This window comes from Yoonia sp. (genome assembly GCF_046292185.1).
Taxonomy (GTDB): Bacteria; Pseudomonadota; Alphaproteobacteria; order Rhodobacterales; family Rhodobacteraceae; genus Yoonia.
Genome location: NZ_JBKBQY010000001.1, coordinates 1 through 112890, shown reverse-complemented (window position 1 = coordinate 112890; position 112890 = coordinate 1). Strand labels below are relative to the sequence as shown.

The following is a 112890-nucleotide window of genomic DNA, read 5'->3' as shown; positions in this document are numbered from 1 at the left end:
GCGACATTACTTTCCACGGCTTTGACCGCGGCATTGTCTATCTGCATATGCAGGGCGCTTGCGCCGGTTGCCCGTCGTCCACGCTGACGCTGAAAATGGGTATCGAAAACCTGCTGCGCCATTACATCCCCGAAGTGGTCGAGGTGCGGCCTGTTGCCGCCTGAGACCAGATTGATCGCATTCGACACATCGGCGGCGCATTGCGCCGCCGCTTTGCTGTTGGGTGACCGGGTCGTGACCCGCGTCGATGACATGGCCAAGGGACAGGGCGAGCATCTGCTGCCCATGCTGCAAGAGATGTTGACGGCAGAAGGACTGGCATGGCGCGATCTGGACGGGATCGGCGTCGGCACCGGACCGGGCAATTTTACCGGAATCCGCATTTCCGTCAGCGCCGCGCGCGGACTGGCGCTGGGGCTGGGCAAGCCAGCGGTGGGTGTGTCGCTGCTGGAAGCGCAGGCATGCGGGCTGGATGGCGTCGTCGTCTCCTGTCTCGATGCGCGGCGGGATATGATCTATATACAGGTGTTCGGAGCGGGTGACAGGGTGCCGCAGCTTTGCGCGCTGGATGACCTGCCGCCCATTTCAGTCAATGCGCGGATCATCGGGCCTGTGGCTGAACAGATCAGCGCGCTCACAGGACTTGCCGTCGTGACGCCATCGGAACCACCGATCAATGCTATCGCCCGGATTGCAGTGCAGCGGATCGGCGGAGAAAATTCCCGCCCGACACCGCTTTATATCCGCCCCCCCGATGCAGCCCCAGCGCGCGACGCGGCGCCGATGATCCGGCCATGACTCCAGAGGTGATGGCAGACATCCATAAGAACGCGTTTTCAACGACACGGTCATGGTCGGCGGCGGAGTTTCGCGGTCTGATCAACCAGCCCGGCACGATCATTGCAGGCGATTCCCGCGCATTTGCCCTGCTGCGTGTGACCATGGACGAGGCCGAATTGCTGACCATCGCCACCACCCCCGCCCACCGCCGAAAAGGTCTGGCGTATGATGTGCTGGCACAGGCGGAAGATATGGCGCAAGCAAAAGGGGCGACAGCGATTTTCCTGGAAGTTGCGGAGGACAACGTTCCTGCGCGCGCGCTTTACGCGCAGGCAGGTTATGCGCAGGTTGGCCGCCGTCCGGGATATTACTTGCCCAAAGATGCAGCAGCTGTCGCCGCACTTGTCCTCAGCAAGGCATTGGCATCCAGCTAACGCGGCGTTAGGTTGAAATGTCATGATCAATCCATCGCCACTTGCTTTTATTTGCGCAAAAACCTGTTGATCTTCCGCGCGTGGCGGGGCCTTATCTTGCGATGGTCCGGCAACGACCGGCTTGGTTTACAACAACGGCACGGCACGGGTGATCATCCGGCTTTGCACAACGATCTGGGAGACTGATATGACCCTCATGCATAAACTTCTCGGTGCATCCGCAGCACTGGCCCTGACGGCAGGTGCGGCGGCCGCTGATCCGGCAATACTGTTCGATCTGGGCGGCAAGTTCGACAAATCCTTCAACGAAAGCGCCTATAACGGTGCCGAACGTTGGGCGACAGAAGCCGGCGGCAGCTATGCGGAGGTGGAAATCCAATCCGATGCGCAGCGCGAACAGGCGATCCGTCGCTTTGCAGAATCCGGTGCGAACCCGATCGTGATGGCTGGCTTTTCATGGGCCACACCACTGGAACGCGTCGCCGCAGATTATCCCGAGACAAGTTTCACCATCATCGACATGGTCGTTGATGCCCCCAACGTGCGGTCGGTTGTGTTCAACGAACATGAAGGGTCGTATCTGGTCGGCATGCTGGCTGCGATGGCATCGGAAACCGGTACCGTTTCGTTTGTCGGCGGCATGGATATCCCCCTGATCCGTAAATTCGCCTGTGGCTATGCCCAAGGCGTGTTGGCCGTGAACCCCGATGCAACAGTCGTCGCCAATATGACAGGGACCACACCCGCGGCATGGAATGATCCGGTCAAAGGGTCTGAACTGACATTGGCGCAGATCAGCCAAGGGTCCGACGTTGTCTTTGCGGCGGCTGGCGGCACCGGCGTCGGCGTATTGCAGACAGCGGCGGACAACGACATCCTGTCCATCGGCGTCGATGCGAACCAGAACTTTATGCATCCCGGTCAGGTCCTGACATCAATGCTGAAACGCGTCGACAATGCGGTTTATGATGCCTTCACCGCTGGCACCGATCTTGAAACCGGCATCAATGTCATGGGCGTCGGCGACGATGGCGTGGGCTATGCGCTGGATGAATACAATGAAGAGCTGATCACCGCTGAAATGCGTGAAACGGTCGATGCAGCGGCTGCTGAAATCGCGGCGGGCGATCTGGTCGTGCATGATTATTCATCTGACGAAACCTGCCCGGTGCTGAGCTTCTAAGCCAGCCCCACCGGCCACATATCAAGGCCGCGCTGATTTTTCCGCGCGGCCTTTTGCATAAAGGACAGGTGCCCGCATGACCGCCCCCGAACCCGCGATTGAACTCAAAGGCATTTCCAAGGCCTTTGGCCCGGTGCAGGCCAATAAGGATATTTCGATCCGCGTGATGCCCGGCACGATCCATGGTATCATCGGTGAAAACGGGGCGGGCAAGTCGACGCTGATGTCGATCCTTTACGGGTTCTACAAAGCCGACAAGGGCGAGATTTTCATCGCGGGCAAGAAGACGAACATCACCGACAGTCAGGCGGCGATTGCCGCTGGCATCGGCATGGTGTTCCAGCACTTTAAACTGGTGGAAAATTTTACCGTTCTGGAAAACGTCGTGCTCGGGGCAGAGGACAGCGGGCTGTTGCGCCCCTCGCTCGCCCGAGCGCGGCGCGAGCTCAAAGCACTGGCCACGGAATACGAACTCAACGTCGATCCCGATGCGGTGATCGAGGATGTGGGCGTCGGGATGCAACAGCGTGTCGAAATTCTCAAGGCACTGTACCGTCAGGCGGATATCCTGATCTTGGACGAACCCACCGGCGTGCTGACCCCCGCCGAGGCGGATCACCTGTTCCGCATTCTGGAAAACCTGCGCCGCGAAGGCAAGACCATCATCCTGATCACCCATAAACTGCGCGAGATCATGGAAATTACCGATACCGTCAGCGTGATGCGCCGGGGCGAAATGACCGCGACCGTCAAGACATCCGAGACCAGCCCACAGGAACTGGCCGAACTGATGGTCGGGCGCAAAGTGCTGCTGCGCGTGGACAAGACTCCGCCGGTGATCGGGCGCAAGATTCTGGAGATCCGCAACCTGAACGTCACCGACGATAAAGGCGTGCACCGGGTCAAGGATGTCAGCTTTGACATCCACGCAGGCGAGATTCTGGGGCTGGCTGGCGTCGCGGGCAACGGCCAGTCCGAATTATTGGAGGTCTTGGGTGGCTATGAAAAAGCCACCGGCACGGTGCTGATGAATGGGGTTGAGATTGACCTAACCGGCGCACGGTCCGACGGGCAAAGCAGGCGCGCCAATGGCATCGCCCATGTCCCCGAAGACCGCCAGCGCGAAGGGCTGATCATGGATTTCCACGCATGGGAAAACACCGCCTTTGGCTATCATCATGACCAGCGCTATCAGCGGTCACGGTTGTTCATGGATCACCAGGCGATCCTGAAAGATACCGAAGAAAAAATGGCCCGTTTCGACGTCCGCCCGCCTGACCCGCGCCTTCCAGCGAAAAGCTTTTCCGGCGGCAACCAACAGAAAATCGTTCTGGCGCGCGAGATTGAGCGCAATCCAGATCTGTTGCTGATCGGCCAACCCACACGCGGAGTCGACATCGGCGCGATCGAATTCATCCATCAGCAGATTGTTGCACTCAGGGATCAGGGCAAGGCTATTTTGCTGGTTTCGGTCGAATTGGAAGAAATTCTGTCCCTGTCCGACCGGATCGCTGTTATGTTCGATGGAAAAATAATGGGCGAGCGGATGCCACAAGATACCGATGAAAAAGAGCTTGGGCTGCTCATGGCGGGCATGACCGAGGCACCTGCGGGCGACGTGTTCCAAGCCGTCGCTGAAAACCTCGCCTATGCGGGTGACGGCGCGGGCAAGGGGGCCTGAGCATGGATGTGATGCCAAAATGGGCCGATGTGATCCTGATCCCGCTGATTTCGGTCCTCCTGGCGGCGATCTTGTCGGCGCTGGTGATCCTTGCCATCGGGGAAAATCCCTGGGCCGCGCTGAAACTGATGGTCGAAGGCGCGCTCGGGTCCACCTATGGCTGGGGTTACACGCTTTATTACGCGACCAATTTCATCTTCACCGGGCTGGCGGTTTCTGTCGCCTTTCATGCGCGCCTGTTCAACATCGGCGGCGAAGGTCAGGCAGTGCTGGGCGGTCTGGGCGTGGCCATCGCCTGTCTTTATATCCCTTGGCCGCATTGGACACTGGCGCTCTTGGGTGCCGGTGCCATGGCCGCAGCTTTCGGCGCGGCATGGGCGGCGATCCCGGCCTATCTGCAGGCAAAACGCGGCAGCCACATCGTGATCACCACGATCATGTTCAATTTCATCGCCGCCGCCTTGCTGAACTACCTGCTGATCGGCCCGTTGAAGGTATCCGGGTCCATGGAACCCGCCACCGCGACCTTTCCGGCCGCCACGCATCTGCCCTCGTTTCAGGATATGTTCAATTTTGGCGACACTACGTTTTTCCGTGGTGCGCCGGCCAATATCACCTTTTTCGTCGGCGTTGCCGCCTGTATCGCGATCTGGGCGCTGATCTGGCGCACAAGGCTGGGCTATGAATTGCGGTCCTATGGCCATTCAGAGGCTGCGGCGAAATATGCGGGCATCAGCCCGACCAAGATCATCATGGTCACCATGCTGATTTCCGGCGGTCTGGCCGGCATGATGGCGATCAACAATGTGCAGGGCGAGGCCGAACGGCTGGTCCTGAACGCAGTGGAGGGGGCGGGCTTTATCGGCATCGCCGTCGCACTGATGGGGCGCAGCCATCCTTTCGGGGTGTTGCTGGCGGCCTTGCTATTCGGGTTCCTCTATCAAGGCGGCGCAGAACTGGCGCTGTGGACCTCGATCCCACGTGAACTGATCATCGTTATTCAGGCTTTGGTGATCCTGTTCACGGGCGCACTCGACAATATGGTGCGTATGCCGCTGGAGCGGCTGTTCCTGACAATGAGGAGAGCAAAACAATGATGGCAGGACCTTTCAAAATCGGTGTCGAGGATGATACCGGCGCGGACCTCGGCTTTGTGCTGAGTTGCCTCGCACTCGGCATGATCACGATGGATGAATTGCACAAATGGATTCATCATGTGATCGCGCAGACACCGGGCGGGGATGTGCCGCCGCATCTGGTGGCACTGCTGGCGGTCAAGAACCGCGCCAATGTGTTCCGCCCGAACGAGGCGGTGATGAAGCGTATCCCGCATGATCCGTTCATCACCGATGACCGTTTCGACGCCATGCTGGGACTGCAATTTTTCATGCGCCGCGACAAACCGCAGGTGAACGATATCACCCAAGCCGAGGCCGAGACCGCATTGCGCCGCAACCCCGAAGTTGCAGATCGTTTCTTTGCGCTGTTCCCCTTCCTGACAGAGGCTGTTGCCTAAATGGATTTCGCCACCCTTTTGCAGATGCTAGACGCGACCTTGCGTCTGGCGACGCCGCTGTTGCTTGCCTGTCTGGCAGGCCTGTTTTCAGAGCGGGCCGGTATTTTCGATATCGGGCTGGAGGGAAAGATGCTGGCTGCCGCTTTTATGTCTGCCGCTGTCGCGGCAGTGACTGGCGATGTCTGGATCGGCCTGCTGGCGGGGATCGGCGCTTCCTTGGTTTTATCGGCGGTGCATGGTCTGGCCTCGATCACCTTTCGCGGGAACCAGTTGATTTCCGGTGTGGCGATTAATTTTCTTGCAGCCGGGCTGACGGTCGTTGCGGCGCAAAGCTGGTTCCGGCAGGGCGGACGCACCCCGCAATTGACCGGTGATGCGCGGTTCAACCCGATCACCCTGCCCTTTGCAGAGGCGATGCGCGAAGTGCCGGTCATCGGCCCGATCTATTACGAATTGATTTCCGGCCACACGATCCTTGTCTATGTCGCCCTGCTGACCGTGCCGCTGACATGGTGGGTCCTGTATCGCACCCGTTTCGGCCTGCGCCTGCGGGCCGTGGGCGAAAACCCGGCGGCTGTGGACACCGCCGGTGTTTCGGTGGTCGGTTTGCGCTTTGCCGCGGTTGGGATCTGTGGCGTGCTATGCGGTATTGCGGGGGCCTATCTGGCCACCGCGCTGCAAGCGAGTTTCGTCAAGGATATGAGCGCGGGACGCGGTTATATCGCGCTCGCCGCATTGATTTTCGCCAAATGGCGGCCTTGGTATGCGCTTTATGCCTGCCTACTGTTCGGTTTCCTGCAAGCGCTGTCGCTGCGCCCGGATATCATCACCAATGTGATCGGGTTCCGCGTGAACGGGCAATTGCTGGATGTGCTTCCCTTTATTCTGACCGTGATCATCCTTGCTGGCTTTGTCGGCAAGGCGATCCCCCCACGCGCAGGCGGCCAACCCTATGTCAAAGAACGCTGAAGCTCTTTCCACCCAGATCAAGGCTGTCGCGGGCGATGCCCCGGTGCGGCTTGGTCTGATCCTTGGCTCTGGCCTTGGCCATATCGCGGATGCGGTGGATGGGGTGAAAATTCCCTATACCGACCTGCCCGGCTTTCCCCATGCGGGCGTGTCGGGCCATAACCCCAACCTCGTGATCGGCGATCTGGAGGGTGTGCGTGTCGCAGTCTTTGGCGGGCGCGCGCATTACTACGAACAAGGCCGCCCCGATGCCATGCGCCTGCCGCTGGAGGTGCTGTGCGCGCTGGGTGGGCAATCTGTCATTGCCACGAATGCGGCGGGGTCAATGCGGGCGGATATGCCCACCGGGTCGATCATGTGCCTGTCTGATCACATCAACTTCTCGGGGCTGAACCCGCTGATCGGCGAACCCACAGATCAGCGGTTTGTGCCGATGAAAGACGCCTATGACCCCGCGATCCGCGTCGGCCTGCGCGCCGCCGCCGATAGCACCGGCATCGAAATGGCGGATGGCATCTATGCCTGGTATTCCGGCCCGTCGTTCGAGACGCCCGCCGAAATCCGCGCCATTGCGATGCTGGGTGCCGATGCCGTGGGCATGTCCACCGTGCCAGAGGTGATCCTTGCCAGATTCCTCGGCCTGAAGGCTGCCGCCATTTCCACGATCACCAATATGGCCGCGGGTTTAAGTGACGAAGCGATCAGCCACGAACACACCAAGGCAATGGCCCCGATCGGTGCTGCCAAACTGGAAAAGGTGCTGCGCGCTTACCTGCGAGGGCTGGCATAGGTCCAGTTTTAGCGCCGAAATAGCACCACTTGTTGCAAATGCTGCGTTTGCACTGCTGCGGCGGCGTCAGGATTTGACACCGGCGCCGATAAGGTGCTTTGTCCTTTTACTGGCCCTCTGTCCCGGACCGTTCAATGATCATTTACCTGCCTATCGCCGAGGTGTCGGTCAATGCCTTCCTGCTTTTGGGGTTGGGCGGCATGGTCGGCGTGCTGTCCGGAATGTTCGGCGTCGGTGGCGGCTTTCTGATCACACCATTGCTGTTCTTCATCGGCATCCCGCCTGCGGTGGCCGTGGCCACCAGTACCAATCAGATCGTTGCAGCGTCCATCTCTGGCGTGCTGGCGCATTTCAAGCGCAAGACCGTCGATCTGGTGATGGGCGGCGTGCTGCTGGTCGGCGGGTTGATCGGGTCAGCCATCGGGATCGTGATTTTCAACTACCTGCGTGCCCAAGGGCAGGTCGATCTGCTCGTACAGCTTTGCTATGTCATCTTTCTTGGTGCCATCGGCGCGCTGATGTTCGTCGAAAGCCTGCGCGCGATCAGACGGGCCAGCAAACCCGGTGCCCTGCCCGTGCGGCGCAAGCACAATTGGGTCCATGCGCTGCCGTTCAAGATGAAATTTCGTGTGTCCGGTCTTTATATCTCGGTCATTCCACCGATCCTGGTGGGCGTGCTGGTGGGAATATTGGCAGCGATCATGGGGGTCGGCGGCGGTTTCATCATGGTGCCTGCGATGATCTACATTCTGGGAATGCCGACCAAAGTGGTGATCGGCACCTCCTTGTTGCAGGTAATCTTTGTCGCTGCCTTTACCACGATGCTGCATGCCACGACAAACCAGACGGTTGATGTCTTGCTGGCGCTGCTCTTGCTGATCGGCGGCGTAATCGGGGCGCAGGTGGGCACGCGTATCGGCCTCAGGATGAAAGCGGAACAATTGCGCATCCTGCTGGCGCTTCTGGTGCTTCTGGTCTGCGGCAAACTGGCGTTCGATCTGCTGTTGATGCCGTCCGAACTTTATTCCCTTGGCGTGAGGGGGGCATGATGGTCCGGCTCATTGCGCTTTTGCTGCTGCTTGCCCTGCCCGCCAAGGCCGAAGAAATCGTGCTGGGCCTCAGCCGCGATGCGGTGGCGATTACCGTGACATTCCAGGGCTCGGACATCATCGTCTTCGGCGCGGTCAGCCGCGATGCCCCCGCCCCGCAGGACAGCAATCTTGGTGTCATCGTAACGATCGCCGGCCCGGATGAACCGGTGACCGTGCGGCGCAAGGCCCGCCGCATGGGGATCTGGGTCAATACCGACGCCGTCGATGTCAGCGCCGCCCCGTCGTTTTACGCCGTCGCCACCACCGACCCGATCTCAGAGGTGCTGCGCGACGTCGAAGATCTGCGCAACCGCATCACCATCCCCCGCGCGATCCGTGCGGTCGGTGCCACCGTGCCCGACAGCGCGGCCTTTACCGAAGCGCTGATCCGGATCAAGACCGACCAAAACTTGTATCAGATGCTGGAAGGGGCCGTGCAGCTGGATCAGGACACCTTGTTCCGCACCGCCATTTCGCTGCCTGCGACACTGACAGAGGGCGAGTATACTGCCCATATCTATCTGACACGCGACGGGGTGGTGATCGACGATTACGAAACAGCGATCCCGGTCGCCAAGGTCGGGCTGGAACGCTGGCTTTACAACCTCGCACATAATCAGGCGTTTCTTTATGGGCTGATGTCGCTGGCCATCGCGGCCGGTGCGGGCTGGCTCGCCTCCGCCGTCTTTGGCATGATACGCCGTTAGCCGCGTCCGATATGGGGCATCTTGGATGCCATCACCATCATGCTTTGCACATTCGCCTCTGGCGGCAAGGACGCCATGTGGAATACCGCCCGCGCCACATCTTCCACCGCCATGGTGGGCAGCGGCGGCAATCCTTCGGCTTCGCGTTTCAGTTCCAGCCCCTGCACCAGATCGGTACGCGCATTGCCGATATCAATCTGCCCGCAGGCGATATCAAAGGCACGGCCATCCAGCGACAGCGTCTTGGTCAGACCGGACACGCCATGTTTGGTGGTGGTATAGCAAATTGACCCTTCGCGCGGCGTATGCGCCGATATTGATCCGTTGTTGACGATCCGCCCACCCATCGGTGTCTGATGCCGCATCTGGCGAAACGCGGCACGCGCGCACAGGAACATCCCCGTCAGATTCACATCCAGCACCGCGCGCCAGTCATCCAGCGCGATCTCGTCAATCGTCGTCTGGGGGCCAAACATGCCCGCGTTGTTGAACAACACATCCAGATGGCCGAATGTGGCAAAGGCAGCATCGACCGACTTTTCATCGGTCACGTCGCAAGGCAAAGGCACCGCGTTGGGATGCGCCATTTCAACCAGAACCTCTGGCCGCCGCGCAATCAGGCCGACACGCCAGCCATTGTCCAGAAAATGCAGCGCGGTGGCCCGCCCGATCCCGGCGCTGGCGCCGGTGATGATGATGGTTTTCATATGTCCTCCGCTTTCAGTTCCAATGTCGACACCGGCACCTCCAGATCATCGACGCCAAGCGCCAGTTCCGGCCGCGCCAGCCGGTTACGCACGACCCAGCGCAATTGCGTTTCCGCCCGTGTGATCGCAACATAAGCAAGGCGTTTCCACAACGGCTGCCCCGCCTCCATCCGCCCCATGCGGCTGGCGATCTCGATATCGGGGGCAAAGACCTGCACCGTGTCCCATTGCGACCCCTGCGCCTTGTGGATGGTGACCGCCGCGCCATGCAGAAAGGTCGCGCCCATCCGCGCGGCAAAGGGGATGAACGGTTCGGCATCGCCTTCGAGTTCGATCTTGACGATACTGGCGGCAGAAATGCGGGGGTCTTCGGCCCCCATCACATGCAGCCGCGAAAAACCGGGTTTCTTGCCGGGGCCAAGGTAGATGACCTGCGCGCCCTTGATCAGCCCACGCGCCTCCAGATCCAGCCGTTTCTTGCGGTGTTTCAACGGCAGTTCGATCCCGTCACAGATCAGCGGCTCACCCGGCAGCAGCGCATCGACAGGTGCGCTGAAGGCAGAGCGGAAGGCATGGATCAGCTTGATCCGCGTCGCATTGCGCCAGACCAGACAGGGCGACCGCGCCATCAGATCGGCTTCGACCCGCTGCGCAATGACGACGCGATCGTCGCGCGCGGCGGCTTCGGCCACCAAGCGTTCAAAGGCATAGAAATCGATCATCGGGTCGGCAAGGGCATGGGCCAGATCAAGGATCGGGTTATCGGCATCCTGCCGGTGAATCCGGCTCAGCGTCAGGACCCGGTTTTTGGGCAAGGTTTCAAAAACCATTCCCCCGCTGGATTGCACCGGCGGCAATTGCGCCGGATCGCCGAACAGCAAAAGGGTCGGAAAAATCTCTTTCAGATCGTCGAATTGCTTAGCATCCAGCATGGAACTCTCGTCGACAAACCCGATGTCCAGCGGTTCTTCGCGCCGTTTCCAGCCGGTGATAAAATCGCTGCCACGCAGACCCGCCGCCGCCAGCGCCGCAGGCACTGACGTGTTAATCTGATATGAAGCCCAGGCGCGGTCCAATGCGATTTCGGTCAGACCTTCAATCTCGGGCCGCTCGCCCTGACCCGCTAGCCATTCGGCGATCTTTTCATATTCAGGGTCATAGACCGGGGTATAAAGAATCCGGTGGATCGTCGTCGCAGGCACCCCGCGGTTGCGCAGCACGCTGGCGGCTTTGTTCGTCGGCGCGAGAATCGCCAGCGTGCGCCGGTCCTTGCGCTTGCGCCCTTCCCAATCACCCGAGACGATATCGACACCCGCCTCGGCCAGCGCCTTATACAGTGCCGCCAGTAACATGGTCTTGCCCGACCCGGCCTTGCCAATGACAGCCAGCACAGATGACGCATCACTTTGCGGCGGTTGCAGCAGGCTGTCGTCCAGATCGACACCGGCCTGCCGCAGGGCAGTGGCGACATTATCCCAGGCTTCGGCCTGATCTTCGGAAAAGGTGATCACGGGTGCATTCATAGCGGCGACATTATCCGCGCCCGCCAGCCGTCACCACCGCCTTATCGCTAACTGCTGCGAAAAAACTTCACTGCGGGGAATATACAAAAACCTTCCCCGCGGGGCGGTTCGGCTCGCTTTGCTCGAAATACTCCCGCGCGGCGCGCATCCAGCCCTCTCGCGCGCCACCACCCGGTGGCAATGGCGCGCCTTGGGTGATCTCAGCGTCCCTCCCGTGACGCTTCGATCGTGTCGGCGAAGGTCCGCAGACCCATCGCCGGTGCCTGCACCAGCACGGCCATATTGCCGGGCTTATGTTCGTTGCGGCGCATCTTGGTATGGGCGAGCGGGATTTCAGCCCAGGTGAAACATTCCGACATGCAAGGGTCCAACCGGCGTTCGACCATCAGGTTATTGGCCGCGCTCGCCTGTTTGAGATGGGCAAAGTGGCTGCCCTGCAACCGTTTCTGGTGCATCCACATGTAACGGACGTCGAAGGTGCAGTTGAACCCGGTGGTGCCTGCGCAGATCACGACCATGCCGCCTTTTTTGCAGACCAGCGATGATACCGGGAACGTCGCCTCGCCCGGGTGTTCGAACACCATATCAACATTCTTGCCCTTGCCGGTGATGTCCCAGATCGCCTTGCCGAAACGGCGCGCCTCTTTCAGCCAGGTGTTGTATTCGGCGGTGTTCACCTTGGGCAATTGCCCCCAGCATGAAAAATCATTGCGGTTGATCACGCCTTTCGCGCCCAGCGACATCACAAATTCACGCTTGCTTTCGTCGCTGATCACGCCAATCGCATTGGCACCAGCGGTATTGATCAACTGGATCGCATAAGACCCCAGCCCACCCGAGGCACCCCAGACCAGTACATTCTGCCCCGGTTTCAGATCATGCGGTTCATGGCCGAACAGCATGCGATAGGCAGTGGCGAGGGTCAGCGTATAGCATGCGCTTTCTTCCCAGGTCAGATGCTGCGGACGCGGCATCAATTGCTGCGCCTGCACCCGGGTGAATTGCGCGAAGGATCCGTCAGGGGTTTCATAACCCCAGATCCGCTGGCTGGGCGAATACATCGGATCGCCGCCGTTGCATTCCTCGTCATCGCCATCGTCCTGATTGCAATGGATCACGACCTCATCGCCGACTTTCCAGCGCTTGACCTTGTCACCCACGGCCCAGACGATACCCGCCGCATCTGACCCGGCGATGTGATAGGCGGCACCATGGCCGTCAAAGGGGCTGATCGGTTCGCCCAGACCGGCCCAGACGCCGTTGTAATTCACACCAGCCGCCATGACGAGGACCAGTACCTCACCTGAGTCAATCGCGGGGGTTTCAACGACCTCTAGCTGGAACGCTTTCTCGGGCTCACCATGCCGTTCACGCCGGATCGTCCAAGCGTGCATCTGTGCAGGCACATGGCCCAGGGGGGGCATTTCGCCCATCGCGTAAAGGTCTTTACGTTCTGCCGCATAGGCAGCTTCACCAGTGGTGAGATCAAGGGCCATTTCCGTCTCCATCGCAATCAATCCAGTTTCGCGCCGCAGTGCAGAATCGCCACGCTTTATGGATTGATACGAAGCATCACGCAATATTGCAACACCAGTGGTCTATATTTTGTAATTTTATGTCTGCTGCGATGCAGAAACAGGCAGTGGCTCTGCAACGATGTCAAGATGATGGGCAATCGAATTGGCGTAATAGGTCAGGATGGGGGTTCCGATCCCAGTCACGGTGATTGCCCCACCTTGCAGGGAAATCAGGCGGCGCGCCTCCAGCCGTGCCAGAACGTCTGGGACCAAAGTCTCGGCCGTGCGGCGGGGGCGTGGCACGTGTTTGTCCTGCAATTGCTGCATAGATTGCGCGACTGCGGCGATCAGCGCGTCTTGTGAAATGTCACCTGCGCTCAGCAAATGCCGCGCCACCAGCGGCACTCCGGTCACCGGCGTCACATCTGCGATACGCTGCATCAATGTCAGGGCGACTTTCTGCGTCAGGTCCGGGGTGCCGGTGGATACGAATTTCGACAATTCCAACGGTTCGCCGAAACTGACCGAGGCGGTGCCATAGCGCTGAAACCGCCCGGTCAGGCGGAGCCATAAATGTTTGCCGAGCCTGCGTAACAAGCGCCAGAGCGGCGGGCGAAACCGGCGCGTGCCGGACTTTCCTGCGGCGATCAGGATCGTGTCTTCCAGCACGCGGTCATAATTCAGCGCGACGGGGACAAAGATCACCTCGCGCTGCGCAGGATCGAAATCCTCGATGATATAATTCAGCAATCCGGTGCGCGGGGCCGCCAGTTTACCATCCAGCGTCAGCCCGCCTTCGGGGAAGACGGCTTGCGTCACGCCGCCGCGCGTCGCCATCTGCACGTAGCGTGACAACACCCGTCGATAGAGCGCGCCGCGCGATTGCCGCCGGATGAAATAAGCACCCATCGCCCTGATGATCGGCGACAGCGGCCAGATTCGCGCCCATTCTCCCACTGCATAGGACAAGGCCCCGGCATTGGATGCCAAATAGGTCACCAACACGTAGTCCATGTTGCTGCGGTGATTGATGACAAAGACGACGGCGGCGTCGGGATCAATCTCTGCCATGCGTCTGCGGTCCAGCGTGCCAAGCTGAATGCGGTAAAGCGATTTCGACAGCCACCGCGCCAGCCTGATGCCGATGCTGAAATACGCGGTGGCCGAAAAGGAGGGTACGATTTCGCGCGCATAATGGCGGGCTTTTTCAAAGGCCACGTTTTCAGGGACGTTGTTGCGCCGCGCATGGTCCACGATCGCCTGCGTCACCTGCGGATCATAGATCAGCCGCTGGATCATGTCATAGCGGCGGGCGAGCTTGAACGGTTCTATCGGGCGCTGCAGCTTCTTGTTGACCCGCGCGATTACCCTTTCGGCCCGTTTGCGGAAAAACCAGCGGACAGAGGGGAAAAGGAAATGCGACGCGAAAGTCACCCCCGCGAACAGGACAATCAACACAAAGGCCCAGACCGGCAGGGTTATGGTTTGCGACATGGCGCGAAAGTGACAGGCTTCCGGCGCAAGGTAAATCCCGTCATGCCGCAATGCAGCGAATTGACAGCGCCACAAAATGTCCGATAAATGACCTACGGCGTAATTAAATTACGCTCCCTGATTCAGGAGAGACCCATGTCGCCGATGCAAAAAGACCGCCCCTGGCTGTTCCGCACCTATGCCGGGCATTCCACCGCTGCGGCGTCGAACGCGCTTTATCGTGGCAATCTGGCGAAAGGGCAGACAGGTCTGTCGGTCGCTTTCGATCTGCCGACACAGACAGGCTATGACAGCGACCACATTCTAGCCAAGGGTGAGGTGGGCAAGGTTGGTGTGCCGGTCGCGCATCTGGGGGACATGCGGATGTTGTTTGCCGATATCCCGCTGGACCAGATGAACACTTCGATGACGATCAACGCGACCGCGCCCTGGTTGCTCGCGCTCTATATCGCGGTGGCCGAGGAACAGGGTGCCGATGTCAGCGCGCTGCAAGGCACGGTACAGAACGATATCATCAAGGAATATCTGTCGCGCGGCACGTATATCTGCCCGCCGGAACCCAGTTTGCGGATGATCACAGATGTCGCGGCCTATACACGCGAACATCTGCCGAAATGGAACCCGATGAATGTCTGTTCCTATCACCTGCAAGAGGCGGGCGCGACACCGGAAGAAGAATTGGCCTTTGCCTTGGCGACCGCCACCGCCGTGCTGGACGATCTGCGCGGGAAAGTCCCGGCGGAGCATTTCCCCGAAATGGTCGGGCGCATTTCATTCTTTGTGAATGCGGGTATCCGTTTCGTAACAGAATTGTGCAAAATGCGCGCCTTTGTGGAATTATGGGATGAAATCTGCGCGAACCGCTATTGCGTGGCTGACGCGAAATACCGTCGTTTCCGTTATGGCGTTCAGGTCAATTCACTGGGTCTGACCGAACAACAGCCTGAGAACAACGTCTATCGTATTTTGCTGGAAACGCTGGCCGTGACCCTGTCGAAGAACGCCCGCGCCCGCGCCGTGCAATTGCCCGCCTGGAACGAAGCCCTGGGCCTGCCCCGCCCGTGGGACCAGCAATGGTCGCTGCGGATGCAGCAAATCCTGGCGTATGAAACTGATCTTCTGGAATTCGATGATCTTTTTGACGGCAATCCCGCCATTGACCGCAAGGTGAATGAACTGAAAGAAGGCACGCGCGCTGAACTTGCCCAGATCGACGGAATGGGCGGGGCGGTCAAAGCCATCGGTTATATGAAATCGCGGCTGGTCGAAAGCAATGCTGCCCGGATCGCCGGGATTGAAAGCGGCACGACCACGGTGGTTGGTGTGAATAAATGGCAGGCGGGGGAGCCGTCCCCGCTGACGGCTGGCGACGATGCGATCATGGCCGCCGATCCCGAGGCCGAGGCCGACCAGTTGCAGCGCCTTGCGTCATGGAAGGCGACCCGCGATCCTGCTGCCGTCCGCGAGGCATTGGCCGCCCTGCGCGACGCAGCGCGCAGCGAGACCAACATCATGATCCCGTCCATCGCCTGCGCCCGTGCGGGCGTGACCACAGGTGAATGGGCCGATGTGATCCGCGCCGTTTTCGGCCAGTATCGCGCGCCCACAGGCGTCAGCGCGAACCCCTCCAACCGGACCGAAGGGCTGGACGATCTGCGCGAACAGGTCAATCAGGTCAGTACTGCGCTGGGACGCAGGCTGAAGTTTCTGGTCGGCAAACCGGGGCTGGATGGCCATTCCAATGGTGCCGAACAGATCGCCGCACGCGCACGCGACTGCGGAATGGAAATTGCTTATGAAGGGATCCGGCTGACACCGGATGAAATCATCGCCTCAGCCCGCGATAGCGGCGCGCATGTGATCGGCCTGTCGATTCTATCCGGTTCACATATCCCGCTGGTGCGCGATGTCATGGCAAAACTGCAGACGGCCGGGCTAAGTTATATTCCGGTCGTGGCAGGCGGAATTATCCCTGATGATGACGCTATTGCGCTACGCGCCATGGGAGTCGCAAAAGTCTATACGCCCAAGGACTTTGAATTGAACAAGATCATGTGCGACATTGTAACTTTGGCAGACCCTCGGCGAAAGGCGGCTGAATAGCTGTCCTTTTAGGTATTCACGTCAAAGTGCTGTTTGTAATTCGAAACCCGCTTCCTATATACTCTTGGAACGTAACCGATAGCGGAATAAATTATGAATAAAGATCTTTCTTCAATGACCCGGGCTGAGCTGGAAAAGCTCAAGCTTCAAGTCGAAAAAGCAATCGTTGAAGCTGCCGAAAAAGACAAGAAAGCAGCATTGGCCGCTGCGGAAAAAGCGGCCGCCGAACATGGATTTTCGCTGGCAGAAATTACCGGCAGTGCCGGGCGCAAAGGCAAGGGCGCGCTAAAAGCAACGGCGCCCGCGAAATACCGTAATCCTGCCGATACAGACCAGACCTGGACAGGGAAGGGCCGGCAACCACAATGGTTTAAGGCTGCTTTGGCTGATGGCACATCGCCCGAAGCGATGGAAATCTGATAAAACAGGGGGAAAGGGCGTTGCCCTCTCCCGCTTTCTTTGCCACCGCGCTATTGTCGCCTCGACATAAAGGAGAGGCGAATGACAATTCATATCGGTGCTGCAATGGATGACATCGCCCCCACGGTGCTGATGCCTGGCGATCCTTATCGCGCAAAATGGGCGGCAGAGACATTTCTAGAAAATCCGCGCTGCATCAACGAGGTCCGCGGCATGCTGGGCTTTACGGGAACGTGGCATGGCCATCCGGTGACGATACAGGGGTCTGGCATGGGCATGCCGTCCCTGTCGATCTATGCCAACGAGCTGATCCGCGATTATGATGCCCAGACACTGATCCGCATCGGGTCCTGTGGCGGGATGCAGGATCATGTCGGCATCCGCGATGTGGTCCTCGCGATGAGCGCGACCACGCTGTCGACGCCCTCTGCCGGGATTTTCAGAGAGCTTAACTTTGCGCCCAGCGCTGATTTCGGCCTTCTGCTGGCGGCCTATCAGGCGGCACAGGCGAAAGGGGTGAAAACCCATGTCGGCGGCATCTATTCGTCCGATGCGTTCTACGACGAACGCCCCGATCTGAATGACCAGATGATGCGCCACGGGATCCTTGGGGTCGAGATGGAAGCAGCCGAGCTATATATCCTCGCCGCCCGTTACAAGCGCCGTGCGCTGGCGGTGCTGACAGTCAGCGACCACCTGATCACGCATGAGGCGCTGCCAGCGGAAGATCGTGAACGCAGCTTTGGGGATATGGTCGAAATCGCGCTTCAGGCCGCCTTTTCCTAGCGGCCGTGTGACCTGTCATAAGCATTGATCGCTGGTGGCACCCAGCCGTCCAGGGTGCCCGCCTGCGGCGAGAGCACCTCCATCAATAGCGGATAGCAGGCGGCAGTGTCTGAGGAATGCTCGGCGCTGCAATCCCCACCCGGACAGGCACTGAGCAGGGCAAGAAGGTCGATTTCCGCAAAAAGATCAAGGTGATCGCCGGGGCGCACCGGGCTTGCCTTCATGAAATACTGCCCGGTATCGCGGGTAAAGCCGGTACACATGAAGACGTTGAGCACATCATGCACATGGCGTTCGGCCTCATGCAAAGGCAGATCGGCGGCATCGGCCAATGCACGGGTCAGGTTGGAATGGCAGCAATGGTGATAATCGACGCCGGACAAGAGCCGCCCGGTATAAGGATCGCAGCGTGTGCCGATCACGTCATGCACCGAGCCACCGAAATCATCGATGCCGTACCAGCCCAGCGTGTCCGCCACGATCGTGGCCATCGGGCGCAGATAGGGGAAGGATGACCACAGCCTGTCACCTGTCGTGACATGTGTTCCGTGCAAGGCGCGGGTCTTGCCGGAATAGAACCGCTCATCCAGATTATCGGCGGCAAAGAGGTTCAGATCACCGACCTGCGGCCCATCGACGGATGAAATCCGCAAGACATGGCCCGCCGGCACATGGATCGCCGCTGCATCGCGCGGCGGCACCGTGACACGCGCAGCCGCCTGCGCACCGGCTGCCGCGCGTTGCAGCAGCGCCATATCAGGCTGCGGCAGTGTTTCCACAGGATAGCAGATTACCGGTTTGACCGCCCGGCGGGCAGCGGCATCGTCAGGTAGTTTATTCATCTTCAGAGCCCAATCCCCGCCGTTGGCATCAAGCTGTTACCTAGACCACCCGCTCAACCATCATGCCTTTGATGCTGGCGATGGCTTTGGCCGGGTTCAACCCTTTGGGGCAGGTCTTGGCGCAGTTCATGATCGTGTGGCAACGGTAGAGCTTGAACGGGTCTTCCAAATCATCGAGCCGCTCGCCCGTGGCCTCGTCCCGGCTGTCCACGATCCAGCGGTAGGCGTGCAACAGCGCGGCTGGCCCCAGATACCGATCGCCATTCCACCAATAGGATGGGCAGGATGTCGAACAACAGGCACACATCACGCATTCATAAAGCCCGTCGAGCTTCTTGCGGTCATCAATCGACTGCTTCCAGTCCTTGGCGGGCTCGTTCGATTTAGTCTCAAGCCAAGGCATGATGCTGGCGTGCTGGGCATAGAAATGCGTCAGATCGGGGATCAGGTCCTTGATCACCGGCATATGCGGCAGCGGGTAAATCTTGATGTCGCCCTTGATCTCATCCATGCCATAGATACAGGCCAGCGTGTTGATCCCATCGATATTCATCGCGCAGGACCCGCAGATGCCTTCACGGCAGGACCGGCGGAACGTCAGCGTCGGGTCAATCTCGTTCTTGATCTTGATCAGCGCGTCCAGCACCATCGGACCGCAATTATCCATATCCAGAAAATAGGTGTCAAGTTGCGGGTTTTTCCCGTCCTCTGGGTTCCAGCGATAGACCTGCACCTTGCGCAGGTTTGTGGCCCCTTCGGGCTTGGGCCAGGTCTTGCCTGTCGTCATGCGGGAATTTTTCGGAAGTGTCAGTTGTACCATTTGCTACATTCCTTCAATCACAGGCCTACGGCCCGTATTTTCATCTTAGCCGGGCCGGTCTGATCGGGGGTTGCCCTGTCAGACGCAGCACACAACTGTCATAGACTTCCAACGGATCACGCCCGCGCAGCGCGTCGGACGTGATGCCGATACTTGCGCTGGCGAAACCGCCGCTGTTGCTGTTCACGCCGACCGTGCCCCCAAACGTAGGACCCTGAGCATCGCGCGCGCGTTCTTCGCAGCGATCTGCGGCGCGTTCGGGCGAGACCGGCCCGCAGGCCGCCAGCGCGATGAACATGACCGCAACCAGCCGCATCAGAATGTCCGTTCTTTCGGCTTGATCCGGTCTTGCGAAATCCCGCCTTCGGCTTCGGTCGTCAGTGGCTTGGTGATCACGGGCCGATAGCTGAGCGTGGCTTTCGCCCCTTCGACATGGGCCAGCGTATGCACACGCCAGTTTTCATCGTCACGCTTGCTGTAATCCTCATGCGCATGGGCACCGCGACTTTCCTTGCGCGCCTCGGCGCCGACGATGGTGGCCAGAGCGTTGGGCATCAGGTTCGCCAGTTCCAGCGTTTCCATCAGATCAGAGTTCCAGACAAGGGTGCGATCCGTGACCTTGATATCATCCATCTTGCCCGCAATCGCGGTCATCTTGGCGACACCTTCGGCCAAAGTCTTGTCAGTGCGGAACACTGCCGCATCCGCCTGCATGGCACGCTGCATTTCCAGCCGCAGTTCTGCCGTGCCAACATTGCCTTTTGCGTGGCGCATCCCATCGAAACGGTCAAAGCAGGCATCGACTGATGATTGGTTCAGCGTCGGGTTGGGTGCGGCCCGGTCCACGACCTGCCCTGCGCGGATCGCGGCAGCACGACCAAAGACCACAAGGTCGATCAGGCTGTTAGACCCGAGTCGGTTTGCACCGTGAACTGATGCGCAACCCGCCTCACCCACGGCCATCAGGCCGGGAACAATCGCAGTGGGATCGTCGGCGGTCGGGTTCAGCACCTCGCCGAAATAATTGGTCGGGATACCGCCCATGTTGTAATGCACGGTCGGCAGCACGGGGATCGGCTCCTTGGTCACGTCGACACCGGCGAAGATGCGGGCACTTTCAGAAATACCGGGCAGACGTTCGGCCAAAGCCTCTTTCGGCAGGTGGTTCAGGTTCAGGTGGATATGATCGGAATTCGTGCCCACACCGCGCCCTTCGCGGATTTCCATTGTCATGCAGCGGCTGACGTAGTCGCGCGGTGCGAGGTCCTTGTAGTTCGGCGCATAGCGTTCCATGAACCGCTCGCCCTCGGAATTCGTCAGATAGCCGCCTTCGCCGCGCGCGCCTTCGGTGATCAGGCAGCCCGCGCCGTAAATACCCGTCGGGTGGAATTGCACGAATTCCATGTCCTGCAACGGCAGACCCTGACGTGCGACCATGCCGCCACCATCGCCGGTGCAGGTATGGGCGGATGTGGCGCTGAAATAGGCGCGCCCGTATCCGCCCGTAGCCAACACGACGGTCTTGGCGTTGAACACATGCATCGTGCCATCGTCGAGCTTCCACGCGATGACACCCTGACAGATCCCGTCAGCGGACATGATCAGGTCCAGCGCGAAATATTCGATATAGAACTCGGCCTTTTGCTTCAGCGACTGGCCATAGAGCGTGTGCAGGATCGCGTGACCAGTCCGGTCAGCGGCGGCGCAGGTGCGCTGCACGGCGGGACCTTCACCGAATTCAGTGGTATGGCCACCAAAGGGGCGTTGATAGATTTTGCCCTCTTCCGTCCGCGAAAACGGCACGCCGTAATGTTCCAGCTCGTAAACCGCCTTGGGTGCTTCACGGGCGAGATATTCCATCGCATCCGTGTCGCCCAACCAGTCAGAGCCTTTGACCGTGTCATACATATGCCACTGCCAGTGGTCCGGCCCCATGTTGGACAAGGAAGCGGCGATCCCGCCCTGCGCAGCGACCGTATGCGACCGGGTCGGAAAGACCTTGGTGATGCAGGCTGTGCGCAAACCCTGTTCGGCCAGCCCTAAGGTCGCGCGCAGACCCGCGCCGCCTGCCCCTACGACAATCGCGTCATAGGTATGTGTCTCGTATTCATAAGCGGCCATCTGGTGTTGCTCCGAAAAATTTTACAATGCGATGCGGATGATTGCGAAAACCGCAAACGCCGCCGCTGCATAAGACAGACAAATCATGCCAATGATGGCCGCCTTGCGGGCCATGCCATGGACATAATCCTCGATCACGGTTTGGACACCCAGCCGAAAGTGAAAAAACCCGACCAGCATGGTCAGAATGGCGATCACGGCGGGGAATGGCCGTTGGTAATAAGCGATCACCTCTTCATATGGTGCCCCAAGGGTCGCGCCGAAAGTGAAGACAAAAAACGGAATCAGCACCAGCAACGCCACAGAAGTGACCATCATCTGCCAATGGTGATGTGTGCCATGCTTGGCGGAACCCATGCCAACGGCGCGTTTGCGATCTGTCAGAAATGCCATCTGCGATATCCCTTACAATATAATGACGGTGAAAATCGTCAGGATCACCGACAACGCGACCATCATCTGACCGGCCATTTCGGACTTGTCGACGTCCAGCATCCGGCCAGAATCCCAGACCAGATGACGCAGCCCGCCCAAGGTGTGATACCAAAGCGCCCAGATCGACCCGAGCATGATCAGCTTGCCGAACCAGCTGGTGATGACGCCATTCGCTATGGCAAAAGCCTCGGGTCCGGTCGCGGCTGCGACGAACCACCAGACAATCAGCAAGGCGGCGACGAACAGCGCGTTGCCGGTGATCCGTACAAGGATCGAGGTGATGGAGGTCCATTGCGGACGATAAATTGAAAGATGCGGCGATAGCGGGCGATTGCCCCGGTTCACGTCGGCCATAAGTCTTCCCTTCAGTGGCTTGATGCTGTCCGGCTCGACAGCGCCTTGGCTTCCTACTTGCACCATTCAGCCGCCAGAGTCACGCGCAGCACAAGGGTTTTTCCGCGTGAATATGCCGCGCTTTGGCGGTTTTTTACATTTGTGATCACGAATTTTTCGGCTGTGATCACAGTATGATCAGTCTCTCGCTCGAATATCCCAGCCCACGGCCCGGCATTGCAAAACACGTGTCAGACCGGCATCAGTGCCCAGTAATCAAGGTCAAGCAGGACGTCGGGGTCATATTTCCCGTCCGCCCCGCGTAACAGGCCCGCCTGCCCCTTGGTCGCCACCAGCCGCAGCCGGATCGCACCGATGCCGGGGGCCGAGGTTTCCGCTATCTCCAACACTTCGGACCAGGCCCGCACCGTATCACCGGCAAAACAGGGGTTGGCATGCCCGCCGCCGTTCAGCGCCACGATCATCTGCGCATTTGCCAAGCCGTTGAATGACAAGGCCCGCGCGAGCGACATGACATGCCCCCCATAGATCAGGCGCTTACCATCGGCACGATTGGTCGCGTCGAAATGCACCTTGGCCGTGTTCTGCCACAGGCGCGTGGCCAGCATATGTTCGGCCTCCTCAACCGTCACGCCATCGACATGATCGATCACCTCGCCCACGGTATAATTGCCAAGGCGGTGCGGTTCACCCGCCAATGCGAAATCGTAGCCGCTGAAATCAAGGCCGCGTGGGATGACCAGATCAGCAACGTTCACCGCTTTTTGCAAGTCGGGTACGACCGTCGATGGCGCAGGTCCTGATCCACGTTTGCGCACCATTACCCAACGCACATAGGTCAGCAGCATGTCACCATGCTGGTTGCGGCCTGTGGTGCGCACCCAGACGACGCCCGACGTGCCGTTGGAATTTTCTTTGACCCCGATCACCTCGGATGTGGCGGTGATCGTATCGCCGGGCCAGAGCGGCGTGATCCAGCGCCCTTCGGCATAGCCGAGGTTGGCAACAGCGTTCAGCGATATATCGGGCACCGTCTTGCCAAAGACAGTATGGAAAGTCACCAGATCGTCCAAAGGGCTGAACGGCAGGCCGCAGGCCTGCGCGAACATATCCGAGGAATGCAGCGCATGCCGCGCGGGGTAAAGCGCGTGATAAAGCGCGCGTTCGCCCATCTTGACCGTCCGCGGCACGGCATGGGTGATCACATCACCGACGATGTAATCCTCGAAAAACCGGCCCGCACTGGTTTTCGTCATTGCTGTCCCAGTTTCATATCAGGCGAATATGGGGTGTCGATATCCTTGGTCACGGCCTGCCCGCAGCGCATCACGCCATTGGCCTGATCGAAGGCATAGGTCGGGCTGCCATAAAGCTCCCAGCCTTTTGACAAGGCGTCGGATACTTTGTGGCAGAAGGCGGAGGTGTCATCCTCAGTCAGCAAACGGTAAACTTTCATGGGATCATCCAAATGGGTTCGGGCCAAGCCATGTGTGAATGGCGGCAATGATTGCAAAGACCACGATGGTTGCGACCACAGCGGTGATTTCTTTTTTCATCGGGGCAACGGGCGGCGGCGTCCAGTCGCGGTTGGCGCGGTTGATCAGGATCACCTCGACCACTGCCCAGGCCAGCAACCCTCCGAACAAGACAAATGACGGCACATCGCCGTTGACCAGCAAATGCGCGATGGCCCAGACCTTGACTGCGGTCAGCTGCGGATGGCGTATTTTCCGGGTGATCCGGGTTTTCGCGCCGCTTGCCGCATAAAGATAGACGGCGAAGATCATCAGCAGATTGTTGATCCCTGTCATCGCCGGGCTGCGGCCCCAGAAAATGGCACCTTCCGCAGCGCGGTAGCCGATGACCATCAGCACAATCCCCAGAACGGCCCCGATGGCAACGATGATCCGGCCTTTGTCGCCCATCTGGGCGCGGTTTTCAGGCGTAAGGCGTTTCCAGAAATGCACGGCTGACCACAGGATCAGGCCCAGAATAAGCAATGTCATCAATTCTCCAATGCGGCGATGGCGGCGGCTTTCGCCAAGGTCGCCTTTGCGGTGACGATATGCAAGTTCTCAACGATCTTGCCATCGACAACGGCAACGCCCTCACCGGCGACCTTTGCCGCCTCGAAGGCGGAAATCTGGCGGCGGGCCAGGGCAATATCGTCATCAGATGGGCCGAATGTCGCATTGGTGATCGCGATCTGCGCGGGATGGATCAGCGTCTTGCCGTCAAAGCCCATATCGCGGCCCTGGGCACATTCGGCGCGCAGGCCGTCGTCATCCTGAAAGGCGTTGTAGACCCCGTCCAGCGCCACGATCCCCGCCGATTTGGCCGCCAGCAGACACATCTGCAGGGCCATCATCAGCGCAGGCCGTCCGCGCGACCCGATATCCTTGGCCAGATCATTGGTGCCCATCACAAAGCCCGCAATACACGGATGGGCGGCGATCGCTGCGGCATTCAGCACGCCTTGGGGCGTTTCCATCATCGCCCAGATCGGCAGGTCCGGCAAAAGAGCAGCCAGCGCATCCACATCCGCAGGGCTGTTCACCTTGGGCAACAGGATCGCGTCACAGTCCATCGCAGCGACAGCGGCGGCGTCAGCCGTGCCCCATGACGTATCCAGCGCGTTGATCCGCACGATCCGCTGACGCGCGCCATAGCCGCCGCCGGCCAATGCGGCGAACAAAGTGTCGCGCGCCGCGATCTTGGCATCAGGAGTGACCGCGTCTTCCAGATCGAACAGGATCACGTCCACAGGCAATCCGCGCGCCTTGTCCAAGGCGCGATCCTTCGATCCCGGAATATAGAGGGCTGATCTTGTCGGGCGGTCCTGCATCGAATCTTCCTCGCAATAATATTGCGCGAACTTGGACAGAATCTTGCCAATGATTCAACCCTGATCTTGCCGCATTGCAGCACGAAAGGGCGGAGGGGGCGTTAACAGTTTTTCAATTTTTGGCGGCTATCATGCGAAGCGAAGGGGGAAAGGATATTGGATGACCATACGTAAACGACCTTTCTACGTCGGGATGATGGCGATAGCGCTGACCACCACCCCGGCACATGCCAGCATTTGCGCCGATCATGATCTGGTCGTGCAGCGGCTGGCCACAATTTACGGCGAAACCCGCCGACTCAAGGACCGTGGCACCAACGAGACGATGATAGAGGTTTTTGTCGCTGCCGATACGGGTAGCTGGACACTCACCGTCACCGGCGATGACGGGCTGACCTGTCTGGTGGCAGCGGGTCAGGCATTCGACTGGCGGCAGAAGTGGCTGCCAGTTTTGCGGCATGCGGCCTGACAATGCGGAAAGACACCGCCATAAGCATGCGAAGCGGTCGGCAGGAAGATTGTGAAATGTTCCGATGAACCGGCAAAATCAGCCCAGTGCCACCCAGATCAGCCGGATGCCGGTTGCGACAAGCAGCGCATATGTCAGCGCGAAAAACGCACGTTCGGGCACAAGATGATGCGCGCGGACGCCGATCCAAGCCCCAAGCAGCGCAAAAGGGGCGAGCAGCGCGCTGGCGGTCAGCGTTTCCAGCGTGAAAATCCCCAGATAGGCGTAAGGAACCACCTTCATCCAGTTTACCGCCCAGAAGGTCAGCACGGTCGTGGCCTGAAAGGCGGTTTTGCTCAGACCTTGGGACAAAAGAAAAATTGCCGTAGGTGGCCCGCCCGCATGGCTGATAAAGCTGGTAAAGCCGCCGATCAGCCCGGCCAGCCAAGCCAGTGGGCGGGAAAATGCTATCCGCCGCACGGTCAGCCAGCCCAAAGATTGTACGCATTGAAAGGCCACGAAAGCCAGACAGATCACCCCGATCAACAGGCGGAACACATCAGCATCGACCATTGTATAAAGCACCGCGCCAATGATGCAGCCGGGCACCGCCCCCTGCATCATCCCCTTGGCCGAAGGCCAATGCCATTGCTTCCAGAACGGACGCAGCGTGGCGGCATCGACCAGCATGAACAAGGGCAGGATGATCCCCAAAGCCAGCCCCGGCGGCACGACCAGCGCCAGAATCGCCCCTGCCACAAAGGCCGCGCCAGAGCCGAATCCCCCTTTGGATATGCCGCCAAACATGATGGCGGGAATTCCCACCGCAAAGAAAACCCAGTCGAATGTGATCACCGCACAGCCCCAATTGCCTTTGTTGTGACCTGATTAGCCGCTTTCCCGCAGGCTGACCATGGACCACGAAACAGCAGTGCGCGCGGCGCACTTGCCAGCGCGCCTGCAAAGGCTTACCCAAAGTGCGAAATTCAAAATCACCAAAGGACGTTTTTCCATGGCCAGACCCAAGATCGCTCTTATCGGTGCCGGACAGATTGGCGGCACGCTCGCCCATCTTGCGGCTGTCAAGGAGCTCGGCGATGTCGTCTTGTTCGACATTTCCGAAGGTATCCCGCAAGGAAAGGCGCTGGATATCGCTGAATCCGGCCCTGCCGCGAAATTCGATGGCAGCTTCAAAGGCACCAATGATTACGCTGATATCGCGGGTGCCGATGTCTGCATCGTCACTGCCGGCGTGCCGCGCAAACCGGGCATGTCGCGCGACGATCTTTTGGGCATCAACCTGAAGGTCATGAAATCCGTGGGTGAAGGCATCGCGGCGCATGCGCCGAATGCCTTTGTCATCTGCATCACCAACCCGCTGGATGCGATGGTCTGGGCACTGCGCGAATTTTCCGGCCTGCCGCATCATATGGTCTGCGGCATGGCGGGGGTGTTGGACAGCGCGCGTTTCCGTCATTTCCTTGCGGAAGAATTCAACGTCTCGATGCGCGATGTTACCGCCTTCGTATTGGGCGGGCATGGCGACACCATGGTGCCGCTGACCCGTTATTCCACTGTCGCGGGCATCCCCCTGCCCGATCTGGTCGATATGGGCTGGACGACGCAGGACAAGCTTGACGCCATCGTGCAGCGCACCCGCGATGGCGGGGCCGAGATTGTCGGCCTGCTCAAAACCGGCTCGGCCTTTTATGCTCCCGCCACATCGGCGATCGAAATGGCCGAGGCTTTCCTGAAAGACCAGAAACGTGTGCTACCCTGTGCCGCTCATGTTGACGGCGCTTATGGATTGAACGGGTTCTATGTCGGCGTGCCGACCGTGATCGGTGCCGGTGGCATCGAACGCGTGGTCGAGATCAGCATGGACAAGGACGAACAGGCGATGTTCGACAAATCTGTCGACGCGGTCAAAGGATTGGTCGAGGCTTGCAAAGGTATCGACGGCAGTCTGGCCTAATCAATACATGCACCTGTGAGGAACGGGGCCGCCACTGGCGGCCCTTTTGTTTTAGGCCGGTATCCAACGGCTGAAGACGCGCATAATCGCTGCGCCGAATCTTTTGGAAATTACCTAAAACCATCCACGACCATGCGATGACAGTTTTTGTGATCACGCTTTTTCGCCCAGTGATCACAAATGTCGGATTAAAGCGGTCGGCGCTACTTTTCAGTTAGAAATACGCGTTTTTATGTGTTTTAGACTGTCGCAACCGAAGTCAAATTGGACATGCCCTATGAATATCCACGAATACCAGGCCAAAGCATTGCTGCGCAGCTATGGCGCGCCCGTTTCCGACGGTCGGCCCGTGACCCGCGCAGAAGACGCGAAAACCGCGGCGGGTGAGCTTGACGGACCTCTCTGGGTCGTCAAGGCGCAGATCCACGCCGGTGGCCGTGGCAAAGGTAAATTCAAGGAAGCCGATGCGGGTGAAGCAGGCGGCGTGCGCCTGTGCCGGTCGGTCGAGGAAGCCGCACAAGAAACCAAAAAGATGCTGGGCCGGACGCTGGTCACGCATCAGACCGGCCCGGCAGGCAAGCAAGTCAACCGCGTCTATATCGAAGATGGTTCCGGGATCGAAACCGAGCTGTATCTGGCCCTGCTGGTGGATCGCCAGACCAGCCGCATCAGTTTCGTCGTCTCTACCGAAGGCGGCATGGACATCGAAGAAGTGGCCGCATCGACCCCGGAAAAGATCCTGTCGTTCAGCGTCGATCCGGCAACGGGTTATCAGCCGTTCCATGGTCGCCGCGTCGCATTCACACTGGGGCTGACCGGCGGACAGGTGAAGCAATGCGTCACCCTGATGGGCCAGCTTTACAAAGCTTTCACTGAAAAAGACATGGAGATGCTGGAAATCAACCCGCTGATCGTGACCGACAAGGGCGATCTGAAGGTGCTGGATGCCAAGGTGTCGTTCGATGGCAACGCGATGTACCGGCAGGCCGATATCGCCAGCCTGCGCGATGAAACCGAGGAAGATTCCAAGGAACTCGCCGCATCCAAATACGATCTGAACTATATCGCGCTGGATGGTGAAATCGGCTGCATGGTCAATGGCGCCGGCCTCGCGATGGCGACGATGGATATCATCAAGCTTTACGGCGCCGAACCTGCCAACTTTCTTGACGTGGGCGGTGGCGCAACCAAGGAAAAGGTGACCGAGGCGTTCAAGATCATCACCTCTGACCCCAATGTCAAAGGCATCCTTGTGAACATCTTTGGCGGTATCATGCGCTGCGACGTCATCGCCGAAGGCGTGATCGCCGCGGTGAAAGAGGTTGGTCTGAAGGTCCCGCTGGTCGTGCGTCTGGAAGGCACCAATGTCGAGAAGGGCAAGGACATCATCCGCAATTCCGGCCTTGATGTGATCGCTGCTGACGATCTGAAAGACGGCGCGCAGAAGATCGTGAAAGCCGTCAAAGGTTAAACCGTAGGGCGGGGTTCACCCCGCCGTACCCCCCAGATTTCCCAAGGAGCCACCAATATGGCCATTCTCGTTAACGAAAATACCCGCGTGATCTGCCAGGGCCTGACAGGTTCGCAGGGCACGTTCCATTCCGAACAAGCCATCGCCTATGGCACCAAGATGGTCGGCGGCGTGACCCCCGGCAAGGGCGGCAGCACACATCTTGACCTGCCGGTCTTCAACTCGGTCCACGAGGCGAAACACGTCACCGAAGCCAATGCGAGCGTTATCTATGTGCCACCGCCCTTTGCCGCTGACAGTATCATGGAGGCGATTGACGCCGAGATGGAGCTGATCATCTGCATCACCGAAGGCATCCCCGTGCTGGACATGATGCGCGTCAAGCGGGCGCTTGAAGGGTCGAAATCCCGCCTGATCGGGCCAAACTGCCCCGGTGTCATCACGCCTGACGCTTGCAAGATCGGTATCATGCCCGGCCATATCCACCGTCGCGGGTCGGTCGGTGTTGTGTCCCGCTCGGGCACGCTGACCTATGAAGCCGTGAAACAGACCTCCGATTCCGGCTTGGGTCAGTCCACTGCTGTCGGCATCGGCGGCGACCCGATCAAAGGGTCCGAGCATATCGACATCTTGGAGATGTTCCTGGCCGATGATGAGACGCATTCGATCATCATGATCGGTGAAATCGGTGGCTCTGCCGAAGAAGAAGCCGCGCAATTCCTTGCCGATGAGCGCAAGAAAGGCCGTTGGAAGCCAACTGCCGGGTTCATCGCAGGTCGCACCGCCCCTCCCGGACGTCGTATGGGCCATGCGGGTGCCATCGTTGCGGGCGGCAAAGGCGACGCCGAAAGCAAGATCGAAGCGATGAAATCCGCCGGTATCATCGTGGCCGACAGCCCTGCGACTTTGGGCGAGGCTGTGCTGAAAGCGATCGGGTAGGTCGGGGATCACCTCGACGCCCATTTGCGGCGGGGGCCAGCCCCCGCCGGACGATATTTAACAAAGGTCCCCAGTCATGAACGACCATTCCCCAAACGACGTATTCCACGCTTCCAGCTTTTTGCAGGGGCATAACGCGGCCTATGTGGAACAGCTTTACGCGCGCTACGCCGATAACCCCGGGGCGGTCGATGAAAGCTGGCAGGCGTTTTTCCGCAGCCTTGGCGATACAGCCGCCGATGCACAGGCAGAAGCCGCCGGCCCAAGCTGGGCGCGCCGCGACTGGCCGCCGGTGCCGAATGACGATCTGACCGCCGCGCTTGACGGTCAATGGCCGGCGGAACCTGCTGCTGCGGCTGACAAGATCAAAGCGAAAGCCGCCGAAAAAGGCGTTGGCCTCACCGAGGGACAGGTGCGCAACGCCGTGCTCGATTCCTTGCGTGCATTGATGATCATCCGCGCCTACCGTATCCGTGGCCATCTGATCGCTGATCTGGACCCTTTGGGCATGCGCGAAACCGTCCCGCACCCGGAACTGGACCCGGCCAATTACGGCTTTACCGCCAAGGACATGGACCGTCCGATCTTTATCGACAATGTGCTGGGGCTCGAAGTCGCCACCATGGCCGAGATTATCGCCATCGTGAAACGCACCTATTGCGGCACCTTCGCGCTGCAATACATGCATATTTCCAACCCCGAAGAAGCGGGTTGGCTGAAAGAACGCATTGAAGGCTACGGCAAGGAAATCACCTTTACCCAGAACGGGCGCAAGGCGATCCTGAACTCTCTGGTGCAGGCTGAGGGTTTTGAAAAATTCCTGCATGTCAAATATATGGGCACCAAGCGTTTCGGCCTTGATGGCGGCGAAAGCCTGATCCCCGCGATGGAACAGATCATCAAACGCGGTGGCCAGCTTGGGATGGAAGATATCGTCATCGGCATGCCGCACAGGGGCCGTTTATCGGTGCTGGCGAATGTGATGCAAAAACCGTATCGCGCGATTTTCAACGAATTTCAGGGCGGCTCGTTCAAGCCAGAGGATGTCGATGGCTCGGGCGATGTGAAATACCACCTAGGCGCCTCGAATGACCGCAGCTTTGATGAAAACACCATCCATCTGTCGCTGACCGCCAACCCCAGCCACCTTGAGGCTGTGAACCCGGTTGTTTTGGGTAAGGTCCGGGCCAAGCAGGACCAGAAGAAAGATACCGACAAGACCAAGGTCATGGCGATCCTGCTGCATGGCGATGCGGCCTTTGCCGGTCAGGGCGTGGTTGCCGAAGGTTTCGGCCTGTCCGGCCTGCGTGGCCACCGCACCGGCGGCACGATGCATATCGTGGTGAACAACCAGATCGGTTTCACCACGGCACCGCATTTCAGCCGGTCCAGCCCCTATCCTACCGATATCGCGCTGATGGTCGAAGCCCCAATTTTCCACGTCAACGGTGACGATCCAGAGGCTGTGGTCCACGCCGCCCGTGTTGCGACCGAATTCCGCCAGAAGTTCCACAAAGACGTGGTGCTGGATATCATCTGTTACCGCCGCTTTGGTCACAACGAAGGCGACGAGCCGATGTTCACCAACCCGGTCATGTATACCAAGATCAAGAAACAAAAGACCACGCTGACGCTGTATACTGAACGTCTGGTCAAGGACGGGTTGATCCCCGAAGGCGAGATCGAGGATATGAAAGCCGCGTTTCAGGCGCATCTGAACGAGGAATTCGAGGCTGGCAAAAACTACAAACCCAACAAGGCCGATTGGCTGGATGGGCGCTGGTCGCATCTCGACCGGATGAAGGAAAAGAAATACCAGCGCGGCAAGACAGCGATTTCCGAAGGTGATTTCACCGCCATCGGCAAGGCGCTGACGACGGTGCCGAATGGTTTCCCGACGCACAAGACCATCGACCGCCTCCGCGACGCCAAGGGCAAGATGTTTGAACAGGGCACCGGCATCGACTGGGCCACGGGCGAGGCGTTGGCCTTTGGCTCGCTCTTGCTGGAGGGCTATCCTGTGCGCCTGTCTGGTCAGGACAGCACGCGCGGCACCTTCAGCCAGCGGCATTCGGCCTTTATCAATCAAGAGAACGAAGATCGCTATTACCCGCTAAACAACATCCGCGAAGGTCAGGCGAAGTACGAAGTCATCGATTCGATGCTGTCGGAATATGCGGTTCTGGGCTTTGAGTATGGCTATTCGCTGGCGGAACCCAATGCGCTGACGCTGTGGGAAGCGCAGTTCGGCGATTTCGCCAATGGTGCGCAGATCATGTTCGATCAGTTCATCAGCTCGGGTGAAAGCAAATGGCTGCGGATGTCCGGCCTCGTCTGTCTGCTGCCGCATGGCTACGAAGGGCAAGGGCCGGAACATTCCAGCGCGCGTCTAGAGCGGTTCCTGACCATGTGTGGCGGTGACAACTGGATTGTCGCCAATTGCACCACGCCTGCGAATTATTTCCACCTGCTGCGTCGCCAACTGCACCGCACCTATCGCAAGCCGCTGATCCTGATGACGCCGAAATCCTTGCTACGCCACAAGCTGGCCGTATCGAAGAAAGAGGAATTCACCACCGGCTCCAGTTTTCACCGCGTGTTGTGGGACGACGCGCAGTACGGCAATTCGGAAACCAAGCTGGTGGCGGATGACAAGATCAAGCGCGTGGTGATGTGTTCGGGCAAAGTCTATTACGATCTGATGGAAGAACGCGATGCGCGCGGTGCGGATGATGTCTATATCTTGCGGTTTGAACAATTCTATCCATTCCCCGCACAATCGGCGATGAAGGAACTCGAGCGGTTCAAGAACGCTGAAATGGTCTGGTGTCAGGAAGAACCAAAAAACCAGGGGGCATGGTCCTTCATGGAACCCAACTTGGAATGGGTGCTGACACGGATCAAGGCCAAGCACAGCCGCCCGGTCTATGCAGGTCGCAGCGCGGCAGCCAGCCCGGCCACGGGTCTGGCCAGCAAGCACAAAGCAGAACAAGAAGCGCTGGTGAATGACGCGCTGACCATCAAAGGAACAAAGAAATGACCACCGAAGTCCGCGTCCCCACACTTGGCGAATCCGTGACCGAGGCGACGATCGCCACATGGTTCAAGAAACCCGGCGATGCCGTGGCCGTCGATGAAATGCTGTGCGAGCTGGAAACCGACAAAGTCACGGTCGAAGTGCCCAGCCCGGTTGCAGGCACCCTGTCCGAGATCGTTGCCGCCGAAGGTGAAACCGTCGGCGTCGACGCGCTGCTGGCCCAGATCGCCGAAGGCGATGCCCCTGCGAAAAAGGACGACGCGCCGAAGGCAGAAGAGTCGAAATCAGACAGCAAACCAGACGCCAGCGCCACCCAGACCAATGCCGGCCCGGAAGAAACCAAACCGCGCGATCCCGAAGACGCCCCATCCGCCAAAAAGATGATGGCCGAAAACGACCTGTCCGATGTCAAAGGCACCGGCAAGGACGGCCGCGTCATGAAAGAAGACGTGCTGAAAGCGCTGACCGCGAAATCCGACGCCCCTGCCCCGGCATCCGCGCCACGCGCGCCTGTCGCTGCCAGCGATGAAGCCCGCGAAGAACGCGTCAAGATGACCCGCCTGCGCCAGACCATCGCCAAGCGTCTGAAAGACAGCCAGAACACCGCTGCGATGCTGACCACCTATAACGAGGTCGACATGACCGAGGTGATGGCGCTGCGCGATGCCTATAAGGACCTGTTCGTCAAGAAACATGGCGTGAAACTGGGCTTCATGTCCTTCTTCACCAAGGCCTGTATCCACGCGCTGAACGAGGTGCCCGAAGTGAATGCCGAAATCGACGGCACCGATGTGGTCTATAAAAACTACGTCCATATGGGGATCGCTGCCGGCACGCCCACCGGCCTCGTGGTGCCGGTGATCCGCGATGCAGACCAGATGAGCTTTGCCGAGATTGAAAAGGCCATCGCCGCCATGGGTGCCAAGGCCCGAGACGGTAAATTGTCGATGGCGGAAATGCAGGGCGGCACCTTCACCATTTCCAACGGTGGCGTATATGGTTCGCTGATGTCCTCGCCCATCCTGAACCCCCCGCAGTCGGGTATCCTTGGCATGCACAAGATTCAGGACCGGCCGATGGCGATTGACGGTCAGGTGGTGATCCGCCCGATGATGTATCTGGCGCTGTCCTATGACCACCGGATCGTGGACGGCAAAGGCGCTGTGACCTTCCTTGTGCGCGTGAAAGAAGCACTCGAAGATCCGCGCCGGTTGTTGATGGATCTGTAAGGTGGCGTAAACTCCACCCTACGTAGTAATTGTAGGGTGTGCATTCATGCGCACGTTGAAAGGCCGCAAAAGATGACCCCTGAACTCACCGTCCTCGCCCTCGCGGGTTTGTTGCAAGGGTTGCAATTCCTGCTGATGGCGGTGCCTGCGAACCTTGAACTCGGACCCGGCAAGACCGCCGGGCCGCGCGATCCTCAACGCCTCGGCAAGCCGCTGATCGAACAGGTTAGCCCCAGGACGGGCCGCCTGTTCCGTGCGCTCAGCAACCATTTCGAAGGGCTGATCCTCTTCACCCTTGCCGTTGTCGTCGTGACGCTCGGCGATAAGGCGACGGGTCTGTCTGCCGCCTGCGCCTGGACCTATCTTGGCGCGCGGGTGCTTTACATCCCCGCCTATTATTTCGGCCTGACCCCCTGGCGGTCGGTGATCTGGATGGTCGGCTTTGCGGCGACCATGCTGATGATCATCTCGGCCCTTTTCTGAAGTCTTAAGGAGTTATCCCATGTCCAGCTATGATGTCATCTTTATCGGTGCAGGCCCCGGCGGCTATGTCGGCGCGATCCGCGCGGCGCAACTGGGCCTCAAGGTCGGCTGCGTCGAAGGCCGCGAAACGCTGGGCGGCACCTGCCTGAACGTCGGCTGCATCCCGTCCAAGGCGATGCTGCACGCGACCCATATGCTGCACGAGGCGGAACATAACTTTGCCGCCATGGGCCTGAAAGGCAAGGCGCCAAGCGTCGATTGGAAGCAGATGCTGTCTTACAAGGACGACACAATCGCGCAGAACACCGGCGGGATCGAGTTTCTGTTCAAGAAGAACAAGGTCGATTGGATCAAGGGCTGGGCAACCATCCCCGAGGCGGGCAAGGTCAAGGTTGGCGATGACGTCCATGAGGCGAAACATATCGTCATCGCGTCTGGGTCCACCCCGGCAAGCCTGCCGGGTGTCGAGGTGGATGAGAAAACTGTTGTCACCTCTACCGGCGCGCTGGAACTGGGCAAGATCCCCAAGACCATGGTCGTGATCGGCGCAGGCGTGATCGGGCTGGAGCTTGGGTCGGTTTATGCCCGTCTGGGTGCGGATGTGTCGGTGATTGAGTATCTAGATGCGATCACCCCAGGGATGGACGGAGAAATCGCGCGCCAGTTCCAGAAGATGCTGACCAAGCAAGGGCTGAAATTCACCCTCGGCGCGGCTGTGCAGGGTGTGACGGTCAAGGGCGGCAAGGCCACCGTGACCTATAAACTGCGCAAAGATGACAGCGAACATACGATGACCGCCGATACCGTGCTGGTTGCTACAGGGCGCAAGCCGTACACCGATGGTCTGGGCCTGTCCGATCTGGGTGTTGAGTTGACCGAACGTGGCCAGATCAAGACGGACAACAAATATGCGACCAATGTGCCGGGCATCTATGCCATCGGCGATACGATCACGGGCCCGATGCTGGCCCACAAGGCCGAGGATGAAGGCATGGCCGTCGCCGAAGGCATCGCCGGTCAGCACCCACATGTGAATTACAACGTGATTCCCGGCGTGATCTATACCCACCCCGAGGTCGCCAATGTCGGCGCGACCGAGGAAATGCTGAAGGAAGAAGGCCGCGCCTATAAGGTCGGCAAATTCCCCTTCATGGGCAATGCCCGCGCCAAGGCGAACTTTTCGGGCGAAGGCTTCGTGAAAATCCTCGCCGATAAGGAAACCGACCGCATTCTGGGCGCGCATATCATCGGGCCTATGGCGGGCGATCTGATCCATGAAATATGCGTCGCGATGGAATTCGGAGCTGCAGCCGAGGATCTGGCCCGCACATGCCACGCCCATCCGACCTATTCAGAGGCGGTCCGTGAAGCGGCACTCGCCTGTGGCGGCGGCGCGATCCACGCCTGATCTGATACGGCGAGGCGAGTGATCATGATGGCCCTTGGGGCCATCGTGGCGTCTCAGCGCGACGAATTCCCGGCGGTTGCGCCGTATTCACCATATCAGTGCCACAATCCCATCGTTATTTTGCGCATGTTGGTGTCGTGTGGCAGGGTTAACGATGAAAAAGGTGATTTTCGCTTTCCTGCTATGGTTCGGCCTTGTGGGACCTGCGCATCCTTTCACCGGCGGGACGGGCAATTTTGACGGTCTGGTCTTTTTATCCGAGACCCGTATTCCCGGCCCGGGTGGCACCCCTTATGCGCTGTGCCAGACAACCCGGGATTTCCGACTGCTTGGGCTGACCCTGACCCGGGTTAAGACTGGTTTTGGCCTATCACAGGACGCTTGCACGACGTCAGCCAACCGCAGTTTCACCACCGAACAACTGAAAATTGCCCAATCTCTTGGATTGATTGAAGGCGATAATCCGTTCACCACTTCACGCAGCGGGCAATCCCGCATGGCGGCGTATGCCCTTTGGCTTGCGGTAGCGCTGGCCCTGCTGGCGGTAATCATCCGGCGCGTCAGGTCCATTCTCGGCCTCACGCCCGGTGCCCCGCTGCGCCAAAAGGCCACGCGGCGCATTCTGCTGGCCATGTGTCATGTCGGCAAATGTGATGGCATCGTCGCAGCCGCAGAACTCGCGCTGATCGGCGAAACGATAAGGCGGCTGACAGGTCGGACTGTCCCTGTGGCCGACATCATACGGGTGGTGGATCGGATCGACGCACCACCAACCCCGGCGGATTTTATCGCCTTTGGTCGCGGGCTGCTTGATCATGAAAAAGACGCCATGATCCTTGGCGTACTGACTGTCGCCATTGCCAGCGGTAGAATGTTTCCAGCCGAGTATCAGTTCGTGATCACATTGACGCACGGGCTGGGCGTACCAGCAGAAGATGTCCGGCGCCTTGTCGATCAGGCGATCACGGCAAGGACAATGCGTCAATCCGCTTGCTAGCCTTTCAGCATCCGCAGCCCCTGCGTCACATCCGTACGAATCGCCAGGCGCAGACCGGGTTCATCGCCCGCTTTCAACGCGCTGAGGATCAGCTTGTGGTGGTATGGCGGATCCTTGCGGTTCAGGCGTCCGTAAAGCGCGCGCATTGTGGGACCCAATTGCAGCCAGACCGTTTCCGTCATCGCCAGCATCGCCGGGGCCTGGGCGCGCAGATAAAGCATGCGGTGAAATTCAAGATTCATCCGGATGTAACCTGATGCATCATGCCGCGCGACCATCTGGCTGACGCCCTGATTGATGGCCTCCAGCCGGTCGATCAGGGCGAAGTGCGCGCGCGGCAAGGCCCGAGAGGCAAGTTCCGGTTCAAGCAGCGCGCGCAATGTCGCCAGTTCCTCGATCCGGTCATTCGACAGCGCGGGTGTCGAGACACGGCCAGAGGATGACAGGAACAAGGCGCCTTCGGCGACCAGTCTGCGCACAGCCTCGCGCGCCGGGGTCATGGAGACATCAAAGCTTTTCCCGATCCCCCGCAGGGTCAACGCCTCGCCCGGGCCGATTTCGCCGTGCAGGATCTGCGTGCGCAGCGCGCGATAGACCCGCTCATGGGCAGAGGAATTTGAATCAAGGGGACGGGGCTGGATCAGCATGATTTGTATGTGATCACAAACAATCCCCCGGTCAATCGTCGAAACGCATGCGATGAAGGCTTTCGCCGTGGTCACGCAGCCATTGCCGGTGCGCGTCATAGCCAGGGCACAACTGGGCAACGATGGCCCAGAAGGCAGGCGCATGGTTCATTTCACGCAGATGCGCGACCTCATGCGCAGCGACATAATCCAACACCGCAGGTGGCGCCATGATCAGCCGCCAAGAATACATCAGCACGCCCTTGCTCGAACAGGACCCCCACCGCGACCGCGTGTCCCTGATCGACAGCCTGCTGTAGGTCAGTCCCAGCGTCGCGGCATGCCGGTCTGATGCGCCCGCCAGCGTGTCGCGGGCCATGGCGCGCAGGCGGGCACGGATCGCAGCGCTGGCATTGCGATGGGCGGGCACCTCGATTCGGTCATCCAGAAGCCGGACCCGCGCGCCTGCACCCTGCACCACATGCAGCGCCCTGCCGTGAACCGGTACGACACTGCCGAACGTGACCTGTTGCGCAGGCAACATCTGGGACAGATGACCGCGCAGCCAGCTTTCCTTTTCGCGCAGAAAGGCGATTCCCTCACGATCAAGCGCGCCTTGGGGCATTGTCAGCGTAACGCGTCCGTCCAGCCGCGAAATACGCAGCGACAACCGCCGCGCCTGCGCGGATTTGCGCAATGTCACGTCAATCGGGGGGTTGCCATGTAGCACGTGACGGCCCATATCCAGCTTTCTATATTCACCTGCGCCAAAGCCTTTGACACCTTGTCTTGCTTATGGCAGTTGGCGTCGATCACCCGCAAGGGGCGACCAAGTTTTTGAAGGGATAGCCTATGCCAAATGAAGAATGGGGCACCAAACGCGTCTGCCCCGAAACCGGCAAACGCTTTTACGACCTGAACGCGACACCGATCATCAGCCCGTATACGGGCAAAGAGGTGGCCGTCGATACATCCAAGACCCGCACCATGGTCGCGGATGCCGAAGATCTGCAATCCAAGAAATTGCGCGACACCGATGATGACGAAGATCTGGTGCTCGACGATGAAGAGGATGAAGATGTTGATCTGGGCGATGACGTGCTGGAAGATGACGACGACGATGACACCGTATCGTTCGACGATCTGGGCGATGTCGCGGCCAAGACCGACGACGACTAAAAGCTGGTATCCGGGCGCGATTAGCACTTGATCTCGCCCGGTCTGCTGCATAGACAGCAAGCGCAACGCAGGTTGCACGTGGGGCCATAGCTCAGATGGGAGAGCGCTTGCATGGCATGCAAGAGGTCAGGGGTTCGATTCCCCTTGGCTCCACCAATTTTCTCACCGCCCGGAAAAGCGCTGATCTCTCTCCCTTACAACAACCCGTTCGGCAGTGGCTGTTCATTCGCGGTATTGATCCGACGAAACCAGAGCGTCAGCGCCGCTGATGTCAGCACGATGAACAGCGAATAGAGGGCGGGGACGGCCATTATTCCCTGCGCCTCGGTCCCGCTGAAGGTGAAGGCGATGATTGCGATCGCCAGCGGGCCGTTCTGGATTCCCGTTTCCAGCGCCACAGTGCGCGCATTGCGTGGATGCAAACGCAGCAGTTTGGCAAATCCATAGCCGATGGCGAACCCGAACAAACCTAGCGTGATCGATGCGAAATAGGTGCCCCATGATGTCGCCAGCAGGAATTCCCAGTTGCGCGGAATCCATGACACGATCAGGAACACGATAAAGATCAGCGCCAACAGCGATCCGAAGAATTCTGTCACCGCCCCGACGTTCGCGTTGAATTTGCGCAAGACCATCCCGATAGCGACAGGCACCAAAAGCAAGATCAGTGTAACGATGATATTTTCGCGCGGGATATCAAGATCAAGGGCACCGGCATAAATCAACAGGACAATCGGGATCAGGATCACGCCAAAGACGGTGGATGTCACCGTCATCAGGACCGATAGCGCCAGATTGCCTTTTGAGAAGTATGTAAAAATATTCGACGTGGTCCCACCCGGCATGCAAGCCATGATAAGAATGCCGATCTTGATCGGATCAGATACCGGCAGGGTCGTGGCCAGAACAAAGCCGATCAGCGGCATGAAACCGAACTGTGAAATCACCCCGACACCAAGACCATAGGGCCGTTTCAGCGCCAACGCAAAGTCACGCGGGGTCAGTGAGGCACCCATCCCCAGCATGATCACGAAAATCATCATGGCCAGAATGGCCTGTTCCAATGGTCCGACCATCCTAAACCCCCAGCTTTATAAAATACTTGTTCATGCTGCCTTTGCCTGCTCTTGGGCACGCAGATCCTTGCGGAGGATTTTGCCGACATTGGATTTTGGCAGCTCGTCGCGGAATTCTACGAATTTTGGCACCTTGTAGCCGGTCAGATGCTCTTTGCAGTAGGCGCGCAGGCTGTCCTTGGTCAGCCCCTCTTCATGCGGAACAACAAATGCTTTCACCGCCTCACCAGCAGCACCGTCCGGCACGCCTATCACGGCGACCTCCAGCACATCCGGATGGGCGGCGATGACATCCTCGATCTCATTAGGGTATACGTTAAAACCGGAGACAAGGATCATGTCCTTCTTGCGGTCCACGATGCGGAAATAGCCGTCGGGTTCCATGATCCCGATATCGCCTGTCAGCAGCCAGCCGTTCTGGATTGACTTGGCTGTCTCATCGGGTTTGCCCCAATAGCCCAGCATGATCTGCGGGCCTTTGGCGATCAATTCGCCCGCCTCGCCCTGGGGCACATCGGCGCCGTCCTCGTCGACGCAGCGCACATCCGTCGATGGCAGCGGTACACCGATGGACCCGTGACGCGCGTTGCCGAACGGATTAAAGGTCAGCACGGGCGAGGATTCGGTCAGACCGTAGCCTTCCAGCACCGGTTTCCCGGTGATTTCCTCCCAGCGTTCGGCCACCACCTTTTGCAGCGCCATACCACCGGCAGAGGCGAATTTCAGATGGTGGGGCGGGGTATCAAGAAACCACATCTCATTATTCAGCCCGTTGAACAGGGTGTTCACCCCGCTAAGCCAGGTGATCTTGTAATTCTCGAACGCGCGTTTGAGATTGGTCAGAGGACGCGGGTTCGGGATCAGGATGTTGCGCGCGCCGATGGAGTAAAACCCTAGAAAATTCACTGTAAAAGCAAAGATATGGTAAAGCGGCAAGGCGGTCAGAGCGACCTCTTTGCCCTTTTCAAGGTTTGTGATCATCGACATGGTCTGCGCCATGTTCATCAGGATATTGGCATGCGAGAGCATCGCCCCTTTGGACACGCCCGTTGTGCCGCCGGTATACTGCAGGCAGGCGACGTCATCGGGCTTGATCGTGCTGCGATAGGCCTCGATGGCGTTGTGTAGGCTGTCGTGTTTGGCACGCCCTTTGGCAATGGCATCAGGCAGGCGGATATGCGGGATCGTGATGGGCTGCACGGACTTGTCCCAATGTTTCTGTACTAGGCCCACGATCATCCGCGGCAGGGCTGGCAGAAATTCCGCGACCTTCGTGACGACGACATGTTTGACCGGACAGGTTTTCATCGCCTCGGCCAGTTTGTCGGCGAACATATCCACAACGATCACGGCGGTGGGTTCGGCATCGGCAAATTGTTTGGCCATCTCCTCGGCGGTATAGAGAGGGTTGACATTGACCAGAACGCAACCCGCCTTGAACACTGCCATTGCGGCAACCGGATAGGCAAGACAATTGGGCACTTGGACAGCGACCCTGTCACCGGCCCGCAATCCGGCGATATCGCGCAGATAGACAGCCAACGCATCTGACATCTCATTAGCCTGCCGGAACGTCAGCGTGCCATTCATGCCGTTGGGCAGGACCGCAGTGAAGGCGGGCAGGTCGCCATAGACAGCAGCGGTCGAGGTAATGAAATCCCCAAGGGACCGATGTGACATATCATTTACGGTTGTTGGTACAGACGAGCCATAAATGGCCGTCCATGGACGGTCTTCTCCCACAATGCTTCCTCCCAAAAGCCGTTTGGAATGAGCGTAACGAGAAAACATCGCTTGTGAAGCTGGTGATTGCCGCAGGACGTAACGTCGCAAGTGCGCAAAGAGGCTGCGCGCGGACGGAAACTTGTCAACACCGGCCCTAAAACGATATAGAAACCCAAGCAACTGATTTTTATCCGCTACCCGCGAGGATTTCCAGGCGTTTTCGATCACATGTCGATTTTTTCAGACCCGAACGATATCAGAAAGTCCTTGAATACATGAACTATGCCGGACCAATTCTGCTGACTGGCGACCAGATTGCCGGCATAGCGGGACAACCCACCAACCCGCCCGGTGTGAACCAAGGCGACCCGAACTTCGGGATGGTAATGAACGATGTCACCGCATTGGGTGGGCCGGAGGATGTTTATCGCTTGGTTTGGCAGAACAACCTGAACCAGTCAGACACGTTTTTCAAGAACGGCCAGAACTGGCGCCTACAGAAATATACGGGCAGCGGAGACCCCGCGCAGGATGAAAGCGGATGGTCAAATATCGGTCTTTACAACAATTTGACACCGAAGAATGACCTGGTCTCAGGTGTGGGCGGCGGCGACGAATACATCGTCTTCGAAGCTACGGACGGCAGGCATTTGCTGTTTGATGTCAGGGGCGGGCTGCCCACGACGCCCACGCGACTGACCTACGCTGCGACCGATCAGGAAACGCTCTCTTCTCCCGACAATACGTCAAGCCAGCTGAACTTTTCTACCTCATATGGGGCGTTCAACCCCATTTGCTTTTGTGCCGGAACATTGGTCGAAACAGATCGCGGACCCATCGCAATTGAATATCTTGTCGTTGGCGACCTGGTCCAAACAATGGACCGGGGGCTGCAACCGATCCGTTGGATCGGGCGTAGTGAAATCAGCCTTACCAAGGCATTGCTTTACCCGCATATCCTGCCGGTGCGGGTCGCGGCAGGGGCGATAGGTCCGGCGCTGCCCGCGCGCGATCTGTGGCTGTCACCGCAGCACCGCTTGTTGATACGCTCTAAAATCGTTGAACGCATGACCGGGCAGCCAGAGACCCTGGTCGCGGCCAAGCAGCTTTGCGCCATTCCCGGTATCACGCAGACGACCGAGCCCCGCGCGGTGACCTATCTGCACCTGCGGCTTGATCACCACGAGCTTATCAGTGCAGAGGGCATTTGGGCCGAAACGCTGCTGCTGGGCGCGCAGGCGCTGCGCAGCATGGATGCGCAGGCGCGCCAAGAACTCGCGCTGATCTTTCCCGAAGTGATTGAAGGGCTGCAAGACGCGGCACGTCCCGTCATGTCCGGCCGTCAGGCCCGTAGCCTGGCCCAGCGCCACAACAAGAATGACAAGCCCCTGCTGGACATGACCGAGTGACCTGAATGCTGCGGCGCGTCGCCCGGATTCACTCTGCTGGCGATAGCGCAGTGCCCGGCAGGTGCCGCTTGGCGCGTTTTTCGCCCAGCATCAGCATCGCAGGTGTCACCAGCAGCGTCAGGACCGTGGCAAAGATCAGCCCCCCGGCGATGGCGCTGGACAATTCAGTCCACCATTGGGTTGACGGCGCGCCATAGACAATCTCGCGGGTGAAAAAGTTGATGTTCAGACCGATAACCATCGGCATGAGTCCCAGCGCCGTCGTCACCGAGGTCAGCACGACCGGGCGCAGACGCTGCGCCCCACTGCGCAGGGCGGCTTCAAGCGCGGATTGGCCTTCGGCGCGCAATTCGTTGAAAGTATCAATCAGCACGATGTTGTTGTTGACCACGATCCCCGCCAAGGCAATGACACCGATCCCGCCCATGACCACGCCAAAGGGTCGACCGGTGATCATCAGCCCCAAAAGGACCCCGGCAATAGAAAATACGATGGCGGACATCACCACAAAGGCCTGCCAGAAACTGTTGAATTGCGTCAGCAGGATCACGAACATCAGTCCAATCGCCGACGCAAAGGCGCTGAGCAGGAAGATCATGGATTCGGCCTGATCCTCGGCCTCACCACCGAATTTGATGCTGACGCTGTCTGGCAGATCAAGGTCCGCGATCGCCGCCTGCAACGCCAACGTCTGGTCATTGGCCAGCACGCCGGGGGCAACATCGGCGGAAATCGTCATCACGCGCGCCTGATCAATCCTTGTGATCGTGCCACTGCGTGGTGCTGGCTCGAAGGAGACGAAGTTCGAAATCGGCACCAGCCCGACAGAGGTCGGCACACGCAACGCCTCCAGCTCTTCCAGGGTGCGGTTGGCCGCAGGGAAGCGCACGACGATATCCACCTCGCCGTCGCCGTCGCTGGGGCGGTAATTTGCAACGTTGATGCCACGCGTCAGCAATTGTACGGCCTGACCCAAAAGCGCCACATCCGCGCCACTGCGCGCGGCCTCTGACCGGTCGACGGTGATCTGCCATTCCACACCCGGGTTCGGACGCGAATCGACGATATCAATAAAGCCACCAAGCCCGTTCATCGTATCGATGATGGCCTGAACCGCATCTGTCTGGTCCGTCGCGACGGGGCTGTAGATTTCCAGATTGATCGGCTTGCCGCCGCCTGGTCCGCCGGCATCGGTCTGAATTTGCACCTCGATCCCGGGAATGCGCCCGACGTCATCACGGATATCTTCGGCAATCAGCGCGACCGGTCGACGCGTGTCCCAATCGGCCAGTTCCAGTTGCAGCGTCCCGATCACGTCTCCGCTTTCCACCGACCCGCCAGAGCGCGCATAGACGCTGGCGATTTCCTCATAGGCGGACAGCCGCGTCTCGACCTGCCGGATCAGCGCGTCTTGTTCGTACACGGAAAAATTATCCTTCGCCAGAATCTCGACCTGGGCAAAGTCCGGTTCGACGGCGGGGAAAAATGTCAGGCCATTGCCGAACTGACCATAGGCCGAAAATGATGCTACCAAGGCGATGACCGCCAGCCCGAGCGTGGTCCAAGGCCGCAGGATCGACCATTCCAGCACACGGATATACCCCCCCATGAAACCGGTCATATCACGCGGATCACCATGTTCGGCGGCATGGGCCTGCGCCTTGGCGCGGGCGGTCTGCCCTTGGCGCTTGCCGATGATGCCGCCCACGACCGGAATGAAGATTAGCGCCATGAACAGGGACGCGGTCAGCGTGACGATCACGGTGATCGGAAGGAATTTCATAAATTCGCCAACGACGCCGGTCCAGAACAACAGCGGGAAGAACACGCAAAGCGTGGTCGCGGTCGAGGCGATGATGGGCCATGCCATCCGCTTGGCCGCGCGCGCGTAAGCACTGCGCGCAGGGTCGCCTTCCTGCAGATAGCGGTCGGCGAGTTCTACCGTGACAATCGCCCCGTCCACCAGCATCCCCACCACAAGGATAAGCGAGAAGAGCACGACGATATTCATGGTCAGGCCCATGAAATACAGCACAGCCACACCCGACAGAAAGGCGCCGGGAATCGCCAGCCCGACCAACACCGATGATCGCAGGCCCAGCGCATAAACGACCACGATCATGACCAGAATGATCGCCGCGATCACATTGGCCTCAAGATCAGACAACATCGTCTTGACGGTTTCGCTTTCGTCGAGCGTATAGCTGATTTCCACATTTTCAGGCCAGTTAATGCGCACCCGTTCGATCACGTCACGCACCGCATCGACCGTATCGATGATATTCGCACCGGCACGTTTCTTGATTTCCAGCGCCAGCGCGGGCTGGCCATCGATCCGGGCAAATCCGGTCGGATCCTCGAAAGTGCGCCTGACCGTGGCGACATCGGCAAAAGTCACGACGGTCTGGCCGCGCGTGATGATCGGCAGGTCCATGACGTCCTGCACATTTTCGATCAGACCGGGCACTTTCACAACGATGCGTCCGGCCTCGCTTTCGATCGCGCCGGCGGCGATGAGCTGGTTATTACGGGTGATTGAACTGATCAACTCGTCAAAGGTCAGATTATAGGTCTCGAATACCGTGGGATCGATCAACACTTCCAGAAGCTCGGTGCGTTTGCCGGCGACATCCACCTCCAAAACGCCGCCCAGCGCCTCGATCTCGTCTTGCAGGTTTTCGGCCAGACTGTTCAGCGTGCGTTCCGGCACGGGGCCGGACAGGATGACCGTCAGGATCGGAAACAGAGCAGTGTTAATCTCGACCACCACCAGTTGCGCGTCATCGGGCAGGTCATTTTCGGCCTTGTCGGCAGCATCGCGCACCGCGTCCAGCGCCAGCCTCGCGTCATAGCCGGGCTCGAATTCCAGTTGCACGCTGGCATGGCCTTCGCTTGCCTTGGCTGTCATGGACTTCAGACCCGTCAGCGCGGCAAATTCTGTTTCCAAAGGGCGGATCAACACGTCCTCGGCATCCTGCGGCGAAATGCCGTCCAGGGTCGCGGACACATACACCACGGGGATCGGGACCTCCGGGTTGCTTTCCTTGGGGATGGCGACATAGGCGACGGCGCCGATCAGCAGCAAAAATCCAAGGATCAGCCCGACAACCTTGCTGCGCCCGAATGCGGCGTCGATCACGCCGTTCATTGGAGGACTAGCGCGGTAAGATCCTCGCCCTGCGGGCGCGGATCAACTTCATCGCCTTCGTTGACGAAACCTTGCCCGATCGTGATGATCCGGGCAGTATCGGGCAGACCCGACACCCAGATCCCGTCAGTCTGCGCGCGGACGATATCGACCTGCGCAAAGGTGACACGGCTGTCATCATCCACCATTTTGATCCCCAGATCCCCATTGACACCCAAAGACAAAACCGCAGGCGACACGAAATGCCCGCGGGTCTGCCCGGTCGGCAAGGTGATCCGCGCACTCAGGCCTGCAGGCATGGTGCTTTCAGGATTGTCCACGGCGATTTCGACACGGAATGTCCGCGTCTGCTGATCGGCATTCGCGCCGATAAAAGTGACCGTGCCGGTTTTTTCTTCGCCGGTGATGAACCTGACATCGGCCGCCTGCCCGGTTTCCAACCGCGAAAGGGCCTGCTGCGGTACCTGCACGACGACGGTCAGCGGATCATTGTCCAACACCTCGGCCACGGAATCGCCGTTATCCACGAATTCGCCGACACTGATGGTCAGATCATTCAGACGGCCTGCGAATGGCGCGATGATGATGGTATTATTCAAACTATCTTGTGCAGCAGTGACGGCGGCATCGGCGGCGGCAACCGCGGCGCGGGTCTGCGAAACGCGGTCTTCGGTCGCGATCCCACGGTTCTGCAGGGCCAGCGCATTGTCATAATCGCGCTGCGCCTGTTCCGCCTGAGTTTGTGCCTGAACCAGTTGCGCCTCTGCGATGCTGGCGTCGATCTGCGCGATCTGCTGTCCGGCGCTTACCAGATCGCCGCGCGAAACCGCAACGCTGGCGATCTGACCCGTTGCCTTGGCCCGGATCGTCGCGGATCTGTCGGGGATGGACTGCCCTTCCGCCGTCAGCACCAGCGGCACGTCACGCGCCACCGAGTCCATGACAGCCACGCTGGTCACGCGGGCGGTCGTTTCATCAGCGGCTTCGCCCTGCCCTGAGGCAGGCATCACATAACCGCTGCCCATCCAGCCGACCAGAACCACAACCAAAAGTCCGGCAATCCACACCGACCGCCCGGCACCGGCGTCGGTATGGAATTTCAGCTTACCTGTCTGATCCAAAGACTTATCGCCAGCCATGTCCTGATCCTTTTTATGCGACAGTCACCCTCGGACCCCGCCACTTGGGTCAGGTAATGCGCCCCCGTCCTTCTTGCCAGTAATTTGTAGGAATAAACTGTGATATAATCACAGAAAGATGAATTTGTGCCTCATTTTGGGCAGGCGCCGACCGACGGTGGGCTGGACAAATCCCGGAACGCCATGCCAATCGTGTAGGCAGAACACAGGAAGCACCCGATGCCAGCCACCGCTTGTCGCGCAACAGCAACATCTTGATGGGGGACGACCAAGCACAACCCGCCCTTTGTCCGCTGGGGATTGACGGCGTTCTTGTACGGTTTTCGCGCGCCCTGACGTCACAGTCGAATGCGCAGGCAAGTGCCTTTTGCGAACAGATCAGAGCCGCTGATGTGCTGGGTGTGACGGAAGTCGCGTCCTCTCTTACCTCTGTCCGGGTGGGATTTGATCCGGAGGTGACCGACAGGCAGGCGATCAGCGATAAGCTGCGAGAAATGCTGCAGAACCAGCAGAGCGCCGATACGTCGCCCCGCCGTCTGTGGCATATCCCCGTTGCCTTCGGCCCCGGGCATGCACCCCAACTGCAAGAGGCAGCAGCGCTTGCCGGGCTGACGCCTGATCAGGCTATCGCCGAGATCACCGCGCAGGTCCTGCGCGTGCTAGCCATCGGCTTTGCCCCCGGTCAGCCTTATCTGGGGATGCTGCCGCCGCATTGGGACATTCCGCGCCAGTCCGACCTGACGCCAAAAGTGCCGCGTGGCGCGCTGGTGGCGGCTGTGCGCCAGCTGATTGTCTTTGCTGCGGACACGCCCACCGGCTGGCGGCAGATCGGGCAAAGCGCGTTTTCGGTCTGGCAGCCCGATAGTGACGTGCCCTTCCCACTTGATGCAGGGGATGCGGTGCAGTTTTGCGCGGTGTCCGACGATACCCTGCGCGATCTGCAGGTAAATTCTGACAGCAACGGTGGCGCGCGCTTTGAGGTCTTGCGCTGATGGCGGAACTGACGATCCACAGCGCCGGCCCCGGCAGCATCACGGTGCAGGACCTTGGGCGTCCTGGCTGGACCGCTCAGGGCCTGTCGCGCGGCGGTGCCGCCGACCGGCTTGCCGTGCTGGAAACGGCAGCCTTGCTGGGCGGCGACACAGGTTTCGCCGTGCTGGAGATGATGGGTGCAGGCGGGGTATTCAGCGTGGACGCGCCGACACGGATAGCCCTGACGGGCGCGGCGATGCAGGCCAACATTGATGGAGCCACCGTACCGCCCAATACGACGCATCTGCTGGCCGCCGGTGCGAAGCTGACCGTCGGTGGCGCGCGGCGTGGGGTCTTTGGCTATCTGGCCTTTGCCGGCGGGATCACGACCGCCCCAATCATGGGCAGCCGCGCCACCCATCTGACCGCCGGTCTGGGCCGTGCGCTGGCAGATGGTGATCGCCTGCCTTTGGGCGGTGATCCGGCCCCCGATACGCCACCGCTGCGGCTAGACGTGGAAGACAGGTGCCATGGCGGGACCATCCGGGTGATGCCCTGCCCGCAAACCGATCTGTTCGAGGATGAGACGTTGAACAGCTTTCTGGCCACGCAATTCGTGCGCAGCCCCCGTGGAAACAGGCAAGGCGTGCGTTTTGATCATGACGGTGCCGGATTCGCGGCCACCGGGGGATTGAGCGTCACCTCTGACCTGATCGTTCCCGGCGATGTGCAACTGACCGGCGACGGGGTGCCCTATGTCCTGCTGGCCGAATGCCAGACGATTGGCGGCTATCCTCGGATCGGCACCGTTATCCCTGCCGATCTGGCCCGCGTGGCACAGGCAGCGCCGGGCACGAAGGTGCAGTTTGCCCTGCTGACCCTGGAACAGGCCGATGCGACGGCGCAATCAGAAGTCGCGTTCCTGCGCAACCTGCGCGCCGCCTGTCAGCCACTGGTCCGCGATCCACATGACATTCCTGATTTACTGAGCTACCAACTGATCAGCGGTGCGACCGCTGGCCATGATCTGGAAAGTGACTGATATGCCGACCAAAGTTGATCTGAACGCCGATATGGGCGAAAGTTTTGGCCCTTGGGTGATGGGCGATGATGCGGCGCTGCTGGACATCATCACATCTGCCAATGTGGCGTGTGGGTTTCACGCGGGCGATCCCGATGTGATGGACCAGACCATGCGGCAGGCGGTCGCCAATGGCGTGGGCCTTGGCGCGCATCCGGGCTTTGCCGATCTGAAAGGTTTCGGGCGGCGCAATCTGCCAATCCCCGCCGCTGAACTGGCCAATGCCGTGGCGTATCAGGTCGGGGCCGCGCAAGCGATGGCAAGGCGCGCTGGCGGCCATATCAGGCATCTGAAACTGCATGGTGCGCTGGCGAATATGGCGGCGATCGATCAGGCCCTTGCAAAGGCGTGTTACACCGCCGCGCTGGAGGTTGACCCCGATCTGCTGATCATGGTGCTGGCCGCCACGGCGCAGGAACAGGCCGCGCGCGAGCTGGGCTGCGCTTGGGCGGGTGAAATTTTCGCCGACCGCGCCTATAATGACGATGCGACGCTGGTAGACCGCCGCCAGCCCGGCGCGGTGCTGCATGACCCGGCTGCCGTCGGCCCACGCATTCTGGCAATGTTGCAGGCGGATGCGATCATCACCAAAAGCGGCAAACACATCCCCTGCAGGATCGACACGATCTGCCTGCATGGCGACACACCCGGCGCCGTCGCCATCGCGCGCGGCCTGCGCGACCACCTGACGCAAGCCGGGGTCACGCTTGCCTCGCTTTAACTCCGGAGCCTGAAATGACCAGCTATTACGCCCCCACAGGCGGCCTGCCCCCGCAAAGCGATCTGCTGACAGGCCGCGCCGTGTTTACCACGAGCTATGCTGTTATTCCCAAGGGCGTGATGACCGATATCGTCACCAGCAACCTGCCGTTCTGGGACAGAACCCGTGCCTGGGTGCTGGCCCGCCCCCTGTCTGGCTTTGCCGAGACTTTCAGCCAGTACATTGTCGAGGTCGCCCCTGGTGGCGGCAGCACACGACCCGAGACCGACAATGCCGCGCAAGGTGTGATCTTCGTCGTCGCAGGCGATTTTACTCTGACCATCGCGGGCAAGGACCACGCGATGCGGCCCGGCAGCTATGCTTATCTGCCTGCCGGGTCTGACTGGCAATTGCGCAACGGCAGCGACGCGCCTGCGACGTTTCACTGGGTCCGGAAAATCTATCGCTCTCTCGACGGCATCGATGCGCCCCTAGCCTTTGTCACGGACGAAGCCGCTGCGACCACAATTGCAATGCCCGATACGGATGGGGTCTGGGCCACGACGCGCTTTGTTGATCCGGCCGATATGCGCCATGACATGCATGTGAATATCGTCACGCTGCAACCCGGCGGGGTGATTCCTTTTGCCGAGACGCATGTGATGGAACACGGGCTCTATGTGCTCGAAGGCAAGGCGGTTTACCGGCTCAATCAGGATTGGGTCGAGGTCGAGGCAGGCGATTTCATGTGGCTGCGCGCCTTTTGCCCCCAGGCCTGTTACGCGGGTGGGCCGGGACCGTTCCGCTATCTGCTGTATAAGGACGTGAACCGGCATATGCCGCTGTAAAGGCGCGCCGCGTTTCAACGCGCCGCAGGGAGTGCCGCACGAAATCCATCGGGGATCGCGTCATGGCCATCCAGCAGCAAGTCGGCCATGACCTGCCCTACCTTCGGAGCCATGCCAAAGCCGATCTTGAAACCGCCATTCGCAATGTATTCGCCTTGGCGCGTCGGGTGATGCCCAAGGACGGGCGCACGGCTGGGCGCGCGGGGACGGACACCGGCCCAGGTCTCGATGATGGTGGCCTTTTGTAGGACCGGGAAAGCGGCAATGGCGCGCGCAATCACATCATCAAGGGCGCTGTCCGTCGTGGCGGGGTCTGTGAAATCGCGTTCCGAGGTCGACCCGACCGCCACCGTCCCGTCGAGATGCGGGATGATATGCAGCGCATCGGCAAAAAGCTGCGGCGCGCCCGCTGCGTCAAAGCGCAAAAGCGCCGCCTGCCCTTTGACCCCATTGCCGCCGATTTCCTGCATCCCAGCCCAGCCGGTGGCCCAGACGATTTTGCCATAAGGCGACCCCACGGGCCGGATCGTCCCGCCGAGTGCCAGAACGGCGTCAGCCAGTGCCTGCGTCGCCCGGCGCGGATGGATCAGCGCAGAAAGCGTATCGCGCACGACAAAACCGCTGGGGGATGGTGGCATCCAGGGAACGTCAGTGACAGACTCTACCTGCCATGTAGCATGCCCCCGCCAGAGATTGTCTGCCGATGTCGCGCGCGCGCGCGCCAGTTCTACCGCGCGTGCATCCACCAAAGGCTGCAAACGACCGGTGCGGGCATAGCCAGTATCTGCGCCGGTCAGTTCGGCCACATCAGCCCAGAACGCTGCCGCCATGATCAGGCTGTCGAACTGAAATGCCTTTTTGTCATTCCAATTCTCCGGCACATGCGGGGCAAGCGCGCCGACGAGACCGCCACTGGCCCCTGCTGCCACACCGGCCGGGTCGATCACCTGCACCTGCGCGCCGCGCTTTGCGCAGGCATAGGCCACCGACAGACCAAAGACCCCTGCCCCCATCACCGTCACATCAGCAATTGCCATTCCGCGCCCTTCCGCCCAAAGATGCCCCAGACCTAAGGCAGCAGCGCATGACAGACCAGACAGCAAAACTTCAATGGCGCGACGGCGTGCCGATTGCGCGGGATTTCGACGATCCATATTTCTCGCTCGACGATGGTCTGGCAGAGACGCGGCATGTGTTCCTGAACGGCAATGACCTGCCTGCGCGGTTCGGCGGTGATTTTCATATCGGCGAACTCGGCTTTGGCACTGGGCTGAACCTGCTGGTGACCTGGGATGCCTGGGTGCAGGCCGGGCGGTCCGGCCAGTTGCATTTCACGTCTTTCGAGGCCTTCCCGATGGCACTGCCTGACATGGCGACAGCTTTGGCGCAATTTCCGATGCTGGCGGGATATGCAGACAAGTTATTGGCGGCATGGACGCCGGAGGCTGGCCCTGTCGCGCTCGACCCCGGAGTGACGCTGCAGGTCATCTCCGGCGATGCGCGCAAGACCTTGCCGGTTTGGCAAGGGCGGGCGGATGCATGGTATCTCGACGGCTTCTCTCCCGCCAAGAACCCCGAATTGTGGGAACCCTCACTGCTGCAGGCGGTCGCGGACCATACCCGACCGGGCGGCACGGCAGCGACCTATAGCGCGGCAGGCCATATCCGGCGCAGCCTGTCCGACGCCCGTTTCACCGTCACGAAACACCCAGGCTACGGGCGCAAGCGGCATATGACCCGCGCAAGGATGGACGATGCAAAGTAATACAAGGCTGGGGGTCATGCTGATGACACTGGTCACCATCATCTTTGCGATACAGGACGGAATTTCGCAGCATCTGGCGGTCAACAACAACGTCATGATGATCGTGATGGTACGGTATTGGTTCTTTGCCGCTTTCGTCATCACCATCGCCCGCAAACAGTCAGGGTCGATCCGGTCGGCGGCGCGCACCCGCCAACCGATCCTGCAAATCGCGCGTGGGACGATCCTGGCACTGGAAATCTGCGTGATGGTGACGGCATTCGTCTATCTGGGGCTGGTGGAGAGCCACGCGATCTTTGCATGCTATCCGCTGCTGATCGCGGCGCTGTCTGGCCCGATCCTTGGCGAAGGTGTCGGCTGGCGGCGATGGGCCGCGATCGGGATAGGCTTTGTCGGGGTGCTGGTGATCCTGCAACCGGGCTATACGGTTTTCGCTCCTGCGGCGGCAATCCCACTGCAGGCGGCGTTCATGTTCGCGCTCTATGGGCTGTTGACGCGCTATGCGGCACGGCTGGACAATACGACAACGTCATTTTTCTGGACTGGCACGTCCGGGGCCGTGGTGATGACCGTGATCGGCATCTGGTTCTGGGAACCGATGAGCGCGTCAGACTGGCGCTGGATGGCCCTGCTTTGCGTCACCGGGGCCACAGGACATTGGCTACTGATCAAAACCTATGAAGTGGCCGAGGCCAGCGCCGTCCAGCCCTTTGCCTATCTGCAATTGGTCTTCGCGAGCATGATTGGTGTCGGTCTGATGGGCGAGACGATCCGGCCAAATGTCGCCCTTGGTGCCGCTATCGTGGTTGGCGCGGGCCTGTTCACCCTGTGGCGCGCCCGCCAGAAAGCCGAAACTTCCGCATAAAATTATCTCCGCCAAAGGCGTAAAAACTCTTACTTAATCCCGCACCGGTCTTGCCACAGGCCGCAGCACCGGCTTTTGCCCGATCAGCAGCGACGTAAACTGCACCGGCCCCGCCTGCCCGGTAAGTCGCGCTTGATAGACCGGCAGGCTTTCCGTCACGCGCTGCACATAGTTGCGGGTCTCAACAAAGGGGATATGTTCGATCCAGTCGATCACATCCATCTCGCGCAGGCGCGGATCGCCGCGTTCGGACATCCACGTGCGCGGGCGGCTGGGGCCCGCGTTGTAACCTGCGGCGATCATCACCGGGCTGGGTCCAAACATATCCTGCAAATAGGACAGATATTCAGCACCCAGTGTCGCGTTATATTGCCAGTCACTGGTCAGGCGGGCGCGCGAATAGGGCAGGTTCAGGCGGGTTGCGACCTCTTCTGCGGTGGCGGGCATCACCTGCATCAGGCCGAGCGCACCTGCCGGGCTGCCGATACCGATGTTGAACTCGCTCTCGCGCCGCGCAATGGACAGGGCAAGGGCGGGATCCACCGGCAGATCCATCTGCGCCAGATCATGGATGGGATAATATATCTCGGGCAACAGGGTGCCACGCGCCACAGCAGTCTTGCCCAACAGCAACGTATAGTAATCTTCGTCCAGCGCGCTCAGATAGGCGCCCAGTTGCACCAGCGCGTCAGCCGACAGGCGTTCGGGCAAAGCGGCAAAAAACGTCACCGCCGCACCACGTTCACCGCCTGCCAGCAGGATCAGGGCGGCACGCGTCAGCTCATCTTCAAATACTTCCGCTCCGTCCCATGACACTGCATTTCCGACCAAGGCCGCATCCAGCGGGCGGTCGATCTTTTCAGATGCAAGAAGGCCGTAAAATGTCGTCTGATGCGCTGCCGCCAGCGCGTAAGCGGCTTGCGCGAGGTCGTCATTCTCCATCACCTCATGGGCGCGACCGATCCAGTATTGCATCCGCGCGGTGGAAATCGGGCCGGAAACACCTGCTGCCGCCACCTCGAAATGGCTCAGGGCCTGCGCGGGATCGCCCTGATAGATCAGCGCGATGTATCCCGCGAGCCATTCCAGATCGGCAAAGGATTCTCCCGTCGTCAGAAAATGGTTCGCCGCAAGGTCATAAGCCAGATCAGCGCGACCCTCGCGCATGTGCCAGCGCGCAAGCACTTGCCGGTAGCCCGACCAGCGAAACGGTTCCTGCAGGGCATCGGCGCTGGTCGATTGCGCGCGCAGCACCTCCGTCGCATCGGTCCAGTCGCCGCGGGATGCAAGCCAGCTATAACGGGCATAGAGAAGGCCAGGATTTTCGCGCAGCGAGTCTGGCACATCGTTGAACAGGGGCAGCATGTTGGCCGTTCCATTGGCATAGCCGATCCGGGCGGCGGTCAAGGCGCGCTGATCGGGTGCCAGCACCGGCAACAGACGGGCGGCATCACTGGTGCGGCCGCGCCACAACAGCGCATCGGCGCGGGCAGCATGATGCGGCGCAAGCGTTTCGGCGAACCGCGCCATCAGCGCCGCATGACCATCATCGTCCAGCCCAAGGGTCAGCCAGGCATCGCGCAGGACATTCCGGGCCTCGGCATCCTGCCCTGCCGCTTGCAGGGCATCGACCAGACGCACAACACCGGCACCCGTCAGCGGCGGGCTGTCCGCGAACCATGCGATGACCATCTGCGGGTCGGCATCCGTTGGGATCAACTCTTCCGCCTGCCGGCGCAGCACGGCAAGGCCGGGCCAATCGGGGCGGTCTGCGACAAATTCCTGATAGTCAGCGAATTCCGCATCCCCCGCGCGCAAGCGCAGCCATGTGAGAACGTCGCGTGTGACTGGATCAGCCTCTGCCGCGATCTGATAAGCCGCATCCCAGCCGGTATCCCGGGCCGCAATCGCCGCGACGGCGGTCTGATCAGCGCGCTGCGCGACAGCCGAACTTGCCGCGACAAGACATGAAAAAGTGATGGCCAAAAGGCGCATGGGGATCACCGCTCCTTTCTGTTTTGGCACAAGGTAAACGAGTGCTGCGACATGGCAACTGACAAACTTGGCAACAGGCAGAAAGGCGTCTAGTGTCCGCGAACTTTCGACCGGACGACTCGCCGTCCAGCACATAAGGAATTGTCGCATGTTCAAGGGATCCATCCCCGCACTCGTCACACCGTTCACGGATGGTCAGGTGGATGTTGCGACACTGAAAAAGCTGGTGAACTGGCATATCGAACAAGGCAGCCATGGGTTGGTGCCGGTCGGCACGACCGGCGAAAGCCCGACGCTGACACATGGCGAACATGATATGGTCGTGGAAATCGTCGTGCAGGAAACCGCCGGGCGCATTCCCGTCATCGCCGGTGCCGGGTCGAACAATACGATCGAAACCGTCCGTCTGGTGCAGGCCGCCCAAAAGGCCGGGGCCGATGCGGCGCTTGTTGTGACACCTTATTACAACAGACCCACCCAAGCCGGGTTGATCGCACATTTCACCGCCGCGGCCGATTGCGGATTGCCGATCATCATCTACAATATTCCCGGACGGTCTGCTGTGGACATGACCCCTGACACGATGGGCGAGCTGGCACGGCACCCGATGATCATCGGTGTCAAGGACGCGACCGGCGATCTGGCCCGCGTGCCCAAGCAGCGCCTGCGATGCGGCAAGGACTTTGTCCAGATCTCGGGCGAGGATGCGACCGCATTGGGGTTCAACGCCCATGGCGGCGTGGGCTGCATTTCGGTCACCGCCAATGTCGCGCCAAAACTTTGTGCAGAGTTTCAGGAAACCACGCTGGCAGGCGATTACGCGACGGCCCTCATTCAACTGGACCGGCTGATGCCGCTGCACGAGGCGATCTTTGCCGAGCCGGGCGTGTCGGGTGCCAAATATGGCATGTCCCTGCTGGGCCTTTGCAATGAAGATGTGCGCAGCCCGCTGGCACCGCTGACCGATGGCACCAAGGCCCGGATGCGGGCGGCGATGGTCCATGCGGGCTTGCTGAACTAGGCAGCAGCGCTTATCTGCTCGGGATGGCCAAGAAAAACGAAAAGACAAACTACAAGGTCGTCGCCGAGAACCGGCGCGCGCGGTATGATTTCGCGATTGAGGATGATATCGAAGCGGGCATCATCCTGATGGGATCCGAAGTCAAATCCTTGCGCGTCGGGCAGTCGAATATCGCCGACAGCTATGCCTCGGTCGACGATGGCGAATTGTGGCTGACCAATGCTTATATCGCGCCTTATGAGCGTGCGATGTTCAGCCATGAAGAACGCCGCAAGCGCAAGCTGCTGGTCAGCCGCAAGGAACTGTCGCGCCTGTGGAACGCGACCAAACGCGAAGGCATGACGCTGGTGCCGCTGGTCATGTATTTCAACGACCGCGGACTGGTAAAGCTGAAGATCGCGACAGCCAAGGGCAAGAAGAACCACGACAAGCGCGCGACCGAAGCGGCCCGCGACTGGGGACGCCAGAAACAGCGGTTGCTGCGCCACGGCGAATAGGCGGCACAGGGCGCGGTCCGTGATCCGGACAGGACCGGCTCTTCCCCCGGAGTATTTCCGGAAAAGAGAAGATGCGGGGACGCCTTGTTTCTGCGTGAACAGCGCGATAGTCACGGACCAAGTGACCCAGAGGCAATGTGATGAGCAAACCTGCGCCAGATGATCCCAAGACGCTTGTCAGCACCGATTGGCTGGCCGCGCATCTCAAGGACCCGGAGCTGCGGATACTCGACGCATCCTGGTATTTGCCGGATGCGGACCGGTCGGGTCTTGCGGAATACAGGGCCGGCCATATCCCCGGTGCGCGTTTCTTTGATATCGATGAAATCAGTGATCAACGCTCCGAATTGCCGCATATGGCCCCACCGGTCGAAAAGTTCATGTCGCGGATGCGTGCGATGGGCGTGGGTGACGGGCATCAGGTGGTCGTCTACGACGGGGCGGGGCTGTTTTCGGCTGCGCGCGTCTGGTGGTTGTTCAAGCTGATGGGCCATGGCAATGTCGCCGTTCTGGACGGTGGCCTGCCGAAATGGTTGAACGAGGGTAAACCTGTCACCGATGCCGCTGCCGTCATCCGCGACCGCCACATGACGGTGCAGCGCCGTGGCCAAATGGTGCGTGACGTGACAGATGTGGCCCGCGCGGCCAAGCTGGGCGATCATGTGATCATTGACGCCCGCGCGCCGGGCCGTTTTCGCGGAGAGACCCCGGAACCGCGCCCAGGTATGCGTTCAGGCCATATCCCGGGGTCACGCAACGTTTTCTATCATGACCTGCTGCACGCCGACGGCACGATGAAGCCACCCGCCGCCTTGCGTGCGGTCTTTGCCGACGCGGGCGTCGATCTGGACAAACCTGCGATCACCACTTGCGGGTCCGGTGTGACGGCGGCGATCCTATCGCTGGCGCTGACCCGGATCGGCAAGACAGATCATTCACTTTACGACGGCTCATGGTCCGAATGGGGCATGTATGCCGATCTTCCTATCGCAACCGGAGCCGCCTGATGCTGCAGAACCTGAAATCCCAGCCCGCCGACAAAATCCTTGCGCTGATGGCGCAATATCGCGCCGATCCCCGCGCCGATAAGATTGATCTTGGCGTCGGCGTCTACAAGGACGCAACCGGCAACACCCCCGTGATGCGGGCCGTGAAAGAGGCAGAGCGCCGGATTTTGGCAGATCAGACCACCAAGGCATATACCGGCCTTGCCGGTGACCCCGCCTACGGTGCCGCGATCCGTGATCTGGTGCTGGGCGATCATATCGCCGCCGACCGCGTGGCCGTGGTGGCAACACCGGGCGGTACCGGCGCGATCCGGCAGGCGCTGGAACTGATCAGAATGGCAGCCCCCGACGCAACGGTCTGGCTGTCGAACCCGACCTGGCCGAACCATCCGTCGATCATCAAATACCTCGGTATGAAGATGGCGGAATACCGTTATTTCGACAATGACACGCGAGGGATCGATTTCGACGGGCTGATGACCGATCTGGAAGGTCTGAAATCCGGCGATGTCGTCCTGCTGCACGGCTGCTGTCACAACCCGACCGGCGCGAACCTGACCAGCGACCAGATCGCGCAGATGATCACCCTGATGCAGGCCAAGGGCGCCGTCCCCTTTGTTGATATCGCTTACCAGGGTTTTGGTGACGGGCTGGAGGCGGATGCGCAGATCACCCGCCAGATTGCCGCCGCTTTCGACAATTGCCTGATTGCGTCAAGCTGCTCGAAGAATTTCGGCATCTACCGTGAACGTACCGGGGCGCTGATCGCGGTTGCAAAGGATGCGGACCAGCAGGCCCTGACGCAACAGAACCTGAACTTCCTGAACCGGCAGAACTTTTCTTTCCCGCCAGACCATGGGGCACGGGTTGTCACCACGATTCTGACCGATCCCGATCTGCGCGCAGATTGGGAGGCAGAACTGGAAGAAACCCGCCTGTCGATGCTGAACCTGCGTCAGCAGTTGGCGGACGAGCTGAAACGACTGACCAATAGCGATAGTTTCGACTTTATCGCGCATCACCGCGGCATGTTCAGCCGCCTGGGCGCGACGCCGGAACAAGTGGAGGCGATGCGCGCGGCCAACGGCATTTACATGGTCGGTGACAGCCGGATCAATATCGCCGGGCTGAATGCCGACAGCGTGCCGATTCTGGCCAAGGCGATTGTGACCGCAGGCGTCTAAGAAATTTCGGCGAAATTTCTTTCTTCCAGCAAAATTTTCGCGAAAAATTTTGCCACGCACCTGTGGTATATGCTGCAGGTGCACAAACATCCTTGTGACCCATTGCGCAATATAATACCAAAGAATAAATCTATTGCGCAATTTTGATACTCACGAGGTGCTTCATGTCATTCCGCCTACAACCCGCGCCCCCGGCCCGCCCGAACCGCTGCCAATTGTTTGGCCCCGGATCGAATACCAAGCTGTTTGCAAAAATGGCTACCAGTGCGGCCGACGTAATCAATCTTGATCTGGAAGACAGCGTGGCCCCTTCAGACAAGGACGCGGCCCGCGCCAATGTGATTGAGGCAATCAATATCGTGGATTGGGGCAACAAAACGCTCAGCGTCCGGATCAACGGGCTGGACACGCCTTATTGGTACCGTGACGTAGTCGATGTTCTGGAACAGGCAGGCGAAAGGCTCGACCAAATCATGATCCCCAAGGTCGGCTGTGCGGCAGATGTCTATGCGGTAGATGCGCTGGTGACTGCAATTGAACGCGCCAAAGGGCGCACGAAGAAGATCAGTTTCGAGGTGATCATCGAATCAGCCGCCGGCATTGCACATGTGGAAGAGATCGCCGCCAGTTCGCCCCGTATGGCGGCGATGTCGCTGGGTGCGGCGGATTTTGCGGCCTCCATGGGGATGCAGACCACCGGCATCGGTGGCACGCAGGAAAATTACTACATGCTCCATGGCGATACCCGCCATTATGCTGATCCCTGGCACTGGGCGCAGACCGCGATTGTCGCGGCCTGCCGGACGCATGGCGTGTTGCCCGTCGACGGCCCCTTCGGTGATTTCAGCGATGACGAAGGCTACCGCGCGCAGGCGCGCCGGTCCGCCACACTCGGGATGGTCGGCAAATGGGCGATCCATCCCAAGCAGATCGCGCTCGCCAACGAAGTTTTCACTCCCTCAGACGAGGCCGTGGCCGAAGCCCGCGAAATTCTGGCAGCAATGGAAGACGCAAAGGCGCGTGGCGAAGGGGCGACCGTCTACAAAGGTCGCCTCGTCGATATCGCCTCTATCAAACAGGCCGAAGTCATCGTTAGGCAGTCCGAGATGATCAGCGCCGCCTGACCCGCCCTGCCGTTGCCATTGTTCAGCGCATACGCCATATAATACGGACTTGTGGCAGAAAGGTGCGATGAACTGATGACCCTATACCTCGACTTTGAAAAACCGCTGGCCGAGATCGAAGGCAAGGCCGAAGAATTGCGCGCCATGGCCCGCGACAATGCGGATATGGACGTGTCGAAAGAAGCGACCGCGCTGGACAAAAAGGCGGTTGAGCTGCTCAATTCGCTTTACGCCAACCTGACGCCCTGGCGTAAATGTCAGGTCGCACGTCACCCCGAGCGCCCACATTGCATCGATTACATCAATGCATTGTTTACCGAATTCACGCCCCTTGCCGGGGACCGCAACTTTGCCGACGACCATTCCGTCATGGGCGGCATTGCGCGGCTGGACGGGCAGCCTGTCATGGTGATCGGCCATGAAAAGGGCAATGACACCAAATCACGCATCGCCCGCAATTTTGGCATGGCCCGGCCAGAGGGATACCGCAAGGCGATCCGGCTGATGGATCTGGCCGACCGTTTCGGTCTGCCGGTCATTACCTTGGTGGATACCCCCGGTGCCTATCCCGGTAAAGGTGCCGAAGAACGCGGCCAGTCCGAAGCGATTGCGCGCTCGACCGAGAAATGTCTGGGATTGAAAGTGCCGCTGATAAGCGTGATCATCGGCGAAGGCGGGTCAGGCGGTGCTGTCGCCTTTGCATCGGCCGACCGGGTCGCGATGCTTGAGCATTCGGTCTATTCGGTGATCAGTCCTGAGGGCTGCGCCTCGATCCTGTGGAAGGATTCCGAAAAGATGCGCGAAGCGGCAGAAGCTTTACGCCTGACGGCAAAGGACCTGCATGAACTGGGCGTCTGCGACAGGATCATTAAAGAACCCAAAGGCGGCGCGCATCGCGACCGTGGTGCCGCGATCAAGTCGGTGGGCGAGGCGTTGACATCCATGCTAGCAGAACTCGGCGGTAAATCGGGTGAAAAGCTGCGCAAGGACCGACGTGATAAATATCTGAATCTGGGTAGCAAGGGATTAGCGGCCTAAATTCGCCCGACCGGAAAACCCGCTTCGGCGTTCAACCGGTCAGAGGCGGCTTCGATCTCCGTTTCTAGCTGATGCATGAACGTGGCGATATCCAATCCCGGTTCGATCCGGGGCAGGAATTCGAACACGGCTGTCCCTTGATGCCGGTAGATCCCGCGCTTGGGCCAGAACAGTCCGACATTGGTCGCGACAGGCACAACCGGCTGGCCCAGTTCACGATACAGCGCTCCGGTACCGATCTTGTAGGGCGCCTTGACGCCGGGGGCGATGCGGGTGCCTTGGGGATAGATGATCAGCTGCCCCGGCATCGCGCGCCCGGCCCGCACATCGGCGACCATCTTTTTGATCGCTTGCCCGCGTTTGCCGCGATCCACGGGAATACAGCCGATCCGCATGGCGAACTGGCCGATGATCGGCGCGTATTTCAGGATTGATTTCAGGACGAACTTTCCGCGCGGGATTGCCCCATAGATCATCAACACATCCAGAAATGATTGATGTTTGGGGGCGACCATCACCTCGTCCGTGGGTGGGGTGCCACGGATTTCGACGCGCAACCCGATCATCCATCCGGCGGACCAGCGCACCCAGCGGCAATAGGCATGGCACGCGGCCACAGCCCCTGCCGGCGACCAGAGCGCGGCTGGCGTATAAAGAATACCGACCACCAACATCGCCACATAGATTTGCGCATTGAACACCAACGACCGAAGCCACTGGATTGCATAGGTCATGTCTGTTCCCTCAGGCGGCGGAAAGCGGCGGCGCGGGTCGCCACGAAGGCCACGATAGCCGAAGCCAAAGGAATGACCACCACCCACGTCCAGTCAAGGCCGATAAACCCGAATGCCATATCCATACCGCCAGCCACATTTGCCTGCGGCATGATCTGAAGCACGGCGACACCGATGACGACGCCGATGACAGCCCCGAAACCTGCACGCAAGGTAAAGCGGCGCACGAAGGCACCGGCGATATAGACATCACGCGCGCCGACCAGGCGCAGGACCCGGATCACCTGCGCATTTGCCGCCAGCGACGCATGGGCGGCCAAGGTGATCATCGCAGCCATGACGGCACCGATCAAGGACAGCACGCTCCACCCCGTCAGGCGCAGCCGTTCCGCCGCCCGCAAAAGGGGTTCGCGCCAGGCACCGTGATCATCCACCATGGCGCCGGGGACTTCTGCCTGCAAGCGCGCGCGCAGGCCGTCGAGGTCATAGCCGTCTTCGTCAGGCAAAATCTCGATCAATTGCGGGATGGGAAGGGTTTCGACAGGCACATCAGGCCCGAACCAGGGTGCCAAAAGCGCGCGCTGTTCCTCGGGTTCCAGCACACGGGCAGAGGCCACGCCGGTTGTGGTCTGCAGAACATTCACCGCTGCGCGCAACGCTTCGTTGGTCTGATCCAGATCGGCGGGCAGGCGTAAGGTGGCAGAGCGCGCCAGATCATCGGCCCAACCGCTTGCCACCCGCCCGGCGGTCAACGACAAGGCCAGCGCAAAGATCGCCAGAAACGCCATGGCAGCGGCGACGAAGACCGTCAGCCTTGCAGATATGCCCGTCGGCGGCACAGCGCGATCAGCCAACTGATCGCCAAGGATCAAAGCGATCACGGCCTTCACAGTTCCGCCCCCGCCTGTATCAACTGCCCGCCCTTAAGACGCAGCACACGTGCATTCACGTCAGATTTCATTGACCGGATCATTGCCAGATCATGTGTAGCGATCAGGATTGTTTTGCCCATCCGGTTCAGTTCCACCAAAAGCGCGAGAAGGCGCTGGGACATTTCCCAGTCCACATTGCCGGTCGGCTCATCCGCGATCACCACGTCAGGGGACATGATAACCGCCCGCGCCAAGGCAGCGCGCTGGCGTTCGCCACCCGACAATTCCGGCGGAAGTTGCCCTGCCTGTGGCCCCAGACTGACCCACGACAGCAATTGCGTCAGGTTATCCTGCGCTTCCGCGATCCTGTCCGCGACCGTCAGCGGAAGGGCGATATTTTCGGCTATCGATAGATGATCCAGAAACTGTGTGTCCTGATGCACTACCCCGATGCGGCGGCGTATCATTGCCACCTGATCGCGCGACAAATCAGCGGCATCCTGCCCAAACAGCCTCACATGTCCGACGCTTGCCCGCAAATCCGCGTAGCACAGCCGCAGCAATGTCGTCTTGCCCGCGCCCGACGGGCCGGTCAGAAAGTGGAACGATCCCGGTGCCAGCTTGAGCGAAACACCCGAAAACAGCGCCGTTCCGCCATATCCGTAAGATATGTTATCGAGTTCAATCACGATCTGTCCTTTGCCTGCACCCGCTGTATTGCCCAAATCTGCGACAGGTTTCAATGATCACTGCAATGCCGCGCGTGCAAAACCTTTGCGTTTGGTCTTTGCGCTGGTAGATTAACGCCGATAAGAACAATAAATCCGTGGCTCACGGGATGAGGGGTTGGCAGAATGCGGTTGATTTGTCCCAATTGTGGCGCGCAATATAACGTGTCTGACGATGCAATCCCGTCTGCGGGGCGCGATGTCGAATGTTCCAGCTGCGGGCATAGCTGGTTCCAGCCCGGCGCCGTGCCAGAACCCGCCGCCGAACACCCTCCCGCGCCCGAAGCGGGACCGATCCGTCGGTCAGTCGATGCGTCGATTGCCGAGATTCTCCGCCAGGAGGCCGCACGTGAACAACAATTGCGCGACGCCGAGACCGCACAAGGACAAGCTGAGCCGCAGGAATCATCTAAGGCCGATGCACCGCCCGCCGACAAGCCCATAGCAGCAGAAGCGCCGGCCGAAAGTGAACCGGATACCATCGTGCCCGCGCCTGCGGGCGTTACCCCCCGCCCCGCCGCTGTTGTGCGGGCCGATCCCAAGATGCGTGAAATGCCCAGCATGAGCGAGATCAACGCCAACCTGCGCGCGCAGTCGCGCCGTGCGGGCCCGCCTCAGCCGCCAACGGCAGAAGTGCAAGAGGCCGAGAATCGTCATGGTTTCCGGCGCGGGTTCGCCCTTGTGCTGCTGCTTTTTGCATTGCTGCTTGCGCCCTACATTTTTGCCGACCAGATCAGCGCACAATTCCCACAATCGCGGGACATCATGTCCAGCTATGTCGCGACAATCAATGGATGGCGGCTGACACTGAACCACTATGCGACGGCACTGTCAGGTTGGGCCGCCGCCGTGGCCAGCTAGACCGGTCAGAACTGCCCAAGCAGGCGGCGCAGGTAGTCACGTTCAACCTCCGGCCTGTCCTGTTCGGCAGAGCGGCGACGGATTTCGTCCAATAATTCGGCGGCGCGCCGGTTGATATCCATATCGCCCAACAGGTTCTGCTCTGTGCCCATCTGCCCGCTATTGCCCATTTCGCGCCCGAGCGGGTCACGTTGCCCTGGCACCGCATTCCCTGCCGCTTCGCCTTCTTCGCCAGACTGGCCGGTCTGGGCCTCGGCCATCGCTTGCCCCAATTCGCGCATCCCGTCGCGCAGGGCATCCATCGCCTCGGCCTGACGGTCGATGGCACCGGACAGATCACCGCCGCGCAGCGCCTGTTCCGCGCCTTCCATCGCGCCCTCGGCCCGGTCGAGCGATTGGCGCGCCGTGTCGCCTGAATCACCCGGCAGGTTCGGCAACCCGTCGCGCTGGCGCTGCAATTCCTGACGCAAGGCCTGCTGGCGTTCCGTCAAGCCGCGTTGGTCATCGCCGGGGCCAGACCTGCCCTGATCACTGGGGTCACTGCCCTGACCTTGGCCTCGGCCCTGCTCACCCTGGCCGGCCTCTCCCTCACCCTGCTCACCTTCTCCGGACTGACCTTGGCCATCCGGGCCTTGCTGCCCTGTCGAATCTTCCTGCTGGCCTTGTCCGCTTCCATCTGCACGGTTCTGCAAATCGCGGAAGGCATCGTCGGACAGGCCCTGCTGATCACGCAGCGTATCGGCCAGATCCTGCATGGATTGCTGGCCGGGGCTGGGAGGCCCGTCGCCACCCTCACCCTGCGCGACGCGCATGTTTTCCATCATCTGATTCAGTTGTTCCATCAGCGCCTGCGCCTCGGCCATCCGGCCTTCCTGCATCAGCTCTTCGATGCGGTCCATCATAGCTTGCAGATCGCTCATCGAAAGTTCCATGCTTTCGCCGCTGCTATCGGCCTGGTCAGTGCCGTCGCCGGGTTCGGCCTGTTCGGCCAGCATGCGCATGTAGTCATCTGTCGCTTCGCGTAACTCGTCCATCAGTTCGGCGATTTCCGCGTCAGAGGCACCGTTGCGCATCGCCTCTGACAGGCGTTCCTGCGCGCGGCGCAGACGTTCGCGGGCATCTGCCAGACGACCATCCTCCAACTGGATCGCAAGGTCCCACAGCGCGCTAACAATCTCGGCCTGCGTCTCTTCGTCCAGACCGACCAGCGCTATCGCGTCCATCCGCCGGATAATCGTACGCATGCGCAGATACATTGTTTCAGAGGTAAAAATATCCTCTGGCCGATGCGAAATCGCGCGGAGCAACTGCCCGACGCGGCGGGCATTGTCACGCGACCACATGAGATCGCGACGCTGTTCAATCACAGCGCGCGCCACCGGCTGGAAAAACCGCCGCCCCGGCAGGATCAGCGGTTCCGGGGCCGTACTTGCCGTCTGACCCGCCGCATCAGTGACGGACAGTTGCAGCGTCACCGGCAGGTTCGCCAGAGGATGCTCGCTGAGGTTATCGACCAGAAAGCCCTCGAATTCCGCCCTGTTGCCGGTAAAGGGCATCGGTAGATCCAGCACCAGATCGGGAATGGTTTCGGGATCGGCCGCCAGACCATGCCTGCGCTCTACCGCGGCAAGGTCCAGCGCGATTGTCGCAGTGCCGCTTTCGACGCCGTAATCATCACTGGCGCGGAAAGGCTGCGACATTTCCCCCATCGCATCCGCGGTGAGCGGGTCGGTAAGGGCCACAAAGGGCGGCGCATCGGCGACGGCCGTGACCGTCCAGCGCCGTTCATCTGGACCTTCCAGCGCCAGCGTACCGGAATAGACGATTTCGAATTGTTGTTGTCCTTCGGCCAGCGGCGGCAGGTCATCGGGCCGACCTGACACGTTTTCGTTCAGGCTTATCCCGCCAAGATCACCGTAGACCCGCAACGTCAGCATGCTGCCCGCAGGCACGCGCAAAGGGCCAGAGCGGATATCATTGAGATAAAGCGTCGGGCGCCCGGTATAGGCGGGCGGTTCGACCCAACCTTCCCAGACCGGGCCAGAGGCCAGCGCCGGCGACGGACCGGTCACGATATCGCCAACGCTCGTGACCCGCAGGACCGACCCGAAAAGGAGCGCCGTGATAAAGAACAATACAGCGATGAAGCGCAAACCATAAGGATCGCGATCAGCGATGCGCAGGTCAGGCTCAACAGCGCGGGCGGATTTCGTACGCTCGGCCATACGCGCGACATGCGCCTGCCAGACGGCCATGGATGCAGGATCGCCCGCACCGATGGCCTGTATATCCGCCACGGCGGCAATCGGACGACCCGGCAATGCGGCATCGACCCGCGCAAGCGCCTCTGCCGGACCGGGTATATGAAAGCGACGCAGCCCCCACAGCAGCGCCGTGACCAGCGCGATCAGAACGCAGGCAGCCAACGCCACCAATGCCGCAAGCGGCAGAAGGTCATGCCAGCCCATCATCAGCGGCGCGAGGGTCAGAAACAGGATCGTCCAGAAAGGCCAGAAACACCGGACCAAATTTTCCGCCACCATACCAAGGCGTGTCCAGCGAACGGGCTGGCGCAGGTGGCGCATCTGGTCGGGGATCTGGGTCAGCGTTTCTCTCCGCAGTTTGGGCTACTCCAGCCACTCTGGCAGGCTATCGCGCGCGATCATCTCTTCATAGCTAGGACGCCTGCGGATAACTGCAAATTGATCGCCTTTGACCAGCACTTCGGGGATCAGCGGACGCGAATTATATTCCGATGCCATCACCGCACCATAAGCCCCCGCAGACCGGAACGCGACCAGATCGCCCGCTGACATCGGCGGGATCTCGCGCCCCTTGGCAAAGGTGTCGCCGCTTTCACAGACCGGACCCACGATATCATAGCGGGCCAGATCAGTGCCGGGGGCGGGTTCGATGACCGGCACGATGTCGTGCCAGGCATCATACATCGCGGGGCGGATCAGGTCGTTCATCGCACCATCGAGGATCAGGAAATCGCGATCTTCACCGGATTTGACATAGATGACTTGTGATACCATCAGCCCAGCATTGCCGGAAATCAGGCGACCCGGTTCAATTTCGATCTCGCAGCCCAGATGGCCAAGGGTCCGTTCGATCATCGCGCCATAGTCAGACGGCAGCGGCGGCGCTTCGTTCGACCGGGCGTAGGGAATACCAAGCCCGCCGCCCAGATCAAGGCGGGTGATCTCATGCCCATCGGCGCGCAAAACCTCTGTCAGTTCAGCGACTTTTGCATAGGCCGCCTCGAAGGGGGCCAGATCGGTCAGTTGCGAACCGATGTGTACGTCGATGCCGATGACCTTCAGCCCCGGCAGCGTGGCGGCCAGCGCGTAAACTTCGCGCGCGCGCGAAATCGGGATGCCGAATTTATTTTCGGATTTGCCGGTGGCGATTTTCGCATGGGTCTTGGCGTCGACATCGGGATTGATGCGCAGGGTGATCGGTGCGACGACGCCTACGGACCGCGCCACATTATCCAGCGCGATCATCTCAGGCTCGCTCTCGACGTTGAACTGGCGGATACCGCCCTCCAGCGCAAGACGCATTTCATCAGCGGTCTTGCCGACGCCGGAAAACACGATTCTATCGCCCGGCACGCCCGCGGCCTTCGCGCGCAGATATTCTCCGGCAGAAACCACATCCATACCGGCACCCGCCTGCGCCAGCACCCGCAGGACCGCCTGATTAGACAGGGATTTCATCGCGAAACACACCAGATGGTCGGCAAAACCCAAGGCATCGTCGAACAGTTGAAAATGCCGCGTCAGCGTGGCTGTTGAATAAACATAAAATGGCGTGCCGACCGCAGCAGCGATATCCGCGACAGCGACATCCTCGGCGTAAAGCGCGCCGTTGCGATAGATGAAATGGTCCAAAACGGGTCCTAACGTAAGGTAACAGGGCGACTGCGCAGATAAAGATAAAGCGGCAAACCGCAACTCACACCGATCATGAATGTCGCTGGCACAGCCAGAAGGCTAAGGTAATTCTTGCGCGAAAACGCCTCATAGATTGCCCAGATCGTCAGCGTGACAGCAGCGATCGTCAGATCCCATACCAGACCGCTGGTCGCGGCATTGGCGTGCCAGGCATTCACCATGGCCATGATGTCCCAGGTGTTGGCGTTGAACCAGCCGATGAAATAATACATCGGATGCACCGTGCCCCATACCGCCAGCGCCAGCCAGACATTGCGCATCAAAGGCCGACCCCGACCGACACCCGGCCATTGCTGGCCCCGACCGAACCGTAGGTGCCGATCCCGCCGGACCCCATGCTCAGCCCGACATTGGCGTTGGGCGTCATCGGCGGCGCGTCTGCCCCACAAGCGGCAAGCGTGGTCAGCAAAACGATCATTGCAAGGCGTATCATGTCAGAACCTTTCTCCAGGCTGCGATCTGCGCGCGGACCTGTGCGGGGGCCGTGCCCCCATAACTCATGCGCGAAGCGACCGAATTTTCAACCCCCAAGACGTCAAAGACATCGGCACTGATACCATCGTGAACGCCATGCATATCCGCCAGCGTCAGATCCGGCAGATCGCAGCCTTTGGATTCGGCCAGCGCCACCAGCGATCCGGTGACATGATGCGCCTCGCGGAATGGCAGGCCCAGTTCGCGCACCAGCCAGTCGGCCAGATCAGTCGCCGTGGAAAACCCGCTGCTGGCCGCTGCTTTCAGATTGTCGCGGTTGGCAGTCATATCCGCGACCATGCCGGTCATCGCAGCCAAGGCCAGCATCAGGCTGTCGGCGGCGTCGAATGTCTGTTCCTTGTCTTCCTGCATATCCTTGGAGTAGGCGAGCGGGAGACCCTTCATCACGGTCATCAACGCGACATTCGCGCCGAAGATCCGGCCGATCTTGGCGCGGATCAGCTCTGCCGCGTCAGGGTTGCGTTTCTGCGGCATGATCGATGACCCGGTCGACCATTTGTCCGACATCTTCACGAACCGGAATTGGGCAGAGGACCAGATCACTAGTTCCTCAGCCAGACGGCTCAGGTGCATGGCGCAGATGCTGCTGGCGGCCAGAAACTCCAACGCGAAATCGCGGTCGCTCACAGCATCCAGCGAATTGCCCATCGGTGCGTCAAAACCCAAAGCCTGCGCCGTCATGTCGCGGTCAATCGGGAAGGATGTACCGGCCAACGCGGCAGCACCCAGCGGTGACTGGTTCATCCGTTTGCGCGCATCGGCGAACCGGCTGCGATCCCGCGCCAGCATTTCAACATAGGCCAGCATGTGATGCCCCCATGTCACCGGCTGGGCGGTTTGCAGATGGGTGAAACCGGGCATCACCCAATCCGCCCCGGCATCGGCTTGACCCAGCAAGGATTGCTGCAAGGCGGCCAGCGCCGCATCCACCTGATCGCATTGATCGCGCACCCAAAGCCGGAAATCCACCGCGACCTGATCATTGCGCGAACGCGCCGTGTGCAAGCGGCCTGCCGGTTCGCCGATCAACTCGCGCAGCCGGGATTCCACATTCATGTGAATATCTTCGAGTGCGGTCGAGAACGGGAAATCCCCCGTTTCAATCTCTGACAATACGGTGAGAAGGCCTTTCCTGATCGCGTCCGCGTCTGTATCTGAAATGATGCCACAGGCGGCCAACATGGCGGCATGGGCACGCGAACCGGTAATGTCTTGCGGTGCCAAACGGCGGTCGTACCCGATCGAGGCGTTGATCGCCTCCATGATCGCGTCCGGTCCGGCGGCAAAGCGGCCGCCCCACATCGAGTTTGCGTCTTTGGTCATAAAGGAAGCGCCCATGCGAAAGTTACTGTCAGCCTTGCTTTATACGGCCCTGCTGGGTGTTGCAAACCTTGGTGCGGCGCAAGGCGCTGATCCGGCTGACCTGCGGGAAGGCGAAATGCGCAAGCTGGTGTTTCACCCCACGCCGGTTGCCACCACAGACATCCCCTTCACCAGCGAGGACGGCACGGAAATGGTGCTGGCCGATCTGCAAGGGCGCTATGTCGTGTTGAATTTCTGGGCCACATGGTGCGCCCCCTGCCGTGTGGAAATGCCGCATCTGTCAGCCTTGCAAAGCGACCTTGGCGGAGATGATTTCGAGGTGGTGACCGTCGCTGTGGGGCCAAACCCGCTGCCTGCGATGGAACGGTTTCTGGCGGAAATCGATGTCGACAACCTCCCGCTTCACACCGATACGCGGCAACGGTTCGCGCGCTCGATGGGCGTGCTGGGCCTGCCCGTGACGTTGATACTGGACCCTGACGGCATGGAAATAGCCCGCATGCAAGGCGAGGCAGATTGGTCCGGACCGAGTGCCGTGGCGATCATCAATGCGCTGTTGGATGATCCGGCCTAGGCATGACCTGCGCTTGAAGACAGCAAGACAGGATCAATGCCAAGCAGCTTGAGCGCGCCGGACCATTTGTCGGTATTTGCCAGTTCAAAGATGATATCGGCATGTGCATCGCAGGTTAGCCAGCCATTCTGGCGGATCTCGTTTTCCAACTGGCCTGGCCCCCAGCCTGCATAGCCAAGCACCAGCAAGGCTTGTGCAGGTCCGCGCCCGGCGGCGATATCTTCCAGCACGTCCATCGTCGCGGTCATGCCGATCCCATCAGCCGCCTGCAACGTCCCAAGTCTGGATTGATAATCGCCCGAATGCAGCACGAAACCGCGCCCGTGTTCGACAGGCCCACCAAAATGCACGGCGATATCACGGGTATCAGGGGCCTGCGGAATCTCCATCTGGTCCAGCAGGTCGGCAAAGCTGATCTGGCCTTGTGGCTTGTTGATGATCAAGCCCATCGCGCCCTCTTCGGAATGGGCGCAAAGATAGATTACAGAACGCGTAAACCGCGGATCGGCCATGTCCGGCATGGCGATCAGCAACTTTCCGGCAAGAGACGCAGCAGTCAGATCCATCGCAATACAATGGTGACACTGCGCCGTAGGTGCAAGGCACCACATGTCAGCCAATCGCTCATTCGTGACTTTTCATGTCATCCGGAATCGCCCAAGAGATAGGCATGCGCACAAATCTGCTGATACCCTTCATCCTGTCTTGCTTGCCCGCTTCGGGATTTGGCCAATCTGCCGATGATCTTGCGTCGGTCACGGTGCTGCCCGGGTGGCGCGAGGCGGACGGCACCCATGTCGCGGCTTTGCGGATTGATCTGGCCGATGGCTGGAAAACCTATTGGCGCGCGCCGGGCGATGGGGGCATACCCCCCACTTTTGCAATTTCAGGGTCCGGGGTTATCGCCATGCAACCGCATTTTCCCGTGCCCGAAGTCTATGAGACTTTCGGCATCCGCTCGATCGGATATGAAAACAGCGTGACCTTCCCGCTGCGTCTGCAAATCCCCGATGTTGGATCGGCAGTGGGCATCAGCGGCCAGATCGAGATCGGCGTCTGTGATGAGGTCTGCATTCCGGTTACACTAGATTTTTCTGCCCTGCTGCCGCCCGATGGTATCTCGGATCCTGCCATTGTTGCCGCGCTGCGCGACCGTCCGCTGACGCGGACAGAGGCACAGGTCGGCACTGTGACCTGCACCGTCACGCCGATCAGCGACGGGCTGCAACTCACCACGATGATCACGATGGCACAAACTGCTGCCGAGGAAGTCGTGGTGATCGAGGCGGGCGATCCCAATGTCTGGGTTTCTGAACCGCACGTCACCCGCCAGGGTGGCCAGCTGACAGCTGTGGTGGACATGGTGCATATCTCGGGCCAGCCGTTTGCACTGGACCGGTCTGCCCTGCGCTTTACCGTGCTGGGCGCTGGCAAGGCGGTGGATATCCAAGGCTGCACCGCGCATTAAGTGACTACCGGCATTTAGCTGCGCAAACGCCGCGCTGCGAAACTGGTCATGGCGATAACATAGATCACGATCAGAACCAGCAGCATCAGCAGCGCGAACAGCCCCAGCGCCGGGGCAAAGCCGCCGGTCAGAAATGGCAGCGCCGCTCCGACCGGCGGCCAAGGTGCCCCTGTCAGCAACAACGGCAGTACAAGCGCGCCAAACAGGGTCGCGGTCGCCACAGCGCCCAGCGCGGCAGGCAGCATCATCGCCATACGCCGCCCACGCAGGGCCCGTCTGGCCGATTGCACCTGCCGCGCGACATCGGTCTGCATCGCCATGATCGACGGCACGATGACCAGGACCAGCACCATTCCAAAGCCAAGGCCAAAGACCAACGTGACTACTGTTGGTTTCAGAAACTCGGCCTGCGTCGATCCTTCATACAGCAACGGTGACAAACCCAGCACGGTCGTCAATGTCGTCAGCAGTACTGGGCGTAAACGGTCCACCGTGCCATCGATGATCGCGGGCACGATCCCGCGATCCTGCGCATATTCGTCCACGGTGGTCACCAGCACGATGGAATCGTTGATGATGATCCCCACCATCCCAATCAATCCGACGACGGTGAACAGGCTCATCGGGATCTGCCAGACGTGATGGCCATAGATCGTCCCGACCAAGGCAAACGGGATGATCGACATGACAACGACCGGCCGGGTCCAGCTGCTGAAAATCCACGCCAGTGTCAGATAAATTCCCAACAAGACCAAGGTCACACCCACTGCGGCGTCGCCGAGGAACCGCTGTTCCTCTTCGCTTTGACCGGCAAGGTGCGTGGCGATTCCGAAGCGGCTTTCCAGACGCGGCAGGATATCGCCAGCGATGATCTGCTGGATCTCGGTCGCGCGCGTCGCGTCATCGCTGTCAAGCTCGCCGGTCACCGAAATCAGTTGCACGCCGTTTTCGCGCCGAACGGTCGAAAACCCGCTGCGTGTGTCGACGGTCACCACATCGGCCAGCGGCACATAGATCCCGTCACCGGCACGGATCTGCAGGAGATCAAGAAAGTCCGCCGTCAATTCGGATGCAGGCAATTGCACCCGAATCGTGGCAGAACGGGCGCCGTCAGGAAAACTTGCCGCCTCGATCCCCGCCAGCGTATTGCGCAGCACGCGACCCAGCGCATCGATGCCGATCCCCAGCGCCTGACCCTGCGGTGTCAGTTGCAGCACCAGTTCTTCCTTGTCGTAAGACAGCGAATCCTCCAGTGCGGAAATCTCGCCATATTGGGCCAGTTCGCTTTTCAGCGCCTCAGCGGCGGCTTTCAACGTCGTACTGTTGGCACCCGACAATTGTACGTCAATCCCATCCGCCGCGGGCCCTGCCCCCCAGCTGCGAAAGCTGACGGTTTCCGCCATCGGGTGCTGGATAATACTTTCCTGCAACGCGGTCACAAAGGCATTGCTGGTATAGGGGCGGCTGTCGGCATCGACCAGTTCGATGGTGATCGCGCCCAGTTGATCGGCATCCTTGTTTTCCGCGCCAGCGATCGCGCGCCCGGAATTACCGCCAATCTCGGCGATCACCGACAACAGCGGATTGATGCCGTATTCCGCCTCGTATTGCGCGCCCAACGCCTCGGTCGCGCGCTGCATTTCGCGCATCATCTCCAGCGTGTCGTCACGGTTGGCACCGGGCAGCATGGCGAAATTGCCACTGACCTGCGCCTGTTCCGGCGAGGCAAAGAAACGCCAGGCGACATCGCCGCGAATGACCAGCGCGCTGGACGCCGCCAGAGCAACCAGCGCCAGCGCCACCACCGGATACCGTGCCCGAATAACCAGCGCCATGAACGGCGCGAACAAGGTGAACCGGAACCAGTCAAAGCCGCGATTGACGTATTTCGACGGGCGGTCATACCAATGATCCTTGGCCGAATGGGCTATGGCGTGAGACAAATGGTTGGGCAGGATCAGGAAACATTCCACCAGACTGGCGATCAGCACGGCGATCACCGTATATGGAATATCCGCGATCAGATCACCGAAGCGCCCGCCAATCGCGACCAGCCCGAAGAAGGCGATGATCGTCGTGATCGTCGCCGAAAACACCGGGCTGAACATGCGGCGGGCAGCATTCTCTGCGGCCACGGTGGGCGATTCCTTCAACTGCCTGACCCGAAAATCGGCATGTTCGCCCACCACAATCGCGTCATCCACCACGATCCCCAGCGTGATGATCAGCGCGAAAAGCGAAATCATGTTGAAGGTGATCCCTGCCGCATACATTAGCGCCACAGCGGCCAGCATCGCCACCGGAATGCCGAACGCGACCCAGAAGGCCGTGCGCGCATTCAAAAACAGGAACAACAACGCCACGACCAAAGCCAGCCCGGTCAGCCCGTTGCGCACTAGAATATCCAGCCGCCCGGTAATCTGTTCGGCACGCGCATTGGTCAACTGGATCGTCACGCCATTGGGCAACGACGTCTGCATTTCCGCTGCGACCCGTTCCACACTGCGTTGCAATCCGATGGCATCACCCGTGGCAGAGCGTTGCACCACCACCTTGATTGCAGGATCGGGTCCCACAAAATAGGCACGGTCGCGATCAATGCCTTCGACCTGCACTTGGGCCACATCGGCGATTGTCAGGGTCGATCCGTCAGGATTGGCACGCAGGGCAATCGCGCCGATTTCCTCTGCGCTGCGGCGTGCGACTCCGGTGCGCACGCGCGCGTTGGATGAGACGTCACCGGCAGGCGCAGCACTGGTTTCTTCGGCGATGCGCTGCGAAATATCGGCCATACCAATATCATGTTCGATCAGGGACAGCGACGGCACCTCGACCAGGATCGACGGGGCCGCGACCCCTTGCACCGACACACGTGTGACGCCTTCGGCGAACAGCCGGGTTGAAAATTCGTCTGCGAACCGTCCAAGCTGATCGACGCCGACGGGCCCCGCGATCACCACATCCGTCACACGATCCGACCAGCCACCCCGCCTTATGCTGGGATCATCGGCATCGGCAGGCAGATTGCTGGCACCGTCCATGGCGATCTGCACGTCTTCGGCTGCGCGGTCCATGTCGTAGCCGGGTTCGAATTCCAGCGAGATGCGGGCGCTGCCCTCGGTCGAGCGGGAAGATGACGACACCACCCCGTCTACTGTCAGCAGCACAGGTTCCAATACCTGCACGATAGCGGCGTCCACATCCTCGGCCCCTGCGCCGGACCAGGAAACGTTGACCGTCACATTGTCGATGATCACATCCGGAAAGAACTGCGCCCGCATATTGGGGATTGCCAGCACACCGGCAGTCAGCATCAGCACCAGCAGCAGGTTCGCCGCTGTCTTGTGCCGGGTGAAATAGGACAGGATGCCGCCCGCGCTTGCCGTCAGCCTGTCGCCCCCCGTCCCCATCAGCTGCCCATCCGGCTTTCCAGCCGTTCTACGGTTTCGGATGACACTTCATCCTGCTCCAGTTGCGCGATAATCCGCGCCTTGATATCATCCGGCATCTCGCCATCCACGACATAGGCGATCAGCCGCGCACGGCGATCGGCATCAAGCTGTATCATCTGTGCTGTTTCTTCCTCTGTCACACCGGGGCGGATCGGACGAACCTTGATTCCCGCCCCGAGCAAGGGCGAGCGTTCCATCACAACACTCGCCCCCGAAAGATCGGAAGCGGCGATGATCACGTCATCACCCTGACGCCGCAGGACCGTGACAGGGACAGGTTGCAACCGTTCATCCGCGTCCACGGTCAGGATCATGTTATCTGACCCGACAGCCGTGGCTGGCAACAGCGCCACATTCTCAAGCACCGGTTCGGAAATGCTGACAGTGACAAAATCACCGGGACGAAAACCGGGCGCACCCTCGATCCGCGCGAACAATTGCCGCCCGGTCTGGCCGGTGCCAACGCCGGCCCCTTCCCGGGTGATCTGGCCGTTGGCGGTCAGGTTCACGCCTTCCGCATCCAGCGCCACAGTCACCGGCGCACCCGTCAGCCTGCCGTCTTCATCGAGCAGCCGGGCATATTGTGCGGTCGATACGCGGAAAGCGACCTCTAACCGGGCGGGGTCGATCAATCGCGCGAACATCTCGTTCGCGGTCACCCTTGCGCCAGGTGTGATCGTGACCTCGGTCAGGGAACCGTCAAAGGCAGCGGTGATTTCGGTGTTCGCCAGATTGCGTTCCGCTTCGGCCAGATCAATCTCTACCCGCGCAAGCCGTGTGGTCGCCTGATCAATGCGCGCCTCTGCGGTCGCAATCGCCTGCCTGCGGGTCAATACCGCTGCGCTGGCGCTTGACGCGGCAAGTTCTGCATCCTCGACCGTCGCAGCCGTACCAACGCCGCGCGACTGCAAATCCAGCGCACGCGCAAGCGCGCGGTCGCGCAAAGCCGCCTGCGCGCGTGCCGCAGTCAGTTCGTCTTGGCCCAGATCAATCGCCCGCTGCGCATCGCGCAATTCGGCCTGCGCATCCTGCAGATCGGCCCTGATCCGCGACAATGCTGCCTGTGCCTCGACCGGATCGATGCGGACCAACAACTGGCCTGCGGTGACGGTGCCACCTTCGACAAGGTTGTCATCAACGTCCAACACCGTGCCGCTGGTGGCCGCACGTAGATCAAGCGTCCGCTGGCTGCGCAACTCGCCAAAGACCACCAGATCGGGGGTCAGGGTCTGCGGCTCCAGCGTCAGCACATTGACGGTGAACTCACGCTCGCGCTGCGGCAGAATGCGCGGTTCCTGATTCACCCGCGCCTCGACCGCACCACGCAGGGTATTGCCCGCCCATGCCAACAGCACAAGTGTCAAGGACAGCAGGAAAATGCCCGTCAGGCTCCGTCTTAGAAAACGCATCAATTATTCCTTTTTGCCACGCACAGGTCGGGCGCACATAGCCTCTTGTTCCTTCATACGATGGAACGGATCATTTCCGTCGCAAATGTTCGTCCAGACGGGGCATGATCTCGACAAAGTTACAGGGGCGGTGCCGAAAATCGAGCTGTCGGCCCAAAATTTCATCCCACGCATCCCGGCACGCGCCGGGTGATCCCGGCAGCGCGAACAGATAGGTACCCTGCGCGACGCCTGCCGTTGCGCGGCTTTGCACTGCGCTGGTGCCAATCTTTTGCATCGAAACAATGGTGAAGATCGTGCCAAACGCGTCGATCTCTTTTTCATAGACATCACGATGCGCCTCGACCGTGACATCGCGCCCGGTCAGGCCGGTGCCGCCGGTAGAAATGACAACGTCAACGCCACCATCTGCGCACCATGCGCGCAATTGATCCGCGATCAGCGCGCGTTCGTCCTGAATGATTTGGCGATCGGCTAAATGATGCCCGGCGGCGGCGATCCGATCCACCAACGCCTGACCGGATTTATCATCCACCAGTTCGCGCGTATCGCTCACCGTCAGCACCGCGATGCGAACCGGGATGAATTCCAGCGTTTCGTCAATCCTGCTCATGTCTTCAACCTTACGTTCAGCGCCAGCAAATCGGTCCAAGCCTCGCGCTTGGCGGCCGTGTTGCGCAACAGATAAGCGGGATGGAACATCGGCAGGCAGGGTTTGCCTGACACCTCGGTCCATTTGCCCCGCAGCGTCGTGATACCCTTTTGCCCCAACAACGCCTGACAGGGCGTGTTGCCCATCAGCACAATGATCTGCGGATCGGCCAAGGCGATATGGCGTCGCAAAAACGGCAGCATCATTGCGATTTCATCGGCATCCGGGGTACGATTCGACGGCGGCCGCCACGGCATGACGTTGGTGATGTAGACCGCGCGATCCTTGTTGCCATGTGCGCGACCCAGATCAATCGCCGCCAGCATCCGGTCCAGCATCTGCCCCGCCTGCCCGACAAAGGGCCTGCCAGCGCGGTCTTCCTCGCGCCCCGGCGCTTCGCCGACGATCATCACGCGCGCGCCGGGCTGACCATCGGCGAAGACGGCATTGCGCGCCCCGCGTTTGATTTCACACAACTCATATGCGGCAACGGCGGCGGCCAGTGACGGCAGATCTACCGCCGCATCTGCCGCAGCACGGGCCACATCGACAGGATCGATCACCGGGATGGCAAGAGGGGCGACGGGTTCCGTCGCGGGCGCGGGCTTGACCGGCGCTGGATCAAGATCATACCGGTCCAACGGCGCGTCCAATATCGCGTCGGTCACGCCCAATTCGACCTGCCATTCCAGCGCCGCGCGGTCTTGCCAATATGTGTTGTGCGAATCCATACCGCCACATTAAGCGCAAAGCTTACCTTTGTGCAGGCCCTGCGGCATTGAAGCCGGACAAGGTGCGCCCTATAACCCACCGGAAGCTGCAAAGGATCAGGGCATGACATTCCGCGCAAAGCATCTTTTGGGGATCGAACAGCTGCATCCGCTGGAAATCACGACCCTTCTGGACCTTGCCGATACCTATGCCGACCACAACAGCCGGGGACTGGCACATCGCGAGGTATTGGCAGGTCTGACCCAGATCAACATGTTCTTTGAAAATTCGACGCGCACGCAAGCCAGTTTTGAACTGGCGGGCAAACGGCTGGGTGCGGATGTGATGAACATGGGGATGCAGGCGTCATCTATCAAAAAGGGCGAAACGCTGATCGATACCGCCCTGACGCTGAACGCGATGCGGCCTGACCTGCTTGTCGTCCGGCACCCGCAATCGGGCGCGGTCGATCTGCTTGCGCAAAAGGTCAATTGCGCAGTGTTGAACGCTGGCGACGGGCGGCATGAACACCCCACCCAGGCCCTGCTGGACGCGCTGACCATCCGCCGCGCCAAAGGCCGGCTGCACCGCCTGAACATCGCGATTTGCGGCGATATCGCGCATAGCCGCGTGGCAAGGTCCAATATCATGTTGCTGGGCAAGATGGAAAACCGCATCCGCCTGATCGGCCCGCCCACGCTGATGCCCACAGGCATCGCCGATTTCGGGGTCGAGGTTTACGACGACATGGTCACGGGACTGAAAGACGTCGATGTCGTCATGATGCTGCGACTACAAAAGGAACGGATGGACGGCGGGTTCATCCCGTCCGAACGCGAATATTTCCACCGCTACGGTCTGGATGCCGCGAAGCTATCCCATGCCAAACCCGACGCCATCGTCATGCACCCCGGCCCGATGAACCGCGGCGTCGAGATTGACGGCAATATCGCCGATGACATCAACCGATCCGTGATCCAGAAGCAGGTGGAAATGGGTGTCGCCGTACGGATGGCCGCGATGGATCTTCTTGCCCGCAACCTGCGTGAGGCGCGCCACGAAAACAGCGTGATGGTATAGCCGATGCTCGATATCCCAGCGAATGACCATGGCGCGCTTTATGTGGTGGAATATTCCGGCCCGCCGCTGGATGGCCCCAAGGAACAGATGATCCGCAAGATCATCGGACAAGACGGGCTGAACCTCGACTATGTCGATCTGATCCCTGCGTCTCAGACCGGCGACGTCGCTTTGCCCGATCTGATCCGGCAAGGCTATGACCTGCCGCTGACGCCAGCGCAGGCCACGACTTTGCGTCGGGTTTCAGGCATGGTTGTACTGATCATGTCGCGGGCTTTTGGCGGCAAGGCGCAAACGATTTTTCTGCCCGATGACACCCGCACTGTCATGGTGCTGCGCGAGACCCCGCAGCTTGGCACGGTGGAAAAGCTCACCTCTGAGGGCGCTGTCGGTGAATTGAACGGACGGCAGGCCAAGCCACGCAAATCCGACGCAAGGATGAGCGGGATGGTCGCCACGGCCGCGCTGTTGGTGATGTTCGCGCTGGTCGGGCTGATGATCTGGGTCGGACGATGAATTATTGCAAAGGAACAGACGCATGACAGCCATTTTCTTTGCCAATGCCCGGGTAATCGACCCGGTCGCGCTGACCGACGAAGCAGGCTCTGTCCTCGTCGTCGATGGGCTGATCCATGCGGTATCCGGCGCAGACGCGACGCCACCCGTCGGCGCGCAGATCGTGAATTGCGTGGGCATGTGCCTGGCACCTGGGATCATCGATATCGGCGTGAAAGTGTCCGAACCGGGCGAACGGCACAAGGAATCCTTTCGATCTGCGGGCCGTGCAGCGGCGGCAGGCGGCGTGACCACGATCGTGACCCGGCCCGACACGGACCCCACGATCGACACCCCCGAAAAGCTAGAATTCGTCGCACGGCGTGCGCAATTGGATGCACCGGTGCATGTCCTGCCAATGGCCGCGCTGACGAAGAACCGGGACGGCCAGGAAATGACCGAAATCGGCCTGTTGAAAGATGCAGGCGCCGTGGCTTTCACCGATTGCGATCATGTGGTTACGAAAACAAAGGTCCTGTCGCGGGCGCTGACCTATGCCCGCTCGCTGGATGCCCTGGTGATTGGCCATACGCAGGATCCCGGTCTGTCCGATGGTGCCGTCGTGACCTCGGGCAAATTCGCCTCGCTGCGTGGCTTGCCCGGCGTGTCGCCCATGGCCGAACGCATGGCGCTGGACCGCGATATCAGCCTGTTGGAAATGACCGGCGCGCGCTATCATGTCGATCAGATCACGACCGCGCGTTCCCTGCCCGCGCTGGAACGGGCCAAGCGTAACGGTCTGAAAATCACCGCCGGCGTCAGCATCCACCACCTGACGCTGAACGACATGGATGTCGCCGATTACCGCAGCTTCTTCAAACTGACGCCACCCCTGCGGGCCGAGGACGACCGGATCGCCGTGGTCCAGGCCGTCGCCGAAGGTCTGATTGACGTGATCTGTTCGATGCACACGCCGCAAGATGAAGAAAGCAAGCGCCTGCCGTTTGAAGAGGCTGCCAGCGGCGCTGTCGGTCTGGAAACGCTGCTGCCTGCTGCGATGCGGCTTTATCATGCGGGCCAGATCGATCTGCCGCGCTTGTTCCGCGCGCTGGCGCTGAACCCCGCGCGCCTGCTGGGGCTGGCCGCAGGGCGGATGCACGGGGGCGCGCCTGCCGATCTGGTGCTGTTCGACCCGGATGCCCCGTTCCTGCTGGACCGCACCACCTTGCAGTCAAAATCCAAAAACACACCCTTTGACGGCGCGCGTCTGCAAGGCAAGGTGATCGGCACATGGGTGGACGGCATCCGCATCTGGGGAGAGGCGTGATGCCTGTGATCGAAAGCAGTCTTGCCGTCCTCGTCCTTTGGTGCGCTGTCGGCTACCTGCTTGGGTCAATCCCCGGCGGGGTGATTATCGCGCGGCTGATGGGTCTGGGCGATCTGCGCACCATCGGCTCTGGCAATATCGGCGCGACAAATGTCCTGCGCACCGGCAATAAAAAGGCCGCTGCGCTGACGCTGATTTTTGACGCAGGCAAGGGCGCTGTCGCGGTGCTGGCCGCGCGCCAATTCGCCGGTGACGACGCGGTGCAGATGGCAGCGCTGATGGCCTTTGTCGGGCATTGTTTCCCCGTCTGGCTGGGTTTCAAGGGCGGCAAAGGCGTCGCCACCTATCTGGGCATCATGCTGGCCCTGATCTGGCCCATGGGGCTGGCCGCCTGCGCGATCTGGCTCGTCACAGCCCTGATCACCCGGTTTTCATCACTTGCGGCCCTGGTCGCCGCCGGTGCGCTGCCCATCGTGATGACAGCAACCGGCTTTGCCAGCAGCGCCGTGCTCGCCGTTCTGCTCGCCCTACTGATCTACGTGCGGCACTGGGGCAATATCCAGCGACTGCGCGCAGGCACCGAGGGTAGGATAGGGGTGAAATAGCCGCATCGCCCGAGGCAGAGTATCGCGGCGGCAGACTTAAGCCTTCTTATTTTTCGCCCATCTCTTCGCGCCAATGCCGCCGACAAAGCGAGTCATAGCGGTCATTGCCGCCGATCACGATCTGATCGCCCGACGATAACACCCGCCCTTCGGCATCCTTGCGCACCACCATCGTGGCCTTCTTGCCGCAGTGGCAGATCGTGCGGACCTCACGCATTTCATCGGCAAGCGCCAGCAATGCGGCAGAACCGGGAAACAGCTCCCCCAGAAAATCCACCCTCAGCCCAAATGTCATGATCGGCACGTTCAGATCATCCACCGCACGCGCCAGTTGCCAGACCTGATCCTTGTCCAGAAACTGCGCCTCATCGACGAACACGCAGGCACAGGGGCCCGCGTCCAGCCGGGCCTTAATCTTGGCGAACAGATCCTCGCCGGGGGCAAAGGTATCGGCATCCGCGCCGATCCCGATGCGGCTGCCGATCCGGCCTTGCCCGGCGCGATTGTCCAGCTGCGCGATCATCAGATAGGTCTGCATCCCGCGCTCGATGTAATTGTGCGATGCCTGCAGCAACACGGTCGATTTACCGGCGTTCATTGTCGAGTAGTTGAAATACAGCTTTGCCATGGTGGCTGATTAGCCTTGCTGCCGTTGCTATGGCAAGGGGCGCGGTCAGGCCTTTTCCTCACCCGCCAATCTGCTAGGACCGGACCAAGCCCGAAAGGATACAACCGATGGATTTGTCCGATCTTCCCAATATCGTCCCCGGCGCGTTGCAGCCGGTGGATCACGCAGTACTGGCAGGGCCAAGTGACCCCGGCCATCCGCCGCGTATTTTGCTGCTTTACGGGTCTTTGCGACCGGTCAGCTATTCCCGCCTCTGCGCCGAGGAAGGCGCGCGCGTCCTTCGCGCCTTAGGTTGCGAGACGCAGATGTTTGATCCCTCCGGCCTGCCATTACCCGATGACAGCGTCGATGAAACCCATCCCAAGGTGGCAGAGTTGCGCGAACTGGTGCTCTGGTCCGAAGGCATGGTGTGGTCCAGCCCCGAACGCCACGGCGCCATGACCGCGATCATGAAGGCGCAGATCGACTGGCTGCCCTTGTCGCCCATCGGCGGCATTCGCCCGACTCAGGGCAAGACGCTGGCGGTGATGCAGGTTTCGGGTGGATCGCAATCCTTCAACACGGTCAATCAACTGCGTATTCTGGGCCGCTGGATGCGGCTGATCACGATCCCCAACCAATCATCCGTGCCGATGGCGTGGAAGGAATTCGAAGACGGCCGGATGAAGCCATCGCCGCTTTATAACCGGATCGTCGATGTGATGGAGGAACTGGCCCGCTTTACCCTGATGACCCGCAGCCGCGACAAGATGCTGACGGATCGCTATTCCGAACGGGTCGAGACGTTGCAGGATGTCCACAAGCGGGTCAGCGGCTAAGTTCAGTCCGGCTTGGCACCCTGCGCGGTCATGCGGGCGGCCATACCAGAATGCCCGGAGGCTTCCAGCCCCGCGACCGTACCAGCATAATCAATCGGTGCGCGGTTCTGGCTAATCTTTGATTTTGCCAGTATCCGGGTCACGGCGATCCTAAAGGCGACGATCCCGCCCAGCATCTGGTCCAGGTAATCTTTGGGCGCATCTGCCATCCGCCATGCATCAGCCCCGTTCAGGCGATGTTCATGTGACCGGGTCAGAAGACCGACCGCCGCGCGCTTGGCGTGATCATCATGCTGGAAAGATATCCGACCATAAAGATGTGCAACCTCGTAATTCCAGGTCGGCACATGACGGTGGTGGTCCTGCTTGGTCGGATAGAAGTTGGGTGAAACATACGCATCGGTCCGCCGAAAGATCGCCAAAACCTCCTGATCCGCCTCGATAAGTCCGTGCATGTCATTGGCAAGCGCGACATGGCCAATCAGATCACCCTTGGGCGATGGCAGAAGCGGCAGGTGATTGGCGATCAGCCCGCTGTCAGTTTGCGCGACGACACAGGCCAGCGGCGCATCTGTAAGGATTGCGGTGATGACAATGGGGTTGGTTTCCTCGAAATGCGGCGGAATATACATCTTGACCTTTCAACCGGTGTCTCCCGGCACATTGAACCGGCAAACCGCAGGGTCAAAGCATAGGTCGGGGTATTATTGATGTCGACACCTTACGCAGCGGGCGCGTCCCTCAGCCCGCGTGCTGGCGTTCGATATAGCCACGCAATTCTTCTGCCTCGCGGCGGGCCTCGCGCAACCCGTCCATGGCGGCGCGCAATTCGGCCTCTGTCTGGGTCAGCTGATTGGTCATCTCTGCCTCGCGCTGTTGCAGATAGGTGATGGCCTGATCGCGGGTTTCCTCGGCCTCGTGCAGGGCCTGCGCCATCTTGTCCAACTCGCCGATCTCAGAGGTGGTGACGCGCGTGAAGCGGTTGATGAGCCAACTGGCGAACCAACCGAGTGCGAAGGCCACAAAAAGAATGACCGCAGTGGCAATGATGAATTCAGTTCTGTTCAACGTCTTGCCTTTGCCTAGCCCTCTTCAGGTGCGTCGTCACTGTCTTGCGGGGTTTCCTCGTCGGTTTCAAGGTCTTCGGCCGCAGTTTCGTCAGTTTCGCCATCCTCTTCGTCGGGCTGGATGAGGCTGAACTCGATGCGGCGGTTCGCCTCGCGGCCTTCCTCTGTCGCATTGTCGGCGATCGGGTCGGCGATACCGTAACCCACCGCCTCGAAGGTCGAAACAGGGACGCGGCGGCTGCGCAGGGCGGTCAGCACGGCGTCGGCCCGGTCCTGCGACAGGCGCAGGTTCATTTCTTCGCGGCCCTGACTGTCTGTATATCCTGCGACGCGGACCCGCAGATCGCCACACAGGCGCAGCACTTCCGCGATATCGTCGATGATCGGCTGGCCCGCCGCCGTGATACTGGCAGAGCCGGGGTCAAATGTGATCTTGCGACCCTCTGTCAGGGTCTTGATCTGCGCAATACATTGTTCGGGCGTCGGCAGACCGGCGATCGGGTCCAGCGCCTCGACATAGGTCACGTTCAGTTCAAACTCAGCGGTTTGCCCCAGCTTTTCGATAATCAGGCGCGATATTTCTCCGGTCGCGTTTTCATTACCGGTTTGGCCTGTGATCATGATCGTCTCTGGCTCCACCACCACAGACCCGTTGGACAATTCTGACAAGGCCTCGATCCCCGCCAGCACCCGCACGGACCACCCCGTCGGCAGATCCTGCACGATCCGGGTTCCCATCGTGACGTTGCGGGCACCGAATTTGGCGGCGGCAAAGTTGGAGGCCACCGTATTCGTCATTTCATCCGGCACCCGGCCACGCAATTGCACCTGTCCTTCGGGGCTGCGGGTGGCAGAAAACTGCGGTGGACCTTCGGCCTCGGCACTGGTGTCGGGAAGAGGGGGCAGCTCGGCCGTCACGGCGAATGCCTCTGGCAGGTTGTTTTCAAGCACGCCGACCACATTGTCGAACAACCGTTGCTGGATGCCCGGCATGGCGACAAGGCTGATATCGGTATCGGCCAGCGTCACGGTGCCGCCGCCCAGTTCCGTCAGTGCGCCAATGGCCAGCACCACCGCCTGTCCCCATTCCTGCGATGGCGTGCCCAGCCCAAGGATGCAATTGACCCGCCCTTCCAATCCGGCGGCAGTCGCTGCGGCGATAATCATCTCGCGGGTTTCATCCGTATCCGCCACGCAGGCATCAAAACGGGGTCCGAACTCATCGAGGATAAACCGTGCGGTAAAAGGCGAAATCACCGGACGCGGCGCACTGATTTCCAGCAAGAGGCGCACACCATCCGGACGGGCGCGCGCCAGCGCCGCCTCCAGCTGGCGTTTTTCGGCCGCGCTGTCGGAAATGCCGTTCACGACGACCCGTTCCGCATTGACCGATATTTTCGAGCGCGGCAGCATTTCCAGCGCCTCCAGCGCGAAATCGACTGCCGCCCGCCACGTTTCCGGCACCGGGTAATCCCCGGTCTCCAAAAGATCCGTCACAGGTTTGTCCTGTGAAATCCGGGCGATCCGCCGGGCAAACGCATCACGGTTTGTTGTCGCGGGAATCAACCCGATCAGGGACACGCCGCTGTCGTTGCGCAGAATCTCGATCTTGAAATCCGGTGGGGTGAAATCAGCCGAATCGGCGACGGACAGATTGTCGATGACGCGGCTGGCATCGACCACGCCACCTGCGGCAGAAATCGCGCGAAACCTTACCGCTTCGGTCGGTGCGGTCCCTTCAAGGATAACCTGCAACCCGTCGCCCAGGACCTCTGCCCAGTCATGGCCGTTCTCGACAAGCGTTTCCTGCACGGCTTCGACTGATCGTTCTTCAACGGTAGAGACAGTCAGTTGCGCAGCGGCAACCGATCCGGCGGCGGCAACGGCGAAGGCAATAACCCGTATCAAGATCGCAGAGAGGCGCATTGTTACTCGTTTCCTTAGATCGGGGCCTCAATAGGCTGATGCGTCCGGGTGTTCAATCACACCAGAAACGCCAAGGCGAAAAACGGCAGGGGAATCAGGCCAGCATCCCGGTTGGACCTGAAAAGCCTTATCAGACTGGCGTCGTCATCGGCATTAAATCGCTGTAATTGCCAGGTCAGGTGCCAACCCATCGCCCATGGCCCCCCCAAAGCGATGACCAGCGAGAGGATGGACCGGTCGTAAGCGGCCAGCACGACGGCGACGCCGAACAGGACCACCGTCAGCGTCAGGAACAGGCGCAGCCAGAATCGCGCCTTGTCGCCAAACAGCCGCGCAGTGGATTTCACGCCGATCAACGCGTCGTCTTCTGCATCCTGATAAGCGTAGATCGTGTCGTAAAACAACGTCCACGCGATGCCTGCAAGATAAAGCATCACCGGCGCAAGGCCGAGATCCCCGGTATAGGCCGTCCATGCCAGCAAGGCACCCCAGTTGAACGCCAGCCCCAGAAACACCTGCGGCCACCACGTGAACCGTTTCGCGAATGGGTAGATCGCCACCGGCAGCAGCGCGAGTATACCCAATCCAATGGCAAAGGGCGGAAAGGTGATCAGAATCAGGAAAGCCACAAGTGCCTGTGCGGCCATCCAGATCGCAGCACCTTTGACGCTGACCTGTCCTGATGGAATCGGGCGTGACCTTGTCCGTGCCACCGATCCGTCGATATCGCGGTCGGTGATGTCGTTCCACGTACAGCCCGCACCACGCATCAGAAGGGAACCGATCCCGCAGCCTGCGATGATCCAGATTGCAAAGGGGCTGAACGCCCCGGTCGCAAGCACCGCCAGCGCCAGTGCCCACAGGCACGGCAGATATAACAGCCACGTCCCGATGGGGCGGTCGGCGCGCGACAGCCGCAGATAGGGCCGTGCCCGCGCAGGGGCCAATCTGTCCACCCAGTTTCCCGCGACGGCATCGGCGACGGTGCCCGCAGGCTCTGGCATCTGGCTGTTTTGGGTCATATGGTCCGCTTCATGGCATCCAAGGTCCGGCTTTATGTAGATCACCCGCTGGGGGTAGGGCAATCGGTTCCGCTGAACCGTGATCAGGCGCATTACCTGTTCGGGGTGATGCGGCTGGCGGTCGGGGACGTGATATCGCTGATCAACAGTCGCGACGGCGAATGGGACGCGATGGTCGAGAAGGCGGGCAATAAGAACGGCGTGCTGCTCTGCCAGACCCGGACCGGCGAACTGCAACTGCCACCAGATCTGTGGCTGGTCTTTGCGCCGATCCGCAGGGAACGCACTGCCTTTATCGTCGAAAAGGCGGTGGAGTTGGGCGCGGCCCGGATCATCCCGGTGCAGTCTGAATTCACCCAAACCGCCAACCGCGTCAGGCAGGACAAGCTGCAGGCTCATTGCGTGGAAGCGGCAGAGCAATGCGGCGGCACTTTCGTGCCCCCGGTCGATGATCTGATCAAACTGGACGGGTTGCTGGCCCATTGGCCCACAGATCGCCAATTGATGTTCTGCGACGAGGCCGAGATCGGCGCGCCTGTCGGGCTGCCGGAATTGCCCGGCCCCTGGGCGATCCTGATCGGCCCGGAAGGCGGGTTTTCACCAAATGAACGGGCGAAGTTGCACGCGCTGCCCTTTGCGCATGCGGTCAGCCTTGGCCCGCGCATTCTGCGCGCCGATACGGCTGCGGTGGCAGCGCTGACGCTTTGGCAGCACCATTTGGGTGATTGGGGATGATCGGCGCCATTCCGGCGGACCAGCCCGCGATCGAGGCTTTCCTGCGCCAGCACGTCACGACGGCGATGTTTTCGATGACGAACCTGCAGCGGTACGGCATGGCGGGCGGGCATCCACGGGCACTGACCGTTTGGCTGCGCAAGGAAGGCGATGTCATCACCGATGCGCTGGCAGTCAGTGAAGAGGGAATGATCTTTCCGCATTGCCCGACAGGGCCTTGGGAAGATGTGAAAACGGTTCTGCAAGGGCGCGAGATCAACGGACTGCTCGGTGATGCGGGACAGGTTGACGCGTTGCACCGCCTGCTGGGTCTGACAGGGGCCTCTGGTCATGTCGCCACCGAACAGCTCTACCGCCTGACTTTGGCCGATTCTGTGATGCCGGATGTGGATGGTTTCACTTTGCATCCGCTGTCAGAAGCGCCGCGTGATCTGGTGCTGGGCTGGCGGCGTGCCTATCTGCAAGAAACGATGCAGATGCAGGGTGACGCCATGGAAAAGACCGCGATCAAAGATATCGACAGCTACGTGGCGGCGGATAGCCACCGGGTGCTGTACCGGGGTGATCAGCCGGTGGCGATGACCGGGTTCAACGCAATGTTGCCGGACATCGTGCAGATCGGCGGCGTGTTTACACCATCCAACCTGCGCGCGCGCAGGTTGGCACGGCGGGCGGTGGCGCTGCATCTGGCGCAAGCAAAAGTGAATGGGGTGAGCGATGCAATCCTCTTTGCGGCCTCCGCACAGGCGGCTAAAGCCTATGAGTCGATTGGCTTTGGCAGGATCGGGTCGTTCGGTATCGCGCTGTTCGACGCACCGCAGGTGGTGCATGGCTGATTTCTTCCGCCCCGAGGCGCGCGCCTTTCTCTGGCGTTGGCGCGACGTGCTGGCGGCGGCACTGCTGGGGTTATTCGGCCTATGGTGGGCGCTGAATGCTGCTGGGGTAACGCTCTGGCTCGGCTATCTCGGCATTGTGATCGCGCTGGGCTGGGGCATCGCCGGGGTGCAACGTGCGCGGTTTGCCAGTCACGGCGATGGCCCCGGCGTAGTGCAGGTGCGCGAACGCAGACTGGCCTATTTTGGCCCTCTGGACGGCGGGATCATGGATGTGGACGATCTGACGCAGCTGACGCTGGACCCGACCAGCCACCCTGACCCAAGTTGGGTATTGTCTGGCGTCGGTGGGCAGCGCATCGCCATTCCCATCAACGCCGCCGGGGCGGATGATCTGTTCGACGTCTTCGCTGCGCTGCCGGGGATCAGAACGGCCATGGTGCTGGATGTGCTAGAACGCACACCCGATGCGCAGGTGATTGTCTGGTCGCGTGCGCGTCCTGTCTTGCATTGACAGATGCGCTGGTGCAGGTCAGCGATAATGACTTGACCTCTTGAACGGAGCCTTCCCGATGTCCATTCCCCAATCCGGCGCTGGCCCGATCGAACATCACGACCAATTGGCTGAATTGCTGTCCAAGGGGTCCAAGCCCAAGGATCAATGGCGCATCGGCACCGAGCATGAAAAATTCGGCTATTGCGCAGAGACGTTACGGCCTCTGCCTTATGATGGCGACCGTTCTATCAAGGCGGTGCTGGAAGCCCTGCACAGCCGTTTCAACTGGGACCGGGTCGAAGAGGACGGCAAGATCATCGGCCTGACCAAGCTGGGCGCGAATGTCAGCCTGGAACCGGGTGGGGCGCTGGAACTGTCGGGCGCACCGCTGGAGACGATCCACCAGACCTGTGATGAGGTGAACAGCCATCTGGCAGAGGTCAAAGCGGTATCTGATGACATCGGTGTCCGCTTCATCGGGCTGGGTGCCGCCCCTGTCTGGACGCACGATCAGATGCCGCTGATGCCCAAAGGCCGCTACAAGCTGATGGACAGCTATATGCAATCGGTGGGCACAATGGGCACCGCGATGATGCGCCGGACCTGCACGGTGCAGGTGAACCTCGATTTCGGGTCAGAGGCTGACATGGTCCGGAAAATGCGCGTCGGCGTGGCTTTGCAGCCGGTGGCGACGGCGCTGTTTGCCAATTCGCCGTTCTTCGAAGGCAAGGTGAACGGTCATAAATCATGGCGCGCGCGGATCTGGCGCGATCTCGATCCGGCGCGCACCGGCATGGTGCCTTTTATCTTTGAGGATGGTTTCGGGTTCGAGGCGTGGGTGCAGTGGGTTCTCGATGTGCCGATGTATTTCGTCTATCGCGACGGGAAATATATCAACGCCTTGGGCATGTCGTTCCGCGACTTTCTGAAAGGTGAACTGCCCGCGCTGCCGGGTGAAAAGCCGCTGATGTCGGATTGGGCGGACCACCTGACCACCGTCTTCCCCGAGGCGCGAATGAAGCAATATATCGAAATGCGCGGGGCCGATGGCGGCCCTTGGCGCAGGCTTTGTGCGCTGCCTGCATTCTGGACCGGGCTGATGTATGACCAGACCGCATTGGATGCGGCGTGGGACCTGTGCAAGAACTGGACGGCAGAACAGCGTGAAGCATTGCGCGTTGCTGCCTCGGTCGACGGGTTGCAGGCACAGGTGGATGGCATCAACATGCATGATCTCGCGCGCGAGGTTGTCGCAATAGCAGAATCCGGGTTGCGCGCACGTGCCCTGCCCGGCGCGGGCGGGCTGGTGCCGGACGAGACGCACTTCCTGAACGCATTGAAGGAAACCGTCGAGACCGGCAAGACACCGGCCGATGAATTGCTGGATCACTATCACGGCGATTGGGCGGGTGATCTTGACCGGATTTATCAGGCCTATAGCTACTAACCCCCGCGCGCCGGAGCTTCCGGCAGCGGTATCACTGTACCGGCGATGGGATCAGTAAAAGCTCTGCGGGTCGATGTCGATCGCCAGACGCAGATTGGCGGGCAGCCGGAATTGAGCGACCCATCGGGTCAGTGCGGGTTGCAGCGGCGCTGATTTGTCGGCCTTGACCAGAAGGCGCACACGGTGTTTGCCGCGCACCCGGGCGATGGGGGCCGGCGCCGGACCAAAGACCTGCGCACCGATCTGGCGCAAGGGCGCGTCCCGGCGGGCCATGTCATTGCCCAGATCGAAAACAGCCTTCAGATCTGGGCCGCTGAGGATGATCCCCGCCATGCGCCCATAGGGTGGCACCCCCGCTGCGCGGCGTTCATGTGCTTCGGCGGACCAGAAGCTTTCTTCGTCGCCGTTCAGAATCGCGCGGATCACCGGGTGATCGGGTTGGTAGGTCTGCAACAGGGCCACTCCGGGCGTCACCGCGCGCCCTGCCCGGCCTGCGACCTGACGCATCAGCTGGAACGTGCGTTCCGCGGCGCGGAGGTCCGACCCCTGCAGACCAAGATCCGCGTCGATCACGCCCACCAGCGTCAACAGCGGGAAATTATGGCCTTTGGCAACAAGCTGTGTGCCAATGATGATATCGGTGCCACCTTGCGCAATCTCGGCGATATGGGCCTTCATCGCGCGGGCCGATCCGTACAGGTCCGAGGACAGCACGGCGATGCGCGCGTCCGGGAAAAGTGCTGCCACCTCTTCGCCCATGCGTTCGACACCGGGGCCGACGGCGGCAAGTTTATCCGACGCACCGCAGGATGGGCAGATCACCGGGATCGGTTTGGTTTCGCCGCATTGGTGGCACATCAGCCGGTTCTGGAAACGGTGTTCGACCATCCGCGCATCGCAATGGTCACAGCCGATCTGATGCCCACAGGCCCGGCACAGCGTCACCGGTGCATAGCCGCGTCGGTTGAGAAAGATCAGCGATTGTTCGCCCTTTTCCAGACGGTCAGCGATGGCATCGCGCAGGGTGGGCGACACCCAGCGCCCATGAGGCAAATCCTCGACCCGCATGTCGATAGCGGCCATTTGCGGCATGACCGCTGCGCCAAAACGCGACGTAAGGTCCAGCCGCGCGTATTTGCCCGCCTGCGCGTTTGCCCAGCTTTCAAGGCTAGGCGTCGCCGAGGCCAGCACCACCTGCGCCCCGCACAGAGCCGCGCGCAGCACCGCCATATCACGCGCGTTGTAGAGTACGCCGTCTTCTTGTTTGTAGGATGTGTCGTGTTCTTCATCGACGACAATCAGCCCAAGGTTCTGGAATGGCAGAAAAAGCGCCGAACGCGCACCGACGATCAGTTGCGCATCGCCCTGCCCTACCATCCGCCAGCAGCGACGGCGTTCGGTCATCGTCACGCCAGAATGCCATTCGGCGGGCTTGCGGCCAAAGCGCGCCTCGACCCGTTCGATGAATTCGCCCGACAGCGCGATTTCAGGCAGCAAAACCAGCGCCTGTCTGCCCATGCGCAGACATTCCGCGACAGCCTCTAGGTAAACTTCCGTCTTGCCGGAGCCGGTCACGCCTTTCAGCAAGGTGGTGCCATAGCCATCCTTGCGCAGCGCTGCGCGCAGGGCATCTGCCCCTGCCGCCTGATCGGGGCTGAGCGTTTTACCGCCATGATCGGGGTCAAGGCGCGGATAGGGCGTGTCGCGAGGGGCGTCTTGCTCAATCACCGCCCCTTGCGCAACCAAACCTTTGACCACAGACGGGCCGACATCCGCCGCCTCGGCCAATTCGCGCAAAGTAAAGGCCAGCCCGCCGTAATCGCGCAACACGCCCAGTACCTTGTCGCGCGCGGCGGTCTTGCGGTCGGGGTCGCGCCCGCCTAGCCGGTAGACCTTGCGCATCGACGGCGCATCGCCCAACCCCGGCGCGCGGGTGCCAAGGCGCAGCATCGCGGGCAACGGTGTCAGCGTATAGTCAGCGGCACGCATCAGAAAATCGCGCATTTCATCACGCATCGGTGCAAGGTCCAGCACCCGGTGGACAGACCGGATCTTGGCAAGGTCATAATCGCCCTTGCCCTGGCCCCAGACAACGCCCAACACTTTGCGCGGGCCCAAAGGCACCTCGACAAAGGCCCCCAGATGGCAGCCGCCTTCCGGCGCTTTGTAGTCCAGCACCCGGTCAAGCGGTTGCGTGGTCAGCACACCGACCAGATCGCCCTGATGAAAATAGCTGTCTGTCATAACCGCCTTTTGAGGGTTCACGCCCTGCCTGTGGTCAGGTAAACGCTGGGACAGCAAACACCAACCCATCCCCGGAGGGAAGTTATGAAGTTTTTCGTAGACACAGCCGATATCGACCAGATCAGGGAACTGCATGATCTTGGCATGGTGGACGGGGTGACAACAAACCCATCCCTGATCGCCAAGTCCGGCCGCAACATTCTCGAAGTGACAAAGGAAATCTGCGACATGGTCGCAGGCCCGGTCTCAGCCGAGGTCGTCGCGCTGGACGCCGAAACCATGCTGGCCGAAGGGCGCAAGCTGGCCAAGATCGCCGACAATATCGCCGTCAAGGTGCCGCTGACATGGGCCGGCCTGAAGACCTGCAAGACGCTGTCGGATGACGGTATCATGGTCAATGTGACCCTGTGCTTTTCGGCCAATCAGGCGCTGCTGGCGGCCAAGGCGGGTGCGACCTTCATCAGCCCTTTCATCGGGCGGCTGGATGACCTGAACCTTGATGGGCTGGCGCTGATCGAGGACATCCGCACGATTTATGACAATTACGGGTTCGGCACGCAGATTCTGGCAGCGTCGATCCGGACGGCGAACCATATGTCCGATTGCGCCAAGATCGGCGCGGATGTGGCAACAGCACCGCCCGCAGTGATCAAGGCGATGGCCAACCACATGTTGACCGACAAAGGTCTGGCCGGGTTCATGGCCGATGTGGAAAAAGCCGGTATCAAGATCCTTTAATCTGTTCCGTGTCAGGTGGGTCATGGCCCATCTGACACCGCGCCTTGGCAAAAACGCCACGGCATGCCTGCGGCGTTCAAAAAGTTGCGGCATTGTCTGAACGGACCTGCTAGCTTGCGTTAAAACAAAAGCAGAGCAGGCCAATGACAAACACAGCACTCGCTGATGATCTTCGTGCGAAGATCATCGCAAACCCTGATTTTCTTCTTGATGACCCCGATCTGATGCGCGCCCTCGTGGGGGCCAATGACGATGCCAAAGGCAGCAATATCGTCGATCTGCGCGCCATCGCAATGGAGCGGCTGGAGGCGCGGTTTGACCGGCTGGAAGATACCCACCGCAATGTCATCGCCGCCGCCTATGACAATCTGGCGGGCACCAATCAGGTCCACCGCGCGATCCTGCGGATGATGGATGCGGGCAATTTTGCCCAATTTCTGGCTGATCTCACAGGCGAGGTTGCCGATATCCTGCGTGTGGACGCGGTCAGGCTCGCGCTGGAAACCGATGACCCGGCGGCGCATGCCGAAATGGACCCGGCAATCGTTGTCGTGCCGACGGGTTTTGTCGCCGATTACATCACACTGGGCCGCAACATGCCCGCCCGTCAGGTCACCTTGCGCAAATTCACCAATGTGGGTGCCAGCCTGTTTGGCGACCGCGCGCCCTATATCCAGTCAGAAGCCTGCCTGAAGCTGGATCTTGGTCCGGATCGCAGACCCGCGATGCTGGTCATGGGCAGCGAAACGGCGCAGCAGTTTTCGCAGACCCAAGGCACCGACCTGCTGGCTTTCTTTACCGGCGTGCTGGAACGTGTACTGCGCCGCTGGTTGGGTTGATGACAGGCATCGCGCCTGCATTGACCCATACGCTCGATCAATGGCTTGACCATGAACGCGCGCTTGCGGGGGCCGCGCCCAATACGATCAGAGCTTATCAGGCCGATCTGCTGGGCTTCATGGCATTCATTACACAGCACGTTGGCGAATCGCAGGGGCTGGCCCCCCTTGCCCGTATCAGCGTCGGCGACATGCGTGCCTGGATGGCGCATGAACGCGGGCGCGGGGTGGCGGCCCGGTCGCTGGCGCGGTCGCTGTCGGCGGTCAAGTCGTTCTATCGCTGGCTGGCCGTGCGTGAAGGATTCGAACCGACCTCCGTGCTATCGACCCGCGCGCCCCGGTTTCAGGCCAAGCTGCCCCGCCCGCTGAGTGCGCCTGCGGCCAGTGACATGATCGATCAGGTGGCATTGCAGGCGCGCGACCCTTGGGTTGCGGCCCGTGACGCGGCGGTGATCACCCTGCTTTACGGCTGTGGCTTGCGAATATCAGAGGCATTGTCGCTGAAAGGGTCCGATGCGCCCCTGCCCGCGGTGCTGCGCATCACCGGCAAGGGCGGCAAGGAACGGGTCGTGCCGGTGCTGGGTATCGCGCGCGAAGCGGTCGCAGGTTACATCCGCCTGTGCCCTTATGAGATTACACCGGATGCGTCGCTGTTTCGCGCGGTCAGGGGCGGCCCGCTTGCCCCGCGGGCAATTCAGAAGGTTGTGGAACAGGCGCGCTTGCAACTGGGCCTGCCTGCCACGGCCACGCCACATGCGCTGCGCCATTCCTTTGCCACCCATCTGATGGCGGCGGGGGGCGACTTGCGCAGCATTCAGGAATTGCTGGGCCATGCGTCACTGTCCACGACACAGGCCTATACGGCAGTCGATACCGCGCAGTTGATGGCGGTCTATGATCGCGCCCATCCCAAATCCTGAATTTGACGTTGCCCCAGCGCTGAAATTGGATATGACGGTTTAATGAATTTACGTGCCAAGGCCCTTTCCATTCACTTTCTCACCGCCACAGGTGCCGTTTTTGCGATGCTGGCGATGCTGGCGGCGGTCGAGCAAAAATGGGACCTGATGTTCTTGTGGCTGGTGATCGCGTTCTTTGTCGATGGCATCGACGGTCCACTGGCGCGACGCTATGACGTCAAGAAGAACGCGTCAGAGTTTGATGGCGTGCTGCTGGACCTGATCATTGACTACCTGACCTATGTCTTCGTTCCTGCCTATGCGCTGTTCAAATCGGGACTGTTGCCGGGCTGGACCGGGTGGATGGCGATCATCGTGATCACCTTTGCCTCGGCTTTGTATTTTGCCGATACCCGGATGAAGACCAAGGACTATTCCTTCTCTGGCTTTCCGGGCTGCTGGAATATGCTGGTGCTGGTGATCTTCGCGCTGGAGCCGAATTTTTGGATTTCGTTGGTGTTGGTGTCATCGCTGGCGATCGCGATGTTCGTGCCGCTGAAGTTCGTGCATCCAGTGCGTACCAAGCGCTGGCGGATGATCACATTGCCGATGGCACTGGGCTGGACGTTGTTTGCAGGTTGGGCATCTTGGGTAGATTTCCATTCGCAAAGCTGGGCGCATCTGGGGTTGGTTGCGACGTCGCTTTACCTGCTGTTTGCGGGAATTGCCCAGCAGATCATGTATGGCAAGGATGGTTGAGGATAGAGCGTTATAGCCTCCGGCAGGAATTACAGATTCGGACATTGCGAAAAGGGCGGCCAATGGCCGCCCTCTTGCATTTCAGGTCAGGGCCGCATCACAGCGCCCGCAGACGCCGGGGTGCGCATGGGTGCCGACATCGGGCAGGATTTTCCAGCAGCGCTGGCATTTTTCACCATCAGCGCGACCGAAAACCACCGCGATATCTGCCACATCGTCGAGCCTGAAGACATCCGCTGGCGCGGCATCGGTGCTGATCGTAATGCCCGATGTGATGCACAGATCGGCAAAGGCGGTAGTTTCCAGCACCTTTGCCACCTCTGGGGTGACATAGACCGTAGGGGCCGCCTCCAGTGAGGCTCCGATCACCTTGGCGGTGCGTTCAACCTCCAGCGCGCCGGTCACGACACGGCGCGCGCGGCGCACTGTGGCCCATTTTGCGGCCAGCGTATCGTCGCGCCAATCGTCGGGCGTTGCGGCAAAGTCTTCCAGATGGATCGAGCTTTCGTCGCCGGGGAAGCGTTCCAGCCAGACCTCTTCCATTGTGAAACACAGCATCGGCGCGAGCCAGCGTGTGATCCGGTGAAACAGGATATCGAGCACGGTGCGCGCAGCGCGCCTGCGCGCGGTATCGCCATCACAATAGAGCGCGTCCTTGCGCACGTCGAAATAGAAGGCCGACAGATCGACCGTGGCGAAGGTAAAGACCGCTTGGAACACGCCCTGAAAATCATATGCTGCGTAACCTTCGCGCACGGTGACGTCGAGTTCGGCCAGACGGTGCAGCACCCAACGTTCCAGTTCGGGCATGTCGGCGGGGGCGGTGCGGTCGGATTCAGAGAAATCAGCCAACGACCCCAGCATATACCGCATCGTGTTGCGCAAGCGGCGATAGCTGTCGGCGACACCTTTAAGGATCTCATCCCCGATCCGCAGATCGGCGGTATAATCCGACTGCGCCACCCAAAGCCGCAGGATATCGGCGCCATATTGCTGCACGACCTTTTCGGGCGCGATGGTGTTGCCGATGGATTTGGACATTTTCATGCCCTTCTGATCCAAGGTAAAGCCATGCGTCAGCACGCCCCGGTAAGGCGCGTGGCCCTTGGTACCACAGGATTGCAACATCGAGGAATGGAACCAGCCGCGATGCTGGTCAGTGCCTTCCAGATACAGATCAGCCATGCCGTCGGTTGATCCATCAGCACGGTCGCGCAGCACGAAAGCGTGCGTCGAGCCGGAATCGAACCAGACGTCCAGAATGTCGAACACCTGATCATAGGCGTCGGGGTCCACGATGTCGGCCAGGAAACGATTCTTGGCCCCGTCTTTGTACCACGCATCAGCGCCTTCCGCCTCGAATGCCTCCAGCACGCGGGCATTGACGTCGGCATCGCGCAGCAGGAAATCAGGATCACCCGGCTGTGCGCCTTTTTTGGTGAAACAGGTCAGCGGGACGCCCCAGGCGCGCTGCCGGGACAGAACCCAGTCTGGCCGCGCCTCGATCATCGAATAAAGCCGGTTGCGGCCTGTCTTGGGGGTCCATGTCACCAGCTCATCGATGGATCGCAACGCACGTTCACGGATGGTGGTACCATAGGTGTCGTTGCCGTCGCCCACGGGTTTGTCGATGGCAGCAAACCATTGCGGGCGGTTCAGGCGGATGACCGGGGCCTTGGACCGCCAGCTATGCGCGTCCGAGATCGTGATGCGTCTGGTCGCAATCAGCGCTGCAACATCTTTCAGTTTCTCGATCACCACCTTGTTGGCGCCGCCCGGTTTGCCATTGGGCTTCAGGATGGCTTCACCGCCAAAGAATGGCAGATCGGCGCGGTAAGAGCTGTCGTCGAGGATATTATAGGTCATCGGCAGGCCATGTTTGACCCCGATGGCATAGTCGTCGTCGCCATGGCTGGGGGCAGTATGGACAAATCCGGTACCTGCACCATCTGTCACATGATCGCCGGGCAACAGCGGCACGTCGAAATCCCATTCGGCATTACCACCATCGGTCCCGCGCAGGGGGTGGGCACAGACAATCGATTCCAACTCGTCGATCTGGATATCGCGGATGCGGCGGAACATGGTGTCATCCAGCCGCGCGGCGGCAAGCGCATCGGCGGCAAGCGCATCAGCCAGCAAATAAGTATCGCCGGTCTTTGCCCAGCTTTCGTCAGGCACGCCTGTCACCTCGTAAAGGCCATAGGCGATGCCGGGCCCAAAACAGATCGCGCGGTTTTGCGGGATGGTCCAGGGTGTCGTGGTCCAGATCACGACCTGGGCGGCGAGCAACTGCGCCTCGCGGTTTAGTCCGGCCTGCATGATCGCCTGCCGGGCGTCGGGCATTTCTTCCTCATAAGCGAGGGCAGCCATATTGTCGCGTTCTTCCGAGGCGGCAGAGACGATGGGAAACTTGACCCAGATCGCATCGGTCTGGCGGTCATGATATTCCACCTCGGCCTCGGCCAATGCGGTCTTTTCCACCGGCGACCACATCACGGGCTTGGAGCCCTGATACAGCGTGCCGTTCATCAGGAACTTCTGGAATTCCTCGGCGATCACCCGTTCGGCGTGAAAGGCCATGGTCAGATAAGGATCATCCCAATTGCCGGTGATGCCGAGGCGCTTGAATTCTTCGCGCTGGATATCGACCCAGCCTTCGGCGAATTTACGACATTCCTGCCGGAAATCGACGATATCAACGGCATCCTTGTCCTGTCCCTTGGCACGATATTTCTCTTCGATCTTCCATTCGATGGGCAGCCCATGACAATCCCAGCCCGGCACATAGCGGGCATCACGGCCCATCATCTGCTGGCTGCGCACGACCATGTCTTTCAGGATCTTGTTCAGCGCGTGGCCGATATGCAGATTGCCGTTCGCATAGGGCGGGCCGTCATGCAGGGTAAAGGGTTTGCGCCCTTCGGCCTTGGCGCGCAATTTTTCGTAAACCCCGATCTGCGCCCAACGCGCCAGCCAGTCGGGTTCGCGTTTGGGCAGGCCCGCGCGCATCGGAAAATCGGTCTGCGGCAGGTTCAGGGTGTCTTTGTAATCAGTGGTCTCGGCGCACATGTTTCGCGTCCTTTGGGCAATGATGAATTGAAGGAAAGATGAGGCGCGGTGCGCAATCGCTTGCACCATGATCCCGGTCGGCTCGAAAGATCAAACCGCCGGGCAAGTAATGCGTAGGATCATCATGCTGGTCATGACCGCGCTTATAGAACCCAAGCCACGCAGGGTAAACCCGTGATCAGCGGCAATAGGTACCACGGCGATACTGCGCTGTGTCGAAATGGAAATGGTCAAGGTGAAACCGGTTGGCCTCGGGGCCAAGGACAGTCCCGAAAGGCCCGCAGGCCGCGCGCCACATGCGGCGCAACAGCGGCCCATAGGCTGCGTCGTCCCATCCCCGCAGCACGGTGATATCGCTGCCATCGCGCAGGCCGATCGCGGCGATATCGATCGCGCGTCCCAGCGCGTGTTCCGACATTCGCCCACTCGACGCATTGTTGCGATTGCGGCAGGCGTAATGCGATCCGACGCGCAGGCTGTTGATGCCGCCGCCCAGATCGCCGATTGCAGGCATGGCACCTTCGGTCACCCAGTCCTTCAGGGCCTCGGCGGTGCCGCAATCCATCGTTGCCTGTGGCACCAGCGTCACCCCGGCAACCGCCTTCACGCGGACCGCGTCGGTGACACCACAGGCCCCCGGTCCCTCTACCGTGCCCAGTACCTGACCCTGCAGCGCGACATCACCGCAAATCTGGCCACGCTGGCGGGCAAGCTGTTGTTCTGCGGCAACCGCACCGATGCCGGCGGGGCGGGGCACCGGGCGCAGCGATTCCTGGACAGCGCTTGTGCTGGTGTCCCGTACGGCAAGTTCGGGCAGGCTGTCGCTATTGGTCTCAGGCCGCGCGACGGGGCGCAGGACAGTTGCCGCGACTGCGGTGTCTGCCTCTTCGCCCACATCCTGCGCTGTCAAAGGGCTGACCAAAAGGGCAAAACCGATGGCAAACGCGCGCATCATTCCCGTTTTGCTGCCGGTTTGCGGCCAAAGTCGGGGGCGTCGGTATCCTGCCCCGCCTCGATGATAGACCGGCGGATCGACCGCGTGCGGGTGAAATAGGCGTGAAGATGATCTCCGTCGCCCAGCCGGATCGCGCGTTGCAGCGCGAATAATTCCTCGGTAAAGCGGCCAAGGATTTCCAGCGTAGCTTCTTTGTTGTGCAAGAACACATCACGCCACATGGTCGGATCCGAGGCCGCGATGCGGGTGAAATCCCGGAAGCCGGCAGCGGAATATTTGATCACTTCGCTATCCGTTACCCGGCGCAATTCATCGGCAACGCCGACCATCGTGTAGGCGATCAGATGTGGCGTATGGCTGGTGACGGCCAGTACGAGATCATGGTGATCCGCGTCCATTTCATCGACATTGCTGCCGATCCCGCGCCACAGATTGGCCAGACGCGCGACCTCGGCAGGGTCGGTCCCTGCCACCGGCACCAGAATGCAGAACCGGTTGTCGAACAATTCCGCAAAGCCCGACCTCGGCCCGGAATGCTCTGTCCCCGCGAGCGGGTGGGCGGGGATGAAATGCACACCTTCGGGCACCAAAGGTCCAACCAGTTCGATCACCGTGCGCTTGACCGATCCGACATCACTGAGCGTGGCCCCCGATTTGAGATGAGGTGCAATCTCTCGCGCGACAGATTCCATCGCGCCGACCGGGACACAAAGCACGACCAGATCGGCATCTGTTACAGCCTCGACCGCCGTGTCGGTCACCACATCACATAGCCCGATCTCGCGCGCGATGGCACGGCTCTCGGGGGATCGCGCATAGCCGCTGATCTGGCGCGCCAGACCGCCACGCCTTATCGCGTGGCACATGGAAGACGCGATCAGCCCCAGCCCGATCAGCGCGACCTTGTCATAGATCACTGCCATCAGCGCGACCCTTTGAATTGCGCGACGGCATGAACCACACGGCGGCAGGCGGATTCGTCGCCCACGGTGATGCGCAGGCAATGCGGCAGGCCGTATCCTGCCACCTGCCGGACGATGATACCCTGCGATTGCAGATAGACATCGCAGGCCTGCGCCTCGGCCGGGCTGGCGAAACGGGCAAGGATGAAATTGGCGCTGGACGGATCGGACGGCACCCCCAGCTCAGCCAGTCCAGCAGCCAGCCAGTCGCGCCAGCGGGCATTTTCAATGCGGCAGCGGTCGGTATGGGCAGTATCACGCATTGCGGCTTCGGCGGCGGCAAGGGCGGCAGCGGACAGGTTGAACGGACCGCGCAACCGGTTGAGCACGTCGATCACGGCCTGCGGACCGTAAGCCCATCCGATGCGCAGACCGCCCAAGCCGTAGATCTTGGAAAAGGTCCTGCTCATGATGACATTGTCACGCGCTTCGACCAGCGCACGGCCCGCATCGTAATCTGCGACAAATTCGGCATAGGCGCCGTCAAGAGCCAGCAGCGCCTGCGGCGGCAGGCCTGCGGCAAGTCGTGCGACCTCCGCCTCGGGGATCATGGTGCCGGTAGGGTTGGCGGGGTTAGCAAGATAAACCAGCCGGGTCTTGTCGGTACAGGCGGCAAGGATGGCATCAACATCGACCATGCGATCACGTTCCGGCACCACCACGGGCGTCGCCCCGCAGGCGTGGGCATAGATCGGATACATCGAAAACCCGTGTTCGGTGAAAACCACCTCATCGCCCGGTCCGGCATAGGCTTCTGCCAGCAGTTTCAGGATCTCGCCCGACCCCACCCCACAGATGACGCGCGCCGGATCAACGCCCCAGACATCCCCGATTGCTACGCGCAACGCCGCATGATCGGTGGACGGATAGCGGTGCAGATCATGTGCGGCACGCGCAAAGGCCTGCATCGCGGCGGGGCTTGCCCCCAGCGGGTTTTCGTTCGACGACAGCTTGAGCACGTTGCTCTGCCCTGCCAATTGCGACGCCCCACCGACATAAAGCGCGATATCCATAATGCCGGGTTGGGGTCGAATGCCGTTCGCCATGATCAGGTCTTCCGTATGAAATCAGGGCCGTTCTAACGCCGCGACAGAGCCGTGACCAGAGACAAGACAATCCGTGGATCAAGAGATTAAGAATATGTGCACGCAGCGCACGGCACCCCACAATGATGCGCCCTCAAGCAGACGAAGACTTTGAGCTTCCCCGCGGGGAAGGTTTCCTCGCTTTGTTCAGATTCTCCTGCCTGAGGCATCAGGGCTTTCCAAAGTTCAGACAGGTAGCATCAAAGCAAAAGGCCGCCCCAAGGGACGGCCTTCCAGAACTGCAACATATGCGCAGTAAAATCAGTTCTTGGCGTAGAATTCGACCACGAGGTTCGGTTCCATCGTCACCGGATAAGGCACATCGCCCAGGGTCGGTGTGCGCACGAAGGTCGCAACCATCTTGTTGTGATCGACTTCCATGTAGTCAGGCACGTCACGCTCTGGCAATTGTGCCGCGACCAGAACGATTTCCAATTGCTTGGATTTCTGACGAACTTCGATCACATCGCCCTCTTTCACGCGGTAAGAAGGGATGTTCACGCGCTGGCCGTTCACGGTCACATGGCCGTGGTTCACGAACTGACGGGCCGCCCAGACAGTCGGCACAAATTTCGCGCGGTAGACCACGGCATCCAGCCGGCGTTCCAGCAGACCGATAAGGTTTTCACCGGTGTCGCCCTTGACGCGTTCGGCTTCGGCGTAAATCCGGCGGAACTGCTTTTCGGTCAGGTCGCCGTAGTAACCCTTCAGCTTTTGCTTGGCGCGCAGCTGGGTGCCGAAATCGGACAATTTGCCCTTGCGGCGCTGACCGTGCTGGCCGGGGCCGTATTCACGGCGGTTGACGGGGGATTTCGGGCGGCCCCAGATGTTTTCACCCATCCGGCGGTCAATTTTGTATTTGGCAGCAGTACGCTTTGTCATACGCTGATCTCCTTCATTCAGTTGCGAAGGGCGTTGTCCTTTACGTGGATTTTGCCACGCCGACAGGGTTCCGCTTGCGCGGTCCACCAACACCAATGAAACGGGCTGCTACAGACCTGCCTGGGGGATGTCAACGGGCGCTTTATGGCCGCCGTCGCAGAAATACGCGGTTTCTGACAAATTCTCACCACAACTGCCTGTCATTGGGACGGCGGGACAGCAAAAACGTTTTCTATCGCGTTGTTTGGTTTATGAGTATTGTGTTTGTTTTGTACGCTTGAAAAGCGCCGCATGTTGCGCCCTGCACTAGGCAATGCGCGCATCGGCTGCTGAATGTGCCGGCGTGTATCGGTGCGTGATTGCTGTCCCACCTTTTCCCCCGTCCGCGACGATTCTTGGTGCAGCATGCGGGCAGCAATTGCCTTTTCCTGCGCGAACGGAAACAAGTTTCGCATGTCTGATCTCGCCCCTGCCCCGCGCCTGATATATTTTGCCGCCGCCTTCGGTGCTGGAGGTCTGTTGTCCTTGATGGTCTTGTTCAACGGCACATTGGCAGCCTATGGATCCTTGTTGTTTGCGTCGTGGGTGCCGCATTTGACGGGAACGCTGCTTGCCATCATCATTCTACTCGCGCTACGGCCCCGACGCGCGAGCGCGGTCCGCCCGCCGCTTTGGGCCTATCTGGGTGGGATTGCGGGGGGTGTGACTGTCATGCTCACCTCTGCGACCATGAATACGGCGCTGGCCCTGTCCGGTACAATCGCGCTGGGGCTTGCCGGGCAGATGGTATTCAGCCTGTTCGCGGACATGCGCGGCCTGTTCGGTTTGCCGCAAAGAATGCCCAGAGCAGGCGACTTTCTGGCGCTCGGGCTGATCATCGCGGGCAGTCTGGTGCTCATATTCTTCGGCAGTGCGACATGATCATCTTTGCCGCTTTGGCTGTGCTGGCGGGCGTGCTGGTGTCGCTGCCACGCCAGATCAACGGGCGGCTGGCGCTGTCAACCTCGGCGTGGGAATCGTCGTTCTGGAATCACTGCATCGGGCTGGCGTTCGTCACGCTGGCTGCCTTGGTGTTCGGCGGACTGTTTGCAGGATCGCCGCAGGACGCGCCTTGGTGGGCCTATCTGGGCGGCCCGATTGGCTTTATGTTCATCGCCGCAGGCTCTTGGCTGATCCCGCGAATCGGGGCGGCGCAAACGGCACTGCTGATCATTGCGGGACAAATGATCTCTGGCGTGGTGATTGACATCATTATGGGGACAGCGGGCAATGGCTGGGCGCGCATTTTGGGTGTCGCGCTGATCCTTGCAGGGATGTGGGTGGCGCGGTCCGCCAAGACGTGACCGCGCCCAGCACTCAGGTGGTTTTCTTGTCGTTGACCACACCCAGCGCCGCGACGCCGGAATTGCCAAGCTCGACCGTGGCGAACGGCCCCCCGATACACAGGTTGGCAAGGTCCTTGTTATCCAACGGCGGCGTTTTGGCGAACACATCCTTGGCGAATTGCTCGGCATTGTCCTTCGGTCGGTAACCCAGATGTCCGGCCTTGCTGTTGTCCACTACCGCACGATCGTTGTTCGAAATCCCCCAGACCTTGGTGAACCCCACGACAGGGTTGTCGATGGATCGTTCCACCAAGTGAATCAGGTCATCGTAGGACAACCATGTGCCGATGCTGCGGGCATTCGTCGCCTGCGCGCAGGAAAAGATGCGCATACAGACCGATTCGACCCCACGTTTATCCCAATACAAACTGGCCAGATCCTCGGCAAAGCACTTCGCCAGACCATAATATGTGTCAGGCCTGTGCGGTGCATCTAGCCCGATCGTGTCGGTCTTCAGATGCATACCGACGGCATGAACAGAGCTGGCATAGACCACCCGCTTGACACCGTTGCGATAGGCGGCTTCCCAGACGTTATAGGCGCCGATGATGTTGGATTGCAGGATATCGTCCCAAGGTGCCTCGTCGCCAATGGCCCCGAAATGCGCGACCATATCGGCACCTTGCATTACCTTTTCCATCGCGGCCAGATCGGTCAGATCGGCCTGTGTGTATGTCTCGCCCTCATAAAGTTTGCCGATATCGTCGATGATATCGGTAGAGACAAGCTGATCACACATCCGTGTCAGCGGTTCGCGCAGATAGGACCCAAGGCGGCCGGCGGCCCCTGTCAGGACAAGTTTCTTCATGATATTTCCTTTCTATCGGATCAGATCACCGCTTTTTCGATGAAGCTTTCACCTTTTTCGATGCGGGCATAGCTGAACGGGGTCAAGTTAAGCGTGCGGTATTCACCATAGGCGATCCATTCCGCCATCCCGCGCCCCATTGCAGGGGATTGCTGGAAACCGTGCCCGGAAAAGCCATTCAGCAAGATAAAATTGCCCACCTTGGTATGTGGCCCGGCAATCGCGTTCTGGTCGAGCGTGTTGTAATCATAATGCCCCGCCCATGAATTGCGCAGTTTGATCGCCTCGAACTGCGGGATGCGCGTGGCGATAATGGGCCAGACGTGATCTTCCCAGATCGCGTGATCCTCGGCGAAATCATCGGGATCGACGGGGCGATCATCCTCGGGCTTGCAACCGGCCATGTAATACTGCCCGTCGGTGCGAACGTGCACCCCTGACGGGTCGATCGTCAACGGCAGGTCACGGTCGAGCGGCCGGGCCGCCTCGAAGATGAAAGTATAGCGCTTGCGCGGCTCCACCGGAATGGTGATCCCCGCCATGGCCGCCACCTGAGCACCGCGTGTGCCGGCGGCATTGACGACAGTGCCACAGGCGATGGTTTCGCCAGTAGCCAGCGTCACGCTTTGCACCTTGCTGCCGCTGGTATCGCGAGCGATGGCTATGACCTCGTTCGCCACATATTCCACGCCGCGTTCGCGCGCGGACCGCCGCCACCAGTCGAACAGGGTGTTACCGTCGAAATAGCCTTCATCGACCAGATTATGGTTGCCCGCGATGATATCGTCGAGTTGATAGAAGGGATAGGCGGCGGCGATTTCATCGCGTGTCATGTGTTTCGTACCCGCACCGCAGGCCGCCTGCAAAGCCTGCGCATCGTGCAAGGCCGCAGCAAATGCGGGTGTATCGGCCAGATAGAGATAACCGAAACTATGCAGGCGCGGCTGCGGCACGCGGGGATCGTTACCCATGTAACGCGGGAAATTCTTGACGAACTCCGCGCCGAACTGCGAAATCTGCACATTGATTGCGGCGCTGAACTGCTGGCGGATGCAGGAATTGGTCAGCGATGTCGCGGCCTGCGCATAGGTCGGATCGCGTTCCACGACGAGGATTGATCCATCGAAATCGGGATTATCCGTGAGGAACCACGCGACCGACGACCCAAGCATCGCGCCGCCGATGATGACCACGTCATAGCTGATTTTCGCGGGGCGCTGCATCAGTCGGTTTCTCCGGTGGTGACCTGTGTCTGAACGGCGGCGATATCGGTCTCGGACAGACCGTAGTCGCGCATTGCAGCTTTTGCAGAAATATAGCCGCGCGCAAGATCGCGCTTGACCAAAGCGGGATCGCGACGGGCAGAATCGCCATAGCCGGCCCCCCCCGGCAGCCCAAGGATCACGCGCCCGCCTGCGGGGACGAATTGCTTGCCCTTGCCCCGCATCATACTACCATCGTCCAGCGCAATCGTGGTCGCCGCACCGTCTGCGCCCCCCTGCCGCCCGCGCGCGGGATGATCCACACGGTCGAACATGGCGGAAAAATCAGCCTCAAACCCTGCGGCGGGTCCAACCTCCATATATTGCCCCAGACCGCCACGAAACTGGCCCGCCCCGCCGCTGTCGGGCCGTAATTCCTTGCGCCAGATGATCACCGGGCCGGTATGTTCGGTCGCCTCGACCGGCATGGTCATCACACCGGACGGAAAGGCGGTGGCGTTCAGACCGTCCACCGATGGCCGCGCGCCCGCACCGCCGGAATTGAAGGCCAGCACCTCTGCCCTGCGCCCCAGCCCTGATGTCGGGCGCAGGCTCACCTGAAAGTTGCACAGGCAACCCGCCCCTTCGGCAGGGACCGTCGCGGGCAGGATCTTGTCTAGCGCATCATAGACCGTGTCGGGGATCATATGCCCGATGATGTGGCGCAGGGCCACGGGCGCGGGGTGCACCGCGTTAACGATGCTGCCTTCTGGTGCCGCAATCTCGAACGGGGCGAGGGATGCGGCGTTATTCGGAATCTCGGGCGCAATCGCGCATTTCAATGCGTAGCAGGCATAGGCCTTGGTATAGACCAGAGGCACGTTAATGCCCTTTTTGTCGATGCCCGAGGTGCCAGCGAAATCGCAGATGATCCGGTCCGCTTCAATCGTCAGGCTGACGCAAAGGTCGATGGGCGTGTCGAACCCGTCGATCCGCATCGCGCCAGTGGCGCTGTCGCGCGGCAAAGCGGCGATCCGTTCCAGCGTCGCGCGGCGCGAATTGGTCAGGATGAAATCACTGATCCCGCCCAGATCATGCAAGCTGAATTCCGCCATCATTTCTGCCAACCGCCGTTGGCCAATCTCGTTGCAGGTCGCGAGCGCATAGAGATCGCCCACCACCTGATCCGGTTCGCGCACATTGCCCCGGATAATCGCGATCAGCGTGTCATCCACCCGGCCCGCATCGGCGAAACGCATGATCGGAATATGGATGCCTTCTTCGTAGACGCTGGCCGCATCAGCCCCGAAACCGCGACCGCCGACATCGACGACATGGGCGGTGCAGGCAAAGAACCCGGCATGACGTCCCTGATAAAACGCCGGGGTCACCATGGTGAAATCATGCAGGTGGCCGGTGCCCTCCCAAGGATCGTTGGTGATATAGACATCGCCTTCACGCATTGTGTCGCGCCCGATCCGGCGGATGAAATGCGGCACGGCATCGGCCATCGCGTTGACATGGCCCGGCGTCCCCGTCACCGCCTGCGCCAGCATCAGCCCGTCGGCATTATAGACGCCGGCGGATAGATCGCCCGCTTCGCGCACAGAGGTGGAAAAGGCGGTGCGGACCAGCGCTTGTGCCTGTTCCTCGACAATGGAAATCAGGCGGTTCCACATGACTTGATTTGCGACCTGGCTCATGCGCGTATCTCCGTGATGTCAATGGTGCCGTCGGGGCGCGCCATGGCCTGACGGCTGGCGGGAATGACGATTGTGGTTTCATCCTCGGTGATCAGCGCGGGACCTTTGACATGGTCGCCGGGGGCAAGGCTGGCACGCGGCACGATCTGCGCATCAGTGATGCGCGCCAGGGCAGGGTCGAACAAGGCGCGGCTGGCATTACCCGTCACCGCAGTCCCGTGGGGTGTTTTCGGCAAAGCCGTGGCGTCAGCGCTGGCCGTGGTGGCGTTGACCGCCCAGACGGTGATTTCGATATCCATCCCGGCAACCTTGCGACCAAACAGGCTTTCATAATCCGCCTCGAACAGCTCCTGAAAGGTTGCGCCGTCGGGCTTGGTTGCCTGATCTGCCGTAAGACTGACCGGAATTTCCCAGCCTTGGCCAGTGTAGCGCATGTAGACCTTGTATTGCGCCTCAATCGGGGCCACGCCGTCGCAGCCATGCACGAATGCCGTCGCCTCTGCCGCCAGATCGGACAGCAGGTCGCGCACGCTAGCAGGGGCGAAATCTGATAGTTTCATGTAAACGCTGCGGGTCGCTTCGAAACTGAAGGGCGCGCGCAGAAACCCGATCGCAGAGCCGACACCGGCCCCGGCGGGCACCAGCAAGCGCGCAACGCCCAGTTTTTCACACAACCGCCCTGCGTGCAGGGGGGCGGCACCGCCGAAGGCGATCATCGTGTAATCAGCCAGATCCTCGCCGTTCTCGACCGCGTGAACACGGGCGGCATTCGCCATATTCTCGTCCACCACTTCCGTCAGGCCATAAGCGGCAGTGATGGCATCCATGTCTAGGGACGCGCCCAGATCTGTCAGGGCCGCCTCGGACGAATCTTTGTTCAACTTGATCGACCCGCCGGCAAAATTGTCAGGGTCAAGTTTGCCCAGCATCAGATCGGCATCCGTCACCGCAGGCCTGGTCCCGCCGCGCCCGTAACAGGCGGGGCCCGGTTCAGACCCCGCGCTTTCCGGGCCGACCCTGATCTGGCGCATCGCATCGACATGGGCGAGACTGCCGCCCCCTGCCCCGATCTCGACCATGTCAATCACCGGAATCGAAATAGGCATGCCGGACCCTTTTTTGAACCGATAGCTGCGCGCCACCTCAAACACGCGGGCGGTTTTGGGTGTCTGGTTCTTGATCAGGCATATCTTCGCGGTGGTGCCCCCCATGTCAAAAGACAGAATCTTGCCCAACCCATAACGCGCCGCGATATGGGCGGCGAAAACAGCGCCCCCGGCGGGACCGGATTCAACCAGCCGCACGGGAAATTCGGCAGCATTTTCGATGCTGATGATCCCACCCCCGGAATGCATCAGGAACACCGGGCAACCCGCCCCTTCCTGCGCCAGCCGTGTCCGGAGGCGGCCCAGATAGGATTTCATCAGCGGCTTGATATAGGCATTGGCGACGGTGGTATTGAACCGCTCATATTCGCGCATCTGAGGCGAAACTTCGCTGGACAGCGACACCATCACCTCGGGCAGTCTTTCGGCCAGCACATCGCGGATCATCTTTTCGTGGTCGGGGTTCAGATAGGCATGGATCAAGCCGATAGCGACACTCTCAAAATTGTAAGATGCCATCTGATCCGCCAGCGCCTCTACCTCGGTGCGATCCAGCGGGATCAGAACCTCGCCTTGGGCGTCAACACGCTCGGCCAAAGTAAAGCGGTGCTGGCGCGGCAGCAAAGGTTCGGGCAGTCGCAGGTTCAGGTCATATTGTTCGAACCGGCTTTCGGTGCGCATCTCGATCACGTCGCGAAATCCTTGCGTTGTGATCAACGCCGTGCGCGCACCGCGCCTTTCGATCAGCGCATTGGTGGCAAGGGTCGTACCATGGATGATCTGACCGATCTGCGCTGGACTGATACCCGCCTTGGCGCAGACTTGGTGCATCCCGACGATGATCGCATCCTCCGGGGCGGCATAGGTGGTCAGCACCTTGGTGGAATGGCTGATGCCCGCGCATTCCAGCACGACATCGGTGAATGTGCCGCCGATATCGACGCCCATGCGGATGTCCTGTTGCATGATCTGCCCCTTTTCTTGTCGGGGTCAGCCTATGCCGCTGCACGCATCACATCCAATTATTTTATGCGATCCATTGGATCAGACTTTATTATCAAAGGCCCGCGCCGCCGCCGCCGCCACATCAGCCGCATCGGCGACGATCCGCGCGGTACGCATGACGTCGTAGCGGGCATAAAAATGCAAAGGTTCCGGGGTCCAGCCATAGCCCACCTGGACAAGATCGCCGCGCGCCAGCGCATCGCTGACCATGGCTTCGGGCAGGCTCGCCACGCCCATCCCGTCAATCGTCATATGCAGGCACGCGGCCAGATTGCTGGACGGCACAAGGCGCGCCAGAACCTTCGCGCCAGAGAAATGTGCAGCGACCTGCGCAAAAAGATGGGTGTCGCGGGCATGGGACAGAATCGGATGGGCGGCCAGATCGTCCAGCCCGGCAACCGGTGGCAGCCCAAGTTCAGGGCTGGCAACCCAGATCAGCGCATAGGCTCCCAGATCAATTTCGCCGGTGACCAGCCGGGTGAAAGGCCCGTTCTGGATTGCCAGATCAATACGGCGTTCGGCCAGCATGATCTCCAGGTTCACGGACAGATCGACGGTCAGTTCGACCGACAGCCTGGGATAGGTGGTCTTAAGCCGCCGAAGATAATCGCGCAGCCAAGTATGCACGATCATCTCTGTCACGCCCAGCCGCAAGGTGCCGTCAATCAGGGCCTTCTGGTCCGCCGCTGCAACCAGCGCATCAGTGGCATTCAGCACCCGGCGGGCATGGGTCAGCAGATCGCGCCCCTTGGTGGTCAGCTGCACCGAACCCGCATCCCGTGTCATCAGCACCGTCCCCAACGCGGATTCCAGCCCGGCGATCCGGGCCGAAATATTTGGCTGCGTGGTGCCCAACCGGACAGCCGCGCCACGGAAACTTTGCAAATCTGCAACCCAGACGAAGGCTTCGAGCTGTTTGAGGTTCAGCTGCATGGCAGGCCTTTCGCAGTGGGGTTCCTGCCTGATATATCGGCCACCCCGGGCAGGACAACATTTTTCCCCCGTCACCGTATTACCCCCGACCCGCGCGATGGCCTGCCGTCTGGACAAAGCTCATTCACGCGCAATTTCCGCTTGTTCTTTGCGCTTCATTACTGCTAGACCCCGCGGCGGAGATGTGGCCGAGTGGTCGAAGGCGCTCCCCTGCTAAGGGAGTAGGCGGGAAACCGTCTCGAGGGTTCGAATCCCTTCGTCTCCGCCAGATCACCTCAATTCATGCTCATTTAACTAATTGTTATATAAGCATTTTTTGTGAATTTGACCAAATATCACCGATGCGTGCTCCAAATCTGCTGCACATTCTGCTGCACATGCGCTTGCTCGTGCTTGACGGACTCGCTAGTGTCATCACATGAAATTGATCCAGCGCGGCACTACCTATTACATTCGAAAGCGGGTTCCGCAGCAGTTTGCTGCCGTTGAACCGCGCCAAACGGTGTGGATCAGCCTCAACACAGATTCGCTAGCACTTGCGCAAACTAAGGCACCAGCGGCGTGGGCTGAGCTGACCGAGGCCTGGCAAGCACTATTGGCGGGTAATTCTGAAGACGCAGAGGAACGGTTCGAAGCAGCGCGGGTATCCAATCGATTTCTTCTGGTTCGCTAGTGACCCTCAACCGTCTATGCCAGGATCTCAAACGACGTCAACAAGCTGTAGCCGATCCATCTTTTGACGAATCATACGCTTTTCCCATCGGGAAGCTAACGGTGGCCTTCGGTATGTCGCTGCAGAATGTTGAAAACACCGATCCTATTCTGAGCTAAGCTGGAGTTAGAGACCTTCTCTAGGAATGACTAGTCGCAGACCACAGATTGCTGCACAATCTGCTGCACAACTCCCCACGCAAAAATCCTAACTACTTGTTTTAATTATTTTATTTTTTATGGTGGGGTAGATCTGTCGGACTTCGTCTCCGCCATTCCCATCGTCGATCCTGAACAGGCTTCCCGATGGGACGTTTGCGTCTCAGCGTGAATTGGCAGCGTCATCCGATTCTCAGCGACTTGTCCTCGGTCAGCGCGGTT

At 60.3% G+C, this 112890-nt stretch carries 108 protein-coding genes and 2 tRNA genes (1 of these 110 only partly in view); 58 read left to right on the top strand and 52 right to left on the bottom strand.

Annotation, left to right across the window (positions count from 1 at the left end; all coding sequences use genetic code 11):
- From ACK4TM_RS00550 to ACK4TM_RS00500, 11 genes are all read left to right on the top strand, one after another.
- Positions 1 to 164 carry the final stretch of a NifU family protein gene (locus ACK4TM_RS00550; protein ID WP_409695095.1) on the top strand. The gene continues 400 nt to the left of window position 1, outside the view, so only the last 164 of its 564 coding nucleotides appear in the window; the start codon falls outside the window, past its left edge; its stop codon occupies positions 162 to 164.
- Positions 154 to 798, top strand: coding sequence for a tRNA (adenosine(37)-N6)-threonylcarbamoyltransferase complex dimerization subunit type 1 TsaB (gene tsaB / locus ACK4TM_RS00545; RefSeq protein ID WP_409695092.1), 645 nt, complete (start codon positions 154 to 156; stop codon positions 796 to 798). The genes ACK4TM_RS00550 and tsaB overlap by 11 nt, the downstream gene beginning before the upstream one ends.
- Before the next feature lie 11 nt (positions 799 to 809).
- Complete coding sequence (locus ACK4TM_RS00540) at positions 810 to 1214, top strand: GNAT family N-acetyltransferase (RefSeq protein WP_409695089.1); 405 nt, start codon at positions 810 to 812, stop codon at positions 1212 to 1214.
- A 187-nt stretch (positions 1215 to 1401) separates the two neighbouring features.
- Positions 1402 to 2397 carry a BMP family protein gene (locus ACK4TM_RS00535; protein ID WP_409695086.1) on the top strand — a complete coding sequence of 332 codons (996 nt, stop codon included), beginning with the start codon at positions 1402 to 1404 and terminating at the stop codon, positions 2395 to 2397.
- A gap of 76 nt (positions 2398 to 2473) precedes the next feature.
- Positions 2474 to 4078, top strand: a complete 1605-nt coding sequence (locus ACK4TM_RS00530) for an ABC transporter ATP-binding protein (protein ID WP_409695084.1) — start codon at positions 2474 to 2476, stop codon at positions 4076 to 4078.
- Positions 4079 to 4080: 2 nt separating this feature from the next.
- Entirely contained in the window at positions 4081 to 5175 is a 1095-nt protein-coding gene (locus ACK4TM_RS00525) for an ABC transporter permease (protein ID WP_409695081.1), read from the top strand.
- Positions 5172 to 5594 carry a hypothetical protein gene (locus ACK4TM_RS00520; RefSeq protein WP_409695079.1) on the top strand — a complete coding sequence of 141 codons (423 nt, stop codon included), beginning with the start codon at positions 5172 to 5174 and terminating at the stop codon, positions 5592 to 5594. Before ACK4TM_RS00525 ends, ACK4TM_RS00520 begins: the two co-directional genes overlap by 4 nt.
- A complete protein-coding gene (locus tag ACK4TM_RS00515; protein WP_409695076.1) occupies positions 5595 to 6563 on the top strand; it encodes an ABC transporter permease in 969 nt (322 codons plus the stop codon).
- Complete coding sequence (locus ACK4TM_RS00510; RefSeq protein WP_409695073.1) at positions 6547 to 7353, top strand: purine-nucleoside phosphorylase; 807 nt, start codon at positions 6547 to 6549, stop codon at positions 7351 to 7353. Before ACK4TM_RS00515 ends, ACK4TM_RS00510 begins: the two co-directional genes overlap by 17 nt.
- A 134-nt stretch (positions 7354 to 7487) precedes the next feature.
- Entirely contained in the window at positions 7488 to 8402 is a 915-nt protein-coding gene (locus ACK4TM_RS00505; RefSeq protein ID WP_409695070.1) for a sulfite exporter TauE/SafE family protein, read from the top strand.
- Positions 8402 to 9151: a TIGR02186 family protein gene (locus ACK4TM_RS00500; RefSeq protein ID WP_409695067.1), complete on the top strand. Its 750-nt coding sequence runs from the start codon at positions 8402 to 8404 to the stop codon at positions 9149 to 9151. The genes ACK4TM_RS00505 and ACK4TM_RS00500 overlap by 1 nt, the downstream gene beginning before the upstream one ends.
- Here the strand turns inward: ACK4TM_RS00500 and ACK4TM_RS00495 are convergent.
- The 4 genes from ACK4TM_RS00495 to ACK4TM_RS00480 all read right to left on the bottom strand — a co-directional run bounded on the left by ACK4TM_RS00495 (position 9148) and on the right by ACK4TM_RS00480 (position 14392).
- Positions 9148 to 9858 (bottom strand): SDR family oxidoreductase, encoded by a 711-nt coding sequence (locus tag ACK4TM_RS00495; protein ID WP_409695064.1) that lies wholly within the window; start codon positions 9856 to 9858, stop codon positions 9148 to 9150. The genes ACK4TM_RS00500 and ACK4TM_RS00495 overlap by 4 nt on opposite strands.
- Positions 9855 to 11381, bottom strand: coding sequence for an AAA family ATPase (locus ACK4TM_RS00490; protein WP_409695061.1), 1527 nt, complete (start codon positions 11379 to 11381; stop codon positions 9855 to 9857). Before ACK4TM_RS00490 ends, ACK4TM_RS00495 begins: the two co-directional genes overlap by 4 nt.
- A 200-nt stretch (positions 11382 to 11581) precedes the next feature.
- Positions 11582 to 12877 carry a crotonyl-CoA carboxylase/reductase gene (gene ccrA, locus ACK4TM_RS00485; protein WP_409695058.1) on the bottom strand — a complete coding sequence of 432 codons (1296 nt, stop codon included), beginning with the start codon at positions 12875 to 12877 and terminating at the stop codon, positions 11582 to 11584.
- 117 nt (positions 12878 to 12994) lie between these two features.
- A complete protein-coding gene (locus ACK4TM_RS00480) occupies positions 12995 to 14392 on the bottom strand; it encodes a 1-acyl-sn-glycerol-3-phosphate acyltransferase (RefSeq protein ID WP_409695055.1) in 1398 nt (465 codons plus the stop codon).
- 135 nt (positions 14393 to 14527) lie between these two features.
- On the opposite strand from ACK4TM_RS00480, the gene ACK4TM_RS00475 reads away from it, so the two are divergent.
- From ACK4TM_RS00475 to deoD, 3 genes are all read left to right on the top strand, one after another.
- The gene (locus ACK4TM_RS00475; RefSeq protein WP_409695052.1) at positions 14528 to 16495 is read left to right on the top strand and encodes a methylmalonyl-CoA mutase family protein; all 1968 of its coding nucleotides are present in this window, start codon (positions 14528 to 14530) and stop codon (positions 16493 to 16495) included.
- A 93-nt stretch (positions 16496 to 16588) separates the two neighbouring features.
- On the top strand, positions 16589 to 16915 hold the full coding sequence (locus ACK4TM_RS00470) for an H-NS family nucleoid-associated regulatory protein (protein ID WP_409695049.1): 327 nt from the start codon (positions 16589 to 16591) through the stop codon (positions 16913 to 16915).
- Between the two features lie 81 nt (positions 16916 to 16996).
- Entirely contained in the window at positions 16997 to 17701 is a 705-nt protein-coding gene (deoD, locus tag ACK4TM_RS00465) for a purine-nucleoside phosphorylase (RefSeq protein ID WP_409695046.1), read from the top strand.
- Here the strand turns inward: deoD and ACK4TM_RS00460 are convergent.
- From ACK4TM_RS00460 to ACK4TM_RS00415, 10 genes are all read right to left on the bottom strand, one after another.
- Positions 17698 to 18543: an urea carboxylase-associated family protein gene (locus ACK4TM_RS00460; protein WP_409695043.1), complete on the bottom strand. Its 846-nt coding sequence runs from the start codon at positions 18541 to 18543 to the stop codon at positions 17698 to 17700. The genes deoD and ACK4TM_RS00460 overlap by 4 nt on opposite strands.
- 40 nt (positions 18544 to 18583) lie before the next feature.
- A complete protein-coding gene (locus ACK4TM_RS00455; protein ID WP_409695040.1) occupies positions 18584 to 19363 on the bottom strand; it encodes a succinate dehydrogenase iron-sulfur subunit in 780 nt (259 codons plus the stop codon).
- A gap of 40 nt (positions 19364 to 19403) precedes the next feature.
- Complete coding sequence (locus ACK4TM_RS00450) at positions 19404 to 19679, bottom strand: hypothetical protein (protein WP_409695037.1); 276 nt, start codon at positions 19677 to 19679, stop codon at positions 19404 to 19406.
- Positions 19679 to 21484 (bottom strand): succinate dehydrogenase flavoprotein subunit, encoded by a 1806-nt coding sequence (sdhA, locus tag ACK4TM_RS00445; RefSeq protein WP_409695034.1) that lies wholly within the window; start codon positions 21482 to 21484, stop codon positions 19679 to 19681. The genes ACK4TM_RS00450 and sdhA overlap by 1 nt, the downstream gene beginning before the upstream one ends.
- Before the next feature lie 21 nt (positions 21485 to 21505).
- Positions 21506 to 21877 (bottom strand): succinate dehydrogenase, hydrophobic membrane anchor protein, encoded by a 372-nt coding sequence (sdhD, locus tag ACK4TM_RS00440; RefSeq protein WP_409695031.1) that lies wholly within the window; start codon positions 21875 to 21877, stop codon positions 21506 to 21508.
- A 12-nt stretch (positions 21878 to 21889) separates the two neighbouring features.
- Complete coding sequence (gene sdhC / locus ACK4TM_RS00435) at positions 21890 to 22273, bottom strand: succinate dehydrogenase, cytochrome b556 subunit (RefSeq protein WP_409695028.1); 384 nt, start codon at positions 22271 to 22273, stop codon at positions 21890 to 21892.
- A gap of 230 nt (positions 22274 to 22503) precedes the next feature.
- Positions 22504 to 23529: a MaoC family dehydratase gene (locus ACK4TM_RS00430; RefSeq protein ID WP_409695025.1), complete on the bottom strand. Its 1026-nt coding sequence runs from the start codon at positions 23527 to 23529 to the stop codon at positions 22504 to 22506.
- A complete protein-coding gene (locus tag ACK4TM_RS00425) occupies positions 23526 to 23729 on the bottom strand; it encodes a DUF1737 domain-containing protein (RefSeq protein ID WP_409695022.1) in 204 nt (67 codons plus the stop codon). Before ACK4TM_RS00425 ends, ACK4TM_RS00430 begins: the two co-directional genes overlap by 4 nt.
- A 4-nt stretch (positions 23730 to 23733) precedes the next feature.
- Positions 23734 to 24279, bottom strand: a complete 546-nt coding sequence (locus tag ACK4TM_RS00420; RefSeq protein WP_409695019.1) for an NnrU family protein — start codon at positions 24277 to 24279, stop codon at positions 23734 to 23736.
- Positions 24279 to 25118 (bottom strand): HpcH/HpaI aldolase/citrate lyase family protein, encoded by an 840-nt coding sequence (locus ACK4TM_RS00415; protein WP_409695016.1) that lies wholly within the window; start codon positions 25116 to 25118, stop codon positions 24279 to 24281. Before ACK4TM_RS00415 ends, ACK4TM_RS00420 begins: the two co-directional genes overlap by 1 nt.
- A gap of 160 nt (positions 25119 to 25278) precedes the next feature.
- Here ACK4TM_RS00415 and ACK4TM_RS00410 point away from each other — a divergent pair, with 160 nt between their 5' ends.
- Entirely contained in the window at positions 25279 to 25587 is a 309-nt protein-coding gene (locus tag ACK4TM_RS00410) for a hypothetical protein (RefSeq protein ID WP_409695013.1), read from the top strand.
- Positions 25588 to 25665: 78 nt separating this feature from the next.
- Here the strand turns inward: ACK4TM_RS00410 and ACK4TM_RS00405 are convergent, their stop codons facing one another.
- Positions 25666 to 26421, bottom strand: coding sequence for a sulfite exporter TauE/SafE family protein (locus ACK4TM_RS00405; protein ID WP_409695010.1), 756 nt, complete (start codon positions 26419 to 26421; stop codon positions 25666 to 25668).
- A gap of 157 nt (positions 26422 to 26578) precedes the next feature.
- Between ACK4TM_RS00405 and mdh the strand changes: the two genes are divergently transcribed.
- The 8 genes from mdh (at position 26579) to ACK4TM_RS00365 (ending at position 37105) form a co-directional block, all read left to right on the top strand.
- Positions 26579 to 27541 carry a malate dehydrogenase gene (mdh, locus tag ACK4TM_RS00400; protein WP_409695007.1) on the top strand — a complete coding sequence of 321 codons (963 nt, stop codon included), beginning with the start codon at positions 26579 to 26581 and terminating at the stop codon, positions 27539 to 27541.
- 277 nt (positions 27542 to 27818) lie between these two features.
- Positions 27819 to 29012 carry an ADP-forming succinate--CoA ligase subunit beta gene (gene sucC, locus ACK4TM_RS00395; RefSeq protein WP_409695004.1) on the top strand — a complete coding sequence of 398 codons (1194 nt, stop codon included), beginning with the start codon at positions 27819 to 27821 and terminating at the stop codon, positions 29010 to 29012.
- 57 nt (positions 29013 to 29069) lie between these two features.
- Positions 29070 to 29951: a succinate--CoA ligase subunit alpha gene (gene sucD / locus ACK4TM_RS00390; RefSeq protein ID WP_409695001.1), complete on the top strand. Its 882-nt coding sequence runs from the start codon at positions 29070 to 29072 to the stop codon at positions 29949 to 29951.
- 76 nt (positions 29952 to 30027) lie between these two features.
- Positions 30028 to 32991, top strand: coding sequence for a 2-oxoglutarate dehydrogenase E1 component (locus tag ACK4TM_RS00385; RefSeq protein WP_409694997.1), 2964 nt, complete (start codon positions 30028 to 30030; stop codon positions 32989 to 32991).
- Entirely contained in the window at positions 32988 to 34217 is a 1230-nt protein-coding gene (gene odhB / locus ACK4TM_RS00380; protein WP_409694994.1) for a 2-oxoglutarate dehydrogenase complex dihydrolipoyllysine-residue succinyltransferase, read from the top strand. Before ACK4TM_RS00385 ends, odhB begins: the two co-directional genes overlap by 4 nt.
- A 72-nt stretch (positions 34218 to 34289) precedes the next feature.
- Complete coding sequence (locus ACK4TM_RS00375) at positions 34290 to 34700, top strand: MAPEG family protein (protein ID WP_409694991.1); 411 nt, start codon at positions 34290 to 34292, stop codon at positions 34698 to 34700.
- A 19-nt stretch (positions 34701 to 34719) separates the two neighbouring features.
- Positions 34720 to 36108, top strand: coding sequence for a dihydrolipoyl dehydrogenase (gene lpdA, locus ACK4TM_RS00370; RefSeq protein WP_409694988.1), 1389 nt, complete (start codon positions 34720 to 34722; stop codon positions 36106 to 36108).
- Positions 36109 to 36262: 154 nt separating this feature from the next.
- Positions 36263 to 37105: a TerB family tellurite resistance protein gene (locus ACK4TM_RS00365; protein ID WP_409694985.1), complete on the top strand. Its 843-nt coding sequence runs from the start codon at positions 36263 to 36265 to the stop codon at positions 37103 to 37105.
- Here the strand turns inward: ACK4TM_RS00365 and ACK4TM_RS00360 are convergent.
- Positions 37102 to 37752, bottom strand: coding sequence for a GntR family transcriptional regulator (locus tag ACK4TM_RS00360; RefSeq protein ID WP_409694982.1), 651 nt, complete (start codon positions 37750 to 37752; stop codon positions 37102 to 37104). The genes ACK4TM_RS00365 and ACK4TM_RS00360 overlap by 4 nt on opposite strands.
- A gap of 31 nt (positions 37753 to 37783) precedes the next feature.
- Entirely contained in the window at positions 37784 to 38473 is a 690-nt protein-coding gene (locus tag ACK4TM_RS00355) for a M48 family metallopeptidase (RefSeq protein ID WP_409694979.1), read from the bottom strand.
- 110 nt (positions 38474 to 38583) lie between these two features.
- Here ACK4TM_RS00355 and ACK4TM_RS00350 point away from each other — a divergent pair, with 110 nt between their 5' ends.
- Both ACK4TM_RS00350 and ACK4TM_RS00345 read left to right on the top strand, forming a co-directional pair.
- Entirely contained in the window at positions 38584 to 38910 is a 327-nt protein-coding gene (locus ACK4TM_RS00350; protein ID WP_409694976.1) for a TIGR02300 family protein, read from the top strand.
- Positions 38911 to 38990: 80 nt separating this feature from the next.
- Positions 38991 to 39066, top strand: a tRNA-Ala gene (locus tag ACK4TM_RS00345).
- Between the two features lie 38 nt (positions 39067 to 39104).
- Here the strand turns inward: ACK4TM_RS00345 and ACK4TM_RS00340 are convergent.
- Positions 39105 to 39986, bottom strand: a complete 882-nt coding sequence (locus tag ACK4TM_RS00340) for a bile acid:sodium symporter family protein (protein WP_409694974.1) — start codon at positions 39984 to 39986, stop codon at positions 39105 to 39107.
- A gap of 30 nt (positions 39987 to 40016) precedes the next feature.
- Positions 40017 to 41666, bottom strand: a complete 1650-nt coding sequence (locus tag ACK4TM_RS00335; RefSeq protein ID WP_409694970.1) for an AMP-binding protein — start codon at positions 41664 to 41666, stop codon at positions 40017 to 40019.
- Between the two features lie 320 nt (positions 41667 to 41986).
- Here ACK4TM_RS00335 and ACK4TM_RS00330 point away from each other — a divergent pair, with 320 nt between their 5' ends.
- Positions 41987 to 43120 carry a Hint domain-containing protein gene (locus ACK4TM_RS00330; RefSeq protein WP_409694967.1) on the top strand — a complete coding sequence of 378 codons (1134 nt, stop codon included), beginning with the start codon at positions 41987 to 41989 and terminating at the stop codon, positions 43118 to 43120.
- A 28-nt stretch (positions 43121 to 43148) separates the two neighbouring features.
- Here ACK4TM_RS00330 and ACK4TM_RS00325 read toward each other — a convergent pair whose 3' ends face one another.
- Positions 43149 to 46268: an efflux RND transporter permease subunit gene (locus ACK4TM_RS00325; protein WP_409694964.1), complete on the bottom strand. Its 3120-nt coding sequence runs from the start codon at positions 46266 to 46268 to the stop codon at positions 43149 to 43151.
- Positions 46265 to 47407: an efflux RND transporter periplasmic adaptor subunit gene (locus ACK4TM_RS00320; RefSeq protein ID WP_409694960.1), complete on the bottom strand. Its 1143-nt coding sequence runs from the start codon at positions 47405 to 47407 to the stop codon at positions 46265 to 46267. Before ACK4TM_RS00320 ends, ACK4TM_RS00325 begins: the two co-directional genes overlap by 4 nt.
- 257 nt (positions 47408 to 47664) lie before the next feature.
- On the opposite strand from ACK4TM_RS00320, the gene ACK4TM_RS00315 reads away from it, so the two are divergent.
- From ACK4TM_RS00315 to ACK4TM_RS00300, 4 genes are read left to right on the top strand one after another with little or no spacing between them, the layout of a single operon-like run.
- Entirely contained in the window at positions 47665 to 48399 is a 735-nt protein-coding gene (locus ACK4TM_RS00315) for a 5-oxoprolinase subunit B family protein (RefSeq protein ID WP_409694957.1), read from the top strand.
- Positions 48399 to 49421, top strand: coding sequence for a biotin-dependent carboxyltransferase family protein (locus ACK4TM_RS00310; RefSeq protein ID WP_409694954.1), 1023 nt, complete (start codon positions 48399 to 48401; stop codon positions 49419 to 49421). The genes ACK4TM_RS00315 and ACK4TM_RS00310 overlap by 1 nt, the downstream gene beginning before the upstream one ends.
- A 1-nt stretch (position 49422) precedes the next feature.
- The gene (locus tag ACK4TM_RS00305) at positions 49423 to 50181 is read left to right on the top strand and encodes a LamB/YcsF family protein (protein ID WP_409694951.1); all 759 of its coding nucleotides are present in this window, start codon (positions 49423 to 49425) and stop codon (positions 50179 to 50181) included.
- A gap of 14 nt (positions 50182 to 50195) precedes the next feature.
- Positions 50196 to 51008 carry a bifunctional allantoicase/(S)-ureidoglycine aminohydrolase gene (locus tag ACK4TM_RS00300; protein ID WP_409694948.1) on the top strand — a complete coding sequence of 271 codons (813 nt, stop codon included), beginning with the start codon at positions 50196 to 50198 and terminating at the stop codon, positions 51006 to 51008.
- Positions 51009 to 51022: 14 nt separating this feature from the next.
- On the opposite strand, the gene ACK4TM_RS00295 is transcribed toward ACK4TM_RS00300, so the two are convergent.
- Entirely contained in the window at positions 51023 to 52045 is a 1023-nt protein-coding gene (locus ACK4TM_RS00295) for an NAD(P)/FAD-dependent oxidoreductase (RefSeq protein ID WP_409694945.1), read from the bottom strand.
- 47 nt (positions 52046 to 52092) lie between these two features.
- Here ACK4TM_RS00295 and mnmD point away from each other — a divergent pair, with 47 nt between their 5' ends.
- Together mnmD and ACK4TM_RS00285 are read left to right on the top strand one after the other, a co-directional pair.
- The gene (gene mnmD, locus ACK4TM_RS00290; protein ID WP_409694942.1) at positions 52093 to 52773 is read left to right on the top strand and encodes a tRNA (5-methylaminomethyl-2-thiouridine)(34)-methyltransferase MnmD; all 681 of its coding nucleotides are present in this window, start codon (positions 52093 to 52095) and stop codon (positions 52771 to 52773) included.
- Complete coding sequence (locus ACK4TM_RS00285) at positions 52763 to 53638, top strand: DMT family transporter (RefSeq protein WP_409694939.1); 876 nt, start codon at positions 52763 to 52765, stop codon at positions 53636 to 53638. Before mnmD ends, ACK4TM_RS00285 begins: the two co-directional genes overlap by 11 nt.
- A gap of 33 nt (positions 53639 to 53671) precedes the next feature.
- Here the strand turns inward: ACK4TM_RS00285 and ACK4TM_RS00280 are convergent, their stop codons facing one another.
- Positions 53672 to 55633, bottom strand: coding sequence for a lytic transglycosylase domain-containing protein (locus tag ACK4TM_RS00280; protein ID WP_409694936.1), 1962 nt, complete (start codon positions 55631 to 55633; stop codon positions 53672 to 53674).
- 148 nt (positions 55634 to 55781) lie between these two features.
- On the opposite strand from ACK4TM_RS00280, the gene dapA reads away from it, so the two are divergent.
- From dapA to ACK4TM_RS00250, 6 genes are all read left to right on the top strand, one after another.
- The gene (gene dapA, locus ACK4TM_RS00275) at positions 55782 to 56654 is read left to right on the top strand and encodes a 4-hydroxy-tetrahydrodipicolinate synthase (RefSeq protein ID WP_409694933.1); all 873 of its coding nucleotides are present in this window, start codon (positions 55782 to 55784) and stop codon (positions 56652 to 56654) included.
- A 23-nt stretch (positions 56655 to 56677) separates the two neighbouring features.
- Complete coding sequence (gene smpB, locus ACK4TM_RS00270) at positions 56678 to 57151, top strand: SsrA-binding protein SmpB (protein WP_409694930.1); 474 nt, start codon at positions 56678 to 56680, stop codon at positions 57149 to 57151.
- 140 nt (positions 57152 to 57291) lie between these two features.
- On the top strand, positions 57292 to 58158 hold the full coding sequence (gene sseA, locus ACK4TM_RS00265; protein WP_409694927.1) for a 3-mercaptopyruvate sulfurtransferase: 867 nt from the start codon (positions 57292 to 57294) through the stop codon (positions 58156 to 58158).
- Entirely contained in the window at positions 58158 to 59342 is a 1185-nt protein-coding gene (locus ACK4TM_RS00260; protein WP_409694924.1) for an aromatic amino acid transaminase, read from the top strand. The genes sseA and ACK4TM_RS00260 overlap by 1 nt, the downstream gene beginning before the upstream one ends.
- Before the next feature lie 164 nt (positions 59343 to 59506).
- On the top strand, positions 59507 to 60466 hold the full coding sequence (locus ACK4TM_RS00255) for an L-malyl-CoA/beta-methylmalyl-CoA lyase (protein ID WP_409694921.1): 960 nt from the start codon (positions 59507 to 59509) through the stop codon (positions 60464 to 60466).
- Positions 60467 to 60541: 75 nt separating this feature from the next.
- On the top strand, positions 60542 to 61504 hold the full coding sequence (locus ACK4TM_RS00250; RefSeq protein ID WP_409694918.1) for an acetyl-CoA carboxylase carboxyltransferase subunit alpha: 963 nt from the start codon (positions 60542 to 60544) through the stop codon (positions 61502 to 61504).
- Here ACK4TM_RS00250 and ACK4TM_RS00245 read toward each other — a convergent pair.
- The 3 genes from ACK4TM_RS00245 to ACK4TM_RS00235 are packed head-to-tail and all read right to left on the bottom strand — an operon-like array spanning position 61501 to position 63799.
- Positions 61501 to 62238 carry a lysophospholipid acyltransferase family protein gene (locus ACK4TM_RS00245; protein ID WP_409694915.1) on the bottom strand — a complete coding sequence of 246 codons (738 nt, stop codon included), beginning with the start codon at positions 62236 to 62238 and terminating at the stop codon, positions 61501 to 61503. The genes ACK4TM_RS00250 and ACK4TM_RS00245 overlap by 4 nt on opposite strands.
- Positions 62235 to 63128 carry a cell division protein FtsX gene (locus ACK4TM_RS00240; RefSeq protein WP_409694912.1) on the bottom strand — a complete coding sequence of 298 codons (894 nt, stop codon included), beginning with the start codon at positions 63126 to 63128 and terminating at the stop codon, positions 62235 to 62237. Before ACK4TM_RS00240 ends, ACK4TM_RS00245 begins: the two co-directional genes overlap by 4 nt.
- Positions 63125 to 63799 (bottom strand): cell division ATP-binding protein FtsE, encoded by a 675-nt coding sequence (locus ACK4TM_RS00235; RefSeq protein ID WP_409694909.1) that lies wholly within the window; start codon positions 63797 to 63799, stop codon positions 63125 to 63127. Before ACK4TM_RS00235 ends, ACK4TM_RS00240 begins: the two co-directional genes overlap by 4 nt.
- Positions 63800 to 63964: 165 nt before the next feature.
- Between ACK4TM_RS00235 and ACK4TM_RS00230 the strand changes: the two genes are divergently transcribed.
- Positions 63965 to 64699 carry a zinc-ribbon domain-containing protein gene (locus tag ACK4TM_RS00230; protein ID WP_409694906.1) on the top strand — a complete coding sequence of 245 codons (735 nt, stop codon included), beginning with the start codon at positions 63965 to 63967 and terminating at the stop codon, positions 64697 to 64699.
- Positions 64700 to 64704: 5 nt separating this feature from the next.
- Here ACK4TM_RS00230 and ACK4TM_RS00225 read toward each other — a convergent pair whose 3' ends face one another.
- From ACK4TM_RS00225 to argH, 5 genes are read right to left on the bottom strand one after another with little or no spacing between them, the layout of a single operon-like run.
- Positions 64705 to 67284, bottom strand: a complete 2580-nt coding sequence (locus ACK4TM_RS00225) for a TIGR02302 family protein (RefSeq protein ID WP_409694903.1) — start codon at positions 67282 to 67284, stop codon at positions 64705 to 64707.
- A 42-nt stretch (positions 67285 to 67326) separates the two neighbouring features.
- Positions 67327 to 68595: a diaminopimelate decarboxylase gene (gene lysA / locus ACK4TM_RS00220; RefSeq protein WP_409694900.1), complete on the bottom strand. Its 1269-nt coding sequence runs from the start codon at positions 68593 to 68595 to the stop codon at positions 67327 to 67329.
- 8 nt (positions 68596 to 68603) lie between these two features.
- Positions 68604 to 68918 (bottom strand): DUF2834 domain-containing protein, encoded by a 315-nt coding sequence (locus ACK4TM_RS00215; RefSeq protein ID WP_409694897.1) that lies wholly within the window; start codon positions 68916 to 68918, stop codon positions 68604 to 68606.
- Positions 68918 to 69091, bottom strand: coding sequence for a hypothetical protein (locus ACK4TM_RS00210; protein ID WP_409694894.1), 174 nt, complete (start codon positions 69089 to 69091; stop codon positions 68918 to 68920). The genes ACK4TM_RS00215 and ACK4TM_RS00210 overlap by 1 nt, the downstream gene beginning before the upstream one ends.
- Positions 69088 to 70476, bottom strand: a complete 1389-nt coding sequence (gene argH, locus ACK4TM_RS00205) for an argininosuccinate lyase (protein ID WP_409694891.1) — start codon at positions 70474 to 70476, stop codon at positions 69088 to 69090. The genes ACK4TM_RS00210 and argH overlap by 4 nt, the downstream gene beginning before the upstream one ends.
- 13 nt (positions 70477 to 70489) lie before the next feature.
- On the opposite strand from argH, the gene ACK4TM_RS00200 reads away from it, so the two are divergent.
- Positions 70490 to 71050 (top strand): TlpA disulfide reductase family protein, encoded by a 561-nt coding sequence (locus ACK4TM_RS00200; RefSeq protein ID WP_409694888.1) that lies wholly within the window; start codon positions 70490 to 70492, stop codon positions 71048 to 71050.
- On the opposite strand, the gene ACK4TM_RS00195 is transcribed toward ACK4TM_RS00200, so the two are convergent.
- The gene (locus ACK4TM_RS00195) at positions 71047 to 71616 is read right to left on the bottom strand and encodes a YqgE/AlgH family protein (protein WP_409694885.1); all 570 of its coding nucleotides are present in this window, start codon (positions 71614 to 71616) and stop codon (positions 71047 to 71049) included. The two genes, ACK4TM_RS00200 and ACK4TM_RS00195, sit on opposite strands and share 4 nt — an antisense overlap.
- 104 nt (positions 71617 to 71720) lie before the next feature.
- Here ACK4TM_RS00195 and ACK4TM_RS00190 point away from each other — a divergent pair, with 104 nt between their 5' ends.
- Positions 71721 to 72518 (top strand): protein-disulfide reductase DsbD domain-containing protein, encoded by a 798-nt coding sequence (locus ACK4TM_RS00190; protein ID WP_409694882.1) that lies wholly within the window; start codon positions 71721 to 71723, stop codon positions 72516 to 72518.
- A gap of 14 nt (positions 72519 to 72532) precedes the next feature.
- Here ACK4TM_RS00190 and ACK4TM_RS00185 read toward each other — a convergent pair whose 3' ends face one another.
- The 4 genes from ACK4TM_RS00185 to ACK4TM_RS00170 form a co-directional block, all read right to left on the bottom strand.
- Entirely contained in the window at positions 72533 to 75928 is a 3396-nt protein-coding gene (locus tag ACK4TM_RS00185) for an efflux RND transporter permease subunit (RefSeq protein ID WP_409694879.1), read from the bottom strand.
- Entirely contained in the window at positions 75928 to 77379 is a 1452-nt protein-coding gene (locus ACK4TM_RS00180; protein ID WP_409694876.1) for an efflux RND transporter periplasmic adaptor subunit, read from the bottom strand. The genes ACK4TM_RS00185 and ACK4TM_RS00180 overlap by 1 nt, the downstream gene beginning before the upstream one ends.
- Before the next feature lie 70 nt (positions 77380 to 77449).
- A complete protein-coding gene (moaB, locus tag ACK4TM_RS00175; RefSeq protein WP_409694873.1) occupies positions 77450 to 77992 on the bottom strand; it encodes a molybdenum cofactor biosynthesis protein B in 543 nt (180 codons plus the stop codon).
- Positions 77989 to 78762 (bottom strand): uracil-DNA glycosylase, encoded by a 774-nt coding sequence (locus ACK4TM_RS00170; RefSeq protein WP_409694870.1) that lies wholly within the window; start codon positions 78760 to 78762, stop codon positions 77989 to 77991. Before ACK4TM_RS00170 ends, moaB begins: the two co-directional genes overlap by 4 nt.
- Positions 78763 to 78865: 103 nt before the next feature.
- On the opposite strand from ACK4TM_RS00170, the gene ACK4TM_RS00165 reads away from it, so the two are divergent.
- Genes ACK4TM_RS00165 through plsY form a run of 4 tightly spaced genes read left to right on the top strand, consistent with a single transcriptional unit; the run spans position 78866 to position 82249 of the window.
- Positions 78866 to 79822, top strand: coding sequence for an aspartate carbamoyltransferase catalytic subunit (locus ACK4TM_RS00165; protein WP_409694867.1), 957 nt, complete (start codon positions 78866 to 78868; stop codon positions 79820 to 79822).
- A gap of 3 nt (positions 79823 to 79825) precedes the next feature.
- Positions 79826 to 80338 carry a hypothetical protein gene (locus ACK4TM_RS00160; protein ID WP_409694864.1) on the top strand — a complete coding sequence of 171 codons (513 nt, stop codon included), beginning with the start codon at positions 79826 to 79828 and terminating at the stop codon, positions 80336 to 80338.
- Between the two features lie 22 nt (positions 80339 to 80360).
- The gene (gene pyrC, locus ACK4TM_RS00155; protein WP_409694860.1) at positions 80361 to 81644 is read left to right on the top strand and encodes a dihydroorotase; all 1284 of its coding nucleotides are present in this window, start codon (positions 80361 to 80363) and stop codon (positions 81642 to 81644) included.
- On the top strand, positions 81644 to 82249 hold the full coding sequence (gene plsY, locus ACK4TM_RS00150; protein ID WP_409694857.1) for a glycerol-3-phosphate 1-O-acyltransferase PlsY: 606 nt from the start codon (positions 81644 to 81646) through the stop codon (positions 82247 to 82249). The genes pyrC and plsY overlap by 1 nt, the downstream gene beginning before the upstream one ends.
- A gap of 46 nt (positions 82250 to 82295) precedes the next feature.
- Here the strand turns inward: plsY and ACK4TM_RS00145 are convergent, their stop codons facing one another.
- The gene (locus ACK4TM_RS00145; RefSeq protein ID WP_409694854.1) at positions 82296 to 82877 is read right to left on the bottom strand and encodes a thymidine kinase; all 582 of its coding nucleotides are present in this window, start codon (positions 82875 to 82877) and stop codon (positions 82296 to 82298) included.
- Positions 82878 to 82984: 107 nt separating this feature from the next.
- Here ACK4TM_RS00145 and arsH point away from each other — a divergent pair, with 107 nt between their 5' ends.
- Positions 82985 to 83695, top strand: a complete 711-nt coding sequence (gene arsH / locus ACK4TM_RS00140; RefSeq protein ID WP_409694851.1) for an arsenical resistance protein ArsH — start codon at positions 82985 to 82987, stop codon at positions 83693 to 83695.
- Positions 83696 to 83697: 2 nt separating this feature from the next.
- Here the strand turns inward: arsH and ACK4TM_RS00135 are convergent, their stop codons facing one another.
- The 4 genes from ACK4TM_RS00135 to ubiA form a co-directional block, all read right to left on the bottom strand.
- Positions 83698 to 84327 carry an FMN-binding negative transcriptional regulator gene (locus ACK4TM_RS00135; RefSeq protein WP_409694848.1) on the bottom strand — a complete coding sequence of 210 codons (630 nt, stop codon included), beginning with the start codon at positions 84325 to 84327 and terminating at the stop codon, positions 83698 to 83700.
- 109 nt (positions 84328 to 84436) lie between these two features.
- Entirely contained in the window at positions 84437 to 84763 is a 327-nt protein-coding gene (locus tag ACK4TM_RS00130; RefSeq protein ID WP_409694845.1) for a hypothetical protein, read from the bottom strand.
- 14 nt (positions 84764 to 84777) lie between these two features.
- On the bottom strand, positions 84778 to 86688 hold the full coding sequence (locus ACK4TM_RS00125) for an OmpA family protein (RefSeq protein ID WP_409694842.1): 1911 nt from the start codon (positions 86686 to 86688) through the stop codon (positions 84778 to 84780).
- Between the two features lie 56 nt (positions 86689 to 86744).
- Positions 86745 to 87710: a 4-hydroxybenzoate octaprenyltransferase gene (ubiA, locus tag ACK4TM_RS00120; protein WP_409694839.1), complete on the bottom strand. Its 966-nt coding sequence runs from the start codon at positions 87708 to 87710 to the stop codon at positions 86745 to 86747.
- 12 nt (positions 87711 to 87722) lie between these two features.
- On the opposite strand from ubiA, the gene ACK4TM_RS00115 reads away from it, so the two are divergent.
- The 4 genes from ACK4TM_RS00115 to ACK4TM_RS00100 are packed head-to-tail and all read left to right on the top strand — an operon-like array spanning position 87723 to position 91221.
- Positions 87723 to 88445 carry a 16S rRNA (uracil(1498)-N(3))-methyltransferase gene (locus ACK4TM_RS00115; protein WP_409694836.1) on the top strand — a complete coding sequence of 241 codons (723 nt, stop codon included), beginning with the start codon at positions 87723 to 87725 and terminating at the stop codon, positions 88443 to 88445.
- Positions 88442 to 89281 carry a GNAT family N-acetyltransferase gene (locus tag ACK4TM_RS00110; protein WP_409694833.1) on the top strand — a complete coding sequence of 280 codons (840 nt, stop codon included), beginning with the start codon at positions 88442 to 88444 and terminating at the stop codon, positions 89279 to 89281. Before ACK4TM_RS00115 ends, ACK4TM_RS00110 begins: the two co-directional genes overlap by 4 nt.
- Positions 89274 to 89792: a hypothetical protein gene (locus ACK4TM_RS00105; protein WP_409694830.1), complete on the top strand. Its 519-nt coding sequence runs from the start codon at positions 89274 to 89276 to the stop codon at positions 89790 to 89792. Before ACK4TM_RS00110 ends, ACK4TM_RS00105 begins: the two co-directional genes overlap by 8 nt.
- A 58-nt stretch (positions 89793 to 89850) precedes the next feature.
- Entirely contained in the window at positions 89851 to 91221 is a 1371-nt protein-coding gene (locus ACK4TM_RS00100; protein ID WP_409694827.1) for a glutamate--cysteine ligase, read from the top strand.
- A 51-nt stretch (positions 91222 to 91272) separates the two neighbouring features.
- On the opposite strand, the gene ACK4TM_RS00095 is transcribed toward ACK4TM_RS00100, so the two are convergent.
- Positions 91273 to 93465, bottom strand: coding sequence for a primosomal protein N' (locus tag ACK4TM_RS00095; protein WP_409694824.1), 2193 nt, complete (start codon positions 93463 to 93465; stop codon positions 91273 to 91275).
- A gap of 84 nt (positions 93466 to 93549) precedes the next feature.
- Between ACK4TM_RS00095 and fsa the strand changes: the two genes are divergently transcribed.
- From fsa to ACK4TM_RS00075, 4 genes are all read left to right on the top strand, one after another.
- The gene (fsa, locus tag ACK4TM_RS00090; RefSeq protein ID WP_409694821.1) at positions 93550 to 94203 is read left to right on the top strand and encodes a fructose-6-phosphate aldolase; all 654 of its coding nucleotides are present in this window, start codon (positions 93550 to 93552) and stop codon (positions 94201 to 94203) included.
- Between the two features lie 143 nt (positions 94204 to 94346).
- A complete protein-coding gene (locus tag ACK4TM_RS00085; RefSeq protein WP_409694818.1) occupies positions 94347 to 95042 on the top strand; it encodes a DUF484 family protein in 696 nt (231 codons plus the stop codon).
- Positions 95042 to 95962, top strand: coding sequence for a tyrosine recombinase XerC (locus ACK4TM_RS00080; protein WP_409694815.1), 921 nt, complete (start codon positions 95042 to 95044; stop codon positions 95960 to 95962). The genes ACK4TM_RS00085 and ACK4TM_RS00080 overlap by 1 nt, the downstream gene beginning before the upstream one ends.
- A gap of 42 nt (positions 95963 to 96004) precedes the next feature.
- Positions 96005 to 96700: a CDP-alcohol phosphatidyltransferase family protein gene (locus ACK4TM_RS00075; protein WP_409694812.1), complete on the top strand. Its 696-nt coding sequence runs from the start codon at positions 96005 to 96007 to the stop codon at positions 96698 to 96700.
- A gap of 81 nt (positions 96701 to 96781) precedes the next feature.
- Here the strand turns inward: ACK4TM_RS00075 and ileS are convergent, their stop codons facing one another.
- The 5 genes from ileS to rpsD form a co-directional block, all read right to left on the bottom strand.
- On the bottom strand, positions 96782 to 99772 hold the full coding sequence (ileS, locus tag ACK4TM_RS00070; RefSeq protein WP_409694809.1) for an isoleucine--tRNA ligase: 2991 nt from the start codon (positions 99770 to 99772) through the stop codon (positions 96782 to 96784).
- Between the two features lie 178 nt (positions 99773 to 99950).
- A complete protein-coding gene (locus tag ACK4TM_RS00065; RefSeq protein ID WP_409694806.1) occupies positions 99951 to 100727 on the bottom strand; it encodes an extensin family protein in 777 nt (258 codons plus the stop codon).
- Positions 100724 to 101650, bottom strand: a complete 927-nt coding sequence (locus ACK4TM_RS00060) for a prephenate/arogenate dehydrogenase family protein (protein WP_409694803.1) — start codon at positions 101648 to 101650, stop codon at positions 100724 to 100726. Before ACK4TM_RS00060 ends, ACK4TM_RS00065 begins: the two co-directional genes overlap by 4 nt.
- The gene (gene hisC, locus ACK4TM_RS00055; protein WP_409694800.1) at positions 101650 to 102735 is read right to left on the bottom strand and encodes a histidinol-phosphate transaminase; all 1086 of its coding nucleotides are present in this window, start codon (positions 102733 to 102735) and stop codon (positions 101650 to 101652) included. Before hisC ends, ACK4TM_RS00060 begins: the two co-directional genes overlap by 1 nt.
- 300 nt (positions 102736 to 103035) lie before the next feature.
- The gene (gene rpsD, locus ACK4TM_RS00050) at positions 103036 to 103656 is read right to left on the bottom strand and encodes a 30S ribosomal protein S4 (RefSeq protein WP_409694797.1); all 621 of its coding nucleotides are present in this window, start codon (positions 103654 to 103656) and stop codon (positions 103036 to 103038) included.
- 453 nt (positions 103657 to 104109) lie between these two features.
- Here rpsD and ACK4TM_RS00045 point away from each other — a divergent pair, with 453 nt between their 5' ends.
- Positions 104110 to 104577 (top strand): DMT family transporter, encoded by a 468-nt coding sequence (locus ACK4TM_RS00045; protein ID WP_409694794.1) that lies wholly within the window; start codon positions 104110 to 104112, stop codon positions 104575 to 104577.
- The gene (locus ACK4TM_RS00040) at positions 104574 to 104999 is read left to right on the top strand and encodes a DMT family transporter (RefSeq protein WP_409694791.1); all 426 of its coding nucleotides are present in this window, start codon (positions 104574 to 104576) and stop codon (positions 104997 to 104999) included. The genes ACK4TM_RS00045 and ACK4TM_RS00040 overlap by 4 nt, the downstream gene beginning before the upstream one ends.
- 13 nt (positions 105000 to 105012) lie before the next feature.
- Here the strand turns inward: ACK4TM_RS00040 and ACK4TM_RS00035 are convergent, their stop codons facing one another.
- From ACK4TM_RS00035 to ACK4TM_RS00015, 5 genes are all read right to left on the bottom strand, one after another.
- Positions 105013 to 105849: an NAD-dependent epimerase/dehydratase family protein gene (locus ACK4TM_RS00035; RefSeq protein ID WP_409694788.1), complete on the bottom strand. Its 837-nt coding sequence runs from the start codon at positions 105847 to 105849 to the stop codon at positions 105013 to 105015.
- A 20-nt stretch (positions 105850 to 105869) separates the two neighbouring features.
- Entirely contained in the window at positions 105870 to 107072 is a 1203-nt protein-coding gene (locus ACK4TM_RS00030; protein WP_409694785.1) for an NAD(P)/FAD-dependent oxidoreductase, read from the bottom strand.
- Positions 107072 to 108754, bottom strand: a complete 1683-nt coding sequence (locus ACK4TM_RS00025) for a hydantoinase B/oxoprolinase family protein (protein ID WP_409694782.1) — start codon at positions 108752 to 108754, stop codon at positions 107072 to 107074. The genes ACK4TM_RS00030 and ACK4TM_RS00025 overlap by 1 nt, the downstream gene beginning before the upstream one ends.
- Positions 108751 to 110826: a hydantoinase/oxoprolinase family protein gene (locus ACK4TM_RS00020; protein WP_409694779.1), complete on the bottom strand. Its 2076-nt coding sequence runs from the start codon at positions 110824 to 110826 to the stop codon at positions 108751 to 108753. The genes ACK4TM_RS00025 and ACK4TM_RS00020 overlap by 4 nt, the downstream gene beginning before the upstream one ends.
- Before the next feature lie 78 nt (positions 110827 to 110904).
- Entirely contained in the window at positions 110905 to 111798 is an 894-nt protein-coding gene (locus ACK4TM_RS00015; RefSeq protein WP_409694776.1) for a LysR family transcriptional regulator, read from the bottom strand.
- Between the two features lie 178 nt (positions 111799 to 111976).
- Here ACK4TM_RS00015 and ACK4TM_RS00010 point away from each other — a divergent pair.
- Together ACK4TM_RS00010 and ACK4TM_RS00005 are read left to right on the top strand one after the other, a co-directional pair.
- A tRNA-Ser gene (locus ACK4TM_RS00010) sits at positions 111977 to 112066 on the top strand.
- Positions 112067 to 112216: 150 nt separating this feature from the next.
- A complete protein-coding gene (locus ACK4TM_RS00005) occupies positions 112217 to 112471 on the top strand; it encodes a DUF6538 domain-containing protein (protein WP_409694773.1) in 255 nt (84 codons plus the stop codon).
- The last annotated feature ends 419 nt before the right edge of the window (positions 112472 to 112890 follow it).

Bases quoted from the DNA above. Each gene is read 5' to 3' on its own strand.
- mnmD (WP_409694942.1), top strand. From the start codon at position 52,093: ATGACAGACCAGACAGCAAAACTTCAATGGCGCGACGGCGTGCCGATT.
- ACK4TM_RS00360 (WP_409694982.1), bottom strand. From the start codon at position 37,752: ATGCTGATCCAGCCCCGTCCCCTTGATTCAAATTCCTCTGCCCATGAG.
- ACK4TM_RS00480 (WP_409695055.1), bottom strand. From the start codon at position 14,392: ATGTCGCAAACCATAACCCTGCCGGTCTGGGCCTTTGTGTTGATTGTC.
- ACK4TM_RS00385 (WP_409694997.1), top strand. From the start codon at position 30,028: ATGAACGACCATTCCCCAAACGACGTATTCCACGCTTCCAGCTTTTTG.
- moaB (WP_409694873.1), bottom strand. From the start codon at position 77,992: ATGAGCAGGATTGACGAAACGCTGGAATTCATCCCGGTTCGCATCGCG.
- ACK4TM_RS00250 (WP_409694918.1), top strand. From the start codon at position 60,542: ATGACCCTATACCTCGACTTTGAAAAACCGCTGGCCGAGATCGAAGGC.
- ACK4TM_RS00450 (WP_409695037.1), bottom strand. From the start codon at position 19,679: ATGCGGCTGGTTGCGGTCATGTTCATCGCGCTGGCGGCCTGCGGGCCG.
- sdhC (WP_409695028.1), bottom strand. From the start codon at position 22,273: ATGGCCGACGTGAACCGGGGCAATCGCCCGCTATCGCCGCATCTTTCA.
- ACK4TM_RS00065 (WP_409694806.1), bottom strand. From the start codon at position 100,727: ATGATGCGCGCGTTTGCCATCGGTTTTGCCCTTTTGGTCAGCCCTTTG.
- ACK4TM_RS00145 (WP_409694854.1), bottom strand. From the start codon at position 82,877: ATGGCAAAGCTGTATTTCAACTACTCGACAATGAACGCCGGTAAATCG.
- ACK4TM_RS00320 (WP_409694960.1), bottom strand. From the start codon at position 47,407: ATGGCTGGCGATAAGTCTTTGGATCAGACAGGTAAGCTGAAATTCCAT.
- ACK4TM_RS00420 (WP_409695019.1), bottom strand. From the start codon at position 24,279: ATGACATTGCTTATTCTGGGCCTGATCCTGTGGTCAGCCGTGCATTTC.
- ACK4TM_RS00195 (WP_409694885.1), bottom strand. From the start codon at position 71,616: ATGGATCTGACTGCTGCGTCTCTTGCCGGAAAGTTGCTGATCGCCATG.
- sucD (WP_409695001.1), top strand. From the start codon at position 29,070: ATGGCCATTCTCGTTAACGAAAATACCCGCGTGATCTGCCAGGGCCTG.
- sucC (WP_409695004.1), top strand. From the start codon at position 27,819: ATGAATATCCACGAATACCAGGCCAAAGCATTGCTGCGCAGCTATGGC.
- ACK4TM_RS00375 (WP_409694991.1), top strand. From the start codon at position 34,290: ATGACCCCTGAACTCACCGTCCTCGCCCTCGCGGGTTTGTTGCAAGGG.
- ACK4TM_RS00525 (WP_409695081.1), top strand. From the start codon at position 4,081: ATGGATGTGATGCCAAAATGGGCCGATGTGATCCTGATCCCGCTGATT.
- ACK4TM_RS00105 (WP_409694830.1), top strand. From the start codon at position 89,274: ATGGCTGATTTCTTCCGCCCCGAGGCGCGCGCCTTTCTCTGGCGTTGG.
- ACK4TM_RS00365 (WP_409694985.1), top strand. From the start codon at position 36,263: ATGAAAAAGGTGATTTTCGCTTTCCTGCTATGGTTCGGCCTTGTGGGA.
- ACK4TM_RS00075 (WP_409694812.1), top strand. From the start codon at position 96,005: ATGAATTTACGTGCCAAGGCCCTTTCCATTCACTTTCTCACCGCCACA.
- ACK4TM_RS00260 (WP_409694924.1), top strand. From the start codon at position 58,158: ATGCTGCAGAACCTGAAATCCCAGCCCGCCGACAAAATCCTTGCGCTG.
- ACK4TM_RS00095 (WP_409694824.1), bottom strand. From the start codon at position 93,465: ATGACAGACAGCTATTTTCATCAGGGCGATCTGGTCGGTGTGCTGACC.
- ACK4TM_RS00280 (WP_409694936.1), bottom strand. From the start codon at position 55,633: ATGCGCCTTTTGGCCATCACTTTTTCATGTCTTGTCGCGGCAAGTTCG.
- arsH (WP_409694851.1), top strand. From the start codon at position 82,985: ATGGATTTGTCCGATCTTCCCAATATCGTCCCCGGCGCGTTGCAGCCG.
- plsY (WP_409694857.1), top strand. From the start codon at position 81,644: ATGCCTGTGATCGAAAGCAGTCTTGCCGTCCTCGTCCTTTGGTGCGCT.
- odhB (WP_409694994.1), top strand. From the start codon at position 32,988: ATGACCACCGAAGTCCGCGTCCCCACACTTGGCGAATCCGTGACCGAG.
- ACK4TM_RS00515 (WP_409695076.1), top strand. From the start codon at position 5,595: ATGGATTTCGCCACCCTTTTGCAGATGCTAGACGCGACCTTGCGTCTG.
- ACK4TM_RS00225 (WP_409694903.1), bottom strand. From the start codon at position 67,284: ATGCGCCACCTGCGCCAGCCCGTTCGCTGGACACGCCTTGGTATGGTG.
- ACK4TM_RS00015 (WP_409694776.1), bottom strand. From the start codon at position 111,798: ATGCAGCTGAACCTCAAACAGCTCGAAGCCTTCGTCTGGGTTGCAGAT.
- ACK4TM_RS00230 (WP_409694906.1), top strand. From the start codon at position 63,965: ATGCGGTTGATTTGTCCCAATTGTGGCGCGCAATATAACGTGTCTGAC.
- ACK4TM_RS00530 (WP_409695084.1), top strand. From the start codon at position 2,474: ATGACCGCCCCCGAACCCGCGATTGAACTCAAAGGCATTTCCAAGGCC.
- ACK4TM_RS00520 (WP_409695079.1), top strand. From the start codon at position 5,172: ATGATGGCAGGACCTTTCAAAATCGGTGTCGAGGATGATACCGGCGCG.
- ACK4TM_RS00165 (WP_409694867.1), top strand. From the start codon at position 78,866: ATGACATTCCGCGCAAAGCATCTTTTGGGGATCGAACAGCTGCATCCG.
- ACK4TM_RS00190 (WP_409694882.1), top strand. From the start codon at position 71,721: ATGCGCACAAATCTGCTGATACCCTTCATCCTGTCTTGCTTGCCCGCT.
- ACK4TM_RS00160 (WP_409694864.1), top strand. From the start codon at position 79,826: ATGCTCGATATCCCAGCGAATGACCATGGCGCGCTTTATGTGGTGGAA.
- ACK4TM_RS00210 (WP_409694894.1), bottom strand. From the start codon at position 69,091: ATGATACGCCTTGCAATGATCGTTTTGCTGACCACGCTTGCCGCTTGT.
- ACK4TM_RS00355 (WP_409694979.1), bottom strand. From the start codon at position 38,473: ATGGGCCGTCACGTGCTACATGGCAACCCCCCGATTGACGTGACATTG.
- ACK4TM_RS00415 (WP_409695016.1), bottom strand. From the start codon at position 25,118: ATGCAGGACCGCCCGACAAGATCAGCCCTCTATATTCCGGGATCGAAG.
- ACK4TM_RS00305 (WP_409694951.1), top strand. From the start codon at position 49,423: ATGCCGACCAAAGTTGATCTGAACGCCGATATGGGCGAAAGTTTTGGC.
- hisC (WP_409694800.1), bottom strand. From the start codon at position 102,735: ATGGCGAACGGCATTCGACCCCAACCCGGCATTATGGATATCGCGCTT.
- ACK4TM_RS00180 (WP_409694876.1), bottom strand. From the start codon at position 77,379: ATGCGTTTTCTAAGACGGAGCCTGACGGGCATTTTCCTGCTGTCCTTG.
- ACK4TM_RS00495 (WP_409695064.1), bottom strand. From the start codon at position 9,858: ATGAAAACCATCATCATCACCGGCGCCAGCGCCGGGATCGGGCGGGCC.
- ACK4TM_RS00490 (WP_409695061.1), bottom strand. From the start codon at position 11,381: ATGAATGCACCCGTGATCACCTTTTCCGAAGATCAGGCCGAAGCCTGG.
- mdh (WP_409695007.1), top strand. From the start codon at position 26,579: ATGGCCAGACCCAAGATCGCTCTTATCGGTGCCGGACAGATTGGCGGC.
- ACK4TM_RS00325 (WP_409694964.1), bottom strand. From the start codon at position 46,268: ATGAACGGCGTGATCGACGCCGCATTCGGGCGCAGCAAGGTTGTCGGG.
- ACK4TM_RS00505 (WP_409695070.1), top strand. From the start codon at position 7,488: ATGATCATTTACCTGCCTATCGCCGAGGTGTCGGTCAATGCCTTCCTG.
- ACK4TM_RS00470 (WP_409695049.1), top strand. From the start codon at position 16,589: ATGAATAAAGATCTTTCTTCAATGACCCGGGCTGAGCTGGAAAAGCTC.
- rpsD (WP_409694797.1), bottom strand. From the start codon at position 103,656: ATGACAAAGCGTACTGCTGCCAAATACAAAATTGACCGCCGGATGGGT.
- ACK4TM_RS00455 (WP_409695040.1), bottom strand. From the start codon at position 19,363: ATGGTACAACTGACACTTCCGAAAAATTCCCGCATGACGACAGGCAAG.
- ACK4TM_RS00030 (WP_409694785.1), bottom strand. From the start codon at position 107,072: ATGCAGCGCCCCGCGAAAATCAGCTATGACGTGGTCATCATCGGCGGC.
- ACK4TM_RS00350 (WP_409694976.1), top strand. From the start codon at position 38,584: ATGCCAAATGAAGAATGGGGCACCAAACGCGTCTGCCCCGAAACCGGC.
- sdhD (WP_409695031.1), bottom strand. From the start codon at position 21,877: ATGGCATTTCTGACAGATCGCAAACGCGCCGTTGGCATGGGTTCCGCC.
- ileS (WP_409694809.1), bottom strand. From the start codon at position 99,772: ATGTGCGCCGAGACCACTGATTACAAAGACACCCTGAACCTGCCGCAG.
- ACK4TM_RS00300 (WP_409694948.1), top strand. From the start codon at position 50,196: ATGACCAGCTATTACGCCCCCACAGGCGGCCTGCCCCCGCAAAGCGAT.
- lpdA (WP_409694988.1), top strand. From the start codon at position 34,720: ATGTCCAGCTATGATGTCATCTTTATCGGTGCAGGCCCCGGCGGCTAT.
- sdhA (WP_409695034.1), bottom strand. From the start codon at position 21,484: ATGGCCGCTTATGAATACGAGACACATACCTATGACGCGATTGTCGTA.
- ACK4TM_RS00425 (WP_409695022.1), bottom strand. From the start codon at position 23,729: ATGAAAGTTTACCGTTTGCTGACTGAGGATGACACCTCCGCCTTCTGC.
- ACK4TM_RS00330 (WP_409694967.1), top strand. From the start codon at position 41,987: ATGAACTATGCCGGACCAATTCTGCTGACTGGCGACCAGATTGCCGGC.
- ACK4TM_RS00500 (WP_409695067.1), top strand. From the start codon at position 8,402: ATGGTCCGGCTCATTGCGCTTTTGCTGCTGCTTGCCCTGCCCGCCAAG.
- ACK4TM_RS00245 (WP_409694915.1), bottom strand. From the start codon at position 62,238: ATGACCTATGCAATCCAGTGGCTTCGGTCGTTGGTGTTCAATGCGCAA.
- ACK4TM_RS00340 (WP_409694974.1), bottom strand. From the start codon at position 39,986: ATGGTCGGACCATTGGAACAGGCCATTCTGGCCATGATGATTTTCGTG.
- ACK4TM_RS00020 (WP_409694779.1), bottom strand. From the start codon at position 110,826: ATGCAACAGGACATCCGCATGGGCGTCGATATCGGCGGCACATTCACC.
- ACK4TM_RS00035 (WP_409694788.1), bottom strand. From the start codon at position 105,849: ATGAAGAAACTTGTCCTGACAGGGGCCGCCGGCCGCCTTGGGTCCTAT.
- ACK4TM_RS00080 (WP_409694815.1), top strand. From the start codon at position 95,042: ATGACAGGCATCGCGCCTGCATTGACCCATACGCTCGATCAATGGCTT.
- ACK4TM_RS00295 (WP_409694945.1), bottom strand. From the start codon at position 52,045: ATGGCAATTGCTGATGTGACGGTGATGGGGGCAGGGGTCTTTGGTCTG.
- ccrA (WP_409695058.1), bottom strand. From the start codon at position 12,877: ATGGCCCTTGATCTCACCACTGGTGAAGCTGCCTATGCGGCAGAACGT.
- ACK4TM_RS00135 (WP_409694848.1), bottom strand. From the start codon at position 84,327: ATGTATATTCCGCCGCATTTCGAGGAAACCAACCCCATTGTCATCACC.
- ACK4TM_RS00005 (WP_409694773.1), top strand. From the start codon at position 112,217: ATGAAATTGATCCAGCGCGGCACTACCTATTACATTCGAAAGCGGGTT.
- pyrC (WP_409694860.1), top strand. From the start codon at position 80,361: ATGACAGCCATTTTCTTTGCCAATGCCCGGGTAATCGACCCGGTCGCG.
- smpB (WP_409694930.1), top strand. From the start codon at position 56,678: ATGGCCAAGAAAAACGAAAAGACAAACTACAAGGTCGTCGCCGAGAAC.
- deoD (WP_409695046.1), top strand. From the start codon at position 16,997: ATGACAATTCATATCGGTGCTGCAATGGATGACATCGCCCCCACGGTG.
- ACK4TM_RS00125 (WP_409694842.1), bottom strand. From the start codon at position 86,688: ATGCGCCTCTCTGCGATCTTGATACGGGTTATTGCCTTCGCCGTTGCC.
- ACK4TM_RS00430 (WP_409695025.1), bottom strand. From the start codon at position 23,529: ATGACGAAAACCAGTGCGGGCCGGTTTTTCGAGGATTACATCGTCGGT.
- ACK4TM_RS00060 (WP_409694803.1), bottom strand. From the start codon at position 101,650: ATGGCAGTGATCTATGACAAGGTCGCGCTGATCGGGCTGGGGCTGATC.
- ACK4TM_RS00115 (WP_409694836.1), top strand. From the start codon at position 87,723: ATGGCATCCAAGGTCCGGCTTTATGTAGATCACCCGCTGGGGGTAGGG.
- ACK4TM_RS00185 (WP_409694879.1), bottom strand. From the start codon at position 75,928: ATGGGGACGGGGGGCGACAGGCTGACGGCAAGCGCGGGCGGCATCCTG.
- sseA (WP_409694927.1), top strand. From the start codon at position 57,292: ATGAGCAAACCTGCGCCAGATGATCCCAAGACGCTTGTCAGCACCGAT.
- ACK4TM_RS00100 (WP_409694827.1), top strand. From the start codon at position 89,851: ATGTCCATTCCCCAATCCGGCGCTGGCCCGATCGAACATCACGACCAA.
- ACK4TM_RS00315 (WP_409694957.1), top strand. From the start codon at position 47,665: ATGGGGGACGACCAAGCACAACCCGCCCTTTGTCCGCTGGGGATTGAC.
- ACK4TM_RS00200 (WP_409694888.1), top strand. From the start codon at position 70,490: ATGCGAAAGTTACTGTCAGCCTTGCTTTATACGGCCCTGCTGGGTGTT.
- ACK4TM_RS00045 (WP_409694794.1), top strand. From the start codon at position 104,110: ATGTCTGATCTCGCCCCTGCCCCGCGCCTGATATATTTTGCCGCCGCC.
- ACK4TM_RS00110 (WP_409694833.1), top strand. From the start codon at position 88,442: ATGATCGGCGCCATTCCGGCGGACCAGCCCGCGATCGAGGCTTTCCTG.
- ACK4TM_RS00475 (WP_409695052.1), top strand. From the start codon at position 14,528: ATGTCGCCGATGCAAAAAGACCGCCCCTGGCTGTTCCGCACCTATGCC.
- ACK4TM_RS00540 (WP_409695089.1), top strand. From the start codon at position 810: ATGGCAGACATCCATAAGAACGCGTTTTCAACGACACGGTCATGGTCG.
- fsa (WP_409694821.1), top strand. From the start codon at position 93,550: ATGAAGTTTTTCGTAGACACAGCCGATATCGACCAGATCAGGGAACTG.
- ACK4TM_RS00170 (WP_409694870.1), bottom strand. From the start codon at position 78,762: ATGGATTCGCACAACACATATTGGCAAGACCGCGCGGCGCTGGAATGG.
- ACK4TM_RS00410 (WP_409695013.1), top strand. From the start codon at position 25,279: ATGACCATACGTAAACGACCTTTCTACGTCGGGATGATGGCGATAGCG.
- ACK4TM_RS00040 (WP_409694791.1), top strand. From the start codon at position 104,574: ATGATCATCTTTGCCGCTTTGGCTGTGCTGGCGGGCGTGCTGGTGTCG.
- ACK4TM_RS00460 (WP_409695043.1), bottom strand. From the start codon at position 18,543: ATGAATAAACTACCTGACGATGCCGCTGCCCGCCGGGCGGTCAAACCG.
- ACK4TM_RS00085 (WP_409694818.1), top strand. From the start codon at position 94,347: ATGACAAACACAGCACTCGCTGATGATCTTCGTGCGAAGATCATCGCA.
- ACK4TM_RS00285 (WP_409694939.1), top strand. From the start codon at position 52,763: ATGCAAAGTAATACAAGGCTGGGGGTCATGCTGATGACACTGGTCACC.
- ACK4TM_RS00310 (WP_409694954.1), top strand. From the start codon at position 48,399: ATGGCGGAACTGACGATCCACAGCGCCGGCCCCGGCAGCATCACGGTG.
- ACK4TM_RS00025 (WP_409694782.1), bottom strand. From the start codon at position 108,754: ATGAGCCAGGTCGCAAATCAAGTCATGTGGAACCGCCTGATTTCCATT.
- ACK4TM_RS00510 (WP_409695073.1), top strand. From the start codon at position 6,547: ATGTCAAAGAACGCTGAAGCTCTTTCCACCCAGATCAAGGCTGTCGCG.
- ubiA (WP_409694839.1), bottom strand. From the start codon at position 87,710: ATGACCCAAAACAGCCAGATGCCAGAGCCTGCGGGCACCGTCGCCGAT.
- ACK4TM_RS00215 (WP_409694897.1), bottom strand. From the start codon at position 68,918: ATGCGCAATGTCTGGCTGGCGCTGGCGGTATGGGGCACGGTGCATCCG.
- ACK4TM_RS00535 (WP_409695086.1), top strand. From the start codon at position 1,402: ATGACCCTCATGCATAAACTTCTCGGTGCATCCGCAGCACTGGCCCTG.
- argH (WP_409694891.1), bottom strand. From the start codon at position 70,476: ATGACCAAAGACGCAAACTCGATGTGGGGCGGCCGCTTTGCCGCCGGA.
- ACK4TM_RS00335 (WP_409694970.1), bottom strand. From the start codon at position 41,666: ATGTCACATCGGTCCCTTGGGGATTTCATTACCTCGACCGCTGCTGTC.
- dapA (WP_409694933.1), top strand. From the start codon at position 55,782: ATGTTCAAGGGATCCATCCCCGCACTCGTCACACCGTTCACGGATGGT.
- ACK4TM_RS00255 (WP_409694921.1), top strand. From the start codon at position 59,507: ATGTCATTCCGCCTACAACCCGCGCCCCCGGCCCGCCCGAACCGCTGC.